Origin of the sequence: Pseudomonas sp. B23(2017) (genome assembly GCF_002113725.1) — a bacterium.
Lineage (GTDB): Bacteria > Pseudomonadota > Gammaproteobacteria > Pseudomonadales > Pseudomonadaceae > Aquipseudomonas > Aquipseudomonas putida_Z.
Window position 1 is genome coordinate 56,198 of record NZ_NEJM01000010.1, and the last position, 115,343, is coordinate 171,540.

Sequence of the window (115,343 nt, forward strand, 5' to 3'; positions counted from 1 at the left end):
CGGGTGGATCGCCAACCCCGCCCGCACCGCCTGGTCGAGCGGGATGGCCAGGGCGGACAACGGCAGCCCCAGGCACAGGAGCCAGAGGGCTCCCGCGCCACGGCGCCGTCCCTTGAGCACGGACAGGCCGCGCATCAGACCACGACCTGTACCGTGTTGTCCTCGATCAGCAGGGTACTGCTGCCAAAGTTGTAGACATCGTAGGTAATGCCGTTGACCTGCTGCGTGGTCCCGGTGTTCACGGCACCCACCACGTTGAGGGTGTCGTTGCTCTCGCCGGTAATCTGCAGCACGTTGTTGGCATCGGTGATGGCGTCGACCTCCGCCGCGGTCAGGGTCAGTACGCTCCCCGAGTCGCCCTTGCCGAGGTCGATACGCTCGATGTTGGAGAGCGTGCCGACGCCGACGGCGTTGTAGTCGAGGTCGATGCCGTCGGCCAGGACCAACGTGTCGAAGCCGGCGCCGCCGTCGATGCTGACGAAGTCGGTCGCGGTGATCTGGATGGCATCGTTGCCGTTGCCGGCCACCACGTGATCACCGGTCCCCACGTTGAAGATCAGGTCGTTGCCATCACCTCCATTGATATGCTCCGAACTGCCGCTCGCCCCGGACATGACATCGTCCCCCGAGGTGCCGTTGACGTCGATCTGGCCGATATTCAGTGACAGCCCGTTGGGGGCCAGGGTGATGCCGTAGGCCGAGCTGTCGTTGCCGTTGGTGTCGGTGGCGACGATGTTGAACGAGATCTGCGAACCGAGGTTGAGGATATCGGTGATGTTCAGCCCCAACTGGGTGAGTACGGTCGGGCTCAGCAGGTTCAGCGAGAAGTTGCCCGAGCTGTCCGCCTGGATCGGCAGCAGCTCGACGTTCAGCGCCGGGGTGATGACACGGATCACCACGCTGGAGTCCGGCTCGGTGGTGCCGCTGAAACCGAACCGCGGGTTCAGCGGGTTGAGGCTGACATCAACGCCGAAGTTGCCGATGGTGACTGGCTGCTCGATGCTGCCGCCAACGCCGATGGTTGCCACATTGCTCGTGTTGCCGGCCGGATCCTCGCCGGTGACCGAAACCTGGGCGTTGAGCAACTGGTCCAAGGTAAGGTCGATGTCCAGGTCGGTGAGCAGGTTCAGCGAAGCCAGCCCGCTGTTGTCGGCGGTCACCGTGGCGGTGGCGGTGACGCCGCCGATGTCCACTTCGACCGTAAGTTCGGTTCCCGGATCGGTGGAGATGGTCAGGATGCTGCCCACCAGCGACAGCACCGGGGTCGCAGGCGGGATGGTGTCGACGGTGAACGGCACCGGGGTCGAAGCAGTGCCGCCATTGATGTCTGCGGTGACGGTAGAGGCGCCCTCCGGGAACGGCCCCATGCCACCGCCAGGGGGAATGGTCACGGTGACGCTGCCGGCCAGGATATCGCTGGCGGTGATGGTGTGCGTTGCCTGCGTCTCGTAGCCGTTCTGCCCGGCGAAGGCGACGGTGATCACCTGGCCGACCTGCATGGTCGGGCGGATCGTCACGTCGACCTGGATGCCGTCGCTGATCTCCGCAGCGTTGATCCAGGTGTCGGCGGCTTCCGGCACACTGATGGTCGGCGGCGCCAGGTCCGGCGCGTTGATCGTCGCCGGGCCGCTGAGGTTGCCGGCAGCGTCGGCGGTAACCCCGCTGATCAGCTCGCCGGTGATCAGCGGTGGCGCCAACGGCAGGCTGAAGTTACCGGCGCCGTCGACATTCACCGTGATCGGGTTGGCGGTATCGCCGTCGATCACGAGGCGTACCTGGCTGTTCGGCTCGGCGGTACCGGTCAGCAGCGCACCGTCGGCACTGATGCTCAACAGCGGTGCCGACGGCGCCACCGAGTCGACCGTGGTACTGGCCGGGCCACTGCTGTTGCCGGCGGCGTCCTCGGCCACCGCGTTGACCACCGTGCCATTGGCCAGCGGCGTGGTTGGGGTGAAGCTCCAGTCGCCACTGCCGTCGGCGGTCGTCTCGCCGATCGGATTGCCGCCACCATCGGTGAGGATGACGGTGGCGCCGGGCTCAGCAGTACCCGTGATGACCACACCATTGCTCGGCTCGATAGTCGGCGCGGCCGGGGCGATGGCGTCAACGGTGACGCTGCTCGGCCCGCTGGCATTGCCGGCCGGGTCCTGGGCCACGGCGTTGATCACCGTGCCGTTGGCCAGCGGCGTGCCGGGCGTGAACGACCAGTTGCCACTGCCGTCGGCGGTCGTCTCACCGATCGGGCTGCCGTTGCCGTCGGTGAGGATCACCTTGGCCCCGGCTTCGGCGGTACCACTGATCTCGGTGCCGTTGCTCGGCTCGATCGTCGGCTGGCCGGGGGCTACCGCATCCACCGTGGTGCTGACCTGTGGGGTGCTGGTGTTGCCGGCGGCGTCCTGGGCCACGGCGTTGATCACCGTGCCGTTGGCCAGCGGCGCACCAGGCGTGAAGGCCCAGTTGCCAGTGCCGTCAGCGGTCGTCTCGCCGATCGGGTTGCCGTTGCCGTCGGTGAGGATCACCTTCGCCCCGGCTTCAGCGCTACCCGTGATCACGGTCCCGTTGCTCGGGTCGATCGTCGGCTGGCCAGGTGCGACTGAATCCACCGTGGTGCTGGCTGGCAGGCTGGTATTGCCGGCCGGGTCCTGGGCCACGGCGTTGATCACCGTGCCGTTGGCCAGCGCAGGCGCAGGCGTGAAGGTCCAGTTGCCACTGCCGTCGGCGGTCGTCTCGCCGATCGGGTTGCCGCTGCCGTCGGTGAGGATCACCTTGGTCCCGGCTTCGGCGGTACCACTGATCACCACCCCGTTGCTCGGGCTGATAATCGGTGCGGCCGGGGCGATGGCGTCAACGGTGACGCTGGCCGGCCCGCTGGTATTGCCGGCCGGATCCTGGGCCACGGCGTTGATCACCGTGCCGTTGGCAAGCGGCGTGCCGGGCGTGAACGACCAGTTGCCGCTGCCGTCGGCGACGGTCTGGCCGATCGGGTTGCCGCTGCCGTCGGTGAGGATCACCCTGGCGCCGGCTTCAGCGGTACCACTGATCTCGGTACCGTTGCTCGGCTCGATCGTCGGCTGGCCAGGGGCTACCGCATCCACCGGGGTGCTGACTTGTGGGGTGCTGGTGTTGCCAGCGGCGTCCTGGGCCACGGCATTGATGACCGTGCCGTTGACCAGCGGCGTACCGGGCGTGAACGACCAGTTGCCGCTGCCGTCGGCAGTGGTCTGGCCGATCGGGTTGCCGCTGCCGTCAGTGAGGATCACCTTGGCCCCGGCCTCAGCGGTACCACTGATCACCACCCCGTTGCTCGGGTTGATGACCGGTGCGGCCGGCGCGACGGCGTCAACGGTGGCGCTGGTCGGCCCGCTGGTGTTGCCGGACGGGTCCTGGGCCACAACGTTGATCACCGTGCCGTTGGCCAGCGCAGGCGCAGGCGTGAAGGTCCAGTTGCCACTGCCGTCGGCGGTCGTCTCGCCGATCGGGTTGCCGCTGCCGTCGGTGAGGATCACCTTGGTCCTGGCTTCGGCGGTACCACTGATCACCACCCCGTTGCTCGGGCTGATAATCGGTGCGGCCGGGGCGATGGCGTCAACGGTGACGCTGGCCGGCCCGCTGGTATTGCCGGCCGGGTCCTGGGCCACGGCGTTGATCACCGTGCCGTTGGCAAGCGGCGTGCCGGGCGTGAACGACCAGTTGCCGCTGCCGTCGGCGGTAGTCTGACCTATCGGGTTGCCGCCGCCGTCGGTGAGGATGACAGTGGCGCCGGCTTCGGCAGTACCACTGATTTCCGTGCCATTGCTCGGTTCAACCACCGGAGCGGCCGGCGCCACGCCGTCCACGGTAATGACCGCCGGCGCACTATCGGTCCCACCGGGGTTGCGCGCCACCGCGTTGACCACGGTGCCATCCGGCAACGGAATGCCGGGTGTGAACGACCAGTTACCGGTGCCGTCGGCGGTGACCTGGCCGATCGGGTTGCCGCTGCCATCGGTGAGGATAATGGTGTTACCGGCATCGGCAGTACCGCTGATCACCGAGCCGTTACTCGGGTCGACCTGCGGAATCGACGGCAGCGACGAGTCCACGGTGGTGCTACCTGGAGCACCCGTATTGCCGGCGGCATCGGTCGCCGTGGCGTTGACCACGGTACCATTGGGCAGTTGCGTGCCCGGGGTGAACGTCCAGTTGCCGCTGCCGTCGGCAGTGACTTCGCCAATCGGATTACCATTGCCATCGGTGAGAGTCACGGTGCTGTTCGGCTCGGCAGTACCGTTGATCACGGCGCCGTTGCTCGGATTGACCACTGGCGCGGCGGGTGCGATCGAATCCACCGTGGTGCTGCCCTGCGGGCCTGTGTTGCCGGCTGGGTCCTGGGCGACGGCGTTGACCACCGTGCCATTGGCCAGCGGCGTGGTCGGGGTGAAGCTCCAGTCGCCGTTGCCGTCGGCGGTGGTTTGGCCGATGGGGTTGCCGCTGCCATCGGTCAGGATGACGATGCTGCCCGGCTCGGCGGTGCCGCTGATTTCGCTGCCGTTGCTTGGCTCGACGACTGGTGCGGCCGGGGCTACCGAGTCCACTGTGGTGGCTGCCTGCGGACCGGTGTTGCCGGTCGGGTCGGTTGCAGTGGCGATGATTACGGTACCGTTGGCCAGCGGCAAGCCGGGGGTGAAGCTCCAGTTGCCGCTGCCGTCGGCGGTGATCTGGGCGATCGGGTTGCCGCCGAGGTCGGTCAGGGTGACGGTGGCGCCCGCTTCAGCGGTACCGCTGATGGTCGCGCCGTTGGTTGGATTGATTACCGGTGCAGCCGGCGCGCTGGAATCGACGGTGACCGTCGCTGCCGGGCTGGTATTGCCAGCCGGATCGCTCGCCGTGGCATTGACCACCGTGCCATTGGGCAGCGGCGTCGCTGGGGTGAACGTCCAGTTGCCGCTGCCGTCAGCGGTGACTTCGCCAATGGGGTTACCGCTGCCGTCGGTGAGGGTCACGGTGCTGTTCGGCTCGGCGGTGCCGCTAAGACTGCTGCCGTTGCTGAGATTGATGGTAGGTACACCCGGGGCCACGCCGTCCACGGTGGTGCTGGCCGGCCCGCTGGTATTGCCGGCCGGGTCGGTCGCCGTGGCGTTGATCACGGTTCCGTCGGCCAGCGGCGTACCGGGGGTGAAGCTCCAGTCGCCGCTGCCGTCGGCAGTGGTCTGGCCGATCGGGTTGCCGCTGCCATCGGTCAGGGTGATGGTACTGCCTGGCTCGGCGGTGCCGCTGATTTCGCTGCCGTTGCTCAGTTCGACCACTGGTGCGGCCGGGGCTACCGAGTCCACCGTGGTGGCGGCCTGCGGACCGGTGTTGCCGGTCGGGTCGGTTGCCGTTGCGATGATTACAGTACCGTTGGCCAGCGGTGTGCCGGGGGTAAAGCTCCAGTTGCCGCTGCCGTCGGCGGTGACCTGGCCGATCGGGTTGCCGCTGCCATCTGTCAGGGTGACGGTGGCACCCGCTTCGGCGGTACCGCTGATGGTCACGCCGTTAGTTGGATTGATTACCGGTGCAGCCGGCGCACTGGAGTCGACGGTGACCGTCGCTGCCGGGCTGGTATTGCCAGCCGGATCGCTCGCCGTGGCATTGACCACCGTGCCATTGGGCAACGGCGTGGCTGGGGTGAACGTCCAGTTACCGCTGCCGTCAGCGGTGACTTCGCCAATCGGATTACCGCTGCCATCGATGAGGGTCACCGTGCTGTTCGGCTCGGCGGTGCCGCTGAGGCTGCTGCCATTGCTGAGGTTGATGGTAGGTGCACCCGGTGCCAAACCGTCCACCGTGGTGCTGCCCTGCGGGCCAGTGTTGCCTGCCGGGTCCTGGGCCACGGCGTTGACCACCGTGCCATTGGCCAGTGGTGTACCGGGAGTGAAGCTCCAGTCGCCGTTGCCATCGGCGGTGGTTTGGCCGATGGGGTTGCCGCTGCCATCGGTCAGGATGACGGTGCTACCCGGCTCGGCGGTGCCGCTGATTTCGCTGCCGTTGCTCGGCTCGACCACCGGCGCGGCCGGGGCCACTGAGTCCACTGTCGTACTCGATGGAGCGCTGGTATTGCCAGTCGGGTCGGTCGCGGTGGCGTTCACCACGGTGCCGTTGGGTAACGGGCTGCCCGGAGTGAAACTCCAGTTGCCACTGCCATCGGTGGTGACCTGGCCGATCGGGTTGCCGCTGCCATCGGTCAGGGTGACGGTGGCACCTGCTTCAGCGGTACCGCCGATGGTCGCGCCGTTACTCGGATTGATTACCGGTGCAGCCGGCGCGCTGGAATCGACGGTGACCGTCGCTGCCGGGCTGGTGTTGCCAGCCGGGTCGCTCGCCGTGGCATTGACCACCGTGCCATTGGGCAACGGCGTGGCTGGGGTGAACGTCCAGTTACCGCTGCCGTCGGCGGTGGCTTCGCCAATCGGATTACCACTGCCGTCGGTGAGGGTCACGGTGCTGTTCGGCTCGGCGGTGCCGCTGAGGCTGCTGCCGTTGCTGAGGTCGATGGTGGGCACGCCCGGGGCCACGCCATCCACGGTGGTGCTGCCCTGCCCGCTGGTATTGCCGGCCGGGTCGGTCGCCGTGGCATTGACCACGGAGCCATCCGGCAACGGTGTGCCTGGGGTGAACGACCAGTTGCCGCTGCCGTCAGCGGTGGTCTGGCCGATCGGGTTGCCGCTGCCGTCGGTCAGGGTGATGGTGCTACCCGGCTCGGCGGTACCGCTGATTTCGCTGCCGTTGCTCGGCTGGACCACCGGCGCGGCCGGGGCCACCGAGTCCACTGTAGTGCTCGATGGAGCGCTGGTATTGCCGGTCGGGTCGGTTGCAGTGGCGTTCACCACGGTGCCGTTGGGTAACGGGCTGCCTGGTGTGAAACTCCAGTTGCCACTGCCGTCGGCGGTGACCTGGCCGATCGGGTTGCCGCTGCCATCGGTCAGGGTGACGGTGGCACCCGCTTCAGCGGTACCGCCGATGGTCGCGCCGTTGGTGGGATTGATCACCGGTGCAGCCGGCGCGCTGGAGTCGACGGTGACCGTCGCTGCCGGGCTGGTGTTGCCGGCCGGGTCGCTCGCCGTGGCATTGACCACGGTGCCATCGGGCAACGGCGTGGCTGGGGTGAACGTCCAGTTACCGCTGCCGTCGGCGGTGGCTTCGCCAATCGGATTACCACTGCCGTCGGTGAGGGTCACGGTGCTGTTCGGCTCGGCGGTGCCGCTGAGGCTGCTGCCGTTGCTGAGATTGATGGTGGGCACGCCCGGGGCCACGCCATCCACGGTGGTGCTGCCCTGCCCGCTGGTATTGCCGGCCGGGTCGGTCGCCGTGGCATTGACCACGGAGCCATCCGGCAACGGTGTGCCTGGCGTGAACGACCAGTTGCCGCTGCCGTCGGCGGTGGTCTGGCCGATGGGGTTGCCGCTGCCGTCGGTCAGGGTGATGGTGCTGCCCGGCTCGGCGGTGCCGCTGATTTCGCTGCCGTTGCTCGGCTCGACCACCGGCGCGGCCGGGGCCACCGAGTCCACTGTGGTGCTTGATGGAGCGCTGGTGTTGCCGGTCGGGTCGGTCGCGGTGGCGTTCACCACGGTGCCGTTGGGTAACGGGCTGCCTGGTGTGAAACTCCAGTTGCCACTGCCGTCAGCGGTGACTTGGCCGATCGGGTTGCCGCCGGCATCGGTCAGCGTGACGGTGCTGCCCGGTTCGGCGGTGCCACTGATCGTGGTGCCATTGCTGGGGTTGACCACTGGTGCGGCCGGGGCCTGCGCATCCACTATCGTGCTCGTCGGAGCGCTGGTGTTGCCAGCTGCATCCTGGGCCACCACGTTGATCACGGTACCGTCGGGCAGCGGTGTCGCGGGGGTGTAGCTCCAGTTGCCACTGCCATCGGCCGTCACCTGGCCGATCGGATTACCGCTGCCATCGGTGAGGGTTACCGTGCTGTTCGGCTCGGCGGTACCGCTGAGGCTGCTACCGTCGCTCAGGTTGATGGTGGGAGCGCCCGGCGCCACGCTATCCACGGTGGTGCTGCCCTGCCCGCTGGTATTGCCAGCCGCGTCCTGGGCCACCGCGTTGACCACGGTACCATCGGGCAGCGGGGTCGCGGGGGTATAGCTCCAGTTGCCGTTGCCATCGGCCGTCACCTGGCCGATTGGGTTACCGCTGCCATCGGTGAGGGTCACGGTGCTGTTCGGCTCGGCGGTACCACTGAGCTCGGTACCATTGCTCGGGTTGATCACGGGTGCCGCTGGCGCCACGCCGTCGATGATGATGCTGGCGGGCGGGCCGCTGTTACCGGCGGCATCCACTACCACTGCTTTGACCACCGTGCCATCGGGCAGTGGGCTATCGGGTGTGTACGACCAGTTGCCGTTGCCGTCGGCAGTAGTCTGGCCGATGGGGTTGCCGTTGCCGTCGGTGAGCACCACGGTGCTGCCCGGCTCGGCGGTACCGCTGAGGCTGGAGCCGTTGCTCGGGTTGATTTGCGGCGCATCGGGGAAGTCAGGGGCCTGCACGGTCGCGGGTGGGCTGCTATTGCCGGCCGGATCGGTCACCACCACGGTAACCGTTTCGCCGTTGGTCAGTGGCGGATTCAGTGGGATCTGGAATTTGCCGTCGGGGCCGACCACCACACTGACGTCGGTTTGCCCGTCGCCGTTGCTGTCGATGCCCACAGTGGCGCCCGGCTCGGCCGTGCCACTGATGCTGCTGCCATCTGGGGCAATCTGCAGTCCGCTGGCGGGCGCCGGAGCCGTCGTGTCAGGCGGCACACTGCCGTCACCGCCACCGCCACCACCGCCGCCATCGTTGCTGTTGGCGATCGCGACGCCGCCGCCAATGATCGCAGCCCCAGCCAGCAATGCAGCGCCGGGGCTGAGCCCGGCAATGGTGCCGTCGGCGCCAGTGAGCGACTCGAACCCGGCCGCAGTTTCCTGGGGCACATAACCTGCCAACAGCGGCCCATCGGCAGCGACCGGTGGCAGGTCGACGGCAAGCAGCTTGTCCCGGTCTACCAGGTACAACTGGCTTACCGGCTGCCCCTCGACATAGAAGTTGGCAATGCGCAGGCTCTCGCCAGACTTCAGTTGTACGATCAGGTCCGCCCCGCTCTTTGTGTAGCTCGTCACGCTTTCGGGAGCAATATCCAGAACAATGTTACTGCTCTGAGTAAGCGTCAGGATTCCGTTATCGGGGATTGCGATGGGGGCGGCAGAATTAACACTTTGAGCGAGGGGAGATACCTTGGCCTGAATCGACATACGTGACAGTCCTTTTGTCAACAGCACGACCGAGCGATCGCACGCGTATATCCAGAAATAGCACGCCCCCCATAAAACGCCAGACGGGCTTTAAAATATTTAAGGAAGGTCTCTGCGGCGAGGATCATCATCAAGGCTCGCAAAAATCTACTTGATCTATTACTTTTGAGTTAGCCCTTCCTCACCGCAGGATGGCGTAACTGAAAGTTGGTGTTAACAGGAAGGTATTAGTTGAAAAGTAGCCGCCCCCACACCTTGATAAATGCAAACAAATCGTGTTTGCTTCCAGCTCCTGACGAACCTTTCAACTTGAGCCTGGGTAAGCCCGACAGCAAGGCAGATTATCGAGCAACATGAGACATGTAGGCCGCTCGGTGCTAGTCTTCGAGCGGCTCGTTCAGCGTTTCCTTAGTTGAACTTGAGCTTTGCCACTTTGCTCAGTGCCCACCCACTGAACACGTAGAACGCATCCAGATAGAAGCGGCCTTCGTAGTTCGGTAGCGGTTCACGATTCAACAACAGCTCGGGCATGCCGGGCGACGGGGGAAACAACGCATAAAAGCCGTTGGGCAACACCGCCAACGCGATGAGCAGCAGGTAGGTCACGGTCCGCAGCATGGTGGCGCGGTTATCGGACTGCTCGGCCCATTTCAGGCCGAACCAGGCGACCAGGCCGGCAACCGGCAACACCCAGAAATGCGTCGGCATTCCAATGAACATTTCCGCGACAACGCTTCTTGCTTCCAACCTGGTGCTCTCCGTTCAAATGAGCGGATTATTGCCGCTGGGGTCGGCAAATGCAAAAAGCCCGCTCTCGAGGGCGGGCTTTTTGTTCACGAGGGTCAGTTGATCATGCTTTAGAACACATCAGCGCGGCGTCCAGCAGCCTGCCATGGTCGTACCAGGCATCGCGTTGATAGGCCGCGAACTGGCGCTGGTTACCCGTGCCCCGCACCTCGACCATGCCACCCGCCTTGTCGGGGTCGGTACTATCGACGAACAGTCTGACCGAGTTATCGCCATCGACCTGGTAGGTTTTCACATTCCCTTGAAGTTCGCTTTTGACGCATCCCAGGTACGCCGGCGTACTTCTTTCCGTGGCCCCGGCCGCATACCCATGGCCCTCGCGCACATCGGGGTCATGTGCGCAGCCTGCCATGAACAGTGTGGCGAAAGTGGACATCAGTATTGCACCTGCTACCGATCTTGAGCTCTTCACGCGACACGCTCCTGCCGCCCCATCGAGTAACTTGGGAAAGTGTTGCCAAGCCGCATGCCTTTTTTTGGTTTTTGTTTGCCCATGTTACTGCTCAACGTCAGCCGGGCAATATGCTTGTTTGCTATATCGGTTTCAGGGCGGGCTTTCCCCGCGAAGTTAACCTTCGTTCATGGATAAGCAAGTTCCAGACAGGCCAGCCTGGGCGAGCATTCGTAGTCTTGCAGTGTGTTCGCACAGGCGTGGCCGCTAGCGGAAGGGATTGCTGCCTGCATCAATAGCGGCGGTAGTCCTGACCACCATGGTGTCCATCGTTGAAATGCCGGTGATGGCCGCCGCCGTGATGCCCACCGTGGTGCCAATATGGCCAGCAACCACCGAGCAGCAGCAACCCTGAAAACACTACGACCCATGCAGTCTTGCGTTTCATGTGCGTACCTCCGGCCAGGTGAAACCAGGCCTTGCTTACGTTGGACCGCACAAAGGAGGGATGTTCAGGCAGGGGCCGGCCGTTGGTCTTCTTGCCAGCGATTTCATGCGCAGGACATTCCGGTACCGTATGGCCATGAACCCGCCAGAGCGCGAGCAAAACCCGACCCAGACCGGATTGTCTTCCTGCTGGTGCCCCGATTCCGGGGGGCTGAACCCACAATCGGGGTCAGGCGATGGCCTTCAGGAACACCAGTGTCGCCACCAGATCCAGGAGCAGTACGGCAACCACAACGAAGGCCATGTAATAGCGGTCATCCTGAGTCATTTTTGCGTTCCCCGAATGATCAATGCCTCAGGGTCGAAGCAATTGCTGTTCCAAAACCGTGACACATCCGATCAGGGTCGTTCCGTCCATGCTCGGCCCCCTGCTGCCATGTGCCTGAGGAACCATGCCCTGGCCTATGCTCATGGTTTCGGAGGAAGCGAATATGTGCGGAAGGCTCAGCCAGTACCGTGGCATACATGACTTCGTTGAAACCCTGAGCCTGCCAGAGGCCTGGCGGAACAACGTCGGCGACCAGCCGCTTGGCCGGTACAACATCGCGCCGACCACGCTGGTGGCAGTACTGCGGATGGATGACGCAGGCCCACGAGCGGACCTGGTGAAGTGGGGATGGCGGCCGCACTGGGCAACCGATCGCGCTGCGCCGATCAACGCGCGGGTCGAGAAGGTGGCGCATGGCCCATTCTTCCGGGCGATCTGGCCGCACCGGGCCATCACCCCTGTCGACGGCTGGTACGAATGGGTTGATGAAGGTGGGCCGAAGAAACAACCGTACTACATCCGCCGCCAGGATGGGCGCCCTGCCCTTTGCGCCTCGATCGGCCAGTTCACCGGCACCGAGCACGACGGGTTCGTCATCATTACCGCCGACGCTCAGGGCGGAATGGTCGACGTTCACGACCGCCGGCCTGTCGTGTTGTCGCCAGAACTGGCGTACGAGTGGATCGCGGCAGCAATGCCCAGCGAGCGCGCAGAACAACTGGTGCTCAACCTGGGTGAGCCGGCCGAAGCCTTCGAGTGGTACCGGGTGGGTATCGCCGTGGGGAATGTGCGTAATCAAGGTGCCGAGCTGATGAACCCGCTTCAGCGTATGATTTGAATGCGCAGCGATGCAGGATCGTAAGCGCGGCGCCTGCGATCATTGCGATGAGGATCGTATCCCTGCCATCAGCCATACAGAGCTGGCCAAGCACAGAATGAGGATGGAGATCGAAGCAGGCAGGTGAAACTGGTGATATCCAGCCAATCCGAAGCCGGCATGGATAAGGAACGTGATCAGGCCTAGGCCGGCACAAACTTTGGCGAAGAACACCGCGTTAACCGTACCCAGCAACACGCTTCGATAACCAACCAGCAACACGGGTATTGCCAAGATATTGAACAGGAGGAAGCCCTGTACCCCACCCGGTAGGAAAAACATCTCCCATTCCTGCCAATACGCGGCATCTATTTGATGAAGAATCAGTGCAAGCATCGTTACGAAATAGCTTCTTTCCATGTAAGCAATCCCTTCAGCTAGTGATCATCCCTGTAAAGCGCTGACGATGATATCTCGCGCCTCTATGCGACGCTTGGATGTATTTGCAGATCAGTGCTGCTCAACGAGCGCGCGCTGAATGCCATCCAGCAGGCCCAGAGGATGGCAACTCTCCAGCGCATGACATCCCAAGCCAGCGCACCCGATCCGCCCATTTCTGTTCCAGCCGAGCAAAGGTGGGCTGTGGATCAACGAACCAAGTGTTACAATCCGCCACTTCAAATCGGCGCCCAAGGCGCTGAACATCCGTGAACGCCGTCAGTACGACACCCGCCACACCTACGCCACCCTATGCCTGATGTCTGGGATGAACCCACGTTCATCGCGAACCAGCTTGGTCACAGCGTCGAGATGTTGCTTTCTACCTACGCGAAATGGATCAGCTCCTCCTCGGACTGGAGGGAGCTGGAGAAGCTGCCGCCCCGAGTCGGATTGGCCCAAAATGGGCCCAAAACTGACGAGATGGCCTAAATACACCTCTGGAACCCCCGCAGGACAAGCACTTGATTTCTACCGCCAACATCACCATGCAGTTCGGCTCCAAGCCGCTGTTCGAAAACGTTTCCGTCAAATTCAACAACGGCAACCGCTACGGCCTGATCGGCGCCAACGGTTGCGGCAAGTCGACCTTCATGAAGATCCTCGGCGGTGACCTGGAGCCGTCCGGCGGCCAGGTCATGCTCGAGCCGAACACCCGCCTGGGCAAGCTGCGCCAGGACCAGTTCGCCTACGAGGAATTCACCGTGATCGACACGGTGATCATGGGCCACGGCCAACTGTGGAAGGTCAAGGCCGAGCGCGATCGTATCTACTCGCTGCCGGAAATGACCGAGGAAGACGGCATGGCCGTCGCCGAGCTGGAAACCGAATTTGCCGAGATGGACGGCTACACCGCCGAATCCCGTGCCGGTGAACTGCTGCTGGGCCTGGGTATTCCGCTGGAACAGCACTTCGGCCCGATGAGCGAAGTGGCACCGGGCTGGAAGCTGCGTGTCCTGCTGGCCCAGGCGCTGTTCTCGGACCCGGACGTGCTGCTGCTCGACGAGCCGACCAACCACCTGGACATCAACACCATCCGCTGGCTGGAAACCATCCTCACCGCGCGTAACAGCACCATGGTGATCATTTCCCACGACCGGCACTTCCTCAACAGTGTCTGCACCCACATGGCCGACCTGGACTACGGCGAGCTGCGCGTATTCCCGGGCAACTACGACGAGTACATGACCGCTGCCACCCAGGCCCGCGAGCAGCTGCTGTCGGACAACGCCAAGAAGAAAGCCCAGATCGCCGAACTGCAGACCTTCGTCAGCCGCTTCTCGGCCAACGCCTCCAAGGCCAAGCAGGCCACCTCGCGGGCCAAGCAGATCGACAAGATCCAGCTGGCCGAGGTCAAGCCGTCGAGCCGGGTGAGCCCGTTCATCCGCTTCGAACAGACCAAGAAGCTGCACCGCCAGGCCGTCACCGTCGAGAAAATGGCCAAGGCCTTCGACGACAAGGTGCTGTTCGAGGACCTGGGCTTCACCATCGAGGCTGGCGAGCGCGTGGCGATCATCGGCCCCAACGGTATAGGCAAGACCACCCTGCTGCGCACCCTGGTCGGTGAAATGACCCCGGACAAGGGTGAAGTGAAGTGGACCGACAGCGCCGAAGTGGGCTACTACGCCCAGGACCACGCCCACGACTTCGAAGACGACATGACCCTGTTCGACTGGATGGGCCAGTGGACCTCCGGCGAGCAGGTGATCCGCGGCACCCTCGGGCGCATGCTGTTCTCCAACGACGAGATTCTCAAGTCGGTGAAGGTGATTTCCGGTGGTGAGCAAGGCCGCATGCTGTTCGGCAAGCTGATCCTGCAGAAGCCGAACGTGCTGGTGATGGACGAGCCGACCAACCACCTGGACATGGAATCGATCGAGGCGCTGAACCTGGCGCTGGAAAACTACCCGGGCACCCTGCTGTTCGTCAGCCACGACCGTGAGTTCGTGTCGTCGCTGGCCACGCGCATCATCGAGCTGTCGGCTGATGGCGTGGTGGACTTCAGCGGTACCTACGACGATTACCTGCGTAGCCAGGGTGTAGTGGTCTGATTGATGCGGCGGCCTGGCCATCTTGTATGGCTGGGCCGGCCTCTTCGCGGGTAAACCCGCTCCCACAGGGACTGCGTAGCACTTGAGCCCAATGCAAATCCTGTGGGAGCGGGCGAGCCCGCGAATGACGATTACCTGCGTAGCCAGGTAGTGGTCTGATTGATGCGGCGGCCTGGCCATCTTGCATGGCTGGGCCGGCCTCTTCGCGGGTAAACCCGCTCCCACAGGGACTGTGTAGCACTTGAGGCCTATGCAAATCCTGTGGGAGCGGGCGAGCCCGCGAATGACGATTACCTGCGTAGCCAGGGTGTAGTGGTCTGATTGATGCGGCGGCCTGGCCATCTTGTATGGCTGGGCCGGCCTCTTCGCGGGTAAACCCGCTCCCACAGGGACTGCGTAGCACTTGAGCCCAATGCAAATCCTGTGGGAGCGGGCGAGCCCGCGAATGACGATTACCTGCGTAGCCAGGTAGTGGTCTGATTGATGCGGCGGCCTGGCCATCTTGCATGGCTGGGCCGGCCTCTTCGCGGGTAAACCCGCTCCCACAGGGACTGTGTAGCACTTGAGGCCTATGCAAATCCTGTGGGAGCGGGCGAGCCCGCGAATGACGATTACCTGCGTAGCCAGGGTGTAGTGGTCTGATTGATGCGGCGGCCTGGCCATCTTGTATGGCTGGGCCGGCCTCTTCGCGGGTAAACCCGCTCCCACAGGGACTGCGTAGCATTTGAGGCCTACGCAAATCCTGTGGGAGCGGGCGAGCCCGCGAATGACGATCAACTGCGTAGCCAGGGTGTGCTGGTCTGATTGATGGAGTTGCCTGGTCATCTTGTATGGCTGGGCCGGCCTCTTCGCGGGTAAACCCGCTCCCACAGGGACTGCGTAGCATTGGAGGCCTACGCAAATCCTGTGGGAGCGGGCGAGCCCGCGAATGACGATCAACTGCGTAGCCAGGGTGTGCTGGTCTGATTGATGGAGTTGCCTGGTCATCTTGTATGGCTGGGCCGGCCTCTTCGCGGGTAAACCCGCTCCCACAGGGACTGCGTAGCATTTGAGGCCTACGCAAATCCTGTGGGAGCGGGCGAGCCCGCGAATGACGATCAACTGCGTAGCCAGGGTGTGCTGGTCTGATTGATGGAGTTGCCTGGTCATCTTGTATGGCTGGGCCGGCCTCTTCGCGGGTAAACCCGCTCCCACAGGGACTGCGTAGCATTTGAGGCCTACGCAAATCCTGTGGGAGCGGGCGATCCCGCGAATGACCATCAACTGCGTAGCCAGGGTGTGCTGGTCTGATTGATGGAGTTGCCTGGTCATCTTGTATGGCTGGGCCGGCCTCTTCGCGGGTAAACCCGCTCCCACAGGGACTGCGTAGCATTTGAGGCCTACGCAAATCCTGTGGGAGCGGGCGAGCCCGCGAATGACGATTACCTGCGTAGCCAGGTAGTGGTCTGATTGATGCCTGGCCATCTTGTATGGCTGGGCCGGCCTCTTCGCGGGCATGCCCGCTCCCACAGGGACTGCGTAGCACTTGGGCCTATGCAAATCCTGTGGGAGCGGGTTCACCCGCGAAGAATCCACCGCCGATCCCACGGGCTGGCACTACCCGACGAATAATTCGTTAGCCTGCTTTCATTTCCTTCGCGCAACGGCCATGATGGGGCCACGCCCAACCGCCCGCCCGCGAACGAGCCCATGACCGCGCAACAACCCGCCCCCGCCAGCAACACGCTGCAAATTACCCTGCAGATCCTGTCGATCGTTTTCTACACCTTCATTGCCTTCCTCTGCATCGGCCTGCCGATCGCCGTCTTGCCCAGCCATGTGCACGACCAGCTGGGGTTTGGCGCGGTGGTCGCCGGGCTGACCATTGGCCTGCAATACCTGGCCACGCTACTCAGCCGCCCGTTTGCCGGGCGCGTGGCCGATACCCTGGGGGGCAAGCAGGCGATTCGCTTCGGTTTGCTGGGGATTGCCGGCTGCGGGGTGTTGACCCTGCTATCGGCCTGGACCCTGACGCTACCGCTGCTGAGCCTGGCGCTGTTGCTCGGCGGGCGCCTGCTGCTGGGCCTCGCCCAAGGGCTGATCGGCGTGGCCACGCTGAGCTGGGGCATCAGCCAGGTCGGGCCCGAGCACACCGCCAGGGTGATTTCCTGGAACGGTATCGCCTCCTATGGCGCCATCGCCATTGGTGCCCCCTTGGGTGTACTGGCCGTGGACGGGCTGGACTTCAGCGTGCTGGGGCCGGCATTGCTGGTGCTGGCGGTATCGGCCCTGCTGGTACTGCGCAAGCGGCCGGACGTGGTGGTGGTGCGTGGCGAGCGCCTGCCCTTCTGGTCGGCCTTCGGCCGGGTCGCACCCTGTGGCCTGGGCCTGACCCTGGCCTCTATCGGCTACGGCACCCTGACCACCTTCGTCACCCTGTATTACCTGGAGCGCGGCTGGGCGGGCGCGGCCTGGTGCCTGAGTGCCTTTGGCGTGTGCTTCATCATTTCCCGGCTGCTGTTCGTCAACGCGGTCAACCGTTTTGGTGGCTACAACGTGGCGGTCGCGTGCATGGCCACCGAAGTGCTCGGCCTGAGCCTGCTGTGGCTGGCACCATCGCCGCCGTGGGCGCTGATCGGTGCCGGGCTTACCGGTTTCGGGCTGTCGCTGGTGTACCCGGCACTGGGAGTGGAAGCGATCAAGCAGGTACCCAGCAGCAGCCGCGGCGCAGGGCTGGGTGCCTACGCGGTGTTCTTCGACATGGCCCTGGCCATCGCCGGGCCGGTGATGGGCGCGGTGGCCGCGCACCTGGGCTATGCCTCGATCTTCTGTGTGGCCGCCCTGCTCGCCCTGGCCGGTGTGGGCCTAACGCTGTTGCTGGCGCGGCGCGCCACTCGCGGCTGAACGCTCGGCAGGCTGCGGCGCGCCCAACGCCTGGCTGAAGAACACCGCGGCTTCACGTTGCAGGGAATGGTGGATGTGCCGACGGTCCACGCCTGCGGCATCCTTGCACAGCGCCGGCATCCGCACGGACTGCTCGGCATCGCAATGGGCCATGAACACGAAGTGCCCGGCGCCGGCCAGCAGGCGATAGTCCGGTGTGACCGGCAACTTGCGGGCCAGAGCTTCGGCGTTGCGGTCCACCGCCACCAGCTGGTCGCTGTCGCCACTGTAGATCAGCGCCGGCACCTGCACCCCGGCCAAGGCATGGCGTCCGAAAAGCAGGCTGAGCGGCGCCATCAGCATCACCGCCCCCACCCGCTGGTCGGCCTCTGGCACCAGCTCGCTGCGGTCGGCAATCAGTACGCCGTGGGTCCTGCAGGCGTCGGCGTCGTCAGGGCGATCCAGGCAGTACTTGCGCAGGCGGTCCAGGTCGGGGCGCGCGCCTGAGAGGATCAAGGCGGTTTCACCACCGGCCGAGTAGCCGATCACCCCAACCTTGCCACCGTTCAGGTAGGGCCCCAGCAAGGCATCATCGCGGGCAGCCGTAATCGCGGCACTCACCTGCAGCGGCCGGCCATACAGGTTGCTCAGGGTGCCCAGGCGGCTGTGGTCGCGGGCGTTGTCGCCGGGGTGCACCACCGCCACCACGATGAAGCCCTGGCGCGCCAGCGACGTCGCCAGGTAGTGCAAGGCCAGCGGGCTGCCGGTATTGCCGTGGGACAGCACCAGCAACGGGAACTGGCCCAACGCTACCGGCGCCTCTTCACTCACGTCGATCGGGTAGCCGTCTATCCGGCTGCTGCGGGTATTGCCGATGGCCGGGTAGAACGCCAGCGCCTGCATGGGCCGCGCGTCGACCGGGTCGGCCAGGGTCATGTGGTGCAGGCCGGCAACCCAGGGCGCGGCCTCGGCGTGGGCCAGCAGGCTGCCGAACAGGGCCAGCGCCAGCACGCAGCGTGGGAGAGTCATCGGCCGGCGGTTCCTTGCAGGGCGAAGAGATAGCCCAGCATAGAACCGGCCTGGGCTGCACCGGATGAAACCTGGATGAAACCGAAGTCATGCACTTCACGCCCGCGCCCTATGCATTTGCGCTTTTCGTCGAACCCGTGGCATAGATGCAGGTCCACGTCTCTACGTGACCGTTTCGCGCCAATGAAGGAGATTCATGCATGAGCAAGCCCGCCTACGTGCCACCCAAGGTCTGGCGCAACGACGCAGCGTCCGGCGGCCAGTTCGCCAGCATCAACCGCCCGGTTGCCGGCCCGACTCACGACAAGGACCTGCCGCTGGGCAAGCACCCGCTGCAGCTGTACTCCCTGGCCACGCCCAATGGCGTCAAGGTCACCATCGCCCTCGAAGAGCTGCTCGCGCTGGGCCACTCGGGCGCCGAATATGATGCCTGGTTGATCCGCATTGGCGAGGGTGAGCAGTTCTCCAGCGGCTTCGTCCAGGTCAACCCCAACTCGAAGATCCCCGCCCTGCTCGACCGCAGCGTCGAGCCGCCGGTGCGGGTGTTCGAGTCGGGTTCGATCCTGCTGTACCTGGCGGAAAAGTTCGGTGCCTTGCTGCCGAAAGCGCCAGCTGCACGCACCGAAAGCCTGAACTGGCTGTTCTGGCAAATGGGCGCGGCGCCGTACCTGGGCGGCGGCTTTGGCCACTTCTATGTGTATGCGCCGGAAAAGTTCGAGTACGCGATCAACCGCTTCACCATGGAAGCCAAGCGCCAGCTGGACGTGCTCGACCGGCGCCTGGCCGAAAGCCGCTACCTGGGCGGCGAGGAATACAGCATCGCCGACATTGCCGTGTGGCCCTGGTATGGCCAGCTGGTGCGCGGCAACCTGTATGGCGCGGCGGAGTTCCTGGCGGTGGACGAGTACCCGAATGTGCAGCGCTGGGCCGAGGAGATTGCCTTGCGCCCGGCGGTGCAGCGCGGCACACGGGTGAACCGGACCTGGGGGGATGAGGCCAGCCAGGTGCCGGAGCGGCATGCAGCGGCAGACCTGGACGGTTGACGCGGCACCCTTGTGGGAGCGGCCTTGCGTCGCGAAAGGGGTGCGAAGCGCCCCCAGGGTCTTCGTATCACAGTGAAATCATTGGGGCCGCTTTGCGGCCCTATCGCGACACAAGGCCGCTCCTACAAGGGTTCGCGCCGGGCTTGGGAGGCCCGACAATGCCCGCCTGCAAAAAACCATTTGCCCCCGCGCAAACCTGCGCCCGCCAAGCCCTTCTTGTACACTCCTCGCATTAGCCCCCACCTGCACATTTTTTTGGTGAACGCATGATCGAGGTAACCGAGGTTTCCATTGCCGAGCTGCGCGACGCGCTCGAGTCGGGCCGCACGACGGCGGTCGAGCTGGTCCAGGCCTACCTGGCGCGCATCGATGCCTACGATGGCGCCGACACCGCCACTGCCCTGAACGCCGTGGTGGTGCGCAACCCCGAGGCGCTGAAAGAGGCCGAAGCCTCCGACGCCCGTCGCGCCAAAGGCCAGGTCCTGAGCCCGTTGGACGGCATCCCCTACACCGCCAAGGACAGCTACCTGGTCAAAGGCCTGACCGCTGCCTCCGGCAGCCCGGCCTTCAAGGACCTGGTGGCCCAGCGCGACGCCTTCACCATCGAACGCCTGCGCGCCGCCGGCGCCGTATGCCTGGGCAAGACCAACATGCCGCCCATGGCCAACGGTGGCATGCAACGCGGCGTGTATGGCCGCGCCGAAAGCCCGTACAACGCCAACTACCTGACCGCACCGTTCGCCTCGGGCTCGTCCAACGGTGCCGGCACCGCCACCGCTGCCAGCTTCAGTGCCTTCGGCCTGGCCGAAGAAACCTGGTCCAGCGGCCGTGGCCCGGCGTCCAACAACGGCCTGTGCGCCTATACCCCGTCGCGCGGGGTGATTTCGGTGCGTGGCAACTGGCCGCTGACACCGACCATGGACGTGGTGGTGCCGTATGCCCGCACCATGGCCGACCTGCTGGAAATCCTCGACGTGGTCGTAGCCGACGACGCCGACAAGCGCGGCGACCTGTGGCGCCTGCAACCTTGGGTGCCAATCCCGGCGGCTTCGACGGTGCGCCCGGCTTCGTACCTGGACCTGGCCGTGGATGCCAGCGCGCTCAAGGGCAAGCGCTTTGGCGTGCCACGCATGTACATCAATGCCGATGCCGAGGCCGGTACTTCCGAGAAGCCTGGCATCGGCGGCCCGACTGGCCAGCGCATCAACACCCGCGCCACGGTGATCGACCTGTGGCAGCAGGCCCGCCAGGCACTGGAGGCGGCTGGTGCCGAAGTGCTGGAAGTGGACTTCCCGCTGGTGTCCAACTGCGAGGGCGACCGCCCGGGCGCACCGACCGTGTACAACCGCGGCATCGTCAGCAAGGAGTTCCTGCATGACGAGCTGTGGGAGCTGTCGGGGTGGGCCTTCGACGACTTCCTGCGCGCCAACGATGACCCCAGGCTCAACCGCCTGGCCGATGTCGACGGGCCGCAGATCTTCCCCCACGACCCGGGCACCCTGCCCAACCGTGAGGACGACCTGGCCGCCGGCATGGACGAGTACGTCAACATGGCCAAGCGTGGCCTGAAGACCTGGGACCAGATCGAGACCCTGCCCGACGGCCTGCGCGGCCTGGAGCAGACCCGCAAGATCGACCTGGAAGACTGGATGGACAACCTGGGCCTGGACGCGGTGCTGTTCCCCACCGTGGCCGACGTGGGCCCGGCCGATGCCGACGTCAACCCGGCATCGGCGGACATCGCCTGGAGCAACGGCATCTGGGTGGCCAACGGCAACCTGGCGATCCGCCACCTGGGCGTGCCGACCGTGACCGTGCCGATGGGCGTGATGGCCGATATCGGCATGCCGGTGGGGCTGACCTTTGCTGGCCGGGCTTACAGCGACAATGCGCTGCTGAGCTTTGGTGCGGCCTTCGAGGCGACCGGGTCGCGTCGGATGATCCCGCCGCGTACCCCGGCCCTGGGTTGAGGGTTAAAGGGGCCGCTTTGCGGCCCATTCGCGGGTAAACCCGCTCCCACAGGTTCACCACAGGTGTTGAATACCGTGGGGTCCCTGTGGGAGCGGGTTTACCCGCGAATGGGCCTGGAAAAGCAAATCGCCTAATTCAACTTAATGTGTAAAAATACACAAAACGTTGATTTTGCGATCTGCCATGCCTATCACCCCAAGCGAAGAACGCCAGCTCACCCTCACCGTCCTCAAGGCCGCCATCCAGGCCCTGGGTAGCGTTGCCGCGCGCAACATGGAAATCCTCCTGCACGACCTCGATCACCCGGAACACTCCGTGGTGGCGATCGTCAACGGCCACCTTTCCGGCCGCAGCGTCGGTAGCCCGATCCTCGCCGCCCCGGAACAGGACCAGGGTTTCAAGGCACTGATGCAGGCCTCGGCCGATCAGCACGGCTGTGAGCCGGTGGTGCTGCCCGATTACCCCACCACGCTGAAGGGCCGCACGCTGCGCAGCGCCACGGCCATCTTCCGTGACAGCAACGGCCACCCCTTCGCCAGCCTTTGCGTCAACACCGACGTCACCGGCCTGGATGCCGCCATGAACTTTCTTCAGCAGTTCCAACCGCTGGGGGCCACACCTGCCGTCAATGAACCCGCCGACATGGAACTGCTGATGAGCGAGATAATCCAGGCATCCCTGCAGCGCAGCGGCCAGGGGCGGATGAACAAGCAGGCCAAGGTCGAGGCCGTGCGAGTGATGCAGGAGCGTGGCCTGTTCATCGTCAAGGGCGGCGTGGAAAAGGCCGCCAGCGCCCTGGGTGTGACCCGCTACACCGTTTACAACTACCTCGAGCAACTGCGCGGAGCCAGCCAATGACCTTGCATGTTCATACCCCCCTGATCGAATCCCGCCCGCTGTCACTGGCCGCGGGCAGCAACGTCTGGCTCAAGCTCGATGCACTGCAGCCCTGCGGCTCGTTCAAGCTGCGCGGCGTGGGCCACGCCTGTGAGGTGCACCATGCCCGTGGCGCGCGGCATTTCGTGTCTTCCTCGGGCGGCAACGCCGGCCTGGCAGTGGCCTATGCCGGGCGCAAGCTGGGCGTGCCGGTGACCGTGGTAGTGCCCGAGACCACCACCGAGCGGGCCAAGGACCTGCTGCGCCTGGAGGGCGCCAAGTTGGAGGTGCATGGCAGCTCCTGGCAGGAGGCCAACGCCCTGGCGCAGACCTTGGTCGGCCCGGATGACGCCTTCATTCACCCATTCGACGACCCGCTGCTGTGGGCCGGGCATGCCAGCCTGGTGGATGAAGTCGCCGAGGCCGGCGTGAAACCGGATGCCGTGGTGTTGTCGGTAGGCGGCGGTGGTTTGCTCAGTGGTGTGGTCGAGGGGCTACAGCGCAACGGCTGGGGCGATGTGCCGGTGCTGGCGGTGGAAACCGAGGGCGCGGCATCGCTGCATGCGGCCATGCAGGCGGGGCATTCGGTGGAGCTGGAACGTATTGCCTCGGTGGCGACCTCGTTGGGGGCCAAGCGTGTGGCTGACCAGGCGCTGGTGTGCGCGAAGGAGCATCCGGTGCACAGCCACCTGGTCACTGACCGCGCGGCGCTGGAGGCGTGCGAGCGGTTCCTGCTGGACCATCGCGTGCTGGTGGAGCCTGCCTGTGGGGCGGCTTTGGCGTTGGCCTATGCACCGGGCGCCCTGGCGCAGTACCAGAATGTGCTGGTGGTGGTTTGTGGCGGGGCAACTGCCAGGCTGGAGCAGATCCAGGCGTGGTTGCAGCAGGTTGATTGAGGTTGCCTGTACCGGCCTCTTCGCGGGTAAACCCGCTCCCACAGATTGGACTGCACAGGATTGAGGTAGCAACAGGACTGTGCAAGGTTTGAAGCAAGCGCAGTCCCTGTGGGAGCGGGTTCACCCGCGAACACGGGCGTAGCCCGTGCCATCCAGCACAGAACGTTGCTCATCGGATTCTCCTTGTGGCACCCGGTTGCTGATTACGATAGTCACATGCCGCTGTTCTACTGAGCCCGCCGCAACCGGAAAAATCCTCTCGCAACAGCGTCAACCACGACGAAATGCGTAACCCACCCTTTCGGTCTGCGGCAAGTGAAGGCACAATGCGTGTCCTTTTTTTGGCCGGCCTGGCCGGGGGCCTTTAAATGATCAAGACGCCGTACTACCTCATCGATAAAACCAAGCTGCTGGGCAACATGGAGAAGATCGCCTACGTGCGCGAACACTCCGGTGCCAAGGCGCTGCTCGCCCTCAAGTGCTTTGCCACCTGGTCGGTCTTCGACCTGATGCAACAGTACATGGACGGCACCACCTCTTCGTCGCTGTACGAGCTCAAGCTCGGCCGCCAGAAGTTCGCCGGCGAAACCCACGCCTACAGCGTGGCCTGGGCCGACGACGAGGTCGAGGAAATGCTCGAGAACTGCGACAAGATCATCTTCAACTCGATCGGCCAGCTGCAGCGCTTCGCCGAACAGTCCGAAGGCAAGGTCCGTGGCCTGCGCGTCAACCCGCAGGTCAGCAGCTCCGACTACCTGCTGGCAGACCCTGCCCGCCCGTTCAGCCGCCTGGGCGAATGGGACCCGGCCAAGGTCGAACAGGTGATCGAGCAGATCTCCGGCTTCATGTTCCACAACAACTGCGAGAACGGCGACTTCGGCCTGTTCGACAAGATGCTCACGCATATCGAAGAGCGCTTCGGTCACCTGCTGCACAAGGTCGAGTGGGTAAGCCTCGGTGGCGGCATCCACTTCACCGGTGAAGACTACGCGCTGGACGCCTTCTGCGCGCGCCTGAAAGCCTTCGCGGAAAAGTACGGCGTGCAGGTTTACCTGGAGCCGGGCGAAGCAGCCATCACCAACAGCGCCTCGCTGGAAGTGACCGTGCTCGACACCCTGTACAACGGCAAGCACCTGGCCGTGGTCGACAGCTCGATCGAAGCGCACATGCTCGACCTGCTGATCTACCGCCTCAACGCCAAGATGGCCCCCAGCGACGGCGCGCACACCTACATGGTCTGCGGCAAGTCGTGCCTGGCCGGTGACATCTTCGGCGAATACCAATTCGATCGTCCGCTGGCCATCGGTGATCGCCTGTCGTTCGTCGACGCGGCGGGTTACACCATGGTCAAGAAAAACTGGTTCAACGGTCTGAAAATGCCATCCATCGTGGTCAAGCAACTCGACGGCAGCGTCGAAGTGGTGCGCGAGTTCGGTTTCGAAGACTACGTTTCCAGCCTGTCGTAAGACCGGCTTTCAGTAAGGAGCAAGGGATAAATTGAAGAAGAACGTTCTTATCATTGGTGCAGGAGGTGTCGCCAAGGTGGTGGCCCACAAGTGCGCGCAGCATAACGACGAACTGGGTCGTATCGCCATCGCGTCACGGAACATCTCCAAATGCCAGGCCATCATCGACAGCGTCAAGGCCAAGGGTAGCCTCAAGGTACCCGCCGACATCCAGGCCTTCTCGCTCAATGCCCTCGATGTCGAGGCAACCAAGGCACTGATCCGCGAGACCGAATCGCAGATCGTGATCAACGTTGGTTCCGCCTTCCTCAACATGTCGGTGCTGCGTGCCTGCATCGATACCGGTGTCGCCTATCTGGACACCGCCATCCACGAAGAGCCGGGCAAGATCTGCGAGACCCCGCCGTGGTACGGCAACTACGAGTGGAAACACCTCGAAGAGTGCCAGGCAAAGAACATTACCGCCATTCTCGGCGTCGGTTTCGACCCGGGTGTGGTGAACAGCTACGCCAAGCTGGCGCAGCAACAGTATTTCGACAGCATTGACTCGATCGACATCCTCGACGTCAATGCCGGTTCGCATGGCAAGTACTTCGCCACCAACTTCGACCCGGAAATCAACTTCCGTGAGTTCACCGGGCAAGTGTGGAGCTGGCAGAACAGCCAGTGGACCAGCAACACCATGTTCGAGGTCAAGCGTACCGACGACCTGCCGGTGGTAGGTTCGCAGAACCTGTACCTGACCGGCCACGATGAAGTTCACTCGATTTCGAAGAACCTCAACGTGCCGAACGTGCGTTTCTGGATGAGCTTCGGCGAGCACTACATCAACGTGTTCACCGTGCTGAAGAACCTGGGCCTGCTCTCCGAGCAACCGGTGAAAACCGCCGAAGGCCTGGAAGTGGTACCACTGAAAGTGGTCAAGGCCGTGCTGCCGGACCCAGCCTCGCTGGCCCCGGGCTACACCGGCAAGACCTGCATCGGTGACCTGGTCAAGGGCACCAAGGATGGCCAGCCGCGCGAAGTGTTCATCTACAACGTGGCCGACCACGAAGAAGCCTACGCCGAGACCGACAGCCAGGGTATTTCCTACACTGCCGGTGTACCGCCAGTGGCTGCCGCCCTGCTGGTCGCCCGTGGCGAGTGGGATGCCAAGCGCATGGTCAACGTCGAAGAGCTGCCAGCCGAGCCGTTCCTCAAGGCGCTGGACGTGATGGGCCTGCCGACCCGCGTCAAGGATGAAAAAGGCGATCGTCCCTGGGACGCTGAAGCCTAAGCAGCAAGACAGAGGGGGCGCCATCAAGGCGCCCCTTCTGCGTTTGCAGGCCCGGCCTCTTCGCGGGTGAACCCGCTCCCACAGGTATTTCACAGGTCTGTAGGAGCGGGTTCACCCGCGAAGAGGCCGGCACAGGCTGACCTTTACTTCCGAGCCTCCAGAATCAGGTTGAACGGCGTCTGCGTCGCCCGCCGGAACCGGCCGAACCCCGCCTCCTCGAACACCGCCCGCAACCGCGCTTCCCCCGCTTGCGCACCCAGCCCCAACCCCACCTCCTGCGACAACGAATTGGGCGTGCAGATAAACGTCGACGCCGCATAGAACAAGCGCCCGACCGGTGTCAGGTTGCCCTCCAGCGAATCCTCGGCATAAGGCTCCACCAGCATCACCGTGCCGTCGGCCTTCAACGCACGGTAGGCATGCTTCGCAGCCCCCACCGGGTCGCCCATGTCGTGCAGGCAATCGAAGAAGCACACCAGGTCATGGTCATGCCCCGGGTAGTCCTTGGCGCTGGCCTGCTGGAAGCTCACCCGCCCCGCCAACCCCGCCTCGCGCGCACGCTCGTTGGCGGTGGCGATGGAAGGCCCGTGGTAGTCGTAGCCGACGAAGGTGGATGCCGGGAACGCCTGGGCCATGACCAGCGTGGAAGCACCATGCCCACAGCCCACATCCGCCACCTTGGCGCCCGCCTGCAGCTTGGCCACCACGCCCTCCAGCGCCGGTAGCCATTCGGCCACCAGGAAGGTGCGGTAACCCGGCCGGAAGAACCGTTCGGTGCCGCTGAACATGCAGGGGTGATGGTCGCCCCAGGCCAGCCCGCCATCGCCGCGCATGGCCGCGACCAGCTTGTCCTTGTCATGGAACAGCGCGGCCACCACCGCCGCACCGCCGGCCATGTAGGCCGGGGAATCCTCCAGCGCCAGGGCCATGGCCTGCTCTTCAGGCAACACGAAACGGCCCTTGTCATGCACCATGTAGCCCGAGGCGGCCTGGGCGCTGAGCCATTCGCGCACCAGCCGCGGGTGGCAGCCGGTCTTTTCCGCCAGCGCCTCGGGGGTGGTCGGCTGGCTGTCGGCCATGGCCCGGTACAACCCCAGCTCGTCACCGAGAATCACGTTGGCCAAGGTCGCCGCCGCGCCCATGTCGCCCACCAGCTTGCCCATGAAGTCGTGAAGCCTTGCCTCGTCCATGACCTGCCCTCCTCTGCAAAGAAGGCCATCGCCAGCGAGGGACATCCGCTCCGGGGAGGCGGTGGTCGGTTGAATGGTATGGGCCTGCCGAGCGTTGCCCGATGCAGGCCACTTGTAAGTCTAGATGCCTTGATCAGAGGGCTTTGCCTGCCCTGCCAACTTTTCCAGCAGTACCTTGGCCAGCACCTTGTCCGAGAACGGGTTCTGCCCGGTGATCAGTTCGCGGTCCACCACCACATTGGGTTGCCAGGCCTTGGCGTAGCCCATGTCGCCCCCTGCCATTGCCATGGCGTTGGCCGGGTAGAACAACAGCCGCTGGTCCTTGAGCGATCCTTCGAACACCTGCTCTTCCGGGTCGGAGAAGATCGTCATCTTGTAACCCTTGTACAGCCAGTCATTGGCTGCCGGCTTTTCACCACGCGCCAGCGCCGACTGGTAGCTCGCCGGGTCCTGCTGGGCCGAGAGCAAGGCGATGGGGCCGTGGCAGATGGCGGCTGTAGGCTTGCCGGCCTGATGGAAATGCCGCAGCAAGGCGCCCACGTCCGGGTTGTTGGCCAGGTCGATCAACGGCGCATGGCCGCCGGGGATGAACAGCCCGGCATAGCGGCCCAGGTCACCTGCCAGTACCTCTTTTACCGACAGGGTATCGTCAATGCCCGGCAGGCCTTGCACGACTTTCTCGATTCGGCGCATCTCCACCGCATCACCGGCAAAGTAGCGTGGGTCGATCGAACGCTGGTCGACGCTCGGGGCATTACCTTCGGGGGTTACCAGCACCAGCTTGTAGCCAGCCTTGAGCAATTGGTCGGCAGGCACGCCGAACTCGTTGAGGTAGTAGCCAGTGGCGTAGCGCTTGCCGTCCTGCAGGGGCAGCTGGTTCTCGCTGGACAACAGCACCAGCACCTCTCCCTTGGGCGCAGCGTGGGCGCCAGCGGCAAGCAGGGTGCTGGCAACAGCCAGGGCAAGCCGGGACATCTTGGTCATGCAACAATCTCCTGATCAGGCAAAAAGAGCCGTCCGCTCATATCGGCGGGATGCGTTCATGCTAATGGCAAGGCTATGATTCGATAATTCGAAAGCTCTCATGTCTGCGATCCAGAAAATGAATATCTCCAGCAAGGACCTCAACCTGCTGTACCTGTTCCATGTGCTGTATCAGGAACGCAACGCCACCCTCGCTGCCCAGCGCATGGCGCTGAGCCAGCCCGCCCTCAGCCACAAACTCAACAAGCTGCGCCATCAGTTTGGCGACCCGCTGTTCGTCCGCGCGCCCAGGGGCCTGACCCCGACGCCACGCGCCCACGAACTGGCGCCCGAGGTAGAACGCCTGGTAGTGGGCCTGGAAGGCTTCTATGAACGCTGCGAAGGGCAGGACTTCCTTGCCCGCCCCGCCCGCCTGCACCTGTACAGCACCGATTATGTAGAACAGACGCTGTTGCCCAGGCTGCTGCCGATCCTGCGCAGCCTGGCACCGAACCTGACGCTGGTCACCCACAACACCCGTGGCCAGCTCCCTCGCGAAGAGCTGGAGAAAGGCACCTGTGACCTGGCCGTTGCCGGGTTCTATACCGACCTCCCGGAAACCTTCCACCAACAGCGCCTGCTCACCGAACACTTCGTTGTGCTGGCCTCGCGCAGTCATCCAGCCGCGGACCAAGGCCTGGACCTCGATAGCTTCCTCGCCAGCGACCACCTGCTCACCACCCTAACCGGCGACCTCGATGGCCTGGTCGACCGCGCCTTGCGCAGCCAGGGCATGCAACGACGGGTCGTGGCTGGCCTGTCGAGCTTCGTGGCCCCCACGCGCCTGCTGCGCGGCACCGACCTGCTGCTCACCTGCCTGAGCTCGCTGGCCATCGAAGCCACCGAGCGTGATGACGACCTGCGCATGTACCCGCTGCCGCTGACATTGCCCGCAATCGAGGTGATGCAGATATGGCATGAACGCACCCATGCCGACCCGTTGCGGCGCTGGTTCCGCCAGCAGCTGTGGAACGTCGCCCAGGAAGCAGCGGCCTGCGCAAGTAACAATATCTAAACAACGTTGTGACATTTTTTTTCAGCTTTCTCGCCAAGGAGCTGTCAAATGAAGGTCACGGTTTTCGGTACCGGCTATGTCGGCCTCACCCAGGCAGTGTGCCTGGCCCAGGTGGGGCACTCGGTGTTGTGCATGGATGTCGACGCCGAGCGGGTCGCCAGCCTCAATGCAGGCCATTGCCCGATCTTCGAGCCCGGCCTTGCGCCGATGCTGGAGAAGAACCTGGCCTGCGGTCGCCTGCGTTTCACCACCGACGCCAGCGAAGCGGCCAACTACGCCAGGTTGCAGTTCATTGCCGTCGGCACCCCGGCACAGGCCGATGGCAGCGCCGACCTGAAGCACGTGTTTGCCGTGGTCGACAGCATCCTCGAACATGCCGACGGCCCCAAGCTGATCGTCAACAAATCCACCGCGCCGGTCGGCACGGTGCACCGCATCAAGGCGCGCATCGCCCAGGCCGTGGCCGATACCAGCCGCTTCCACGTCGTCAGCAACCCCGAGTTCCTCAAGGAAGGCTCGGCTGTCGATGACTGCATGCGCCCGGAGCGCATCATCATCGGTGGCGCGGAACCTGCCGAGGTGGAGTTGCTGCGCGAGCTGTACCTGCCGTTCAGCCGCAACCGCGAAAAGCTCATGGTCATGGATGCGCGCAGCGCCGAGCTGACCAAGTACGCGGCCAACTGCATGCTGGCGACCAAGATCTCGTTCATCAACGAAATCGCCAACCTGGCCGAGCACCTGGGCGCCGATATCGAAATGGTGCGCCGTGGCATCGGCTCGGACCCGCGCATCGGCTACGACTTCATCTATGCCGGCTGCGGTTTTGGCGGCTCGTGCTTCCCCAAGGACCTGCAAGCCCTGCGCCGCAGCGCCGAGGCCGAAGGCTTCGAGCCGCAGCTGCTGCGTGCGGTGGAGTCGGTCAACGAGCAGCAAAAGGGCCGGCTGTTCAGCAAGATCCAGCGCCACTACCCACGCGGCCTGCGGGGCAAGGTCTTCGCCTTGTGGGGGCTGTCGTTCAAGCCCAATACCAATGATATCCGCGAGGCCTCCAGCCGGGTCCTGCTGGAAGCGCTGTGGGCCGCCGGCGCGCGGGTGCAGGCCCATGACCCGCAGGCCATGGAAGAAATCCAGCGGCACTATGGCCCGCGCGCCGACCTGCAACTGGTGCCGTGCAAGGACGATGCACTGCGCGGCGCCGATGCCCTGGTGATCGTCACCGAATGGCAGGATTACCGCGTGCTCAACCTGGACAAGGTACCGCAACAGCTGGCCGACCGGGTGGTGTTCGACGGGCGCAACCTGTTCGAACCCGAACACATGGCCGCCGCCGGCCTGACTTACTACGGCATCGGCCGTGGCCAGGTGCAGCCAGCATGCCCGTACTGATTACCGGCGTGGCCGGCTTCATCGGCTACCACGTTGCGCGGCGCCTGTGCGAAGCAGGCATCGAGGTGGTCGGCATCGACAACCTCAATGCCTACTACAGCGTCCAGCTGAAGCTGGCGCGCCTGCAGCAGCTGTTCGGCTTTGCCAATTTCCGCTTCCACACCCTCGACATCGCCCACCCGAGCGAACTGCAACAGCTGTTCGCCGGCCAGGCGTTCAGTGAGGTGATCCACCTGGCGGCCCAGGCCGGGGTGCGCTATTCGCTGGACAACCCCGGCGCCTATGGCCAGGCCAATCTGGTCGGCTTTCTCAACATCCTCGAGGCCTGCCGCCAGCAGCCGCCCCGCCACCTGATCTACGCCTCCAGCAGTTCGGTATACGGCGCCAACGCCAAGCTGCCGTTCAGCGTCGACGACCCGGTCGAGCAACCGTTGTCGCTGTATGCCGCCAGCAAGCGCGCCAATGAACTGATGGCGCACAGCTACGCACACCTGTACCAGCTGCCGACCACCGGCCTGCGCTTCTTTACCGTATACGGCCCCTGGGGCCGCCCCGACATGGCGCCGTTCAAGTTCACCCGCGCCATGCTCGAGGGCCGGCCGATCGAGGTCTACAACAACGGCCTGATGGGGCGCGACTTCACCTACATCGACGACATCGTCGAGAGCATTGTGCGCCTGCGCCTGAAGCCGCCACTGCCGGCCGAGGGGCAACCGCCCTGCCAGCTGTTCAACATTGGCCGAGGTCAGCCGGTACGGCTGCTGCACTTCGTCGAATGCCTGGAGCATGCCTTGGGCATCAAGGCCCGACGCGACTACCTGCCGCTGCAAGCAGGTGATGTGCTGGAAACCTGGGCCGACGTCGGCTCGCTGGCACGCTGGATCGACTACACCCCCGGCACATCGCTGGAACACGGCGTCAACGCCTTCGTTGGCTGGTACCGGGATTTCTACCGGGTCTGAGCCGCGCAATCACAACAAGATCACAGGTAGCCTCATGACAGATCCACTTGACCTCTCGGTGCTCATTCCCGCCAGGAACGAGGTCGACAACCTGCCGTCACTCTTGATGGAAATACGCATCGCACTGGCGGCCGAAGACCATGAAGTACTGGTGGTCGATGACGGCAGCAGCGACCGCACCCTGAGCGTACTGCTGCAACTGAAAAGCCAGGGATACACGCAACTGCGCATCCTCCGTCACGAGCGCTCGCTGGGCCAGAGCACCTCGCTGTGGCATGCCGCCCAGGCTGCGCGCGGGCGCTGGCTGGCGACCCTGGACGGGGACGGCCAGAACGACCCGGCGGACATCCCCGGCATGCTGGCCCTGGTGCGCGCCAACCAGGACCTGGCCGGCGGCGTCAAGCTGGTGGCCGGGCACCGGGTCAACCGCCGCGACAGCGCCAGCAAACGCTGGGCGTCGCGGCTTGCCAACGGCCTGCGCAGCCGCTTGCTCAAGGACGCCACGCCAGACACCGGCTGCGGGCTGAAACTGATCGAACGCGCGGCCTTCCTGCGCCTGCCCTACTTCGACCACATGCACCGCTTCATCCCGGCGCTGATCCTGCGCCACAACGGCCGCATGCTGGTTCACCCGGTCAACCACCGGCCACGTCAGGCCGGGGTGTCCAAGTACGGCAACCTGGACCGCGCCCTGGTCGGCATCCTCGACCTGTTCGGGGTCTGGTGGCTGATCCGTCGCACCCGCCTGGACACGCGCCCCCAGGAGTTCGAAGGATGACCCGCGAAACCCTGTGGCTGGTCATCGGTTTCGCCGGCCAGGCCGTATTTACCGGGCGCTTCGTGTTGCAGTGGCTGTACAGCGAGTTCAAGCGCCGCAGCGTGATCCCGGTGGGCTTCTGGTACCTGAGCATGCTCGGCAGCGCGCTGCTGCTGACCTACGCCATCTATCGCCAGGACCCGGTGTTCATCATCGGCCAGAGCTTCGGCTTCCTGGTCTACCTGCGCAACCTGCAGCTGATCGCCCGCCACCAGGAACAGAAGGAATAGCCCTTGCCAAGGTTCAACACGCTCGGGGCCGAACGCCTGGCCCTGATTGCCCTCGCGGTGGTGCTGGTGGGCGCGGGTATCGGCTGGCGCCAGCCGATGAATGTGGATGAAGAACGCTTTCTCGGCGTCGCCCTGGAAATGCTGCAGAGCGGCAACTGGTTCATCCCGCACCGGGCGGCGGAAATCTACGGCGACAAGCCGCCGCTGTTCATGTGGACCGTGGCCCTGTTCAGCCACCTCACCGGCTCGCCCAAGGTTGCCCTGTACCTGCCAGGGCTGCTGTCGGCGGCGACCATTACCTGGGTGCTGCATGACCTGGGGCGGCGCCTGTGGAACCGGCGCATCGGCGTGATCGCCGCCTTGTTGTTCCTGGCCACCTACCAGAGCTACAGCATCCTGCGCACCGGGCAGATCGACAGCTTCCTGTGCCTGTGGGTGGCACTGGGCTTCTACGGCATGCTGCGCCACTTGCTGCTCGGGCCGGCCTGGGGCTGGTTCTACCTGGCCTGCGCGGCGATGGGTCTGGGCATTATCAGCAAGGGCGTGGGCTTTGTCCCGGCGCTGCTATTGCTGCCCTATGCCTGGGCGGTGCGCCACCGCTGGCACGGGGTGGTGGCCATGCCCGGCCAGGGTTGGCGCTGGAGCCTGGGGCTGGCGTGGCTGCTGGCCGGTTGCGCGGTGTGGCTGCTGCCACTGCTGGTTTCGATCGCACATGGCGGTGGCGCGGCGGAGCTGGCCTACCTGAAGGAAATACTCCTGCGCCAGACTGCCAGCCGCTATGCCAATGCCTGGGACCATCGCGAACCGTTCTGGTACTTCTTCGTCAAGGTCATCCCAAAATACTGGCTGCCACTGGTGCTGGCCCTGCCCTGGCTGGTACCGGCCTGGCGCCGGCAGCTGCAAAAACGCGACGCGCGCTTCCTGCTGCTGCTCGGCTGGGTGGTGCTGGTGCTGTTGTTTTTCAGCCTCAGCAGCGGCAAGCGCAAGCTGTATATCTTCCCGGCGCTGCCGGGCCTGGTGCTGGCCATCGCGCCGCTGCTGCCGTGGCTGCTCAAGCGCTGGCTGCAGCGCCGGCCGGCCTGGCGCAAGGCGTTCACTGCCGTGGTCCTGGCATGGTTCGCGCTGTGGTTCGCACGCGGCTTCGTCGAGCCGCTGAAGGAAGGCCGCAACCCGCATGAAACATTGATGAGTGAAGCCGCACGGGCCACCGGCGGCGCCGAGTTGGTGCTGGTCAACTGGCGCGAGGGGCATTGGCTGTTTGCCCGGCAACCCATCGTGCACTTCGGTTTCACCGGCCAGTCCAGGGCGGACACGGCCGCTTACTGGCTGCGTCACAACCCCACGGCCTTCGCCCTGGTACCGGCTTCGGAGCTGGGCCGCTGCTTCAGTGCCGACAAGGCACGCAGGCTGGGCGAGACCTCGCGCGCAGAGTGGTATGTGGTCGGTGCCGATGCCGATAACGGCCAGTGCCAGGCCACGGCCCCCAGCCACGTCTACCACTTCGCCTGGGCGGGCTCGCCTTAGTGCCTGCCAACGTTTCTGCAGGACTTCGCGGGCACGATTGCTCCCAAAGGTTTGGCGCCGAGCTCAAGCTACGCGCTATCCCTGTGGGAGCGGCCTTGTGTCGCTCCCACAGAGGATCGCGCCACTTTTTCGGGGGCAGTCCAGGTTCCTGCCCGCCAAGGTAGTCGGGCATGGCCGGCGCACAATCGCTTGCAATCCGTCACATCTCAAAATACTGTATGAATATTCAGTACCACAGGTCAGCCCCATGCAACTCATCGCCAAACTCGGCATCCTTGCCGATGCTGCCAAGTACGACGCATCCTGCGCCAGCAGCGGCGCGCCCAAGCGCAACTCGCGCGGGGCTGATGGCCTGGGTGCTACCAATGGCATGGGCATCTGTCACAGCTACACCCCCGACGGGCGCTGCGTCTCGCTGCTCAAGGTGCTACTGACCAACTTTTGCCTCTACGACTGCCAGTACTGCGTCAACCGCCGCTCAAGCAACGTGCCACGCGCGCGCTTCAGCCCCGAGGAAGTGGTCCGGCTGACCCTGGACTTCTACCGGCGCAACTGCATCAGCGGCCTGTTCCTCAGCTCCGGCATCATCCGGTCTGCTGACTACACCATGGAGCAGTTGATCCGCGTGGCGAAGCTGTTGCGCGAAGAGCACGACTTCCGTGGCTACATCCACCTCAAGACCATCCCCGATGCCGACCCGTTGCTGATCGAAGAGGCCGGGCGCCTGGCAGACCGGCTCAGCGTCAACATCGAGCTGCCGACCGACGCCAGCCTGAAACGCCTGGCACCGGAAAAACAGGCGCACACCATTCGCCAGGCCATGGGCGTGATTCACCAAGGCCAGCAAGCCGTGGCCCACGAACCCAAGGCGCCGCGCTTTACCCCGGCCGGGCAAAGCACCCAGGTGATCGTCGGGGCCGACAGCACCGACGACAGCACATTGCTGCGCAATGCCGAATCGCTGTACCAAGGCTATGGCCTCAAGCGCGTGTACTACTCCGCCTTCAGCCCCATCCCTGACAGCCCCGGCAGCGTCCCCCTGGCCGCACCACCGCTGCTGCGCGAGCACCGCCTGTACCAGGCTGACTTCCTGCTACGTGGCTATGGCTACAAGGCCGGCGAGCTGCTGGGCCAGAGCGGCAACCTGGCACTGGACATCGACCCCAAGCTGGCCTGGGCGCTGGCCAACCGCGAAGTGTTCCCGCTGGACGTGAACCGTGCCGAGCCGGCGCTACTGGCGCGCATCCCCGGCATCGGCCTGCGCAGCGTGCAGCGCCTGGTAGCCCTGCGACGCGAACGGCGCATTCGCTACGATGACCTGATCCAGCTGCGCTGCGTGCTGGACAAGGCGCGGCCGTTCATTGTCACCAGCGACTACCGCCCGGCCCAGGCCGAGCTGCGCAGCGGCCTGCTGAGGGCGCGCTTGCGTGAGCCGCAGGCGCCGGTGCAGATGGGCTTGTGGGGATGATCGCGCTCGACTGCGACGGCCTGTTCGCCACCTGGCGTGACCAGGCCCGGGTGTTGTTGGGGCATGGCATCGACCCGTCGGAGGTGACCTGGGCGCAAGGGCCGATGGCTGATTTGCTGGCCGTACCGACAGCGCTGCCGGAAGGCTCCGGTCCTTTTCGCGCCAAGGTGCCAGCGGCGCTGCTGAGCCAGCTGGAACAGGCCGCCCGCTACCGTGGCGAGCACCGCTGGAACCTGCTTTACGAGGTACTTTGGCGGGTGGCCCATGGCGACCGCACTGCAATGCTGGCGGGTGACCGACTGGGCAGCGAGCTGCAAAGACGGATCAAGCAGGTCAATCGCGAAGCGCACCATCTGCATGCGTTTGTACGCTTCGTGCCACTACCCGAAGTATTGGCTGAACAGCTGCAACTCGACCTGGTGGCCTATCACGAGCCGGCGCATGACATTCTGGAAAGCGCCAGTGCGCATTTCGCCGACCGCCTGGGGCGTTTGCGCTGGATGATTGCCACGGCGCACGACGGCATACGCTTCGACGGCCAGGCATTCGACTACCAGCGCCAGTGCCCCGAGCCCTGGCGCCAGTGGGCCCGCAACGCCGAAGACCCTGGCGCCGAATTGTGGCGCACCTACTATCGCCATACCTTCAACCCTGCCCGCCTCAACCCCGACGCCTTGCGCCTGCACATGCCCGGGCGGTTTTGGCGTCATTTGCCGGAGGGCATGCTGATTCCGCAGCTCGAAGGCCTGGCTCGGCAAGGCAAGCAACGGGATGGCCAAGCCCTGGAAGTCGCCTCCCAGGCTGGCAAACAGATCAGCAAGCCCACACGGTAGTTGCGTATTCGCAAACCTTGATCAGTGGGGATTTCTTCGCGGGCATGCCCGCTCCCACAGGTATTGCACTGTTCTCAACGTGTGTGGAGATCCTGTGGGAGCGGGCGTGCCCGCGAAGCAGCCAAACCATACTCAAGCCGAACGATCAGCCGCCACAGCCGTCATAACCTGAGCCGCTGCCGACACGCAAAGAGGACGCGAAATGACCCAACCCGACCCGTCATACGTCAAATGGCTCGAAGACCGCGCCATGCTCAGGGCCTCCCAGCAACGTACCCACCTGTACTCGGGCCAGTCGCGCCTGTGGCAGCAGCCCTACGCCGAAGCCCAGCCCCGCCGCGCCACTGAAATCGCTTCGGTCTGGCTGACCGTCTACCCCGACGCCATCATCGCCCCCGAAGGCTGTTCGGTGCTCGGTGCCCTGGCCCACGAAGCGCTGTGGAAGCGCCTGTCGGAGATCGGCATCCAGGGCCTGCACACCGGCCCCATCAAGCTGTCCGGCGGAATTCGTGGCCGTGAGCTCACCCCCAGCGTGGACGGCAACTTCGACCGCATCAGTTTCGACATCGACCCGCTGTACGGCAGCGAGCAGGAGCTGATCCAGATGAGCCGCATGGCCGCTGCCCACAACGCCGTGACCATCGACGACCTGATCCCCTCGCACACGGGCAAGGGTGCCGACTTTCGCCTGGCCGAGCTGGCCCACGGCCCCTATCCGGGGCTGTACCACATGGTCGAAATCCGCGAGGAAGACTGGCCGCTGCTGCCCGAAGTGCCTGCCGGGCGCGACGCGGTCAACCTGCTGCCGGCCCAGTGCGACGAGCTCAAGGCCCGCCATTACATCGTCGGCCAGCTGCAACGGGTGATCTTCTTCGAACCAGGTGTGAAAGAAACCGACTGGAGCGCCACGCCGCCGGTGACCGGTGTGGATGGCAAGACCCGGCGCTGGGTGTACCTGCACTACTTCAAGGAAGGCCAGCCGTCGCTGAACTGGCTGGACCCGACCTTCGCCGCCCAGCAGATGATCATTGGCGATGCCCTGCACGCCCTGGACTGCCTGGGTGCACGCGGCCTGCGCCTGGATGCCAACGGCTTTCTCGGCGTGGAGACCCGCGCCAGCGGCACTGCCTGGTCGGAAAGCCACCCACTGTCGATCGTCGGCAACCAGCTGATCGGCGGCATGATCCGCAAGGCCGGCGGTTTCAGCTTCCAGGAACTGAACCTGACCCTCGACGACATCGCGCAGATGTCCAGGGGCGGAGCCGACCTGTCCTACGATTTCATTACCCGGCCGGCCTACCAGCATGCGCTGCTGACCGGCGACACCGAGTTCCTGCGCCTGATGCTCAAGGAGATGCATGCCTTCGGCATCGACCCGGCGTCGCTGATCCATGCCCTGCAGAACCATGACGAGCTGACCGTGGAGCTGGTGCATTTCTGGACCCTGCATGCCCACGACATGTACCTGTACAAAGGCCAGACCTTGCCCGGCGGCATCCTGCGCGAGCACATCCGCGAAGAGATCTACGAACGGCTGTCGGGCGAGCATGCGCCGTACAACCTGCGCTTCGTCACCAATGGCATAGCCTGCACCACGGCCAGCCTGATCGCTGCCGCACTGGGCATCCGCGACCTCGGGCAGATCGGGGTTGCAGAAATCGAGCAGATCCAGAAGGTGCACCTGCTGCTGGTCATGTACAACGCCATGCAGCCGGGGGTGGTGGCGCTGTCCGGCTGGGACCTGGTGGGCGCCCTGCCCTTGCCCGCCGAAGCGGTCGCGCAGCGGATGCTGGATGGCGATACCCGCTGGATTCACCGCGGCGGCTACGACCTGGCCGGGCTGGAGCCGCAGGCCCAGACGTCGGTGCGTGGCATGCCCCGTGCCCGGGCGCTGTATGGCAGCCTGGACAGCCAGCTGGAAAATGGCGATTCGTTTGCCTGCAAGGTGAAGAAGCTGCTGGCGGTGCGCCAGGCCTATGGCATCGCCACCAGCCGCCAGGTGCTGGTACCTGAAGTCAGCAGCCCCGGCTTGCTGGTAATGGTGCATGAACTGCCGGCCGGGCGTGGCATCCAGATCACTGCGCTGAATTTTGGCCAGGAAGTGATTGCCGAGGAGCTGCAACTGACCGGGTTCACGCCGGGGCCGGTGGTGGACATGATCAATGAAACGGTCGAAGGGGATTTGACCGAGGATGGGCGCCTGATGGTGAACCTGGACCCGTATGAGGCGCTGTGCCTGCGGATCGTCAACAGCAGCGGCCATGTCTGAATTGTATTTGCCCCATTGCCTTCGCCGGTGAAGCTCAGAACGGTAGCCACGCGATACCTGTGGGAGCGGGTTCACCCGCGAACACCGGCGCAGCCGGTGCCATCCACCGCGTCGCCTGCTTCGCGGGTAAACCCGCTCCCACAGGGACCCCACCAGCTGAAGGAGTGCGCCGTACCTGTGGGAGCGGGCGCGCCCGCGAACACCGGCCTAGCCGGTGCCATCCACCGCGTCGCTTGCTTCGCGGGCATGCCCGCTCCCACAGGGCCCCCGTCAGCCGAAGGAATGCACCATACCTGTGGGAGCGGGCGCGCCCGCGAACACCGGCCTAGCCGGTGCCATCCACCGCGTCGCTTGCTTCGCGGGCATGCCCGCTCCTACAGGGTCCCCGTCAGCCGAAGGAATGCACCATACCTGTGGGTTTCAAGTGTCCAGACAAATGGCCGGCTTGCTTTTACCGCTCCACGGGCATAGCGTTCGGAAGTTTTCTTTTCCGTGCCCAGGAGCAACTCCATGTACACCGGCATCGTCCAGGCCGTCCGCCCTCTGCTTGATGTGACCACCTACCCGGGCCACAACCAGTTCACCATCGACCTCACCCCCGAGCTGCTCGACGAGCTGAAGATCGGCGCCAGCGTCAGTCTCGAAGGCACCTGCCTGTCGGTCACCGAAATCCACGGCACCCAGGTCAGGTTCGACGCCATGACCGCCACCCTCGAGCGCACCAACCTGCGCAACTTCAAGGCCGGCCAGGGCGTCAACATCGAACGCTCGGCGAAGATGAACGCCGAAGTCGGCGGCCACCTGATGGCCGGCCACATCGCCACCACCGCCGAAATCGTCGAGCTGTCGATCAAGGAAACCGGCGCCTTCATCAAGTTCCGCATGCCACCGGAATGGGGCAAGTACGTGTTCCCGCGCGGCTTCATCGGGGTCAACGGCTGCAGCCTGACTGTAGCCGATGTCGAGGACAACGTGATCACCATCAACCTGATCCCGGAAACCCTGCGCCAGACCACCTTCCCCAGCTACAAGGCCGGCGAGCTGCTCAACATCGAAGTGGACCACCAGACAATGGTGCTGGTCGATGTAGTGGAGCGCACCATCAAGAGCACCCTGGCCCGCGAAATGCCCCGCTGAGTTCCAGAGGATGCTGCCCAACACCCTCCCCGCGCGCACAGCCAAGCGGCTGCGCCTGCAGATGCTGCGTGGTCGCGTGGGCCTCGGCCTGGTCGCCGGCCTGTCCGTACTTGCCGGCATGACCGATGCCATCGGCCTGCTGGCGCTGGGCGACTTCGTGTCGTTCATGAGTGGCAACACCACGCGCCTGGCCGTCGCCATCAGCGATGCGGACCTGGCCCTGGTGCTGCGCCTGAGTGCTGCTGTGCTTGGCTTCGTCGTCGGCAACGCCCTGGGCGTGCTGCTGGCGCGCGCTTTCCGCCGTCGGGCGTGGCCGGTGCTGCTGGTAGTCGCCGCCCTGCTGGGCTTTGCAGCCGCATGGCCCTTGGCAGCCACCTTTCCAGCGCTGCTCGCTGCCACACTGGCCATGGGCATGATCAATGCCGTGGTCGAACAGGTGAACGGCATGCCCATCGGCCTGACCTACGTCACCGGCGCCCTGTCACGCTTCGGTCGTGGGCTGGGGCGCTGGCTGCTGGGCGAGCGGCGCAATGGCTGGCGGGTGCAACTGGTGCCTTGGGCCGGCATGCTGCTGGGCGCCTCGCTGGGTGCCTGGCTGGAGCACCACCTGGGCCTGCAGGCACTGACCGGCAGCTGTGCGCTGGCCTGCGTGCTGGCCCTGGTGTCGCGGTTCATTCCACGGACCTGGCAGCGTGGCTACATGCCACACTGATCACTCGATGCGCGGGTGCTGCTGCACCAGCAACTTGCGCTTGGCCTCCAGTTCGGCAATCTGCGCATCGATGTCCTCGATCCTTTGCTCGATGTTGTCGTGGTGTTCCTGCAGCAGCTCACGCGCTTCCTCGATATCCGATGCTGCCGGTGCAGCGCCGCGCAGCGGTTTGTTGGCGGTCTCCTTCATGGTCAGGCCGGTGACCAGCCCCACCGCGGCGATCACCATCAGGTAATAGGCCGGCATGTACAGGTTGCCAGTACTTTCCACCAGCCAGGCGGCGATGGTCGGGGTGAGGCCGGCGATCAGCACCGAGATATTGAAGGCGCTGGCGAGGGCGCTGTAGCGGATGTGCGTGGGGAACATTGCCGGTAGCGTCGAGGCCATCACGCCGATGAAGAAGTTCAGCAGCACGGCAATGATCAGCAACCCGGCAAAAATCACCCCCAGCACGCCGCTGTTGATCAGCATGAATGCCGGGATGGCCAGCACCAACAGGCCGATACTGCCGACGATGATGAACGGTCGACGGCCGAACTTGTCGCTGAGCAGCCCGATCATCGGCTGCACGAACAGCATGCCGACCATGATCGCGATGATGATCAGCACGCCATGGTCTTCGCTGTAGTGCAGGTTGTGCGACAGGTAGCTGGGCATGTACGTGAGCAGCATGTAGTAGGTGACGTTGGTGGCGATCACCACGCCAATGCAGGTCACCAGGCTGCGCCAGTGTTGGGTGGCCACTTCCCTGAACGACACCTTGGGCCCGGTCGCCAGGCCTTCGCGGTCGCCTTTCTCCAGCTTGTCGACGTGCTGCTGGAAGGCTGGCGTCTCCTCCAGCGCATGGCGCAGGTACAGGCCGATGATGCCCAGCGGCAAGGCGAGGAAGAACGGCAGGCGCCAACCCCATTCGAGGAACTTGTCCTCACCCAGCACCGTAGAGATCAACACCACCACACCGGCACCCAACACGAACCCGGCAATCGAGCCGAAGTCCAGCCAACTGCCGAGAAACCCCCGTTTTCGGTCAGGGGCATATTCGGCGACGAAGATCGACGCGCCGGTGTACTCGCCCCCCACCGAGAAGCCCTGGGCCATCTTGGCCAGCAGCAGCAGGATCGGCGCCCAGATACCGATGCTGGCATAGGACGGTATCAGGCCGATGGCGAAGGTGCTGAGCGACATGATCACGATGGTCGCAGCGAGGATTTTCTGCCGCCCGAAGCGGTCACCCAAGGCACCGAAGAACAGCCCGCCCAGAGGCCTGATCAGAAACGGCACCGAGAACGTGGCCAACGCCGCGATCATCTGCACGCTCGGGTCGGCATTGGGGAAGAAAACCTTGCCCAGGGCGTAGGCGACGAAGCCGTAGACGCCGAAGTCGAACCACTCCATGGCATTGCCCAGGGCTGCCGCGGTGATTGCCTTGCGCATCTTGGCGTCGTCGACAATGGTGATGTCCTTCAGGCCGATTGGCTGGAGGCTTTTCTTGCGAGGTTTCATGTCCGTATCCCTGTCGATGAATGCTCTAAGGGATGAGATACAACGGGACACTAAATAATTCAGCGCTTACGGTTTTTTTGTGCTTTTCCTCACCGGTTGCGGCGCAGGCAAAGAAAAGCCGCTGCGATGGCAGCGGCTTGCATGGGCAACGGCTCGCGGTCAGATGCCTTCGCGGGCCAGGTCCATGGCGAAGTAGGTGAGGATCAGATCAGCACCGGCACGCTTGATTGCGCCAATGCTTTCACGCACCACACGGCCTTCATCGATGGCGCCAGCCAGGCCGCCGAACTTGATCATCGCGTACTCGCCGCTGACCTGGTACGCCGCCAGCGGCAGGCGCGAGGCGGCACGGATATCGGCGATCACGTCGAGGTAGGCACCGGCCGGCTTGACCATCAGCACATCAGCCCCTTCCTGCTCGTCGAGCAGCGACTCACGCACGGCTTCGCGGCGGTTCATCGGGTTCATCTGGTAGCTCTTGCGGTCGCCCTTCAGCGCGGTACCACCGGCTTCACGGAACGGGCCATACAGCGACGAGGCGAACTTGGTGGAATAGGCCATGATCGCGGTGTCGTGGAAGCCGGCACCATCCAGCGCGCTGCGGATGGCCTGGACCTGGCCGTCCATCGCCGCCGACGGGGCAATGAAGTCGGCACCGGCAGCAGCGGCGATGACCGCCTGCTTGCCCAGGTTGGCCAGGGTGGCGTCGTTGTCCACGCCGTGGTCGTGCAGCACGCCACAGTGGCCGTGGCTGGTGTACTCGCAGAAGCAGGTGTCGGACATCACCACCATTTCCGGCACGGTGTCCTTGCAGATCCGCGACATGCGCGCGACCAGGCCGTTTTCGTTCCAGGTGTCGCTGCCGACGGCGTCCAGGTTGTGCGAAACGCCAAAGGTCATCACCGACTTGATACCGGCGCGGGCATAGCGCTCGATTTCCTGGGCCAGCAGCTTCTCGGGGATGCGGTTGACGCCCGGCATGCTGGTGATCGGCACGAAGTCATCGATGCCCTCTTCGACGAAGATCGGCAGGATCAGGTCTTCAAGGCGGAACTCGGTTTCCTGGAAGATCGTGCGCAGGGACTCGTTCTGGCGCAGGCGGCGTGGACGAACGGACGGGAATTGGTTGGACATGACAGCTCCAGGGAATTTGAACGGCGTATACCTTATGCCTGTCGCGCGCCAGTGAAAAGGCCAGATGACGAGATATTGTCTTGCGTCAAAGGCAATGGCTGCATTTTTCCTGTGCCGGCCTCTTCGCGGGTAAACCCGCTCCCACAGGATTCGCGCTGTACTTGTGGGAGCGGGTTTACCCGCGAAGAGGACAGTGCAGGCAACCTATTACTGCAGCCAGGGCGGCGCAGGCTCCTCTGCCCTGGCCGCCCCATGCTCAGACTCGGCCCGCGCGGCGCGCCGGCGCGCATCATCCAGCCGGGCCGCATCGATCTCGCGCATCACCCCGGCCACGTCAGCCGCATGCTCGTCATCCTCGAACAGCCCCGTCAGCGGGCTGTCCGGGCGCAGTTCGCCCGCCTCGTACAAGGCCCACATTTCCTGCGCATACCGGGTGCTTTTCAGCTCCGGCGCAAAGCGCCCGAAATAATGGGCCATGTTGGCCACATCGCGCTGCAGCATGCTGAAGGCATGGTTGTTGGCCGCTGCATCCACCGCCTGCGGCAGGTCGATGATCACCGGCCCGTCCGGGCCAAGCAGCACGTTGAACTCCGACAGGTCGCCATGCACCAGCCCGGCACACAGCATCAGCACGATCTGGCGAATGACGAAGGCATGGAACGCGCGGGCATCCTCGGCCTCGAGGTGCACGTCGTTCAGGCGCGGGGCCGCGTCACCGTCGGCATCGGTCACCAGCTCCATCAACAGCACGCCGTCCTGGAAATCGTAGGGTTTGGGAACCCTCACGCCAGCGCCGGCCAGGCGGAACAGCGCCGCCACTTCGGCGTTCTGCCAGGCGTCCTCGGCTTCCTTGCGGCCGTACTTGCTGCCCTTGGCCATCGCCCGGGCCTGACGGCTGTTGCGAACCTTGCGGCCTTCCTGGTACTCGGCAGCCTGGCGGAAACTGCGCTTGTTGGCTTCTTTATAAACCTTGGCGCAGCGCACCTGGCTGCCACAGCGCACCACATACACGGCGGCTTCCTTGCCACTCATCAAAGGCCGCAGTACTTCGTCGACCAGGCCGTCTTCGATCAGGGGTTCGATTCTTTTGGGTGTCTTCATCAGGCTGCGTTCGGGGTCCTGGCTGTGATGACGGACATCCTCTCACAGCCTGATGCGACTTGCTCGTCTGTCTTCAGGCCGAACGGCTCAGGCGCCCTGCCCTACGCGGCCAACCACCACCTCGCGCGCCCGGCGCCGTGTGACCAGAAGGCCCGAACACACCACCAGCACCGCCAGCACCATGGTCGATACCACTTCCAGGCGGTGGTCCGGGCGGAACAGCATCAGCACCAGCACGCCACTGATGAACAGGATCACGCCCCACGTCAGCCAGGGGAACAGCCACATGCGGTAGCCCAGTGTCTTGCCCTGTGCGGTCAGGCGCTGGCGCAGGCGCAGCTGGGAAACGGCGATCACCAGGTACACCAGCAAGGCAATGGCGCCGGAGCTTGCCATGAGGAAGCCGAACACCTTGGCCGGTACCAGGTAGTTGGCGATCACTGCCAGGAAAGCTGCGCCAGTGGACAGCAGCACAGCTACCACGGGGGTGCCGCTGCGGCTGGTCACCTGGGCACAGGCCGGCGCATCACCGCGGCGGCTCAGCGAGTAGACCATGCGCGACGCGGTATACAGCGACGAGTTGAGGCAGCTGGTCACCGACGTCAGCACCACGAAGTCGATGATGGCCTTGGCATTCGGCACGCCCAGGGTGTCCAGCACCGTGACATAGGACCCTTCGGTGGCCAGGCGCGGGTCGGTCCACGGCACCAGCGCGATGACGATGAAGATCGACAGGATATAGAACAGGGTGATTCGCCAGATCACCGAGTTGGTGGCCTTGGAAATATGCTTGCCCGCTTCGTCGGATTCGGCCGCGGCGATGGTCACCACCTCGGCGCCGAGGAACGAGAACATGGTAATCAGCATGGCGCTGAGCACCGCACCAAAACCGTTGGGCATGAAGCCGCCGCTATCCCACAGGCGCGACACGCCGCTGACACCTGAGCCTGGCAGCAGGCCGAAGATGGCGCACACCCCCAGCGCGATGAAACTGACGATGGCCACCACCTTCACCAACGCCAGCCAGAACTCGAACTCACCGTAGTTCTTCACGCTGAACAGGTTGGTGGCAGTCAGCAATAGAGTAATCACCAACGACAAGACCCAGATCTCCAGCTGCGGGACCCAGGAATTGATGATGGTGGCGGCGATATTGGCCTCGATGGGGATGATCAGTACCCAGAACCACCAGTACAGCCAGCCGATGGTGTAGCCGGCCCACTTGCCGATGGCGAGGTCGGCATAGGTAGAGAACGAACCGGTGTCCGGCGAGGCAACGGCCATTTCGGCCAGCATGCGCATCACCAGCACCACCAGCGCGCCGGCCAGGATATAGGCCAGGATGGTGGCGGGCCCTGCTTCGGCAATCGCACGGCCGGAGCCGACGAACAGGCCGGCACCGATCACGCCGGCAATGGACAGCATGGTGACATGCCGGGATTTCAATCCATGACTCAAATTGTTCTTGTGGGTTTGCATGGCGCTACCTTGTTGTTTTTGTCATGCCCACGCAGGGGCCGCCGGCTTGCACGTCACCGACGCAGGCGCGAAAAAGCCCGCCCTGCCCCAGATGGTGAGTAGGGCAGCACGGGTTGAGTAAAACGAAACCGCAGAACGTATTACGGGTAGGTCAGCCGGCAGCCCGCTGACGAGGCGCCAGGTCGGCCTTGGGGAAACTGCCGCCCTGACGGCCGACCTGCTCGCATACCTTGTCGACGATGTAGGCGCCGATCGGGATGGCGGAGGTGGCGGCCGGCGACGGTGCGTTGCACACGTTGACGCTGCGAGCTGTGTTGACGAAGAGGAAGTCGTCGATCAGCTTGCCGTCACGCGACACGGCCTGGGCACGCACGCCGGCCGGGTAAGGCGTGAGGTCGGCCTTGGTGATGCTCGGGCAGTACTTCTGGACCTGCTTGAGGTAGCCACCCTTGAACAGCGAGTTCTTCATCTCGATCAGGCCAGGGCGGAAGTTCTTCGCCAGCACCTTGAGGATGCCGGGGGTGGTCAAGGTCTGGAACAGGTCGCCGGGGCTGACATCGCGCTTGCGGTAGCCCTCGCGCTTCATCGCCAGCACGGCGTTGGGGCCAACGGTGACGGTGCCGTCGATCATGCGTGTCAGGTGCACGCCCAGGAACGGCATGGACGGGTCGGGAATCGGGTAGATCAGGTGGTTGACGATCTGGTTGTGCTGCTTGGGCAGCAGGTAGTACTCGCCACGGAACGGGCAAATGACGAATTCGGTACGCAGGCCCAGCATGCTCACCACGCGGTCGGCCATCAGGCCCGAGCAGGTCACCAGGAAACGGCTGCGCAATTCGTCACCCTGCGTGCGCACGACCACTTCGCTGGCCAGCTCCTGCAAGCCGACCACCTCGGCGCCATAGCGGATTTCACCGCCGGCGCGCTGGAACTCGGCGCCCATGGCCGCAGTTACTTCGGCGTAATTGACGATGCCACTGGAGGGCACGAAGATGCCGCCCATGCCAACGATATTGGGCTCGCGCTCGCGCAGCTCGGCCGCCGACAGCCAGTAGCGCTCCAGGCCATTGGCCGCGGTGCGCTCCCACAGCGCCTTCATGCGCTGCATTTCCAGGTCGTTGGTGGCCACCAGCAGCTTGCCGCACTCATCGAAGCGGATACCGTGCTGGGTGCAGAAGGCCTTGGTGGCCTTGTTGCCTTCCAGGCAGAAGCGCGCCTTGAGGCTGCCGGGGGTGTAATACACGCCGGCGTGGATCACGCCGCTGTTGTGGCCGGTCTGGTGGCGGGCCGGGCCGGACTCTTTCTCCAGCAGGAGAATCTTCGCATCCGGGTAGACCTTGATCAGGTGCATGGCCGTGGACATGCCCACAATGCCACCGCCAATGATGATGAAATCGTACACAGCCTTACCTCACACGCAGGCATTGCCTGACTGGCTCACCAAGGCCCGCGCGGGCCCTGGTGGCATCGTTTTGTGCAAAGACGCGTGGGCGGGCGCCCGCCCCGCGCCCTGTCATTATTGCCCGCGCTGGTACAGCGGTTTGGGGAAGGCCACGTAGCCGCGCTGGCGCATCAGCTCGCGGCGCAGGCCTTCGTGCGGCGTGAAGCGGTCGCGACCATGCAGCCAGAACAGGTTGTTGATCAGCAGGAAACTACCCACGCCAACCGGAACCGAAAGCTTCTTCTCGCTGCCTTCCAGCGATTCGGACAAGGCGTTCAGCCAGATGCCCTCCTCGTAGTTTTCCGGCTGCACGAACTGGTCGATGTAGCGCATGGTCGGGCGGCCTTCGGCATCGGTGTCGAATACCGAGTGGAACACATCCTCGGACACCTTCTTGCTCGGCGGTGCGGTCCAGCGCATCTCGCGACGGGCCAGCGGGTGGCGGAAGAATTCGTCGCACTGCTCCCAGTCGTCCAGGTGCAGCAGCAGCGAGTTGCCGCCTTCCATGTTCTTTTCGTCGATCTTCAGCATCAGCACGTAGTCGGTGATCTGGTTGACGAAGGTGCCGTCGTTATGCAGCTCCATGACCCGGTGCGGCTGGCGCAGGTAGCTGTCGGAGTTGTCGGTGTTGACCACCACGAAGCGGGCATAGAACTGGCCGCTCATGGCGTCGTAGTTGGAGCGGCCGATCAGGTGTGCGCAGGCGGTGGTGAACTTGACCATGTCCTCGGCCTGGCTCACGTCATCCAGGCCGACCGGGGTGATCAGCATGCCGCCGCTGGCGCGGTTGAGGATGGTATTGAGCAGTACCGGCCGCAGGGTGCCCTGGCACAGCTCGTCGAGGATCTCGCCAACCCGGAAGCGCAGGAACGACTTGTACTCCAGCGCCTGCACCGGCCACTGGGCAACAGCCTGGACGAACGCTTCGACCGTTTCGCGGGCAAAGGTGAGCTCAAGCAGGCGCGGCGACTGCTTCGAGGGGGCGATGGTGAAACCACGCGGTTCGAGCGGCAGTGGCATCACAAGTTCGTCGATCTGCGTAAAAGCGTTCATGGCAGTGTCCTGGCAGAGAAAGTGAGTGGCGCCGTCCGGTCATGACCTGGATCAGTGCGGGCGAGCTAAAATTATCGCCATAAACGCAAAATGTCTACATTTTTATTGTTCACAGACAAAACGTGTGTTTGTCCATTGTTTTTCGCCAGCGAACGCTTTCGGTATGATCGACAAAACCGTTTGAGGAACAGGACCTTGGAAGCGCTCGCCCCCCGACAAAACTCAGCATTCAGCGGGTATGAGAGGCTCAAGAAGGACATCATCCGCGGCGTGTTCAAGCCCGGAGAAAAGCTGCTGATGAGCACCCTGAAGGAACGCTACGACCTGGGCGTGGGCCCGCTGCGCGAAGCACTGTCGCAGCTGGTGGCCGAGCATCTGGTCAACGCGATCAGCCAGAAGGGCTACCGTGTGGCGCCCATGTCGCTGGACGAGATGAACGACATCTACGATGCCCGCGCCAACCTGGAGGCGATGATCATCACCCTGGCCATCGAACGTGGCGACGACGCCTGGGAGGCGTCGGTACTGGCCCACTCGCATACTTTGGCCAAGGTGGTGGAAGTGAAGACCCGCGAGCAACGCCTGGATGTATGGGACGAACGGCACAAGGCGTTCCACACGGCCATTGCCTCAGGCTGCGGCTCCAAGCACCTGCTGCAGGCGCGCACCTACCTGTTTGATCAGGCCGAGCGCTACCGGCACCTGTGGCTGACCCAGACGGTGTTTTCCGAACAGGCCCTGGAGCTCAAGCGCCAGGAGCATGCGGCATTGGTCGAGGTGATTCTGGCCCGGGACGCCAAGCGCGCCAGCGCCATGATGCGTTCGCACCTGATGACTCCGGTGCCGATCATTGCGCAGATCATGCATGCCGAGGGTATCGGCGCACGCTAGAGGGTTGCTTTGTACCTTTCAGGGCCCTATCGCCGGCAAGCCAGCTCCCACAGGTACTGCGCTGCCTTCGGGGCCTGTGGGGTCTCTGTGGGAGCTGGCTTGCCGGCGATAGGGCCAGTGCAGGCAAAACGCGCCAGATGAATTTTTCTTAAATCGCCGTTTGGCTATTCTTTGGCACAATCAAGTCTCCATTAGATGCCCGGGAACCAGCATGCCTCGCGTACTGACCATCGAAGACGACGCCGTCACCGGCCAGGAAATCGTCGCCGAACTTACCAGCCACGGCCTTGAGGTGGATTGGGCCGACAATGGCCGTGAAGGCCTGGCCAAGGCCATTGCCGGCGGCTACGACCTGATTACCCTGGACCGCATGCTGCCCGAGGTCGATGGCCTGACCATCGTCACCACCCTGCGCAGCCTCAAGATCGCCACGCCGATTCTGATGATCAGCGCCCTCTCCGACGTCGACGAGCGGGTACGTGGCCTGCGTGCCGGGGGTGACGACTACCTGACCAAACCGTTCGCCTCCGACGAGATGGCCGCGCGGGTCGAAGTGCTGCTGCGCCGCAACAGCGTGCCCATGACCCAGACCCGCCTGCAGGTCGCCGACCTGCAACTGGACCTGATCAGCCACGAAGCCCGCCGTGGCGAACAGACCCTCAACCTGCTGCCCACCGAGTACAAACTGCTGGAGTACCTGATGCGCCATAGCGGCCAGGTGATCACGCGGATGATGATTTTCGAGGAAGTCTGGGGCTACCACTTCGACCCGGGCACCAACTTGATCGATGTGCACATCGGCCGCCTGCGCAAGAAAATCGACTCACCCGGCCAATCGCCGCTGATCCGTACGGTACGGGGCTCCGGCTATGCCATTGCTGAACCCGTCTAAGGGCTGGAGCTCCTCGACCAGCCGCCTGCTGGCACTGTACAGCTTTCTGTTCGTGGCCTGGAGCAGCATCCTCATGGGGGTGCTGTACTTCGAGGTGTCCAGCTACCTGAACAAACTCACCCGCCATTCGATGCTGCAGCGCCAGCACCTGTTCGCGCACATGAGCGGCAAACAGCTGGACGACGCCCTGGTCGCCAGCCAGGCCTTCGAAGAGCGCAGCTTCGACGCCTACGGCCTGTTCGACAACCAGCTCAACCCGATCGGCGGGCGCATTCGCGCCATCCCGCCAGAGCTGGGGCTGGACGGCAAGGTTCACGAACTCAAGCGCTGCCTGGACGCCGACGACCCGCACATGCCGCGTGACAGCTGCGACGCGGTGGCGATCAAGGTGCAGGATGGCCGCTGGCTGGTGCTGGTGCGCGACAACGGCTCGCTGTTCGTGGTCACCCGGATCATCCTGCATGCCCTGCTCTGGGGGATCTCGCTGACCCTGATCCCGGGCTTTGCCGGCTGGTATCTGCTCAGGCGCCGCCCGCTCAAGCGCATTCGCGCGATCCAGGCCCAGGCCGAGCTGATCGTCGCCGGTGACCTAACCCACCGCCTGCCGCTGTCGGCCCGGCGTGACGAGCTGGACATGCTGGCGGCCATCGTCAACGCCATGCTCGACCGCATCGAGCGGCTGATGCACGAGGTCAAGGGCGTGTGCGACAACATCGCCCACGACCTGCGCACCCCGCTCACCCGCCTGCGCGCCCAGCTGTACCGCATTCGCCAGCAAAGTGACGTCGACTCCACCCAGGCCGAGGCACTGGACCAGGCCATCGGCGAAACCGACACCCTGATGGCGCGTTTTCGCGGTTTGTTGCGCATCAGCGAACTGGAAGACCGCCAGCGGCGGGCCGGTTTCGTCCAGCTTGACCCGCACGAACTGCTGGTGGAGTTGCACGACTTCTACCTGCCACTGGCCGAAGATGGCGGCATCCGCCTGGAACTGCAGCAGCCAGCCGAACTGCCGGCATTGCACGGTGACCGCGAACTGCTGTTCGAGGCACTGGCCAATCTGGTGGGCAACGGCATCAAGTTCACGCCCGAGGGTGGGCTGGTGCGGATTACTGCGACGCAGGACGACAAGGGCCTGCGCCTGGCCATCGAGGACAGCGGGCCGGGTATTCCGGAAGAGGAACGGGCGGCAGTGCTGAAGCGCTTCTACCGTAGCGATGAAGGCCACCGCCATGCGGGGTTCGGGCTGGGGTTGTCGATCGTTGCGGCGATCGTCGACCTGCATGGGTTCGGGCTGGAGGTGGGGGAAAGCGAGCTGGGTGGGGCCAGGTTGGTGTTGCACTGCCCGCTTGCGGGGCTGGCCAAATAGAAACGGGGCCGCTTTGCGGCCCATCGCGACACAAGGCCGCTCCTACAGGTATTACGCAAGCATTGAATGCAACGCTATTCCTGTAGGAGCGGCCTTGTGTCGCGATGGGCTGCAGAGCAGCCCCCTTCAAACCGATCAGTCGGCCAGACGCCAGGTAGTCCCACCCTTGCTGTCTTCCAGCACCACACCCATGGCGGTCAGCTGGTCGCGAATGCGGTCGGACTCGGCCCAGTTCTTGTCCGCACGGGCCTGCAGGCGCGCCTGGATCAAGCCCTCAACCTCAGCGGCATCCACCTTGCCTTCGGCACCGGCACGCAGGAAGTCATCGGCTTCCAGCTGCAGCACACCCAGCACATCACCCAGCTCGCGCAGGCGACCGGCCAGGCCGGCAGCGGCCTCAAGGTCGCTGTCGCGCAGGCGGTTGATCTCGCGCACCAGGTCGAACAGCACGGCGCAGGCTTCGGGGGTGCCGAAGTCGTCGTTCATGGCCACGCTGAAGCGCTCGACAAACTCTTCGCCACCCTTGGCCGCCACCCGTGGCAAGCCGCGCAAGGCGTGGTAGAAGCGCTCCAGTGCGCCCTTGGCATCGCGCAAGCTGTCTTCCGAGTAGTTGATCGCGCTGCGGTAGTGGCTGGCCACCAGCAGGTAACGCACCACTTCAGGGTGGTACTTCTCGAGCACGTCGCGGATGGTGAAGAAGTTGTTCAACGACTTGGACATCTTCTCGCCATTGATCCGGATCATGCCGCAGTGCATCCAGGCGTTGGCGTACTGCTTGCCGGTGGCCGCCTCGCTCTGGGCAATCTCGTTCTCGTGGTGCGGGAACTCCAGGTCGCTGCCGCCACCGTGAATGTCGAAGCTTTCACCCAGGCAGCAGGTGGACATCACCGAGCACTCGATGTGCCAGCCCGGACGCCCCGGGCCCCATGGCGATTCCCAGCTCGGCTCGCCCGGCTTGACGCCCTTCCACAGCACGAAGTCCAGCGGGTCCTGCTTGGCTTCGTCGACCTCGATACGGGCACCGATGCGCAGGTCTTCGATCTTCTTGCGCGACAGCTTGCCGTAACCGGCGAACTTGCCGACGCGGTAGTACACGTCGCCATTGCCCGGTGCGTAGGCATAACCCTTGTCGATCAAAGTCTGGATCATCGCGTGCATGCCGGCGATATGGTCGGTGGCACGCGGCTCCTGGTCCGGCGGCAGGATGTTCAGGCGGCGCTCGTCTTCGTGCATCGCGTCGATCATGCGGGCGGTCAGGGCGTCGAAGCTTTCGCCGTTCTCGTTGGCCCGGTTGATGATCTTGTCATCGATGTCGGTGATGTTGCGCACATAGGTCAGCTCGTAGCCGCTCTTGCGCAGCCAGCGGGTGACCAGGTCGAAGGCCACCATGCTGCGGCCATGGCCCAGGTGGCAGTAGTCGTATACGGTCATGCCGCACACGTACATGCGCACCTTGTTGCCATCCAGCGGCTTGAAGGTTTCCTTCGCTTTGCTCAGCGTGTTGTAGATGGTAAGCACGGCGGTTCCTCAGCTGCCCCAGGAGTCACGCAGGGTGACAGTGCGGTTGAACACCGGGCGGCCCGGCTGGCTGTCTTTCAGGTCGGCGCAGAAGTAGCCTTCGCGTTCGAACTGGAAGCGGTCCTCGGGCTGCGCCTGGGCCAGCGACGGCTCGGCACGGCAGCCGCTGAGCACTTGCAGCGAGCCTGGGTTGATGTTGTCCAGGAAGCTGCCGCCCTCCTCGGTCTTTTCCGGGTTCGGCGAGCGGAACAGGCGGTCGTACAGGCGCACTTCGCACTCGACGCTGCCCTCGGCCGGCACCCAGTGGATCACGCCCTTGACCTTGCGGCCTTCCGGGTTCCTGCCCAGGGTGTCCGGGTCGTACGAGCAGCGCAGCTCGACGATGTTGCCGTCGGCATCCTTGACCGCCTCGTCGGCGCGGATCACGTAGCTGCCGCGCAGGCGCACTTCACCGGCCGGTTCCAGGCGCTTGTAGCCCTTCGGCGGCTCTTCCATGAAGTCGTCACGGTCGATGTACAGTTCACGGGAGAACGGCAGCACGCGCACGCCCATGTCTTCCTTCGGGTGGCGCGGCAGTTCGAGCTGCTCGACCTGGCCTTCCGGATAGTTGGTGATGACCACCTTCAGCGGGCGCAGCACGCACATGGCGCGCGGTGCGGTGCGGTCCAGGTCGTCACGGATGCTGAACTCGAGCATCGACATGTCGACCACACCGTCGGAACGGTTGGTGCCGATCATTTCGCAGAAGTTGCGGATCGAGGCCGGGGTGTAGCCACGGCGACGGAAGCCGGACAGGGTCGACATGCGTGGGTCGTCCCAGGCTTCGACGTGCTTTTCGTCCACCAGCTGCTTGAGCTTGCGCTTGGAAGTGATGGTGTAGTTCAGGTTCAGGCGGCTGAACTCGTACTGGCGCGGGTGTGCCGGCACCGGCAGGTTGTCGAGGAACCAGTCGTACAGCGGACGATGCCCTTCGAACTCCAGGGTGCAGATCGAGTGGGTGATACCCTCGATGGCGTCCGACTGGCCGTGGGTGAAGTCGTAGTTCGGGTAGATGCACCACTTGTCACCGGTCTGGTGGTGGTGGGCATGGCGGATACGGTACAGGATCGGATCGCGCAGGTTCATGTTCGGCGAGGCCATGTCGATCTTGGCCCGCAGCACGCGCTCGCCATCCTTGAACTCGCCGGCTTTCATGCGGGCGAACAGGTCGAGGTTCTCGTCAACGCTGCGCTCGCGGAACGGGCTGTTCTTGCCCGGCTCCTTGAGGTTGCCACGGTATTCCTTGGCCTGCTCGGGGGTAAGGTCGCAGACGTAGGCCTTGCCGCGCTTGATCAGCTCGACCGCCCAGTCGTGCAACTGGTCGAAGTAGTCGGAGGCGTAGCGCACGTCGCCGGCCCAGTCGAAGCCCAGCCACTTGACATCGCTCTGGATGGCGTCGATGTACTCCTGGTCTTCCTTGGCCGGGTTGGTATCGTCGAAACGCAGGTGGCAGACGCCCCCGAATTCCTTGGCCAGGCCGAAGTTGACGCAGATCGACTTGGCGTGACCGATGTGCAGGTAGCCATTGGGCTCCGGCGGGAAACGGGTGACGATGCTGCTGTGCTTGCCCGAGTCCAGGTCGGCCTGGATGATCGGCCGCAGGAAGTTCGCAGGGACAGCGGGGGCGCCTTTGGCAGCGGCGTTGGGCGCGTTGTCGGCAGTGGGCTTGCTCATAGGATCCTTGAATGCACGTGTCCGGCCTGGGTAGGCCGATTGAATCAAAGGGCCTATCATAGCCGAAGCAGTCAAGCTGCTGACAGTCGGGCCCGGACAAACTGGCGTGATTTATCACGGCTTTTTGCCGCAGCCTGGCAAAATGGCCAGTGCGCGCCATGTGTCGCGATCGCCTGATCCTGCGTCAGGTGATAACCCGCGCCCTGCGCACCCTAATTCCGATTGCCTTGAAAGAGCGAGTTTCAGCATGTCCAAAGTCAAACTGAGCACCAACCACGGCGACATCGTCCTGCAACTGGACGCCGAGAAAGCGCCGCTGACTACCGAAAACTTCGTTCAGTACGTCAAGGACGGCCACTACAATGGCACCGTGTTCCACCGTGTGATCAAGGGCTTCATGATCCAGGGCGGCGGCTTCGAGCCTGGCATGAGCCAGAAGAAGACCCGCGCCAGCATCCAGAACGAAGCCGACAACGGCCTGAAAAACAAGAAGTACAGCATCGCCATGGCCCGTACCATGGAGCCGCACTCCGCCTCGGCGCAGTTCTTCATCAACTCGTCCGACAACGACTTCCTCAACCACAGCGGCAAGAACGTGCAGGGCTGGGGCTACGCGGTATTCGGCGAAGTGATCGAAGGCCGTGAAATCGTCGACGCCATCGAAAAGGTCGCCACCGGTTCCAAGGCTGGCCACCAGGACGTGCCGAAGGACGACGTGGTCATCGAGAAAGCCGAGATCGTTGAGTGATCCTGCTGATCTCCGATCTGCACCTGCAAGAAGAACGCCCGGACATTACCCGGGCGTTTCTTGATCTGCTCGATGGCCGTGCCCGCCACGCCAAGGCGTTGTACATCCTTGGCGACTTCTTCGAAGCCTGGATCGGCGACGACGCCATGACGCCCTTCCAGCAGTCGGTCTGCCAGGCCATGCGGCGGCTGAGCGACAGCGGCACGGCCATCTACCTGATGCATGGCAACCGTGATTTCCTGATTGGCCAGGCCTTCTGCGACGCTGCGGGCTGCACGTTGCTGCACGACCCCAGCGTGATCGAGCTGGGTGGTGAGCAGGTGCTGCTGATGCATGGCGATACCCTGTGCACCCGCGACCTGGCCTACATGAAAATGCGCCGCTTGCTGCGCAACCCGCTGAGCCTGTGGGTGTTGCGGCACCTGCCGCTGTCGGCCCGCTACAAGCTGGCACGCAAGCTACGCAGCGAAAGCCGCTCGCAAACGCGGATGAAGTCCACCGAGATCGTCGATGTCACGCCGGAGGAAGTGCCGAAGGTGATGGCGGCGCATGGTGTACGTACCTTGGTGCATGGGCATACCCATCGGCCGGCGATACACAAGCTGGTGGTCGACGGGCAACCGGCACGGCGTATCGTGCTGGGCGACTGGGACCGCCGTGGCTGGGCCTTGCAGGTTGACGAGCAAAGGTTTCAGCTGGCGCCGTTCGAGTTTTCCTGACCGACCGAGTCGCCTTCTTCGCGGGTAAACCCGCTCCCACAGGTATCGTGCCGCTTGCAGCTTTGGTGCAGTACCTGTGGGAGCGGGTTTACCCGCGAAGAGGCAGGCACAGGCTAACGCCTCAAGGCCGGCTGACCACCGCCCCCTTATCCCGCTCACTGATCACCACTTCCCGGTACTCCGGATCAGCCTTGATCTGCGCCTCGGTAAATGGAATTACCGCCAGTTGCCCGGCCGCAAACGCCTTGGTCTGGTCACCGGCATGCATCGAAGCCGCTTCACTCGACTGGGAAAACGCCAACAGCCCACGGGCCTGCGGCCCCTTGTCGGTAAAGCTGACCAGTTGCAGGTAGCTGGTACCACTGACCACCAGCCGCTTGCCCTGCCCGTGCGGCACGCTGTAGATCGCGTTGTACACGCCCAACGCCTGCGGGCCACCCGGCACCGGCGTGCCATCGCTCGCCTGTTGCACCTGCCCCCAGCGCGCCTCCCCTGCCATGCCGCTGTCACGCACCTGCTTGAGCGACGCCAGCGCGGCCTGGTGCAGCAGCTTGCGCACGGCCGCCTGCTCTACCGCCAGCCCGCGCGGGGTGTGCTGCGGGTCGGCCGGGTCGAAGGCCACCCGCCAGCTTTCCGGGTGCTCGGCCAGGGCATCGAACAGGTTCTGGAAATGCACCAGGCCAATGCCGCTGTCCAGGTCAGCCTTGCCATTCCAGGCCACCAGGCTGCTGCATACCGCCCGCACATCCGCATCGGCGTCTTTGCACCATTGCAGCAGGTCAGGCAGTAGCAGGCTGGCCAGGTACACCTCGTCATCGGTCACCATGCGCTGCAGGTCGTCAACGCCCAGGCGGGCCGTACCCTGCAGGCGTTGCAGGGCAAAGCGGCCACGCATGCCCAGCGGCTGGTCACTGCGGCTGACCAGCGGCGAGTAACCGGTCAGCGGCTGCGCCGGGTTGGCCATCCAGGCCGGGTCGTTGGAGTTCTGCACGAAGTCCTCGCGCTCCAGGCTCGGCAGCAGCCGCGCAGGGAAGATCCCAGGCTGCGCGGCCTGCGCATCGACCTTCCACTGGCACGCGCTGCGTGAGCCATCCAGTACCACCAGGCGCCCTTGTGCCTGCGGGTTGCTGCACGCACTCAGCAGTTGCTGATCCACATAAGGCACCACAGACTGGTTCAGGTACAAGGCCTTGCCTGCCGGGTCCACCGCCAGCGTGTTGACCCAGGGAATACCTTGCAGCTGTTCGATCGAGCCTTTCAACGCAGCCAGGCTGTCGGCATGGTTGATCTGGTACCACTGCTGCAACACCCGAGTGTTCTCGAGGTTGGCGTCGCGCAGGCTGTAGGCGGCATGCGCATCCCAGTCCAGGCGACCCGGCCACTGCACCACCGGGCCGAACTGCGAACTGTAGACCTGGCGCTGTACCTGGCTCAGGCTGCCATCCTCGGCCTTGACCGCAACACTGACGGTTTGCCGGGCCAGCGGCAGCGACTTGCCATCAAGCAGGTAGCGGGTCGGGTCCTTGGGGTCGAGTTGCAGGCGGTACAGGGTGAAGTGCTTCGATGTGTCGACGGTGTGCGTCCAGGCCAGATGCTGGTTGAAACCGATGTTGACCACCGGCAGGCCCGGCAATGCCGCCCCCATCACATCGAGCTGGCCGGGAATGGTCAGCTGCATCTGGTAGAAGCGCATGCCCCCCATCCACGGGAAGTGCGGGTTGGCCAGCAACAGGCCGCGGCCATTGGTCGAACGTTGCGCCCCGACGGCCACCGCATTGCTACCGCGTTCCGTGGCAAAACGCTGCTGCCTGGCCAGCGCCGCGGCAAACCCTGCCGGCGCCTGCTGGCTGGCCAGCGTTGGCGGTTGCGCCCCCGCCAGCGCTTCGACGAACTGCCCGACACCGCCTTCGGCGAGTAGCCGGCGGGTCAGCTTGATCAGGTCCTCGCTGCTGATCGGCCGCAGCCACTCGCCGTTGCCACATTCGGCAGGCAACCCCTGGCTGCGGCGCTCGGCCAGCGCCCGGTTGTAGCCGCTGGCATAACCTGCCAGCAGCGCCTGTACTGGCGCTGGCTGCGCCTGCAAGAACGCCTCGACTGCCGCCGGCGTGTTGAGCCAGGCGAAGAACACATCGCTGGCCAGGTTGTCACGCTGCTCCAGGGTCTTGCCCTTGGCACCGAAGTAGCGTGAGCGCTCGCCACTCACGGTCAGCACTTCATTGGCCAGCAGGCACAGGTTGTCCTGGGCGTAGGCGTAGCCGATGCCATAGCCCAGGCCGCGCTCGTCCTTGGCCACGATGTGCGGCACCCCGTAACTGGTTCGGCGAATCTGCGCACTGGCATCGGCTGCGGCGGACTGCACCGGCACTGCGCCGACGCTGAAGGCTACCAGTGCGGCGACCAGGCCAGCGCAAGTCATGGGACGGGAAAGTGGAAACACGGGCACTCCTCGGGTTCGGGGGTCATCCCGATCAGACGAATGGCCAGATGAAAATTTTACGTATTACCAGGCAATGGAACGTCTTGAACAGAACCAGGCTTTTTTTTGCGCGTGGGCTGCAGTTTTTCCGTTCTCATTCGTCCTAGTAAGTGAGGCACCCAAATTTCGGGTTCGTCCACGAAAAGGAGCATTCACATGTACAACCCGCAACCCTCGATCCAGGCTGGGCGCGTCCCAGGCAAAGCGCCCAGGGAACAGGACGTTTTTGCTGACGAACGCATCGGCAACGAACAGATCCGCGAGCTGTTGCGCAGTTTCGGCCTGCGTACCAGCCTGATCCGCCTCAAGGTCATCGATGCCTTGCACGCCGCCGACCGCAATGGCCGCAGCATTGGCGTGCGCGGGGTGCACGCGCAACTGGAACAGCTGGATATCCCGCTGTCGTTCCTCAGCGTGCGCGAAGTGCTCAAGCGGCTGTGCAGCGAGGGCGTCATCCAGCTGGGCAGCGACAAATGCTACAGCCTCGACCCGCAGGCGCGCGCCGTGCTGGAGCGAACGCCTGTGCGCTGAGCGCATGGCCGGCCATGCCTGGCCGGCCCGCCAGGATCAGGGCTTGACCTTGCGCCGCAGGATGCCGTTGATCACCACGACCACCACGGCGATGGCAATGGCCAGCATCTGGAAGGTCTGCTCACTGATCGTGCCCTGCTTCTGCAGGTGGGACAGGCCCAGCATCAGGCCCAGTACCACCAGGATGATCAGAAGGGAATATTTGAGGCGCTGCACGTGTGTCATCGAAGGTTCCTTGCAACATCAGGGGCAAATGGCTCGCAACGAGCCGCGGCAATGATACAACGGCCACCGGCCCCGGCGCTGCATTTCCTGCTGGGTGGGGCGGCGCCTGCCTGAAAGCATGGGGCTCCCAAGCACCCATGCCGGAGGCACCATGTACAAACCCCTTCTGTTCGCGTCGCTATTGCTGACGCCCTTTTCCCTTCATGCGCTGGACACCCGCCAGACCTCGGCCGAGCAACTGCTCGAACTGGGCCGCGAACTGGCTGGCCAAGCTGGCGCCAGCCAATGGCAACAACTGTGGCAGCGCGTGCGCCAGGCCGGTTACCTGCAGGCAAAAGGTGCGTCGGTGCATTTCAGTGTCCCCCTGGCGCAACTGCCCGAGCTGGCCCGGCAAACCCTGGCCCAGGCCGACCAGGTACAAGCGCAGCAGCAGACCCAGGCACTGTACCGCCGCAGCTTTGCCGACCAGGTCATCGGCCACCGTGACGGGCAGCCGCTGCATGCGCTGTGCCTGCTGGTCGATTGGCGCACGCTGCCACAAGGCATGCGCGACTCCCCCCAGGCCTACCTGCGCAGCGCCAGCCTGCTGAGCAGCTATCCGTGCGATTGAGGGGTACTACACCCAACGCGCTGCGCAGGGAGTGGCCTGATGGGAAATCACCCGCCACAGCCAAATGTTGAAGCCATGTCCTACAACGCCGGATATCGCTGCCTGCAAAACCTGTTCGCGGAAGCTACAAGCCCCAACCCATATGGCGCCTAGCGACATGCCTCGGCTGTCACAGAAAATCCAGCCACACCTTCGACATAACGCCGCTGGTGATCGGTTAGCACAGCCCATCCGTCCCGAAGGAGCGCCATATGCAACTGCCAGACTTGAGCCACATCGATATCAGCCAACTGCCCCACTCGCTGCAGGCCCTGATCGACTGCATCGGCATCGACAACGCCTACCAGCTGACCTGCGCCTACGGCGGCAGGCCCAAGTACATCCCCAAGCACCGCGAGCGCACCAAGCTTGCCGACGTGTTGCCGGCCGAAGCGCTCGACGCACTGATCAAGCGCTTTGCCGGTGTCGCCCTGGAAATTCCCAAGGCTGACCATTTCATGCGCCAGTTGCGCAACCTGCAGATCCAGAAGGAAAGCGCCAGCGGCTTGTCTCGCAGCCTGCTCGCTGACAAGTACGGCCTGAGCCTGCGCCAGATCGGCAACATCCGCCGCCAGGCGTAGGCTATCAATTCGGTTTGAATTTTTTTCAAAAAGGCCTGAAATGGATCCATCCTCATCCGCTCCACTAGGTGATCGATTATCCAACTAAACTGAACTGGCCTGCATTCATCCACACTGGTCTGCGTGATTAGGCAGACCTTTGACGCTGAGGCTCTGGGGCGAATCGATGTCTTGCGCAAGTGCTTCCAAGGCCCCGAGATTTTTTACAAAATCGGCCTCATTGCAGTCCGATAAGCGCATCCCGTCAGAAATAGCCTGCTGCCTCCTCCGCGAAGTTATTTTTGAAACAGAAAAATGATAATGCAAAATCTTGCTTCACCTCCGCTTTGCTGCAGAAGTCCAAAGTCAGCTTTCATCGAGTAGTTATAGCACGAAAAGGCTGCTGCAGGGCCTTAAGCCCTTGATTTAAGTCGATTCCAAAAAGTTTCGGACTACCAAAAACAGGGGTGTATATACCTGCAAATGTAGTTAGTAGCGTACTCAGTCTTTAAGGAGCTTTGACTGGTTGATTTTTAGCTCTAAACAAGGCAGATCCCCAACCACCAGACTAGCTACTGCCGCAAGAACAGCTTGAAATGAGAGCTTGCAAAGTCTTGTGATTCGTGCACGACCAAGCCTGGTCTTCAATTTCATTTAACGCGCGTTGGGTATTCAATGGCCGAAGCTCTTGAGATAGTGGATCGTACAGATATACATACAGGCCTTCGTAGATCGCGCGAGAGATCTGGCGGTGCCAATAAAATTTCCCACCATCACTAATCCCGGCCTCGTCCAAATGGACATCGTAGTGCCGAACAAGATAGCCAAAAAGCACTCTCTGCGAAATATCTCGAAGCGCTTGAGTATGACGCATATCTGCAGATCGCCAGATCCGACAGCGCGCAACGGCTCGGTTACCACTGCATGGAAAATCCACCACCGTGATCTTGGCATAATAGGCGACTAATGCTGAGGTATCGTCGACCAATGCGATTTCGAATTCATTGCCGCCAACCGTGTTCTGTCGATCATCAACTCGAACCAAACGGTACCCAGGCACAGTACTAATGACTGGCTCACCGATACTACACACCAATTCGGCGCCCGTAAGAGCAGCATAGAGGGCGGCATTGTCTGCTGTGCGCGTGAGTGGCTCCAGCTCGGCAGAGCACTTTTCAGTGGTAGAGGCCATTGTCGTATTCTCTGTGGGAGCGGTATTCCTATGACCAACACGCTAACGGAAGCCACAAAATCTACAAGCGTTCGCGATAAAAAATCGTCCGAGTCATAGAGCGGAGTAAAGCGTCGACATTCGGTTGCAAGCATACCCTCTCAAACACCCGCCCCTGCGGTCTGCAGAAGCTTTTCCCTCAAAACTCGACATATAGCTTCCTGCCATGCAATCCCATGCGACCTAGGCATCCCACCTGAACGCCATGAATATGGGCATCAGGGCTGTGTAAGGCCTCGTCAGTGTAGCCTTGAGTTCACGACCAGCGGGCCTAGATGTGCGCCTCAGATTCCAGAGGGTTAGGAAAGGCTCTGTGTGGTATTCTTGCAGGCTTCCGTCGAATCAAAACCGGGACCTCCGCATCATTTACCCATGAGCTCGCCACCGCGAATCTGCTCAATGCGCCTGTAGGTTTCATACAGAGAGATCATGCCACCCTGAGCCATAACCTCTAGTGGTGTCCTGCCGTCAAAAAACAAATTTTCATTCTTCATCCTTGGAAATCCCTTAACATTTTCTTGGTTAGCGAACGTCCCCCTCAAAAAGCCATGTATGCCAATCACCAAACCAATCCTCTGCTGCTGATCCAAATCGAGCTTGCCGCCACATCCGCCTTCCCGCATCGCACGCCGAAAAGTCGAAGGCGAGATTCGGAGTATCTTACAGGCTTGGCGAGGTGTAGCTTGCCAGGCATCAATTATTCGAAGCGCGACCCTCAGCCCAACTGAGCACTGCTCTGCAGAAAGGCGTTGATTGCTCAACATGATATGTACTCCCACTAAAATAGAGCGCCAGCACATTATATGTCTCGAGCCAGCTTTTTACCATAGCCGTCTCTTCATCAAAATATCTTACAGCCTTAATCAATCGGAAGTGCATTGCTCAGTCTCGCAGACCACAATTTTATAATTTCAAAGAAGTTCCACCATGGAATTTTATAAGGACACTCACACGAATGGTCCCAACCCCATTGCCCACACCGGTTGCCACTGCAGAGGCAGAACTGTGTTGGAGATGTAGGCATTCACGAACTGCGACTATTCAATATCAATAGCTTTAATGTCTGTGCATAGGCAATAGCGAATGCATAACAATAAAAACAGCAAACCATGGATGTCCATCCTCCTGAATTTAACGCCCCATTGCATCCGCTTCAAAGTTCACCCCCTCGCCAAAGCATAGATGCCTCCTCTATACAGGATAAGGATGGGGCCACTCTAAAGCATTCAGGCACAACATGGCACGCCTAAGTCGGCCGGAGCAATGAATGGAGTCCACTCTTGGATCGCGTCCTGATGCCCGTTCAATCGACGAACGGAGTTACGCGAGTGAATGGGTGGGTGGATGAAAAATTGTATACTTATACAGAAATTCCAGCATAGGTTGCCCGGTTAATTTTGGGCAGTGAAGCTCTGACAAGCGTGATGGGTAATTATTTATTGCTCAAAGGTTGATCGTCATTCACGACAGCACTCTTTAGTGCTCTCACCTGAAACTGTAGAATCATGGCAGGATCCAGCACATCAGGTGTAAGGCTGGAAGGATTGTCAAGGCGTGATGCCAGCCGGCCGAGGATTTACGATGGTTTCCAATGTGAAAGACGGTAGGCATTGGCCGGAACCAGGACTCCAAACTGACTGATCCAGTCAGTTGACAGGGTCGCCAGGGCGACCTAGAGCTCTGAGCTGATAATCGTTCACCGCTTGGAACTGTGATTCAGCAATTACTCGCAAGCGCTCGACCTCCTTGGCAGATTGGCCTGCCACATGTGCTTCGTGGTACAGCTTCATCGCAGCCACTGCGTCGGCGAACATGGGGTCATCGGGCAGAAGGGCTGGCGGTTTGTCTCTCATTGGCATACACCGTGGGACCGAGGGGGGTGTTTCATTGGATGGTAGACGGTAGTCGACCAGGTTCGACAAGCTGATAATCAATGACATCATAGTAAAATTACTCAGCCAGCAGACGTAGAAGCTCAATTTCTACAGGTAAGCTACTTTATCCTGTACCGCAATTTACACGTATGGCTTCAAGTACTTACGGAGCAGGCGTTCACCAGCAAGATCCAAACCCTCCAACATTTGGTGCATAAGCCGGTCCAGCTATGGAACCGGAAGCTTATTGGAAAATTTACAGCGCGGCCCAGCTATCTTGCTCATACTTTTTTGCTAAATCTCCAGCTCGAGCATCAGCCCGGTAGCACAGTTACGGGCACGCCTGTGACGGGCCATCGCACTCTAAGACCCCCATCATTCCCGTGTCCACGAATTACCGCCGTGTGCTCTCTAGCTCCCGATTAGGTGCGATATTTAAATCTTATCCGATCTAATCGCCACAAAAACTAATTAATAATACGATCAACGTATGAAATAATACATAATTACTAGGAATTGCCGTCTCAGTTCCCCTGGCGGTAGAAGCAGTGGCGCCGCGGCCGAGGCGTAATCACCGCTTGCCCGTCGTGGGCGCCCGGTTAGAGATCGCGACGCCAAAAGGTCCGAGTTGCTGGCGGCGGCGATCGCGGTGATCGCGCAAGAAGGCTATGGCGGCGCTGCCTTTCGAATCCGAGTCCGTTAGCGCAGAGCGCGGGAAGGCCTTGATTGACGCCTTTATTGTCATGATTTCCTCATCCAAAATCGCCAAGTCCTCAGTCGCCTTCCCTAATCCCGGCGCCATCCCAGGAGTGCTTCACTCTGCCCCTGAACTTCGCCGCCTCCCTCGTTCTGGCACACCGAAGGAGGCGGTGCCGGTACACGTGCAAGCAAGCACCCGTACGTCTACGACCTGCAAGCCCCGGTTGAGCCATTATTTACTCAAATGGGTGTCCTATGAGTCGTTTTCCTTCACAATGCTTGCACGATATGCAGTGTGGAATCTTCTGATGCACCTCCCTACCGATGAGCGCCTGCTCAAAGCGCTGGCCGACGCGATCGTCGTCCACCCCCGAGCCACATTGAAGGAGCTGGCCGAGGCGGCGGGCGTGAGCAAGGCGACCCTGCACCGTTTCTGTGGAACCCGTGACAACCTGGTGAACATGCTGGAGCGCTATGGCGACCAGGTACTCTCCCAGGTCATCGGCAACACTGACCTGCACGGCAGCGACCCCAGCGCAGCCCTGCATCGCCTCATCGTCGAGCACCTCAAGCATCGCGAAATGATGATCTTCCTGCTCTTTCAGTACCGCCCGGACTCGTTCGACGACAGCGAGGCGAACCGCCCGTGGCGGGCCTATGCCGACGCCCTGGATGCCTTCTTCCTGCGTGGCCAGCAAGCGGGCGCTTTCCGTATCGATATCAGCGCGGCGATCTTCACCGAAATGTTCCTGAGCATGGTGTATGGCATCGTCGATGCAGAACGACGCGGGAGAGCAGCCAGCGCGACATCCGTGCAGACGCTGGAGCTGCTATTCCTCGACGGCGCTGCGGCACCTGCTCGCTGACCTGCCTTCGCCAGCCCAAAAAAAGGCCCCAGGACATCAATCTCTGGGGCCAAGTGGCTGGACATGCCAACCAAAGGAGGCTGTTTCAGCCCTTGCCCGGCCAGCCGCCACCGAGTGCGCGGAACAGGTCGACCAACGCAAGCTGGCGCTGGGTACTGGCTTCGATGAAGGCTGCTTCGTTCACGTAGCTGTTGCGCTGCGCGTCCAGGTAACGCAAATGGCTGTCCACCCCACCCTCGTACCGCGCCTTGGCCAGCGCCAGCGTCGCACGGCTGGTGTCGACGAGGGCCCGGCGCGCGGTTTGTTCGCGGCGCAGGGTGTCGGTGGCAGCCAGTGCGTCGGACACTTCGCGGAAGGCGACCTGGATCACGCCTTCATAGGCGGCCACGGCCGAGTCCTTGCGTGCCTCGGCCAGGCTGAGCCCGGCACGGTTGCGCCCGGCGTCGAACAACGGCAGTGACAACTGCGGCATGAAGCTCCAGCTACGCGAGCCACCGTCGAACAGCCCGGACATCTGCGCACTGGCGGTCCCAAAGCTGCCGGTCAGGCTGATACGCGGGAAAAAGGCGGCCCGCGCCGCGCCGATATCGGCATTGCGCGCACGCAGCCGGTGTTCGGCAGCGAGGATATCGGGACGGCGCTCGATCAATGCCGACGGCGCGCCCGGCGCAATGTCATTGAGCACCATTGGCTCATCTGGGCGCTCAACGGGCATCGCCTTGGCCGCCTCGGCGCTGCCCAGTAACAGCACCAGCGCGTTGTAGGCCTGGCGCTGCTGGCGCACGGTGACTTCAAGCTCGGCACGAGACTGCTCGACCAGCCCCAACGCCTCCTGATGGTCCAGCGCCGTGGCCGTGCCGGCAGCGCGACGCTCACCGACCAACGCCAGAGAGTCCTCGCGGCTGGCCAGGGTCTGGCGGGTCAGCGCCTGGCGCCGCTCGGCACCGTCCAAGGTCAGGTAGGCCTGGCTCACCTCGGCGATCAGGGCGATGCGTGCGGCACGCCCGGCTTCCTCGGTGGCCAGGTACTGCTCCAGCGCCGCATCGCTCAGGTTTTTGACCCGTCCGAACAGGTCCACTTCATATTCCGGCAATGACAAGCCCACCTGATAAGTGCTGGTGACGCCTTCGCGGCCATCGTTCGAAAGTGCCGAAGGCAGGTGCTGGCGATTGCCCGCGGCGCTGGCGTTCAGCCCAGGCACCCGGTCGGCCCGCTCGATCCGGTATTGGGCGCGGGCCTGCTCGATGTCGAGCAGGGTCTGGCGCAAGGAGCGGTTGTTGTCCAGCGCACTGGCGATCAGCTGACGCAGCACCGGGTGGACAATGAAAGCCTGCCACTGCATCTGCTCCACCGAACGGCCGGCATGACCGGCAGCATCGCCCCATCCGGCCGCCACCGGTGCTTCTGGGCGCTGATAGGTGGGCGCCAGGGAGCAACCGGTCAAGGTCAAGGACAGGACCAAGGGAAGCACACGATTGAATTTGATCATCACTTGGCGACCTCGACCGGTTGCTCAGGTGCGGGCTTGCGCTTGAGCAGCGTCAACACCCAGACGAAACAGATCGGCACGAAGACCACGCCCAACAAGGTGGCACTGAGCATGCCGCCGATTACGCCGGTGCCGATGGCGCGCTGGCTTGCCGCCCCCGCGCCGGAGGCGATGGCCAATGGCACCACGCCGAGGATGAACGCCATGGAGGTCATCACGATCGGACGGAAACGCAGGCGCGCGGCCTCGATGGCGGCGTCGCCCAGGCTGAAGCCCTTCTCCCACAGTTCCTTGGCGAACTCGACGATCAGGATGGCGTTCTTCGCCGCAAGGCCAATGATGGTGATCAGCCCGACCTTGAAATACACATCGTTGGGCATGCCGGTGAGCGTCACCGCCCACACCGCACCCAAGGCACCAATCGGCACGATCAACATGACCGTCAGCGGAATCGCCCAGCTTTCGTACAGCGCCACCAGCAGCAGGAACACCACCAGGATGGCCAGGGCGAACAGGCTGGCCGCCTGGCCGCTGGACACCTTCTCCTGGTAGGAAAGGCCCGTCCAGGCGTAGCCGATACCCGGCGGCAGCTCGCTGACCAGACGCTCCATCTCGGCCATCGCCTGGCCAGTACTGTGCCCCGGCGAAGCGTCGCCGGCGATGCGGATGGACGGGTAGCCATTGTAGCGCACCAGTTGCACCGGCCCCTCTTCCCACTGGATGGTGACGAAGGCGCTGAACGGCACCTGCTCGCCGTTGGCATTCGGGGCATAGAGGCGCAGCACGCTTTCGGGGGTCATGCGCTCGCCTTGCTCAGCCTGCACCACCACGCGCTGCTGGCGCCCGGCATTGGTGAAGTCGTTGATCACCGCCGAACCGAAAGCAGTGGCCAAGGTGCTGTTGATGGCCTCGAAGCTCACCCCCAGCGTTCGGGCCTTTTCCCGGTCGATGTGCACGCGCAGCTGCGGCGCCTCGGCCAGGCCTTCCATCATCGCGTAGAGAATCAGCGGATTGCCGTTGGCACGGGCCAGCAGTTGGTCGCGGGCGGCGAGCAGTGCTTCACGGCCAAGGCCGCCACGGTCCATCAGGCGCAGGGCGAAACCGCCGGAGTTGCCCAGGCCGTCGATAGGCGGTGGCATGACCGCGGTGATGGTGCCGTCACCGTTGGCGGCGAATTGTGCATTGATCGCTGCCGTTTCCGCCTCCGCCGATTGTGTCTTGTCACGCTGCGACCAGTCCTTGAAGGTGGGGAACGCCAGTGCGGCGTTGTCGCCCTGGCCCGAGAAGCTGAAGCCGCTGACGATGAACGAGTTGGCCACCGCCTCACGAGACATCAGGAATTTCTCCAACGCCTCGGCGGTGTAGTCTGTACGTACCCGGCTGGCGCCCGGCGGCAGCTGTACGTCGACGACGCTGTAGCCCAGGTCTTCAGCCGGCACGAAGGCCTCCGGCAAGCGCAGGTAGGAATAGCCCAGCACCACCAGGATGCCGACATACGCCAGCATCCAGCGCCCGGCACGCGCCACCAGCTCGCTGTTGAGCAGCGAATAGCGCTCGGTGATACGGGCGAAGCCACGGTTGAAGGCGCCGAAGAAACCGCCCTTTTCATGATGGCCATGGGGCACTGGCTTGAGCAGCGTGGCGCACAGTGCAGGGGTGAAGGTAAGGGCCAGGAAGCCGGAGAACAGGATCGAGACAGCCAGAGACACAGAGAACTGCTGATAGATCACCCCCACCGAACCGGACATGAACGCCAAAGGCAAGAATACCGCCGCCAGCACCAGGGTAATACCAATAATGGCCCCGGAAACCTGCCCCATGGCCTTGATGGTCGCCTCCACCGGCGACAGGCCTTCCTCGGCCATCAAGCGCTCGACGTTCTCCACCACCACGATGGCGTCGTCCACCAGGATGCCGATGGCCAGCACCATGCCGAACATGGTCATCATGTTCACCGAAAAGCCGAGCAGTTTCATGATCATCAGCGTCCCGAGCAGGCACACCGGCACCACGATCGAGGGCACCAGGGTGTAGCGCACGTTCTGCAGGAACAGAAACATCACCAGGAACACCAGCACCATGGCTTCAATCAAGGTGTGAATCACCTTCTCGATGGCCACGTCGACGAAGCTGGAGGTGTCGTACGGCACCGAATACTCGACCCCTTCGGGGAAGAACTGCGACAGCTCGGCCAGGCGTTCCTTGACCTGCGTCGCTGTCTGGATGGCGTTGGCGCCCGGCGCCAGCTGCACCGCGCCGGCCACCGCCGGGTGGCCGTTCAGACGTGCCGACAGGTTGTAGTTCTCGCTACCGATGGCCATGCGCGCGACATCACCCAGACGCACGCTGGAGCCATCCGGGTTGGCGCGCAGGACGATGCCGGCGAACGCCTCCGGCGTGTCGAGGGTACCCTGCACGGCCAGGGTCGCGGTCAGCTCCTGCTCGCTGGCGCCCGGCGTGCTGCCGAAGCTGCCGGCCGGCACCTGGACGTTCTGGCCGCGAATCGCCGCGTTGATGTCGTCGATGGACAGGCCATAACCCACCAGCTTCTGCGGATCCACCCAGACGCGCATGGCCGCTTCGGACGCGAAGAACTGCAGCTTGCCCACGCCGGGCACGCGCAGCAGTTCGTTGTTGATGTTGCGCGCGGCATAGTCGGCCAGGGCCGTGGTATCGCCACGGTTGCCGACCGTGCTGGTCAGGGCGTAGATCAGCAGGAAACCGGAGCTGGCCTGCTCGACTTTCAGCCCTTGGGTCAGCACCGCCTGAGGCATACGCGCCTCGGCCTGTTTCAAGCGGTTCTGCACATCGACCTGCGCCATGTCCGGATCGGTGCCAGGCTCGAAGGTCACCATCACTTCGGCCACGCCGTTGGAGTTGTTGGTGGACTCGTAGTACAGCAGCCCCTTGGCGCCGTTGAGCGACTGTTCGATGATGCTGGTCACCGACTCCACCATGACCTTGGCCGAAGCGCCGGGGTAGGAGGCAGTGATGGAAATCTGCGGTGGCGCCACATTGGGGTACTGGGCCACGGGCAAGGATGGAATCACCAGCAATCCTGCCAGTGAAATGAACAACGCCACGACCCAGGCAAAGTTCGGGCGATGGATGAAAAACCTGGACATCTCACGTTCCTCGCGTCACTGGGCGGCAGCCGTTTGTTGCTGTGCCGGCGCCACCGGCATACCGGGAGCCAACCCTGCCGGGCTACCGACGATCACCTGATCACCTGGCTTGAGCCCTTCGTTGATTTGCCAACGCGAGCCTTGCATCACACCGGTTCGCACGACGCGTGCCTCGGCGATGCCATTGGCGGCGACCATGACCCGTGCCTGGCCATCGCTGCCTCGCTGGACCGCACGCTGAGGAACCAGGATGGCGTGGTTGTCGGTACCTTGAGGTGTGCGCACGCGCACATACATGCCCGGCAAGAGGATGCCGTCGGCATTATCGAAACGCCCACGCAGGACGACCTGGCCGGTACCGCGGTCCACACTCACATCGGTGAACATCAGCTCGCCTGAGCGCTGGAAATCGGTGCCTTCCACTTGCGCGGTCAGACCCTGGCTGTCGGCCGAGAGTGCGCCGTCCATGACCGCCTGCCGCAGGCGCAGCGCGTCAGCAGCAGATTGCGTGAAGTCGATGTAGATCGGGTCCAGTTGCTGTATCCGTGCCATCAGCGTCGCCTCCCCCTGCCCCACCAAAGCGCCTTCGGTGGCCAGCGCACGGCCAATGCGTCCGGAGATCGGCGCAGTGACAGTGGCGTAACCCAGGTTAAGGCGTGCGGCCTGCACATCGGCCTGCGCGGAACGTACTGCCGCACGGGCACTGCGCAACTCGGCAGTGGCGCTGTCGAAGTCCTGCTGGCTGACCGCCTCGATCTTGACCAGCGGCTCATAGCGTTTCACACGTGCCTGGGCTTCCTGCTGCACGGCCTGGGCACGGGCGAGGTCCGCCTCGGCGCGGGCCAGGGCGGCCCTGAACGGCGCCGGGTCGATCTGGAACAGCATATCCCCCGCCTTGACGTCAGCCCCTTCCTCGAAGCGCTTGTGCAACACGATACCCGGCACCCGCGCCCTTACCTCTGCGACCCGCATCGGCTCGACCCGGCCCGGCAACTCAGCGGCCAGGGTCACCTGCTCGGAGGCCAACGTCACGATTTCCACCGGGTAGCTCGCGTTGGCTGCGCCGTCCTGCTCTGCTGCGGGCTCGCACCCGGCCAAGGTAATCGCCACGGCCAGTACGCCCACTCTTATCGAACCTGTCTTGCCCATCACTCACCCGAGCCTTGATTGAAAACGGGGCGAATGCTACTTTTCAAACCCATATGAGTCAATTATGTCTCACAAAAATCAAACAAGACTCCTCATGACCACTTCAGGCTTCCCTCCTTCATCGCTTTCCACCAAGCTGGTGAATGCCCTCTATGCCGCTGCCGCCTTGCGACCCAGAGCGTCCATGGGTGAACTGGCGGCGTTGGCTGGCATCAGCCGGGCTACCTTGCACCGTTACTGCGGGACGAGAGAAAACCTCGATAGCCAGCTCGAACAGCACGCCAAAAACACGCTCATGCAGATCCTCGACAACAGCGGCGCGCTGGCTTCCACAGAGCCCCTGGCCGCGTTGCGTCAGCTGATTCGCGAACACCTGGCCCAAGGCGAACTGATCGCCTTCCTGGCTTCCCGTTACCCTGTGCACATGAGCGTGCAACACGACCTGCGGCTCTATCTGGAAACGCTCGATGCGTTGTTCTTCAGCGGCCAGCGACAGGGTGTATTTCGAGCGGATGTCACCGCGGCGCTGCTGACCGAGATGTTCGTATCGCTGTTGCACGGCATGGTCGATGCCCGCCAGCGAGGGCATGCGCCAATAGAGCGTGCAAAGATGCTGGAGAACGCGTTTCTGCAGGGCATTGCAACGCGGGCGCCCTGTTGGGCGCCCGCGTAGGGCAACCGCCGTTAAGCGCTATTGCGCCAAAGGAAGGGGATAACTGCTATTGCTCGTCGCCATCGAGCGGCGTACTCCAGATCACCAGCTCAAGAGCGGCGGCGATCTGGATGCGATGATCGGCAAGCGGGACAGGCAGCAGGTCCTGGGCGCGCTCCAGTCGGCGCAGCAAGGTATTGCGATGGGTGCCCAGCACCTCGGCGGTCTGGGTGATGTTGCAGCCGTTGGCCAGGAAGGCGTGCAACGAATGCTGAAGCACCGTGGGTTCGGTCGCCAGGCGCCCCAGGGTGCTCAAGACGAACTGCCTGGCCGCGCGGGCATCCTGGGTCATCAACGACACCATCCTCACCTGATCGATCGTGGCAACGGCGGGGGAACCCGCCAAACGGCCCATCAACCGCTGGGTGGTCAAGGCTTCCAGGTGCGAGCGCCGGAACCCATTCATCCCCGCGCCCGCCGAACCGATTGCCGCGCGAATCTTGGGAAATTGTCGAGTGACGCCTTGCAGCAGGTTCAGGTCCAGCGGCTTTGCCGCACTGCTCCAGGCCCACAGGGTCGCAGTGCCCGCAAATACGATCAGGGGCGCTACCGTGCCCGTGAGCTGCGCCAGCGCACGCGCCATATCTTCCAGGGGGCGAATCTCGGCGTCCGGGGTTTCGCTCCAGACGAGGCAGGCATGGTGTCTCTGCGCAAGGCTGTAGCCCAGTCGCCTGCCGAACTGCTCCGCGTCCACATCCCTGCCATCGAGCAGCCGGCTGACCAGGCTGCGTTTATCGACAGGATCATCATGGGCGTGGGCGCTCTTTTCTTCGAGGATGATCTGCGTCACCACACGCATGTTGCTGTCGATGAATTCCGAGATCGAACGCGACGAGACCTTCAGGAATTCCTCGAGCACCACGGGATCCTGCGTCAGGCTGAAGGCCATCTTCATCCATAGGTCCCAGGCTGCGTTCTGTGTCGACCTTGCAACATTCATCAGCAGCTCCGACAGCCCCCTGCGGGCGAGCTCCCTGGCCGTGTCCACCATGTCAGCAGACACGTAGGGCTCCACCGGCTCACCAGGGCGCTGCAGGTTGGCATTGGCCCAATGCAGCAACTCTGCCCGGTTGGCGCGCCGGCACGACGCGAGGATAACCGGGTCCTCCAGCAACCTGGCATCTTTGGGTGAAGAGAACAGTGACTGGTTCAGCCGCTCGACCCACTCAGGTGGCAGCGCCTGAGCGAGTTCGGCGCCTTTGCGCATAAGCTCGCGAACGGCTTCCGAGGGGCGTGGCCAGGGCGATGGCGTGCTGGTCATGGGCGGTGCAAATCACTCAAAAATCGGCTGAAAAATGGTGCAGTTCGTACCTTGGCGCAGGGCCAGTGCAAACCTAGCATGAACGCACTGCCTGAACAAAAAGAACAAGGAGGCACCGTGGCGCTCCATGTCCCTTTCCTGGGTTTAGCGCAGTAGCAAGCAGGCCTGTTTCCTGATGCCCGTTGACCAAACGTCAACCCGCCTGCGCAACCGTTCCTTTCAATCCGGAGTGTTCTCAATGTCAGCCTCTCGTGACTCCACGCCAAGCCTGCCAGTTGTAAGCCGCTCGACTTGCGCGCAAGAAATTGCGCAGCTGAGCGACCAGGCAGGTGCCGTGATCATCCGCAACTTCATGACCCCTGAACAAGTCGCACGAATCAACAGCGAACTCGACGCCCCCCTGGCCGCGCTCGATGCCGGCTCCAGGCACGAGCACGCGCTGATCGCCGAGTTCCATGGTCACCAGACCAAACGGCTTACCAACCTCGTCACTCACAGCAAGACCTTTCGTGAGGAAATTCTCGATGACGACCTCTTTCACGAACTGGGGAACGTGCTGTACGCCCCGGACTGCGGTGACTGGTGGCTGACCACGGCCCAGTTGATCGAGATCGGCCCAGGCAACAAAGCGCAAATGCTGCACCGTGACATGATGCAGTACCAACCGTTCGTGGCCATGAACAGGCATGCGCCACGCGCCATCACCAACCTGATGCTGGCGCTGACCGATTTCACCGAGGAAAACGGCGCCACTCGCTTGATCCCCGGGAGCCAGGACTGGGATGACTTTTACGATAAAGGCACCCCAGAGATGACGATCCCCGCCCTGTTGAAAGCCGGCGATGCCATGCTGTTCGGCGGGAAAGTCGTTCATGGCGGCGGTGCCAACGTGACCGCCGACCATTACCGTCGCGGGCTGACCATCCCTATGCAGGCTTCGATCATCACGCCTGAAGAAGCCTACCCGTTGATCGTGCCGCTCGAGCTGGTACGCACGCTTTCTCCACGGGTCCAGAAGATTCTCGGTTTCCGCTCCCAATACCCCAATGGCAGCCCTGGCCTTTGGCAACATAACTACGCAGACCTGGCGGATTACCTTCAGCTCTAGCGTCCAGCGTTGACTTGCCTGGGCCTGATGGTGCCACGACCACCCAGACGCCCAGGCAAGGAAACAGGCCAGGCATCGCTTTGCGATGCCTGGCCTCTGAGCGAGTGGTCGGCCCTTCACTCCTGGCAGGGCATAACCCCTCGGCGTGAAAACAAGACAGGTACGCCCTCGGCGTTGAACAACGCCGCCGTCAGTGAAAGGCCATCAGCGGTCTGCGTTTCCTGAAAACTGTGCCCGCCATCGCTGCTCTGCACGCTCAGCCCATCCAGCCCGACCGCCAACACACGAGATCCCGCTACCGCTACGCTCGTGACAGAGCCTTTGCTTTGCGTTGGCACTCGGCGAAAGCCCTTGCCGTCCGCTGAACCCTGCAACAGGGTGCCGCGCTGGCCACCCAGCAGCAGACGCCCATCGGCCAGTACTGCGCCAGACCACAGGGTGCCTTCGTAGCCGGTATCCAGGTAACGCCAGTTCTTCCCCTGGTCTTCGGAATGCAGCACCTGCCCATGCTCGGCCGTGGCGTACAGCCTGCCGCGGCTGTCGGCAAACAACCCCATCAGGTTGAGGTCGGCCCGCTTGGCCCCCGGCGGAGCCTGCAGCGGCTGCTCAGCCCACGTCTGGCCCCCATCTTCGGTCGTCAGCACCAACGACCAGAGGCCTACTGCAACACCCTGCCGGGCATTGAAGAAGTGCACCGCGAACAGTGGCCGGTCTTCTTCGGTGGCCAGTCGCTGGGCCTGCCAGGACTCCCCGCCATCGGTGGTGGCCAGGATCGCGCCCCAATGGCCAACCGCCCAGCCGCGTTTGGCATCCACGAAAGACACGCCCGTCAATGGCGTGGACAGCGGTACCGACCTCGCCTGGCGCCACTGCATGCCCTGATCGTCGGACAACAGCACGACACCGTGGTCGCCCACGGCCACCATGCGCGCCCCCGCCCAACCGGCGGCCAGCATGGTGGCCTGCGTGGCATTGCTCGCCTGTACGGCCGGTACGGCCTGCAACGGCGCGGCCTGAAGAGACATCAGCGGCACTGCTGCTGCGAGCAAGGCTGCGGTGAATGAAACCCTGAACTTCATGCTTCTCTCCTCAGTGCACCAGCGCGCCAATCATGCGCACGGGGCGCTTACGTGGGAATACCCGCTCCAGCCACACGGCGAAGGCCGGCAGCACGGTCATGGCCATGACCATGTTGACGATGAACATGAAGGCCAGCAGCTTGCCCATGTCGGCCTGGAACTTGAGTTCCGAGAAGGCCCAGGTGGCCACGCCCACAGCCAGGGTGATGGCAGTGAAAATAGTGGCGACACCCACTTCGAGCAGCGCGTATTCCACGGCCTTGGTAATCGACTGCCCATGAGCCAGGTGCAGTTGCAGACGGTTGTAGATGTAGAAGGCGTAATCGACGCCGATGCCCACCGCCAGCACCATCACCGGCAAGGTGGCGATGGTCAGTCCGATCTGCAGCTCCTTCATGAACCAGTAGCCAATGAAGGTGCCGATGGTCAGCGGCAGGCAACACACCAGGACTGCCCGCAAGTCGCGATACACCACGAACACCAGCAATGCGATGGCGGCATAGACATAAAGCAGCATGGGTGTTTCGCTTTTTTCCACTTCTTCGTTGATGGCTGCCAGCACCCCGGCGTTGCCCGAAGCGAGGCGCACCGAGATGCCTGGCAGGGGGTATTCGCTGCGGAATGCCTTGGCGGCATCCACTACCCGGTTGATCGTGGTGGCTTTGTGATCGGCCAGGTACAGGTGCACTGCGGACATGCTGCAGTCGGTGCGCATCAGCCCGGGCGTGCGCGCAACCTCGGTAGCCAGGGCGGCATAGTTCATCGGGTCAATGGGCACCGCCGCCATCTTCGGGTTGCCTTCGTTGTAGCCCTCATTGAACTGGCGCATGTTGCTGGAGAGCGACGCTACCGACAGGACACCGGGCACCCCCTGCATGGTCCACACGAAGCGATCCTGGTACTGGCCCAGGGCAACATCTTCGCAGGCCACCTGGCTGTCTTCGCCAGAGGGCTCCTTGTTGACTTCGAACACCACGCTGAGCCAGTCCAGGCCAATGTCGTAGTTGCCGGCGATGGAGACCGCATCGCGATTGAAGCGGGCGTCCTCGCGCAACTCCGGCGCGCCCGCCTGCAGCGTGCCAACGACACGGTCATGGCTTTGCCAGATCGCCACCAGGAATACCATCAAGGCAATGCCAAGCACCCATTGTGCCCTGCGCGGCTCGGCGAGCCGGGCCAGGCCACGCAGCCAGCGGGTGCGGCGCTGCCGGGACACTTCCTGGGCGGCTGCGTACTTGTCATCGACACTCAGCAGCGACGCCATCAACGGCAACATCACCAGGTTGGTGATGATCTTGTAGGCCACGCCGAGCGAGGCCGTTATCGCCAGCTCCCGCACCATCGGAATGGGGATCAACAGCAGCGTCACGAAGGAAACCAGCGCGGTCACCAGCGCCAGCGTCCCGGGAATCAGCAACCCCGTAAAGCTCGTACGCGCCGCCGCTTCGGCGCTCTTGCCGATGGCGATCTCGCGGACGATGAAGTTGATTTGCTGCACGCCATGAGACACCCCGATGGCGAATACCAGGAAGGGCACCAGCACCGCCAACGGGTCGAGCCCGTACCCCAACAGGCGCAGGCTGCCGAACTGCCACACCAGCGAGGCCAGCGAACAGACCAACGCCAGCAGCGTAAAGCGCAGCGAGTGGCAATACCAGTACACCGCCCCCGCCGTCAGCAGCAACGCCAGCAGACAGAACTCCAGCACGGCTGAAGCCCCGTCAGCAATATCACCGATCTGCTTGGCGAAACCGATGATCTGGATTTCGAAATCGCCATCCTCGAATTGCTGGCGGATCTCTTTCTCCAGCCTGTGGTTGAACGCCACATAGTCAAGGTGCGCGCCATTGGTGTCGTATTCGTTGAGTTCCACCGTGATCATCGCACTGCTCTGATCCCGGGAAACCAGCGTGCCGATGAAACCACCCTGGGCGGTGGAGCTGGCGATCGTCGCGATGACCTGGTCATCCAGGTGCTCGGGCGAAACCGTTCCTGGTACCAGTGGGTCAGCGCGAAAACCTTCTTCGGTGATTTCGTTGACGAAGGCATTGGGCGTCCACAACGAACGCACGCTGCTGCGGGAAACCCCCGGGAGGAAGGTCACCGCCTGGGTGACGTCATACAGCCGCTTCAGGCCCGGGGCGCTCCAGATATCGCCCTGTCGGGCCTTGACCACGATGGTCAGCCGGTTCGCTCCCAGCAGGTCGTTGCGGTAGGCCTCGAATGTCTTGATGTATTCGTGGCCTACCGGCAGTTGCTTTTCAAAGCCTGCATCCATGCGCAGTTGCACGGCGAACCAGCCCATGATCAGCGTGAACACCGCCAGGCTCGCCAGCACCAGACGACGATGCCCGAACAACACACCCTCGACACGTGACAGCAGGCCACGTGCCGGGGCTTCGGATAACTTTACAGAACCGTTCACGGCGGGCCTCACAAGGTGCGGGAAATCGCGATGCCGACATAGTCGCGGTCACGATAAAGCTGGTCGTAGGGCGTGTCGCCGCCCATGAACTTCGCGTAGTTGAGGGAGATCTGCCAACTGGCCGGGTTTCGCACGAAGTTCAGATACAGGTTCATGCTGCTCGCGTCCTCGGTGAAGGTCGCACTCAGGTTCGGCGTCCTGCCCCCCAGCGAGCGCGAATAGAAGACACCTGGCGTGACCTGCCAGCCCGGCAGCAAGGTGCCGTCATAGGTCAGGCTGAAGTCCAGGTTGATGCCAGAGGACGTCTTGTCGCCACGGGGCTTGGGCGCTGTCGCAGGGTCCAGCTGCCAGGTATTGAGCCCCGCAGCGAGTGGCTCGCCATTGACCTCGTCATGCAGCCCTGGGTATTTGATGACCACCAGCTCGGACAGCAAGGTGCCCGTGCTGGCTCCGGTGAAGTCGAGCAGCGTCGGGGAGTTCGAAGGCGTGAAGCTGTACAGGCCGGTGAGGTGCCACTGGAACTTCTTTTCGTCCTTCCAGCATTTGCCGCCATTGCTGGAGCACAGGTCGATGACCGGGTTGAGCATGACCGAATCCTTCGGCCGGTACGAAAGCTCCGTACCGACGGCCCAGTCACCGATCGGCATGTTGGCACTGATGCCATACATCATCCGGTCTTCCTGGTACTCCCAGGTGGGGGCAGCGGCGAAGGTGTCCGGGTCAAGAATGGCGACGCGCAATGACGGCAACTTGTCGTGATAACGCATCACGTAGAAGCCGTAGTTTATGTCGCTGTCCTCTGGTTGCCAGCGCAGCGAAAGGCCCCACTGGCCGCTGTCGCGGGCGTCCTTCTCGGAGAACCCGTAGTCCCCCCTGCCCTCACCCAGCGCGTTGTTGGTGGACCAGTAGCTGCCCACCGGCGGCAACTCGCTCTTGTTCCAGCGGAACTGATAGTAGGCCTCGACGTTGACACCCGAGCCAAGGCCCGAAGCGACACTGAGCATCGGCGCGGGCAGCACGGCCTCCTTGAGCTGCACGCCGGGACGTGCCAGGGCCTGGTAGTCGTAGGCGTTGGTGTTGTTGATGCCACCGGCCACGAACAGGCTTTCACCCCAGTTGATCACCTGGTTGCCCAGGCGCGCGCGGACCCGCTGCCCGCCCATGTCGAAGCCTTTGCTCACCCACAGGTCCAGCAGGCGAGCCTTGAAGGCGAGGTCGTCGCGGGCGTCGTCACTCAGCCCGTTGCTGCCGACGCTCTCTGGGGTGTTGAACGACAGCGTGCCGGTGGTATCGGTGGCAGCGAAGTCGCGGATCCAGGTCCCGCGCGCCATGAAGGTGAAGTCTTCGGGCATCTTCAGCAACAGCTCATGGGTACCCTTGAGGTAGTTGGTGAACATGTCGCCGCGGTCGTAGTTCAGGTCGCCCTGGTCCGCCACGCCGGAACTCTGCGCCAGGCAGCCGGAGGGCACGTTGTGCCCGGTCGGCCCCTGGTTGATCAGGTTGCAGCCCCGCGACTCGGTACGCAGGCCCATGCCTGCGGTGATCGTGGAGTCGAAGGAGCCATTGAGGGTTTCGGTTTCAAAGGTGAACCCCATTGCCAGTGGGGTTGCGCACACGATGACAAGGCCTGACGCTTTCGTAATTATTTTTTTCATGTGGGCTCTCGATCTGGCGTCGGTTTAGCGCTCGCTGATGGCTCGCAGGTTGTCGGAGGTGAAGAAGTCGCGTTTCAGGCGAGGGTTGCCACTGTCTTCGGTGAGCCAGCGAATATCGTTCTTGCCCGCGCCGATCGAGGTCATGTCGAACAGGTAACGATGATCGGCGAGGTTGTACTGGACCTGGGCCTGCACATCGCACGCGCCGGTCTCGTAGACGGGGATCGAGAACCCTTCACGCACCTTCCAGATCTGCCCTTGCTTGTCATAGTCAACGGCCAGCAACGGGTTCCAGCTGTCCTCGTCGATGTAGAACAGGCGCTTGGGTGCTTGGTGGCGCATGCCCTGGCGAACATTGGCCTCGATGACCCAGACACGATGCAATTCGTAGCGGCGCGACTGTGGCGCGATGGAATCGTCGCCGCCGAAGCTTTCCACCTTGGCTGCGGTGTCATAGGCGCCAAAGGCGTTGTACGGCACCAGCAGCTCCTGCTTGCCGATCAGTTTCCAATCGAAGCGGTCCATGGCTCCGAAGAACACGTTCGCCTCATCGACGGTGTATTGGTTGTCCAGCCCGATCTGCGGAGCGTCGTAGGAATACGATGGCATGCGCCTGACCCGACGCTGGCCGGGGAAATAGTAGAAGGTGGTGGCCTGCTCGCCGGCTACAGTCGTCTGCACACCAGCCTGGCCGGCCAGCGCCGCTGGCTCCCGGTAACTGGAGAACGTGGCGTTTTCCAAGCGGCCAATGGACGAAAAAAGTGCACTGCCTTTCTTTCCCCAGGGCGTGAAGAAAAAGGTGTCTGACGACTGGCGTAACCACTCCCCACCCTTGCGCGGCGAAATGCCTGAAATGCTTTTGGGAATCTCGACACCAAGGCCGCGATAGCGCATCTTCATGTTCCACATCACCTCTGCGCCTGTACTGGGCAGAGGGAACGGGATGCCCGGCACATGGGCGTCCTCGAGGGCAACCCCTGTGGAGTCGAGCTTGGCGAAGCCAATGTTCTGCCGCGTGTTATCCGCCACGAAGTCCGGTACGCCACAGGTGCGGCGGGTCGGGTAGACCTCCATGCGATAGCCCGGAATCTTCTTGAACAGTTCGAGCTGGCCGGGGGACAGCTTGCTCGCATACTGCGCCACGCTATTCGAGTCGATGCTGTAGAGGGGTTTGTCATCCTTGAACTTCCAGTGGTCCCCCCGCACCTGGCCATAGCTCCAGCCCCCCCCTTGCGGCCCCGGAGCAGTCCAGGCCGGAATATCCCCGCTTGAACTAGCAGCCACCTCACCGCCCAATGGCGTCAGCTTCGAACCCAGCTCCCCGGCCCCCTGGGGTGCGGCCTGTACCGAGCACATCGCGGTCGATACCGCGAGGGTAACCAGCAGCTGCCTGAAAATACAGCCGGCGGACATGTCGTCTTTCTGCCCTGTAGATACTTCTTTCATTGGAGGCTCCTCGAACAAAGGGCCTGGACCGGCAACCCGACCATCCACACGGAAATGGGCACCTATCGCAAGCTGATCATTTGACATGGTCACGTGACCATGTCGGGTGATCAGAAAGCAATCCACATGCCAGAAGTCTCGTGGAATGATTAAGTTAGATAAATCAGGTGTTTAGTCGATAGTGGCGATCTATGTTCCTCAGATGCCTGCACCTTAATGGGAAGTAAAGAAACATGTGTTACCAGCGCATGCCCAACCATGATGCATTGCTAATTATACTTACCCATTGCAAGCTGCCGTTTACATTGAGCAAGCCTTAAATATTTCCATTGAAAACCCAACCATGGAAATGAATCAATTACCCATAAAAAAACCGCCCCTGGAGGCGGTAAAGAAGCGGGCCTATGGCCCGACATGGAGTTACTTCGAATCAAGGGATTGGCGGCACAACGACGCACCTGCGCCGCTCAATTCAACGAACATTGAGTAACGCCTCAACTGAGGCACTTCTAGAACGCTGAAGTGCACCATAGGCATAGAACGATTGCACAATCGAGTACGACCAAGTCAAGAAAGCAAAGGTCATGAATACCACCTTTGAATCGTCACCCGGAATCGGAAAGAAGTCATACCGGAATGCTATCGTTAGCCCCGCCACTCCGCCCAAGGTGGTAGCCAGCGCATGCAGAAGCTCTCTGGCACAAACCAGTCGCCAAATGAAATAGGCCAGGTACGCTGTGTAAGCCAGCCACATCACCATATAAAAATAAGGCAGGAACTGCTTGAATGAACTCGACATGAAGTAAATGGCTGCAACCGTAAAGCCCGCCAGGAAAAACACAATGTCATTCACCGGGGACGGCTTGTAATCGTGCGTTACCGCCATCAAGCCAAGCGTTGCAATAACAGGAATTCCAACGCCCCGGGAAAAAGCATCGAGGAATATGGCAACGTTATAATTTGCCAGCCAGCCCGTAACGAGGAAGATCGCGAAATTCGTTGCGGATATCCCGACAATCAAAAACTCTCCGCCGAGCAGATAATTTCTTCGCCCGATGAATGCCGCCCCATAATACAAGCCACAGATGATTAGCAATATACATGAGCCCAGGATACTCACTTCTATCAGTTCCACGAGAACAGCCTCTCTCAATCTGAGGATCGACATCACACTGCATGTCGAAATCGGCAACCAATCGGACGACTATTGCAAACCCAATCAGCGGGGAAATACGGGCTGAATTATTTGACCTGCACCGGTAACTTAAGTTATACGAGCAGGTCAGCATGGCCGCGATTAGTCGACCAGAGACCTCAGGTCGCTGTCGATTTTATTCAGCGTTTCCTGAGAAATAAACCCGCCAGAATATTTTGCCGCCGTCACTAAGGCAAAGCCACGGGCCATGCCAATTTGTGGGTGTTTACCGATACCGGGCAGGTGCTTTTCAAGGATCTGGCTCGTAGTGCTGTTATCCAGCAGCTCGCCAACTTTCGAGTCGATTGAGAACGCCATGGTGTCATCTCCTTGGTTGCGCCCAAAAGGGCAGAAATTCAATACGCAGCAGGCTGTGTAAACTCAGGATCTCAGAAGCCTTTTCCCGGTTCGGAAAAAGCAGGCATGCCCAAGAGCTCTTGTGGGTCACGCATCTGGCCATCAATTTCCACCCAGCCCAGCAGCGTGGAGCTCACACTCCAGCCCAGCAGGCGTTGCATTTCTGCGGGGAGCTGGCGAACCCGTTCAATGGGAATGGAAAGGAAGTGATTTTCTTCGAGGCGCAGGATGGCCAAGTCGTAGGCCATGGTCAGACCAGTACGAGGAAACGCTGTGGTATTGGCGCCACCGCCGTGATAGACCGACCCCAGCCACAACAGCGCAGAGCCTGCTTTCATCTCGGCGGCGATGGTTTCTTCCTGGGTCGGCCCGCGCTCGTCATCCCATTGATGACTGCCCGGAATAACGCGCGTGGCACCGTTCTCTTCGGTGAAGTCCGAGATGGCCAGCATGATCTGCAGACGGGCCTCGCGCCCGAACTGGGGATGTCGCCACAGCGAGGTGGCATCGTCGCGGTGCAGGGGCTGAAGGCCTTGGCCCGGGCCGATCTGAATGGCCTGGGTAATGCTGAGTTGAATGTCAGGTGCCATCTCGATGCGGTCGCTGCCCACCCAGACATGGGTCGGTGTCTGCAGGATCTGCCTGGCCGCGCCGATGAACAACGGGTTTAGTGCCACCTCCACCGCCGTATCGCTTCGCCCGATGATGCGACCGATACGACGGGTCTGCATGCCTGCGAAATAGGGGTCTTCTCCGCAGGGCGTGACATTCAAGTAGGTGTCCAGCTCTTCGGTGAGGCACTTGAGCGTCTCTGGCGAGACGAAATCAGCAATGATGACCCCGCCGTCACGCCGAATGATTTCCACCACTTGTTCCACCGACGCATCACTGCTGACCGTCGAGAGTTTTTGTGTATCCATCTGCCTTCTACCTGTCCGGTTTTTCATTGTTCTATCCAGCGAGCCCGGGCAACCGCCTCGTCCCACCGGCGCAACCACCACAGCAACCTCTTATGCCGCTGCCGAAGCCCGTAATGATCTGCTCGGCATTGCCATGATTATCGAATATAGTCATTTGATCAAGTCATTTGATCGGGTTTTTTACCATCTCGCCACTGTCCCGGCCTAAGTGAGGTACGGCAGTCAGCATCTGCCTCTGGGCGATAGCCAGATACCGACGGCAAGACCGCAGACGGAAAGGGGTGCATCGACTCATCTCATGGATTGGGCCATGACTTTGCGATAGCATTCGTCACCGCCGACGCCGGACCCGGCGGTTGGCGCAAGGCCAAAAGGGGAGAACGCTTGAATGGCTCGGATAGGCGCGGAAGAACGCAGACAGGATTTCATTGAAGCGACCATCAAGGTGATCGCAGAACACGGCATAGCCAACGCCACGACGCGGCGCATCGCGGCAGCGGCAGATTCGCCGCTGGCCTCGCTGCATTACGTTTTTCACACCAAGGAAGACTTGTTCTATGCGGTCTACGAGTCCTTGATCGCCATGCCGCAGCAATCGCTGCAGGCTCCGGCAAACGCTCTCCCCGCCGAATCGGTAGGGGAAATGCTGCGCCAGTTGGTCAAGTGGTTCATTGCACACCCCGAACGGGCCATAACCCAGTTCGAGCTGTTCTTCTGGAACCTGCGCAATGACCCGGAAATGGCAGCGAAGATCTATACCGTTTCCATCGAAGCCACCCAACAGGCCATCCAGAAGGCGACCGGCGATGCGCTGGATCAGGCCGCACTCACCACAGTCAGTCGGCTGCTCATCAACCTTTTCGATGGTTTGCTTCTCTCCTGGACCGCACACGGCAACCTCGAACGCCTGGAGGCTGAGACAGAAACGGCCTGCCAGGCGGTTAAGCTGCTGGTGGCCAGCTACTGAGACGTCATTCAGATTGCCGTGGTCCGGTGTGACACGGCAATCCGGTATCCATAGGGTCTGACAGACAAACGGACTGTCGCCTCTTGCCACAAAACCCACATACCGCCCTGTCATAACGACGCCAAAACCTGGAGTCGCCCGACGCACAATACCCCCTACCCCAATCTCACCAGGTTCAAATCGTCCCAAAAAAATTGCTTCTCGGTGCATTTTGCACCTTGCCCCGGGTAATCTGTCGTCTCATCATGGTCAAATGATCAAGTCAAAAGATCAGCCCCTATAACACAATAATGGGAAGTCCTATGTCCTCGCACACTGCTCTTCCGGTTGAGCCAGTCGATATATTGATCATGGGAGCCGGTGTGTCTGGCATCGGCGCGGCCGCCTATCTGCGACGCCATCAGCCTCACAAGACCTTCACGATTCTCGAGTCTCGTGAGCGAATGGGCGGCACCTGGGACCTGTTCCGCTATCCCGGCATCCGCTCGGACTCCGACCTGTACACCTTCGGCTTCGACTTCAAGCCCTGGACCAAGGCGAAATCCCTGGCGGACGCCGCAGACATTCTCGAGTACCTGCGTGAAGCGATCGACGAGCATGAGCTGGAGTCCTTGATCCAGTACAAGCAGAAAGTCATCTCGGCGAACTGGCAAACGGACAAGGGCTTATGGGCGGTGCGGGTGGAGGACGGTCACCTGGGACAGGCCCGCACAATCGAATGTCGCTGGCTGTTCAGCGCGGGCGGCTACTACAGGTACGACCAAGGATTCAGCCCCCGCTTCGAGGGAGCCGAACAGTTCAAGGGGCAGATCGTTCATCCGCAACACTGGCCAGAGAACCTGGATTACACGGGCAAACGTGTCATTGTGATCGGCAGCGGCGCGACGGCAGTGACCCTGATTCCGGCGATGGCGGACAAAGTCGCCAGCATCACCATGCTGCAGCGTACGCCCTCCTACATCATCAACCAACCAGCCAATGATGCGGTTGCGGCGTTTCTGCGCAAGGTCCTGCCCGAGCAAACCGCATACTCTCTGACACGCTACAAGAACGCCAGGATCACCCTGGCCTTCTGGGCCTTCTGCCAGCGCTTCCCCAAGCTTTCCCGCAAACTGCTGTTGTGGCTGACGCGCAAGGAGCTGCCGAAAGGCTACCCGGTCGACGTCCATTTCAATCCGCCCTACAACCCTTGGGACCAGCGCTTGTGCACGGTACCTGAAGGCGATCTGTTCAAGGCGATCAGCGCGGGTAAGGCCGACATCGTCACCGACCATATCGAGCGGTTCACCGAATCCGGCCTGTTGCTGAAATCCGGCAAGGCGTTGGAAGCTGACATCGTAATTACCGCCACGGGGCTGAATGTGCAGATGTTCGGAGGGATCAGTCTGTACAAGGACGATAAGCCAGTGGTGCTGAGCGACACTCTCGCCTACAAAGGAACCATGCTATCCGGTGTACCCAACTTCGCGTTCGCGGTGGGCTACACCAACTCCTCCTGGACCCTGAAAGTGTGCCTGCTGTGCGATCACTTCTGTCGCTTGCTGGGTTTCATGGACAACCACGGCTACAACGTTTGCGAACCCCGGGCGCCAGACGGGATCGAGACCCGCCCTCTGCTGGATTTCGGTGCCGGTTATGTGCAACGCGCCTTGGACAGCATTCCGCGCCAAGGGCCAAGCGAGCCCTGGGTGATGTCGATGGATTACTTCCGCGATACCAAACTCCTGCGCCGCGGCGCTGTGGCTGACAAATGCCTGGAGTTCTCCTCCGTACCCAGCACGCCCCTGTGCGCGAACGTCGAGCTGCAACAACAGGGTAGCCGCGGATGAGCCCCGACCGCTTCTGCGAACTGCCTGGCAAGCGCCCTCTTTGCTATCGCAGCCACGGGCTCGAAACGGCGCCTGCGGTCATCCTCATCGTCGGCCTGGGGCTGCAATTGACCTACTGGCCGCAACCGATCATCGCCGGCCTGGTCGAGCGGGGGTTTCGCGTCATCACGCTGGACAACCGCGACTCGGGGCGGTCGTTCTTCACCGATGTGGTGCCTCCCACGGCCATGCAGCAGTTCTTGCGCAAGCGCACCCCCGGCTATGACCTGGGTGATATGGCAAACGACGTGATCGGGCTCATGAACGGCCTGAACCTGGCAACGGCGCACGTGGTGGGCATGTCGATGGGCGGCATGATCGCCCAGACCCTTGCCGCCCGTTACCCCGAGCGTATCAGGACGCTCACCTCGATCTTCTCGACCACCGGCTCGCTGCGCGTCGGCCAGCCGGCGTTGAAGGCTATCCGGCAGCTACTGCGCCGCCCGCCACGCAGCGAGCAGGAAAGCGTTCGCGACTACCTGGACATCATGCGCCTGATCGGCTCGACCCTGGAGTGGAATGAGCCCGCCTTCCGTGACTATGCCCTGTTGGCCTGGGAGCGAGGCGGTGGCGAGGCCAGCAACATCGGCACGGCCAGGCAGATCGGCGCGATCATCAATTCCGGCGACCGCACCCAGGAACTGCAACGGGTTCATTGCCGCACCCTGGTCATCCATGGCGATGAAGATCTCATGGTCGCGACCAGCGGCGGGTACGCCACGGCAGCAGCTATCCGTGGTTCCAGCCTGGTGCTGCTGCCAGGGATGGGGCACGACTTCCCACCTTGCCTGTCCGGCACGCTGCTGTCCCTGTTGGCAGGACACATGCTGTAGCACGATCACCCTTTCAGGGGCGTGCAGCTTGGCCGCCCCTCTTTTTACCCCCCGAAGGAGGCCTTCGACCAGGTTCAAGCAAAACCAAGAACAACAAAATGCTGGCTTGCGCGAAATGCCAGGCCACACATCACCCGCTTGAGCTGTTATCCACGGCCTGGCGCAGGTGCTCCTCTACTGCCCTTTCAACAATGACAACAATTGAGCAAGAGGTACGTATGGACTTCAAGTTTTTACTCCCCAGCAAAATCGTGATGGAACCTGGTCTGCGCGAGCGCACCGGTGAACACCTGCACTCACTTGGCCTGGCCCGCGTGCTCATCGTGACCGATCCGGGGGTCAAGGCGGCGGGCCTGCTGGAAAGCGTCTACGCCAGCCTGGAGAAGGCAGGCATCGCCTTCGAGGAAGTGTCGGACATCAAGGCCAATCCGCGCAGCGAGGACGTCAATCAGATCGCGCAGCGATATCGCGGCAAAGGTATCGATGGCTTGTTAGCCGTAGGCGGGGGCAGTGCCATGGATGCAGCCAAGGCCATCAGCTTGCTGCTCAGCCATGAGGGTCGGATCGAGGACTACGAAGGGTCGTTCACGCTCACCCATGCCATCCCGCCTATCGTTGCCATTCCGACCACGGCTGGCACCGGCAGCGAAGTGACCTGCTTCTCGGTGATCACCGACACCGCCCGTCATTACAAGATGAGCGTGCATGATTACCGACTCGGGCCAGTCCTGGCCTTGCTTGACTCTCATATCCTCGACACGCTGCCCGCGTCGATCGCCGCCGCAACCGGCATGGATGCCCTGACCCACGCCATCGAAGCCTACACCTGCCGCGTGTCGAACCCCATCAGCGACGGCTTGGCGCTGCATGCCATCCGCCTGATCAGCCAACACCTCAAGCCCGCCGTGCTGGAACCCGGCAACCTGCACGCCCGCGAGCAGATGCTGGTGGCCAGCCTGATCGCCGGCATGGCCTTCGGTAACGCGGACGTCGGTAGCGTGCACTGCATTTCCGAAGCCATCGGTGGCATGTACGACACGCCACACGGCGTCGGCAACGCGATCTTCCTGCCTTTTGTGTTCGGTCATAACCGCGACGCCGACATCATTCGCCACGCGCAAGTCGCCTACGCACTGGGCATCGACCCCAACCTCTCGCCGGCCGAGGCCGCCGAGGCCGCCGTCGGCTACCTGTTCCAGCTGAGCAAGGACCTGGGCATCCCCCGCTTCGCCGAGGTGAAAGGCGTGCGCGAGGAAGACTTCCTGACCATCGCTGAAAAGTCGAAGAAGAACTTCTCCGATGGCAGTAATGCGAAGGAGATGACCGTGGAAACCTACCGTGAAATCGTCGCCACTGCTTACCACTTCGTAGCGTGAGGGCTGTCAGTCATGAGCGAATCAACCCCTGGCGCTTCGCTGAAGCGCACCCTGGGCCCGTTTTCGGTCCTGCTGTTCGGCCTGGCGTTCCTCGCCCCGTTGATCGTCTTCGGCACCTATGGCGTGATCTCGCAGGCCAGTGGCAACACCACGGCGATGGCCTACCTGATCGCGGCGACCGGCGTGGTGTTCACGGCGTTGAGCTATGGCCGGCTGGTCAGGGTGTTCCCGGTAGCCGGTTCGGCCTACACCTATACCCGCAAGATGCTCAGCGCCAACCTCGGCTTCATGGTGGGCTGGGCCGCACTGCTCGATTACTTCTTCATTCCGATGCTGATCTGGCTGCTTGGCGCCAGCTATCTCAACATGGCCTTTCCAGATGTGCCGCAGTGGGTGTGGATTACCGGTTTCATCGTCTCTACCTCGCTGCTGAATGTGCTGGGCATCCAGGTCGCCAACCGCTTCAACCTGCTGTTGATGGGCGCGCAACTGGCGATCATCGTGGTGTTCATCGGCCTGTGCGTGCATTACATCGTGGCTGCCAATGGCCCTGGAGGGCTGCTGTCGGCCAAGCCGTTCTTCAACCAGGATGTGCCCTTTGCCACCAGCATGGCCGGCGCCGCCATTGCTGCGTACTCGTTCCTTGGCTTCGACGCACTGTCCACGCTCAGCGAGGAAACCCGTGACCCAGGCCGCACGCTGCCCCGCGCGATCCTGATGGTCGCGCTGATCGGCGGTTCGGTCTATGTCGCCTCCTCGTACTTCATGTACCTGGCGCACCCCTCCCCCACGTTCGAGCGGGTGGACGGCGCTGCCTTCGAGATTGCCCGCATGATCGGTGGTGACCTGTTCTTCGCCGTGGTCCTTGCAGGGATCATCATCGCCCACTTCGCCGCGGGCATGTCGTTCCAGGCCAGCGTGGGCCGGCTGCTGTACGCCCTCGGCCGGGACAACCAACTGCCGCGCAAGCTGTTCGGTGCATTGCACCCTCGCTACAGGACGCCGACCTTCAACATCCTGCTCTGTGGCATTTTCGGCACCGCGGGTTTTGGCCTGACGATTGCCACCGCGACGTCCCTGGTCAATTTCGGCGCCTTTCTGGCCTTCACCGCCGTCAACTTCTGCGCGTTGCGGCTCACCTTCGATGCACACATCAAGGACGGGGCTGGCCTGCTGCGCGGCGTGCTCTTCCCGGTCATCGGCCTGGTCACGGCCGGCTGGATGCTGGCCAGCCTGGATAAAGACGCACTGATCATGGGCTGTAGCTGGCTCGCCCTGGGCGCGGTTTACCTCGCCTGCCGGACCAGCTTCTTCCGCAACCCGGTGCCTGACGCGCTGGCGTAGCGGCCACCTTCCAATCGAATGCCCTGACGACAACTACAAGGCAAGGCCCTGGCCTTGCCGTTCAATGGCGAGAATCGACATGCAAACCAAACTCCTGATCAACGGTGCCCTGGTGGCCGGCGAAGGCGAAAACCTCGACGTATACAACCCGTCCCTTGGCAGCGTTCTGGTACAGACCACCGAAGCCAGCCGCACCCAGGTCCATGCCGCAGTGCAAAGCGCGGATGAGGCCTTCGACGCCTGGTCGCAAACGCCGCCCAAGGACCGCGCGGCACTACTGCTCAGGCTCGCTGACCGCATCGACGCCCAGGCGCCGGTTTTCGCCCGTCTGGAGGCGGACAACTGCGGCAAGCCGTTCACCGCCGTGCTGCAGGACGAACTGCCCGCCGTGTCGGACGTGTTCCGCTTCTTTGCCGGCGCCGTGCGCTGCCTGCAGGGCTCGGCGGCGGGCGAGTACATTCCGGGCCACACCTCGATGATCCGCCGCGACCCGGTGGGCGTGGTCGCCTCCATCGCCCCGTGGAACTACCCCCTGCTGATGGCGGCCTGGAAACTGGGCCCGGCCTTGGCCGGCGGCAACACCGTCGTGCTCAAGCCGTCGGAACACACGCCGATGAGCACCTTGAAACTGGGCGAGCTGCTCGCCGACATCTTCCCCGCCGGCGTGGTCAACATCGTCCACGGTCGCGGCGCCTCGGTGGGTGAACCGCTGACCAGCCACGCCCAGGTGCGCATGGTGTCGCTGACCGGCTCCGTGCGCACCGGCAGCCGCATCATCGAAGGCACCGCCGACAGCGTCAAACGCATGCACATGGAGCTCGGTGGCAAGGCGCCGGTGTTGATCTTCGACGATGCCGACATCGACGCCGCCGTCGAAGGCATTCGCGCCTTCGGCTTCTACAACGCCGGCCAGGACTGCACCGCCGCGTGCCGCCTCTATGTGCAGAAGGCGGTGTACCCAGCGTTCGTGCGCAAGCTCGGCGAAGCCGTGGCCAGCATCAAGTGCGGGCTGCAGGATGACCCGGCGACCGAGATGGGCCCGCTGATCACCCGGGAGCACCTGGAGCGCGTGGAGGGCTTCGTGAACCGTGCCAAGGAACTGCCTCACATCGAGGTGGTGACCGGCGGCAAGCGCGCTGCGGGTGCCGGGTTCTTCTTCGAGCCGACGGTTCTGGCCGGCGCCACGCAGGAGGACGAGGTGGTGTGCCGGGAAATCTTCGGCCCGGTGGTGACGGTTACGCCATTCGAAGACGAAGCCAAGGCACTGGCATGGGCCAACGAGTCGGACTACGGCCTGGCCTCATCGGTGTGGACCGCCGATGTGGGGCGCGCCCATCGCCTGGCCGCTCGCCTGCAATACGGCTGCACCTGGGTCAACACCCACTTCATGCTGGTGAGCGAAATGCCCCATGGCGGGGTGAAGCTGTCCGGCTACGGCAAGGACCTGTCGATGTACGGGTTGGAAGACTACACGGTGGTTCGCCACGTGATGTTCAAGCACTGACCGCCCACGCCCCGGATTACCCAGACCATTTCCAAGAGGTTTTGCATGAACAACATCGAGACGTTCGAAAGGCTCGAGTCCAACGTGCGGATGTACTGCCGTGACCTGCCACTGGTGTTCGATACCGCCCAAGGCAGCAAGATCCGCGGCGAAGACGGCCGTGAGTACCTGGACTTCTTCGCCGGCGCCGGCGCCCTGAACTATGGCCACAACGACCCGCGCATGCGCGATGCCTTGATCGCGTATCTCTCCTCCAACGGCGTGACCCACGCCCTCGACCTGCACACCACCACCAAGCGCCAGTTTCTCGAGGTGATCGAGCGCGACCTGTTCAAGCCTCGTGGCTGGGACTACAAGGTGCAGTTCACCGGCCCGACCGGTGCCGATGCCGTCGAGGCGGCGTTGAAGCTGGCGCGCAAGGCGACCGGGCGCAGCAAGGTCGTATCGTTCTACGGGGCTTACCACGGCATGACTGCCGGCGCCCTGGCCGTCACTGGTAACCGCACTCGCCGTGGCCCAGGGCTTTCCACCGACGTGGTGTTCGTGCCGTACGAAGACAGCCCCTATGGCGAATTCGACAGCATTGGCTTCCTCGAGCGCCTGGCCAACGACCAGGGCAGCGGCTCGGAGCTGCCAGCGGCGGTGATCGTCGAATCCGTGCAGATACAGGCCGGCGTCTACCCGGCTTCCAACGAATGGCTGCAACGCTTGCGCAAGTGGACCACCGATCACGGCGTGCTGCTCATCTGCGACGAGATCCAGGCCGGTTGCGGCCGCACCGGCGAGTTCTTCGGCTTCGAGCGCTCCGGGGTGGTGCCAGACCTGATCACCTGCGCCAAATCGATCGGCGGCTTCGGCCTGCCGATGGCGATCGTATTGATTCGCGCCGGGCTGGATGTATGGCAACCGGGCGATCACATCGGCACCTTCCGCGGCAACCAACTGGCGTTCCTGACGGCCCAGATCGCGCTCGGCTATTGGCGCGAAGAGCCATTCCTGAAATTGCTGGCCACCAACTGCGCAGCCATGGAGCGCGCAGTCGCAGGTTTCGCGGAAATTCCAGGCGTCGCGTCCGCGCGCTGTCGCGGCATGATCGCCGGCATCGACTTCGGCCGCGGCAACGTCGCGTTCGCCAAGGATGCCCAGCAGCGTGTGCTGCAGGCGGGTGTGCTGGTCGACCGCTGCGGCCCGAACGGCGAAATCATCAAGCTGATGCCACCGGTGAACACCCCGACCGACCAGCTCGAAGACGGCCTTAAAGCCTTCGGCGTATCGGTCGCGGCAGCGCTTGGTCAGTAACCGCAGGGTTCTGCCGTGCGCCCCGGTGGCGGTACACAGGGCGCACGCAACCTGCCTACTTGCGGGCGCCTCTGCCTGCGACAGGAACTTGAGCCAATGAACACCACCACCTCAACGGCCCAGAACGACCTGGCCTCACTCATCCACCCCAACACCAACCTGGCACAGCACCAGGAAGTCGGCCCCTTCGTGATTGCCGGCGGCGACGGCGTGCGGGTCTTCGACGAGCAAGGCAACGCCTACATCGAGGCGATGTCGGGCCTGTGGAGCGTTGCCCTGGGCTTCAGTGAACAGCGCCTGGTCGACGCCGCCGTCGAGCAGTTCAAGCAACTGCCCTACTACCATAGCTTCAGCCACAAGACCAACGCCCCGGCTGCAGCGCTGGCCGCCAAACTGGCCGAGCTGGCGCCGGGCGACCTCAACCACGTGTTCTTCACCAACTCGGGCTCCGAAGCCAACGACTCGATGGTGAAGATGGTCTGGTACGTGAACAATGCGCTCGGCAAACCGCACAAGAAGAAGTTCATCGCTCGCCAGCAGGCCTACCATGGCGCCACCGTCGCCGCCGGGAGCCTGACCGGCATCCCCTCGATTCATCGCGACTTCGACCTGCCGGCCATCCCGGTTCATCACCTGACATGTCCGAACTTCTACCGGTTTGCCCGGCCTGGAGAAACGCAGGAAGCCTTTTCGGCCCGCCTGGCGAACGAACTGGAGCGCTACATCCTCGCTGAAGGGCCGGAAACCATTGCCGCCTTCATCGGCGAACCGGTGATCGCAGCGGGCGGCGTGATCCCTCCTCCCACCGGCTACTGGGCGGCGATCCAGGCAGTGTGCAAGCGCTACGACATCCTCGTCGTGATCGACGAGATCGTCACCGGCTTTGGCAGGCTCGGCACGATGTTCGGGGCTCAGCTGTACGATATCCAGCCCGACATCATGGTGCTCTCCAAGCAGCTCACCTCTTCCTACCAGCCACTGGCGGCCGTGGTGGTGTCCGATGCCATCAACGATGTACTGGTGAGCCAGAGCCAGCGCCTGGGGGCGTTCGCCCATGGCCTGACCTGCACAGGCCACCCCGTCGCCACCGCGGTTGCGCTGGAAAACATCCGCATCATCGAAGAGCGCGACCTGGTTGGCCATGTTCAGCACCTGGCCCCCGTGTTCCAGCGCCACCTGCGCGCGTTCGAAGACCACCCGCTGGTCGGCAACGTCCGAGGCGTCGGGCTGATGGGCGGGATCGAACTGGTTGCGAACAAGGCCACTGGCCAACCGTTCGCCCAGCCAGGTGCGTTGGGTGGCTACGTGTTCAAACAGGCCCACAAGCATGGGCTGATCATCCGCGCCATCTACGACACGATCGCGTTCTGCCCGCCGTTGATCACCACGCAGGGCGATATCGAAGCGATCTTCAGCGCCTTCGAGCGCACCTTGGCTGACGCGACGGGCTGGGCTCGATCGCAGAACCTGCTGTGAGCAAAGGCTCACCCCTGAGCATTACCTAAAACAACAATCAGGAGGCTTTGGCCGTGCACGAACAAAATGATGAAAGCTTCGACTTTGATGTTTCTGTGGTCGGGCTCGGTGCCATGGGAACGATCATGGCACTCGCGTTGCTCAAGCAAGGCAAACGCGTGGCTATCTGGAACCGGTCACCGGGCAAGGCCCCGGCGCTCGTCGCCGCCGGCGCTCACCTGTGCGACAGCGCCGAAGCCGCGCTGGCTGCAAGCCCAGCCACGATCTTCGTGCTCCTGGACAACCGCGCGACCCACGAGGTGCTCGGTCTGCCAGGTGTGATGCATGCACTGGCCAACCGAACGATCGTCGATTACACCACCAACGCCCAGGACGAGGGCCTTGCGCTTCAGGCCCTCGTCAACCGGGCCGGCGGCCATTACGTCAAAGGAATGATCGTGGCCTACCCGCGCAACGTCGGCCATCGCGAAAGCCACAGCATTCATACCGGTGACCGTGAAGCCTTCGAGCAGCACCGCCCGCTGCTTGAAGGGCTCGCCGGCCATGCTGTGTTCCTTCCCTGGGGCGAAGCATTGGCCTTTGCGACCGTGCTCCACGCCCATGCGTTTGCCGCGATGGTTGCGTTCTTCGAGGCCGTGGGGGCGAGCGAGCGGTTTGGCCTGCCGGTTTCGAAGACGGCCAGGCTCCTGCTCGACACGTCACGCTTTTTCGTCGCCGACGCACTCGAGGAAGCGGCACGCCGTCTCGAAGCGCAAGACTTCGCAGGCGATCAGGCGAGGCTCGATGTTCATGTAGATGCCTTCGCGCACATTGCCCAGTCCCTGCACGCACAGGGGGCCTGGACGCCAGTGTTCGACGCGGTCTGCCAGGTCGCGCAGCGCGCGGAATCGATGGGCCATGGCGACCAGGACATCGTGGCCACCACTAGGGTGTTCGCCCGCGAAGGCGATAACAAAGAGGCGTGACTGCGCGGTTACAGCGCCTCTCGGATTGCTCTCGAAAACAACAATTACAAAAATCGTTGGAGGATCACATGCGCCGATTTGGTTTTTTGCTGGCCGTCCTGACGCTGGCCATTTTCCTGAGTGCCCTGCTTGCCCCCAGGCCGTCTCTCGTCAACCGAGCGGCGGCGCACCGCATGGGGCATCCGATCACCAGCATCGGCGAGGTCTTCAGGGGGTACTAAGGAGGGAACGCGGCCGCAGGCACTCACCCCAGCGGCCGCTTGTAACTCAATGATCGACTGCACCGCTGGCACCGAGGCCGGTCTGGCCGCGTACGAACTGGTCGGCGAAGGCCGCCCTTTCCGCCTTGGCCCGTGCGGTCCGGTCCAGCCGGGAAACCACGCAGGCCACCAAAAACGCCAACGGCATGGAGAACAGCGCAGGCTGGGTATAGGGGAACAGCGGCTCGGCAAAGTGCAATACATCCACCCACACCAGCTTGGAGAACACCACGAAGCCCATGGCGCTGAGCAACCCGACGTAGCCACCGGCCAACGCGCCACGGGTGGTCAGCCCCGACCAGAACATCGACAGGAACAGCACCGGGAAGTTGGCCGAAGCGGCGATGCCAAAGGCCAGCGCAACCATGAACGCCACGTTGATGTTTTCGAACACGATGCCCAAGGCTATCGCCACCAGGCCAAGGCTCAGGGTAGCCAGTTTGGTCACCCGCAGTTCCTGCACCTCGCTGGCCGCGCCCTTCATGATCACCCGCGCGTACAGGTCATGGGCGATGGCGGACGCCCCGGCCAGGGCCAGGCCTGACACCACCGCCAGGATGGTGGCGAAGGTCACGGCAGACAGAAAGCCCAGCAGCAGGTTGCCGCCTACGGCCTGGGCCAGGTGCATGACCACCATGTTGCCCCCGCCCAGCAGCTTGCCACCCACCTGCCCGCCTTCGAAGAACTGCGGCTGCTGGCTGACGATCACGATCGACGCCAGGCCCAGCAGGAAAATGACATTGAAGAAGTAGCCGATGAACCCGGTGGCATAGAGCACCGACTTGCGCGCCTCCCGGGCATCGCTGACGGTGAAGAAGCGCATCAGGATATGCGGCAGCCCGGCGGTGCCAAACACCAGCCCCAGGCTCAGCGACAGCGCGGTCAATGGGTCGGCCAGCAAGCTGCCGGGCGCCAGCAGGCGTTCGCCCAGAGCATGGGTGTCCATGGCCTGGCTGACCAGCGTGTCATAGCTGAAGTCGAATTCACGCATCGCCAGGAACAGCACCAGCGAGCCGCCGACCAGCAGCAGGAATGCCTTGATGATCTGCACCCAAGTGGTCGCCACCATGCCGCCGAAAGTCACATACAGCATCATCAGCGCACCGACGATCACCAAGGCGATGTGGTAGTCCAGGCCGAACAGCAGCCTGATCAACTGCCCGGCCCCGACCATCTGCGCCACCAGGTAGAAACACACCACGGTCAGCGAGCCGATGGCGGCCATGGTGCGCACCTTGCCCTGGTCGAGGCGGTACGAGGTGATGTCGGCGAAGGTGAAACGGCCCAGGTTGCGCAGCCGCTCGGTCATCAACAGCAGCAACACCGGCCAGCCCGCGAAGAAAGCGATGAGGTAGATGTAGCCATCCATGCCGGAGGTGTAGATGAGCGCGGTGATCCCCAATAGCGTCGAGGCGGACATGTAGTCACCGGCCAGCGCCAGGCCGTTCTGCCAGCCCAGGATGCCGCCACCGGCGCTGTAGAAGTCCGCCGTCGAGCGGGTGCGCCGCGCTGCCCACCAGGTGATGCACAGGGTGAACAGCACGAACACCATGAACATGCCTATGGCATGCAGGTTGAGCGGCTGACGCTGGCCCGCATCGAGCGCAGGCGAAGCCGACGACAGGCCGGAGTGCAGCAACAAAGCCAGAGGCAATAGTTTCTTCATGCGCCCTGCTCCTCTTCCAGCCCGGCGACCAGCGCCTGCGTCAGGCGATCGAACTCGCCGTTGGCCCGGTACACATAAAACGCCGACAACGCACAGAAGAAGACGAACAGGAAGGCGCCGGCCGCGACGCCGAAAGTCATGTTCGACCCCTCGGCCAGGCGCCTGGCGATCAGCTCGGGCCAGAACGATACCAACGCGGTGTAGCCATAGAATGTGGCCAGAATCAGCACGAACAGGCTCAGGGTAAATCGGTTTCTGCGCGTCACCAGTTGCTGGAACCGGGCGCTGGCGCGAACACGCGCGTATAACAGGCTGGACATGGGACACCTCGATCAATGTACTTGTTGTTATGGGGTGAGCAGGTGTTGTAGCTCGATCAGTGCTCGGCGTCGGCGGTCTGCGCCTCCTGTTGCCGGGCCCACTCGCGCAGGACGAACTTCTGGATCTTGCCGGTGGCGGTCTTGGGCAGCTCCGTGAGCGATACATGTCGCGGCGCCTTGAAATGCGCCAGGCGTTCACGGCACCAGCGGATCAGGTCGCCTTCCGTGACCGTGGTCCGTGCATCGGCGCGCAGGGAGACGAACGCATGGGGTGTCTCCCCCCAGCGCGAATCCGGGCGCGCCACCACCGCGGCCTCGACCACCTCGGGGTGCTGGTAGAGCACCTCCTCGATCTCCAGCGAGCTGATGTTCTCGCCGCCGGAAATGATGATGTCCTTGGCCCGGTCCTTGATTTCCACGTAGCCATCCGGGTGCAGCACGGCCAGGTCGCCCGTGTGCAGCCAGCCATTGGCCAATGCCGCCCGGGTGGCCTCCGGGTTGTGCAGGTAGCCTTTCATCACGGTATTGCCGCGCACCACCAGCTCGCCAAGGGTAAGGCCGTCGGCCGGGACCGGGCGGCCGGTGTCGGTATCCAGCACCGTGGCTTCCTCGAGCATCGGGTGGGCGACACCCTGGCGGCTCATGAACTGCGCTCGGGCCTCCAGGGGCAATTCGTCGACCCCCGGCTGCCACAGGCACAGTGTGCTGGGGCCGTAGCTTTCGGTCATGCCATAGGCATGGGTGATATTGAAGCCACGCGCTTCCATCGCCGCGATGACCGCACTGGGCGGGGCGGCACCGCCGGTGATCACCGATACCGGCACCGGAGGGGCGCAGGCATGCTCGGCGTGGATCAGCATCGACATCACCACCGGGGCGGCGCTCAGGTGGGTCACGGCATGCTCGACGATGGCGGCGTTTATCGCATCAGGCTGGACCTTGCGCAGGCACACGTGGGTGCCACCGGACAACGTCACCGCCCAGGTATGGCTCCAGCCGTTGCAGTGGAACATTGGCAAGGTCCACAGGTACACGCTGCGCGGTCCCAACTGGAAGATCAGCGCACCGGCGCAGGCATTGAGGTAGGCGCCGCGGTGATGCAGGACCACGCCCTTGGGGTCCCCCGTGGTGCCGGAGGTGTAGTTGATGGCGATCGATTGCCATTCGTTCTGAGGCGCACTCAAGGGTCGCGCGGGGTCGCCCTGGGCCAGGAACGCTTCGTAATCCAGGGCGTGGGCCAGGTCGGCGCGCTCGGCCTGATCATCGTCGATGCCCACCAGCAAGGGCGGCGCATCGAGCATGGCCAGCGCCTGATGGGCCACGGCACCGAACTCGCGATCGCAGATCAATACCTTGGCCGCGCAGTGACGCAGGATGAAGGCAATGCTGCGCGCCTCCAGGCGGATGTTGATGCACACCAGCACCGCCCCGGCACCGGGCACGCCATAGTGGGCCTCGAGCATTTCCGGGATGTTCGGCGCCAATATCGCCACCCGCTCGCCCGGCTGAACACCGACCCGCTCCAAGGCACTGGCCAAGGCGCGGCTGCGCTCGTGCAACTGGCGGTAGCTGTAGCGCCTGGCGCCGTAGATCACCGCATCGCGCTGCGGATACACCTGCGCGGCACGCTTGAGGAACGACAGCGGCGACAGCGGGACATGGTTGGCTTCGTTGGGAGCTAGCTCGTGCTCGAGGGTGGGAACCATCATGGCAGGCACCTCATCGACACATTGCTCAGGTCTTGCACGCACATACATACCTCCTGTTCTTGTTGTTATTGCACCAGGGCGCGTTACAGGCTGCTGCACAGATGGCCGCCATCGACCACGATCTCAGCGCCGCTCATCCCCCGCCCAGCATCGCTGGCGAGCAGCAGCAAGGCGCCGTCCAGGTCCGCCGGCACGCTGAAGCGGCGGCTGGGGATACGCGAGCGCAACTTGTCACCAGCCTCGCTGACCAGGAACGCCTCGTTCAGCTCGGTCATCACGTAGCCGGGCGCCAGGGCGTTCACCCGGATGCCATGGCGTGCCAACTCCAGCGCCATGGCGCGGGTCAGGTGGGCCAGGCCGGCCTTGGCCGCCAGGTAAGGGCCGACGGCACCGGCCACACGGCTGGCGAGGATCGAAGTGACATTGATCAGGCTGCCGCCCTTCCCCGCCGCGACCATGCGCCGGGCGCTTTCCTGGGCCACCGCCCAGGCACCCTTGAGGTTGGTGTCGAGCACGTGGTCCCAGCTTTGATCATCGCAGGCCAGCAAAGGCTGGCTGTCACTCACTCCCGCATTGTTGACCAGCACATCCAGCGGGCCGACGGCATCGAGCACCCGGCAGATGTCCTCACGGCTCGTCACATCGAGGGCAAAGGCCTGCGCCCGCCCTCCCGCCAGCTCGATGGCCTCCACCAGTGCCTGCAGTGGCGCCTGGCGCCTGGCGGTCACCACCACCTCGGCGCCTGCGCCGGCCAGGGTCATGGCGAAGTGGCGGCCGAGGCCGCTGGAGGCGCCAGTCACCAGGGCGCGACGCCCGTCCAGGGCGAACAGTCGGGCAAGGTCCGGTTGCATCACTGGGCCTCCAGGCGCTGGTCGAGCAGCTTCTTCGCCAGGCTCATGCGGTGCACTTCGCTCGGGCCGTCATAGATGCGAAACGGGCGAATGTCGCGGAAGATCCGCTCCACCACGGTGTCCCCGGTCACCCCGCGCCCGCCCAATACCTGGACGCAACGATCGACCACCCGCCACAGCGCCTCGGCGCTGATCACCTTGGCCATGCTCGAATCGACATTGGCGCGCCGACCCTGGTCGAGCACCCAGGCGCAGTGCCAGACCGCCAGGCGCACCACGTGCAGGTCCATCATGTTGTCGGCCAGCATGAAGCCCACACCCTGGTGCTCGCCCAGCGGCTTGCCGAAGGCGTCACGGGTGCGCGCATAGTCGCAGGCGATGTCGTGGGCGCGGCGCGCGGCACCGAGCCAGCGCATGCAATGAGTCAAGCGTGCGGGCGCCAGACGCACCTGGGCATAACGGAAGCCCTTGCCGATCTCGCCAAGGACATCGCTCGCCGGGATACGCAGGTTGTCGAAACGCAGCTGCCCGTGACCGCCGGTAAAACAGCTGTCCAGCGAGTCCAGCTGACGTTCAAGGATGATGCCGTCACGCTTCATGTCGGTCAGGAACATGGTCGCCGTGCCATCCTCCATGCGCGCCATGATGATGCCGAAGTCGGCGCCTTCGGCCCCGGTAATCAGCCACTTGCGGCCATTGATCAGGTAGTCGTCGCCATCGCGGGTGGCGGTGGTGCGCAGCATCGAGGGGTCCGAGCCGGAGCCGGGCGCGGGCTCCGTCATGGCGAAGCAGGACCGGGCATGGCCCTGGACCAGCGGGCGCAACCAGCGGTCTTTCTGAGCCTCGGTGGCGACCACATCCATCAGGTGGATGTTGCCTTCGTCCGGGGCATGTATGTTCAGCGCCACCGGGCCCAGCGGCGAGTAGCCGGCCTCTTCGAAGACGATCGCCTTGGCCACGTGGCTCAGTTCCAGGCCGCCCATTTCGCGGCTGGCGTGGGGCGTCAGCAAGCCGGCGGCGCGGGCGCGGGCCACCAGATCCTGGCGCAGGGCATCGCTGGGGCCATGGCTGTCTTGACGAGGGTCGTTCTCGAACGGGATGACCTGTTCGGCGATGAAGTCTCGGGTCTTGGCCTGCAGGGCGAGCAGTTCGTCCGGGAGGGTGAAGTTCATGGCTGTCCTTGTGTGTTCTTGTCTATCGGAGGAATGGGTGGTCAACGCCGTTCAGGGCAAGGCCTTGGGGTTGCTGATCGCCAATCGGGCGAGGGTGACCTGGCGCAATGTCTCGACCAGCGTGCAACGGGGTTGCACGGCATCATGGCAGCCTTGGCGAATGGCGCAGGCGAGCTGACGGCGCAGGTCGGGCAAGGCCGCGGGCGCCTCGCCGACCAAGGCGGCCAGACGCGTCTGTTCCTGGTCCTCGGCATGGGCACCCAGGCAGCTTTCGCGGGCCGCTATGGCCATGGCATTGGCGATCATCAAGGCCGGGTAGCGCAGCTCGCCAGGCAGCACAGGCAATACCTGCTCCAGCAAGGTCTGGCGGGCGATTTCGAGTAATTCATGGGCGTGCGTTTGAGTCATGGCGCATCGGCTCCGGTCATGTTCAGGATGTCGAGTTCAAGCTCCGGGAGCATGCGCGCGGTCAGTGCCAGCTCAAGGGAAGGCTCTTCGCCTGACAGGTGGCGCTGCCCCTGCTGCAATGCGATCACCGCCCAGCGCAGCGTCGCCATGACCTGCCAGTAGTGCAGTTGTTGGGGCTCGATCCACAGTGGCGATACCTTGTGGTAGCCACGCAGGAAGTCCCCCAGCAGGCCGATGCCGCCGGCCTCCAGGTCAGGGCGCGTGAAACGCCAGCAGCGGGCGGTGAACCAGCCCAGGTCCTCGCACGGGTCGCCCCAGCCAGTGAACTCCCAGTCCAGCACCGCCTCCAGTCCCTGCTCGCTGGCCAGGTAGTTGCCCGTACGGTAGTCGCGATGCAGCAGGCACAGACGGCTGTCGCGTGGTGCATGCAGCTCGCACCAACGCAGGCCCCACTCCAATACCGGATAGGCATCGTCCAGGGTGTCGAGGTAGCGACGGTAGGCATCGACGCAAACCAGGGCCGGCGAGCGTTTGGGCAGGGGCAGGAAGGCCAGCGCCGCGCTCGGCGGACGGATCTGATGCAGGCGCGCCAGGTTGGCGCCGAGCTGCTCCGCGAGCCGGGCCTGGCCCAAGGCTCCCGCCGCTGAACTGAGCCGCCGACCGGCAGCAACACCTGGCACATACTCCATCAGGAAGAACACCCGCCCGTTGACCTGCGTATCGCGACATAGCCAAAGCGGCCGCGGCACTTTCACGCCTGCCTGATGCGCCACCTGCAACACGGCGAACTCCTGCGCGCGGTCGAGGCTGGCGGGTAGCGCGGAAAGCGCATCGCTGCGCAGCACCCAACGCCGGTCGCCAGCCCACGGGCCGCCTTCGATCAGCAGGTCCAGCAGCCAGTTTTCCTGGATGGCGCCGCCGCTCAGGCGCTTGCGCGCCTGGATGACCACCCGCGTTGCCAAGGCCTGCTCACGGATGAACTCGGCCAGGCAGTGATCGTCAGTCATGGCCGCGAACGTATCGCCGGCCTGGGAAATCGTTGGTGGATTGTTCATGCGTCTGTAGGCCCTGTCTTTGGTTTCCGGGTTGGCACAACCCCAGGAGCAAGGCGTGGGCCAACTCTTCAGGAAACATCGGCAGGCCGCATGCAGCCTGGCTTTGGGCAACTTCTCGATGAGTAAAGGGCATACAATCCGTTGCACATTTGCAACCTGTTCATTCAGTATCGAAACATTTCAATCATGAACAGGTCTCGCCATGGACGCTCTCGCCTCCCAGGTCATCGTGCTGATCAGCCACTTGCAGCGCCCTCAGCAACGCAGCCGGCTCGCCCACGTGGTAAGCGGGCTCACGGCGGACTACCCCGATACCCATATCGAAGTCCTCGACACCTCGGTGGCCGAGGCACTGCAGACCGCCCGCGAACTAGTACAGTCAGGCAACGTGGATGTGTTCGTCTGCGCCGGTGCCACCGCAGCCTACCTGCGCAGACACCTGACGCGCCCGGTGCTGGCGATGCGCGTTGGCAGCGGCGACCTGCTGCGGGCACTGGGGCAGGCCAGCGAGCGCTCTTCCCAGGTGGCCGTGCTCAGCTACAACCACATCAACCACGACTTGCAAGCCATGGCCGCGCTATTCACCGTCCAGGTCCACCAGGCCGCCTACACCTCCCTGGAGGAGGCTCGCCAGGCCGTCGACCAGGCGGCCCGGCTGGGCTGTCGCAGCATCATCGGCTCGTCGACGGTGGTGGAGCTGGCAGAACAGGCGGGGCTGCATGGCGTCCTGTCGCTGAGCGAGGACACCGCGCGCAAGGCGCTGGAGGAAGCCCTGGGCATTCTCGACAGCCAGCGCGTCGAGATCGCCAAGCGGCGGCATCTCAATGCCGTGTTGCAACATATCCCCGCCGGCGTGGCGGCGGTCGACAACCAGGGCGTCGTGCAATCGCTCAACCCGGCCCTTGCCAAACTGCTGGAGTTGCCGGCCAGCGCCGCACTGGGCCGGCCGTTGCAACAGCTGTGCCCGGAACTGGACCTGCAGCAAGCGCTGCAGGAAGGCGTCGGCGAGGAAAACCGAGTGATCCGGCTGGGTTCGCACGCCGTGGTCAGCAACCTGTTGCCCATCCTGGAGAACGGCGAGCGCACCGGCCTGGTGCTCACCTGCCAAGACATCACCGCCGTGCAGCGCGCAGACCAACGCATCCGCTCCACCCGCCGCCCCGGCGCCTTCAACGCGCGCTACCGGCTCGAACAGCTCGACGGCAACAGCAAGGCCAACCGCGACATGCTGCAACTGGCCAAGCGCTTCGCCGCCAGCCATTCGACCATCTTGATCACCGGCGAAAGCGGCACCGGCAAGGAGCTGCTGGCCCAAGGCATCCACAACGAAAGCCCGCGCCGGCAAGGCCCCTTCGTCGCCATCAACTGCGCGGCGTTTCCCGAGTCTTTGCTGGAAAGTGAATTGTTCGGCTACGAGGAAGGCGCCTTCAGCGGCTCGCGCAAAGGTGGCAAGCCAGGCCTGTTCGAAGCGGCACACCGCGGCACGCTGTTCCTCGACGAGATCGGCGACATGCCGGTGTCGCTGCAAACACGCCTGCTGCGCGTGCTGCAAGAGCGTGAAGTCCTGCGCCTGGGCAGCACCGAACCGATTGCCATCGACGTGCGCATCATTGCCGCCACCCACCAGGACCTGCGCAGCGCCATAGACGATGGCGATTTCCGTACCGACCTGTATTTCCGGCTCAACATCCTGCGTCTGCAGACCACCCCGCTGCGCGAACGCCCTGAGGACATTGCCCTGATCTGCCGGGGCATCAGCCAGCGCCTGCTCGTTCAGGGGCAACCACCGGGAGCTGCAGACATCCCCGCCGCGCTGCTGCCGTACCTTGAACGCTATGCCTGGCCGGGCAATGTCCGGGAACTGGAGAATGTGATCGAGCGCGCGATGCTCTCGGCACGCGAACTGCTTGAGGACCACCGCGTGAACGAGCAGTACCTGGCACGCGTGCTACCTGAACTGTGCGAAAGCTCTCCCCCTTCACCCGCCCGGAAAAAGTCGTCAGACGAAACGGACCTGCACACCATCGGCAAGGTCGCGCAACTGCGCCATGTAAGGGAAACGTTGGAAAGCTGCCACGGCAACCTCGACGAAGCCGCCCGCCGTCTCGGCATCAGCCGCACAACCTTGTGGCGGCGCTTGCGATCTGCCAATTGAATGAAAGCCCCAGTCCCATGTTCAATCCATGACGTCTGGTTGGACAGTCTCAAGGCCCGATACCGTCTAATCATCCGCGAACTGACTGGCTCGACGTACATCGCCGGGTTGCTAGCGATTTTGTTGTGGAGGGCGCTCAACCTGTTTAGTTACCTGGAGATACTTATTCTGCGAGCGATTGCCCTCTATCAGATCCGGCGACTATGCGCGATGTACTGTATCGTCCGGCATTCTTGCTCAGTCGCCTGACGACCATGCTGATGCAGTCGGAGCAGGACAATATGGCGCCCGGAGGTGCGTTTTCGCGATGTGCATGTTCAGCCGGTCTGGACGCAACTGACCGCTTTCGACCCATTGCAGACATTCAAGAGCTCTCCAAGATGTGGTGTTGCAGGTCGCATCGAGCCTTATCTCCTAACAGACCACCCGTCAGCTTGATCCCGCCTGGAGCAGTTTTTCAATACCTGCTAGAGCGTTTCGTGGATCGCGATTATGCATCGCAACATATACTAGCATAGTTCCCGAGTTCACCAAGGCCAGCACACATGAAGGTGTCCAAGTTCGAGAGTCACATAAGCGGTCAGCTCATGAAGGCCATTTTCCAGTAGTGAAAGGGCCAGCGCATCTGCCTTATGATCACCAGGCTGCTGTGTGAACTCATACAGCGCCTGGCCAAATAGTATAGTCATTTATGTGGAAAATTCGTCTAGCCGTTAGAGTCGCGCTCGGCGACAACCAATGTTGATTTATAGCTTAAACACCGTCACCATAAATTTGGCGTCGTATCGCGTAATCAACCTCGCAGTAGCCAGGATATAGTTTACCGCAAGAGAAGTCACGCTCGTCATAACCCGGAAAATACTCAACCCCACCCCCATCCTGCTTAAACTGAATGTACATTTGAGGCGAGCCATTCAGCTCCCTGTTGTTTAATGATATAATATGGTTGGCGGCCTTGATTAATTGGTAAAATAAGCTTTGGAGTACACCTTTTCGATATGAGATGTATTTTTCTCGCTGGTAGTAATCAAGGTGCAGGCAGCTTACCCAGTAAGCATATTCATCCCCTTCAATATATTTGTTTTCATGCAGGCAACAAATGGCTACAAGATCGCGACATACACAATTGAAGTTGCGAATGGCATTTATAAGCACTGTGGAATTTATATCATTCTTGTGATCCTCTATTATCCACTCAACCTGAGATAAGTAGGATTGAATTCGAAGCAGGAACTGCTCTGAAATCCGAACATCACAATAAAAAAACGGCAGAAAACAGCAGTAATAAATAAGATTGCTCGGATCTATCTTGTCGCACCAAAATCGATAGATTCGCGATGTCGACAGGTCTCGATTGCTTGTGTTTCGGGCATAGAGCAATTCAGAGTCTAAGAAATCTACAATTGTTTTTAGCTTGGGAAGATCAGAGCTATTAACTATTTCCTTGACTAGGTCGGCCACATCAAGCATGTCGCTTTTGGTATCTAATTCGTATTCAGCAGTGCCTATTTTGGCAATCCGATGGTTAGACTTGCTCACAATATTTAAAATTATCAACCGATCATAACTTTTATAGAGGCCCTTTTCTATAAACTTGTCGACGGTGTGTTTCGTTTTGGCTAGGGCTGACGTGGACGTCACCTGAAAAGCAACTCGACTTTGGCCGTCACCTAAATCTATCGCAGCAGTGTTATTGTTAATGATATTAATATTTTTAAGCTTGAGACCATAAATTAAATTCAGAAGACCGCAATAAAAATCTTCTGCGCCATGATTTATATCCGTTAGCGCCATGCCGTTATGAATCTCGACCTGGGCTTTTAACCAAGCGAGCGCTGCTATTATTTCTCTGTGATAGTTAAGCCGATTCATTTCTTTGAGTGCTCCGAAAATTCATAAGTGGCTATGAGAAAGCAGCAGTCGTGACACTACCAAAAATTCGCAAGCCGGTGGCCAGTGATGGCCAAAAGCTACATTTAGTTATGATGGATGTCCACTCAATATTTTGGGTAGTCGCTTTGGGAACAACCCACCCGGATATCACGGACGCATGATGGAAGCACGCGATGATGCGCTCTGATGTCGTCCAGATTGTTCAAGGTTTGAGGATGGGGGATTGTCAGCGTTGCTTACCTGAGCAGGAGCGCTATACGGAGGTTCACGCGGAGCTTAAGGTGCATAGATCAAATTCGACAACAGACCTTCTCTGTGCTTTGAATGGGAGTCGATAGCGTCCGCTTTCGAGCCAGGCTGTGTGAAAACGTTCGACGCGATCCGGTTGGTTAGAAAACGACCATGATTACGCGCCCCTGCGACGGATCCACTCAAGGCCGCCCCATGGACATCCAGCTAATCGGCAGAAACAGGCTAGTTGCGGCCATTCGCTACGACCCTCAAATCCAGGATTCACTGATGTTTCAGACGCTCCCAGTTTCAGACGTGTAAACCTATTTTTTTACGTGTAAACCTAGGTGGTTTACACGTAAAAAAATAGGTTTACACGCATGCCTTAGCAAGCCTTGATTTCATGATGTGGCGTAGCTTGCGAAGCAAGCTACGAGTGGTGGGATGTTCATTACAGACAGGCCGGCCGAGGGTAGGCCTATCTGTTTAGGTCGTGGTGGCTTATCGAGCAACCCAGACTTCACCTCCCAAGCGCTGGTAGCGGCGCTCAAAAGCCTCCGAGCCTACCTCCATCACTTGGCAAACCTCCTGCCGCATGTCCTGTTCCTGTAGGAAACCGGTCTGCTTCACATGAGACTGGGTGTTGAAATCCAGTAGATGGATCAGCTCAGCATCGAGCCTTCAGATCTAATCGATGAGGACTTCATCGACCACTGGAAGCCAAGCTTGAAACTCTTCCCCGCTAGAGATTCTCCTAAAGCCTAACGGCGTGGCCATCAAAGTGGCGCCAACGGCTTCCTGGTTAGAATGTGTCTCATCCCAAAGACTATGTTTCTCAACCTCAGCAATTAGATCATCAAACTGCTCAGAGCTTTCAAACCCGATGATTGAAACCTCGAAGCCAGCCACTGAAATAGCTGCGATTAGAGCGGGAGGAACATCGATATCAGGACCGGCATACGCGGTCACCATGCGCCCTCCCAAGTGATCGTTAATTCGCTTTTGCCGCTCGTGCCCCCGATCAAACTGTGGCCCAGGCGCATTCGTGGAGATCGAAAACTTCCCGTCGTCGGTTAATTCAATTTTCCACGCCATGGGTGGATTTTCGCTGAATCGGCCAACAACAGTACGTGCAGGACGGAATGACATCACTGTCTGCTGCTGAAAGCACTGGAGGATTTCAAAGAAAAACAAACCTATTTGTATAGCGCCCACCAGCTCATCGTTAGGGACAAGGACTGGGAAACCACCGTTTCTTCGTCGTAACCGTAAACCTTCCGGGACCAGTATGTAGTCAGCGTGAGCTATGCCATTTCGTATGTCATCCCGGAAAGCGATTTCCAACAACCCTGCTAAGCCTGTCATTCCGATGGCTGTTGCAACCTGTGCCAAGTGTCGAAACATCGCGTTAGCATTGGGTCCGATGACGGCCCGAGGCTCCTTGCGGACGCGCACTAGGCCTTGAAATGGCCAAAGGTTGTAAGCCTTTAATTGCGCGACCCTTAGGGTGTTCAGCAATCCCTCATATACACCCCCAGCTTCTGCAAGATGAGCATAAAGGCAGAGCAGCTGTCGAAGCTCTGAGCGCGTGAGCGGCGTACCTTTAGACCCCAGTGCTTTCAGCTCCTGAAAGACCTCCTGGGCCGTAGCAACAGTACTCCAACCAGCATCTTGCACGCCACGAAACTCGCCAAACATAGCAGCTGCAGTATCGATCTCATTGATCTTCAACGCGTAAGCGTACAGATACGTCAACTGGGTATTGAGTGCTTGCAAATAGGTGCGGGGGTCCATATTTGGCATCCATTGAAATCAGAGAGAACTGGTCAGCAGCACGGACTACTTCGTCTTCAGCATTATCGAAGAAGGAGCTTTTTCACCAAATAGCTTCGCCTCACGTTTTTTCTGAGCCTTTGCCACGCGAGTGCCAACCTCACGAACGATCGTCGGCATGAAAGCCTTGAACACTATCGAAGGTTCGCTCGACGTTTCAGACCAAAGGTCAAAGCGGCCATCGACGATCTTCATAAAAAGGACTGATGCTCTCCAGAAGTCCTTCGGTTGCTGAGCACTCAGCATTGCTCCATACCAGGTCTTCGCCCAAATATTTTTTGCATACCACTCTGACGCAGCTGCATGAGCAGAGCCCACAAAACCTTTGGCTCCGGCGAAGCGGGACAGCACCCCGTCAGCATGCACGCTCTCATCACAAAATCCCGCAATCATAAGCGCAAGCATAGTGTCGCAGGGGCGTTCTGAGGCAAGCAGTTCATCGATATACGTCTGCAGAATTAATACATTCCCTGATAAATGAGCAGCAATGACTTCTTGTGCGATCTCGCTATCGTTACGAGATGATTGAAGCCGCTTTATACATACATCCCGGATCTCAGGAGTTTCTGACCGGCGCCAGAGAGCAATCGCCTCCATTGGGATTTTTGCGATACCAGTGACACGACGTATAATTGGGACTAAAGCCAGGACACGTTCAAGGAGTCTCAGTGCTAACCTGTCACCGAACATAATCGCAACTTGAAGCGCGACATGATAAAGGTTGCGCAGTGCCCGATCTGAGGTAGCCAGAAAAATTTTTATCCAGCGCTGAGCACGATCCACATCCTGTCCGATGATGGCTTGGATACCTTCGAATGTTAGGTCAGATAGTATTAAATCTGCATCTGCGGCCGTGAGTTCTGAAGCAAAGCGCGCATAGCTATCTCCCATACGACGGCGGCGTTCGTTAAACTGCTCATCCGATTCCGCAAGCCGACTCATCTTGGAGGCGAAATCGCTCTCAGTTGTAACCCGCTCCGTTAGCGAGATGAGTGGTGGTGTCGAGTTGGATGAATTTGGCACCTCAGTCTCAATATCGGGCAACTCCACATCGCTTCCATACTCTAAGGCTTTGGCAATTGCGATCTCGACACGGTCAGCAATGTTTCTGACGCTCTCGACAGGCAGCGTTTCTGCGGCAAAACCGTAATGGGAAAGGCTCATGCGATCTAGCGCAGGGCCCACCTCAATCAGCCCGGCACGTAACGCTTTCACCAACACCATAGATCCGTGCCAGTCCTCGAAGCTGCTATCACGGCCACGAGGCTTCGCAGCGCACCAGCCGCTATCGATCACTTCCTGCCATAGAGAGTCGTTATCGCTAGATGCCGCGACGGCGAGCGCTTCGTGGCGAAGTCCCTTAAGTGGTGTCCGGATAAACCCTTTGACAATCATGACCGCCCGCGGAGTCAAGGGCGACTGTGAGTAATGTATTGCGGCAAGAACCGCCGTCTGGGAATGTGTGTTGCCGTCGTTAAGCACGCGCTCCAAGACATGTTCCACTTTTTCTTCGGTGGCCCGATGAACACAGTCCAACAATTCCAGCAGTATCGTATCACCCTGCATATTAGCGATTGCATCTAGCTGCTCGTTCGCGCTGAGATGAGGTAAGGCGATAAGCGTAGAAAACTGAGCGGTTAGGAATTCATCCTTACCGTCATCAGTATCTTTATGAGACGCTGGGCAAGATACTCCGGCGGCCAGGAACCTTGAGGCTTGCTGTTTGGTAAGCCCGGCGCTGTGTCGCATGAGCTCCAAAACACCTTGGCGACGCTCAAATCCTGTACGGTCCAAGACGTCATTCGCGAGCGCGCGGAGTGAGTAAATCGCGTCATCCGATAGGAAACGCGCGATTCCAGAGCGAGCGCTACGGAAAAAGTGACCCTGCTCAGATAGTGCACGGCCGGTTGCGACCTTACCGACATCAAGCTCACGGTACCGTTTGGCAGTCGTCGTAACGTTGTCGGGCATGGTGGAATTTGGATTGCATGGGTCTACTGCGCAATGGTCCTCAATCAGAGACCAACCTTCATGGAGCTTCTGGCCGGGCTTAATCTCATCGAAAATTCTTTCACTTTCGATAGCATCACCGATGTCTCCGGTGCCGTGCAGAATGCCTACACGAGTCCATCTACCCACATCCGAACAGCCCTGCTCCGGTAGTGATTCCAGTTCCTGTAGAAGAGCAGCCCTGGTTTCATGCCAATCTACACGATTGAAGCGCAGCACATGCTCGAATTCTTCGTAGGGTGCTGATAGTGAGTAATGGAGCGCGTAAGAAAATCGCCAACGTAGAAAATAGGGGGCAATTTCGACCAGAGGCATACCAGACAGAAGATACAAAGCAAAATGGCTTAGACTATCAAAGTTGGGATGAGGAGCGATAATGAGGTTTGCCATCATGAACGATCGCTCGGCTTCTGTGATAGCAGCCAGTCGCGCCTGAATTTCAGTTTCAATTTGAGAGCGCTCTTCATCAACCCGCGTGGCGTTGTCCGAACGGATTGACATCCGCATCCGACGAGTGGGTTCGAGCGAATAGTAGGAAAGCCATCGCTTCGTCGATGTCAAGATCTCTTGCCAAACAGTCGGCTGCTCGCGCCGACTCAACAGTGCATGAAGGAGCCAGTCGTTGACACCATTATGCTCATGCGATAAATGCAGGTTTTCAGCAGCTTTCATGAAAGCGACCGGAGCCGATTTGGCAAGTACCGCGAATGCTTCAACTTGGCTGTTAGGTAGATTCTGTAATGTGACTAAATTCTCGATAAGCGCCGGCGGTATCTGAATGCTCGTCTCCTCATCTAAGCAAGCAATTTGCGTGGCGAGCAAAACCACCCTACCCGTCTCATCAAGCGCGCTTATCGGTTCCAAAATTGTGGCTAGTTTGTCCCGCGGGTCACGCCCATTACGCACCTCGCGCTCAAGTTGACCGACCAGGTGAAGCGCGAGCGCGAGATTCAGGCCATTTGGCTTGATCTCGTAGCGAGAACTGGTTCCCTTGACTGAGGAGAAGAACTGACACGACGCCACCGCCTGTAGTTGAGGCTCTTGGACGGCATTGAACAACCGAAGGTCGTCAGTCTCAAAGGCTTTTGCTCGGCTCAATATTGTCGCAGCAAGATCTTTTAGAAGATCGGCAAATTCCTGGGCAGGAAGCGGTGCTGCACCGAGTTGCTGCATCCTGCGCATATGTTCGAACAGGAGCCGCCCGACACTAAGTTCATCCAACAGCTCAATCGCTTTCGCCTGAATTAACTCGATTGCGATTCCTAGCAGCCGCGGATTTCGCACAGATTCGAGCACTTCCGGCCTGACGTTAGCAAAATCAATATCACGGCTTAGCAGTATCTCTTTAACATCCTGGATGGACCACTCAGCCAGCGAGACTGTCTTTGTGTCGCATGGCAACGTGTTTTTGAGATGTGCCCAGTGCTGAGTGCGGGTAGTTAGCACAAGACAACCACCCAAGTCATGGAGATGCAGCGCAGCTCGACCGATCCATCGCCCCCAGTTTGATTTTAAGGTTTGATTGAGGCCATCGACAACCAACGTCAAACGGACAGATCTCGCTGGCAGGTTTGCGCGCCATCCATGAAAGCGTCGCCTCCATCGCTTTATTGCCTGCGGTGTGTCACTGCCGCTTGTCTGGCGGATCAATCTACGGATTAGGAAGCTGTCGAAGTCATCGGATTCATCATCCGTCAAATCCTCTGCGGGACATAGGACAAAAAGCGATTTCGTGAGGGATCGACTCCACCCTTGGATTGCGAGCCAGCTTTTTCCAACACCCTCTTCACCTACAATTGCGTAAATTCGGTTTTGAGGTGCACCTGAGAATGCTTCTGTTAGAACTGCACGCTCCGGCCGGTCAAGCACCCTAAACCCAGTAGGATCAAGCGGGCAAAGTGGTTGACCAAACTCTGCACGCGCTCGGGCCTTGCTTGAGAAGATGCGATTAAGCCACGCTTCGCTCAGAGTCTTGGCATGTCCCAGCCCGACATCATCGGCGAGCGCTTTTCTCAGCACACCCAATCTGCTAGCAAAATCCACATGACGTCCGAAGTAGTCGATCGCATCCACAGCGGGTACAACAAGCACTGCTTCAGGCTTGCCCTTCAGGGCTTGGGCAATCAACTCTTTGGACTTGGAGGCAGCCGCTACTACTGCGATAAGCAGAGATCCCAGATCGTTATTCAACCAGTCCAATACCGCAATTCCGAAACCGTAATTGGCTGCGAATGTGCGAGCATCCTCCACTGTTTGCGAAGCGACCTCGCAAGTAGCGCCTAGAATCCAGAGATCCACCTGGCCGGTATCATCGTTGGCAACGTCAAAAAGCTTTGCCGAGACATCGTTCTTCTGAAGGCCTTCCTTATAACGTTTACCTTCAAAATAAGTGGCACCTCCGTCAAACGCGGAATCACCATCTCGGCCTCGTTGCGTACCTGATTTCGCAAGGCGGAACGATTGCCCTGTAAGCTCCCCCAGAACGATACCCAAAAGCCCCTCGAAGCCCTGTGGCCCGGAAGGGTCAAGTGCAAGTAAAGCGGTCTTAAGAGCTTTCGCGTGTGTCTGATCTGCTGACATATCAACCCCGTGTACCGCACGCTTATGCGCTCAATAGCCAAACCACCACGTTCTGACGTCGAAAAGCCCCTCCTAGGAGGGGCTTGATTTTTCACCGAGTGAAATTCTTCTTAACTACCTTTGAGCCGGCTCGATCCTTACGCAGCATGACCTTTATGCACATGAGGTATTTGGGGTCTCGGATGGTGTACGAGCCCGAACGGTCATTCCTCGACAGCAGTGGCGTACTGCCCGATGCTAGATCGGCAAGGATATTGCCTATACCCATATTTTTTACGGCAGTTTTCGGAAACTCACTTCGTATGACTTTGTCAACGTCGTTCGCATCAAATTGATGCCCGCTGAGTTGAGCGATGCAGTAAATTGCCTGGTTTCTTCGGGCTACGGTGGTATCGCGACTGTTTAGGTGCCCTTCGATTACGGTATAGCACTGCCGCAGACCGCTTAACATCCAAGCTTCATCTGCGAGATCAAGTAGGTCCGAATCGTAGATCCAGTCGTTTTCCTCAATCTCCTCGGCTAACGCTTCGCAGTATTCATGTACGCGTTGTGCTATGCCTAAGGTGATCGACCAGATATGATCGGAAACCTCTATGTACTCGACAGCTTCCATCTTGATCTCAAGCTGTTCGAAGCCTTTTCGAACGATTTCCTGAACCTGTCCAGAATCCAGGCTTCCTACTTTTCGTATCTCTGTTATTCGATTGGAAACAGATTCAGAGTTCTTAGTTTCACGAAAATATTGGAGGACACCGTTCGGAACGCCAACGATCAGGAAGTTTATGTTGCAGTCGGCGTATCGAGTATCATCCAAAAGAATTACTAAGTCTGCAAGCTCTGACATCAACGCCGGCGTGTCAAAAATAGATTCAAGGTTATCTAGGACAATAATCTTTTTTTGATCGACCCCGCCCGGACCGCTGCTTGCTAAGAGCTTGAACGCTCTCAGCAATGGTTCCTCTTGGGCGATGTTGTACATGCCTGTATGCTTCAATCCACCCTTTGCGAAGTATGCGCTTACCTCAGCGGCCTTTTCTTCGTTGTAACCCATCTTGACAGCAGTGCCGGGCTCGATGATGCAGCGGCAAATTTCCTGCGTAAGGGAGTTTGCTCGCGATGCGTTGGCGCAGTTAACGGCGATGTACGGCAGTTTATTCGCAGCTAGCGATTTCTTGAAAAGCCAAGTCTTTCCATTCCCACTTTCTCCGAACAGGAGAGTGTGACTGTGCCGGGCGAACGCTCTGGCGAGGTCTTTCTCCAGTCGCGGGCGGTGCACGTACATGGCTGGATTCAGTTCCCTGCTGCGAGGGGTGAACACCTCGCTTATCGCTTTCCTGCTCATGCTACTCCTGCGCTGTGGTGTGATGGCACCGCAATGCTACTCGTTTTTTGTAGTTCGTGACCATAGGGAAGCAACTGCAGAAGATGGATAGCCAAACTTGGTAGCCACAAGCCGGCGTCACACTTTGATGAGCACCATCGAGTATCGAAGTCTCGACATCCCTGCTCCAAGTGCCAATTAACGTTCTCGATGGTCACCGCTAATGCAGGAGCTCATGCTGCCACGGACAATGATAGATAGGCTCTAATAACTGTGCCTCGCTCGTGCCGACCTAGCTAAGCATTGGCCTCAGGGCGTATAGTTCGTGAGTAACGTCGTCGAGGAAGCTGCCGTGAAACGCACCCTGATTGGGATGGCAGAGGCTGGAGAGCCGCTGTTGCGACAAGCACTTGAGGCACTGCGCCAGTTGCATGAAGCCGAGGATGCGGGTGTTTCCGAGCCTGAAGTGGCGCGTCTTCGGCTACTGGCTGACTCACTCTACCAAGCGGTCATTGATTTTCAGCTGGTTAACGCCGGGCATTCCCCATCGACCATCCATTGAGGCGCAGGCGAATGACGCACAAACCATCGGTAGTTTACCCTGACCATCGAATGTATACAGACGCCGTGGACGCGATGAGGCGATACCACGAAGCCCAAGCCTCCGGCAGTCCTGCCGAGCAAGTCGAGCGGTTGCGAAAAATCGCCGAAGCGCAGTTTCAGGCAGTAAACGACTACCAACTTAAAGCCCTACGATGCGGCGCTCGACAGCCTCATTGATGATGACATCTGGCTGTAGGCCCTATTGACCCATATGCCTGAGCATGAGGTATCCGCAGGACCCTTATGCAGAAGACAACCCACGATCAAGTTCCTGAAAGAAATTCAACGCGCCCACTCGCCGAACGGTGCGTAGGACTCGATGTAGCGGGCGGCAGATTGCACATCACGCCAACCGACATAGGCCATCAATGCCTCGGTGCTCCACTGATTGCGGCTGGCCCAGGTAGCGAAGCCACGACGTAGCGAATGCGCCGAATAGCCCTCGGCCTCGATCCCGCTACGCAATAGAG

Annotated in this window: 89 protein-coding genes and 1 pseudogene (2 of these 90 running past the window's edge); 45 read left to right on the forward strand and 45 right to left on the reverse strand. The window is 62.0% G+C overall.

Annotation, left to right across the window (positions count from 1 at the left end; all coding sequences use genetic code 11):
• The 5 genes from CAG46_RS16950 to CAG46_RS28925 all read right to left on the reverse strand — a co-directional run.
• Positions 1-135, reverse strand: the start of a protein-coding gene (locus tag CAG46_RS16950) for a TolC family protein (protein ID WP_085616506.1). It extends 1,137 nt beyond the left edge of the window; 135 of the gene's 1,272 nt are visible here — the first part of the coding sequence; it begins with the start codon at positions 133-135; the stop codon falls past the left edge of the window.
• Entirely contained in the window at positions 135-9,257 is a 9,123-nt protein-coding gene (locus tag CAG46_RS16955) for an Ig-like domain-containing protein (RefSeq protein WP_143493562.1), read from the reverse strand. The genes CAG46_RS16950 and CAG46_RS16955 overlap by 1 nt, the downstream gene beginning before the upstream one ends.
• A gap of 408 nt (positions 9,258-9,665) precedes the next feature.
• On the reverse strand, positions 9,666-9,977 hold the full coding sequence (locus CAG46_RS16960; RefSeq protein ID WP_085616510.1) for a hypothetical protein: 312 nt from the start codon (positions 9,975-9,977) through the stop codon (positions 9,666-9,668).
• A gap of 130 nt (positions 9,978-10,107) precedes the next feature.
• Positions 10,108-10,440: a hypothetical protein gene (locus CAG46_RS16965; protein ID WP_085591161.1), complete on the reverse strand. Its 333-nt coding sequence runs from the start codon at positions 10,438-10,440 to the stop codon at positions 10,108-10,110.
• Positions 10,441-10,747: 307 nt separating this feature from the next.
• Positions 10,748-10,903, reverse strand: coding sequence for a hypothetical protein (locus tag CAG46_RS28925; protein WP_178080711.1), 156 nt, complete (start codon positions 10,901-10,903; stop codon positions 10,748-10,750).
• A 490-nt stretch (positions 10,904-11,393) separates the two neighbouring features.
• On the opposite strand from CAG46_RS28925, the gene CAG46_RS16970 reads away from it, so the two are divergent.
• Positions 11,394-12,068: an SOS response-associated peptidase gene (locus tag CAG46_RS16970; protein ID WP_085616512.1), complete on the forward strand. Its 675-nt coding sequence runs from the start codon at positions 11,394-11,396 to the stop codon at positions 12,066-12,068.
• 39 nt (positions 12,069-12,107) lie between these two features.
• Here CAG46_RS16970 and CAG46_RS16975 read toward each other — a convergent pair whose 3' ends face one another.
• A complete protein-coding gene (locus CAG46_RS16975) occupies positions 12,108-12,467 on the reverse strand; it encodes a DUF6713 family protein (RefSeq protein WP_025338973.1) in 360 nt (119 codons plus the stop codon).
• A 141-nt stretch (positions 12,468-12,608) separates the two neighbouring features.
• Here CAG46_RS16975 and CAG46_RS29350 point away from each other — a divergent pair.
• The 3 genes and pseudogenes from CAG46_RS29350 (at position 12,609) to CAG46_RS16995 (ending at position 17,479) form a co-directional block, all read left to right on the forward strand.
• Positions 12,609-12,977: pseudogene (locus CAG46_RS29350) on the forward strand (integrase).
• Positions 12,978-13,009: 32 nt separating this feature from the next.
• Positions 13,010-14,596 carry an ABC-F family ATPase gene (locus CAG46_RS16985; RefSeq protein ID WP_085616514.1) on the forward strand — a complete coding sequence of 529 codons (1,587 nt, stop codon included), beginning with the start codon at positions 13,010-13,012 and terminating at the stop codon, positions 14,594-14,596.
• A gap of 1,689 nt (positions 14,597-16,285) precedes the next feature.
• Positions 16,286-17,479, forward strand: a complete 1,194-nt coding sequence (locus CAG46_RS16995) for an MFS transporter (protein ID WP_085616518.1) — start codon at positions 16,286-16,288, stop codon at positions 17,477-17,479.
• Here the strand turns inward: CAG46_RS16995 and CAG46_RS17000 are convergent.
• Positions 17,441-18,487: a dienelactone hydrolase gene (locus CAG46_RS17000; RefSeq protein ID WP_085616520.1), complete on the reverse strand. Its 1,047-nt coding sequence runs from the start codon at positions 18,485-18,487 to the stop codon at positions 17,441-17,443. The two genes, CAG46_RS16995 and CAG46_RS17000, sit on opposite strands and share 39 nt — an antisense overlap.
• Before the next feature lie 200 nt (positions 18,488-18,687).
• Between CAG46_RS17000 and yghU the strand changes: the two genes are divergently transcribed.
• From yghU to CAG46_RS17030, 6 genes are all read left to right on the forward strand, one after another.
• Entirely contained in the window at positions 18,688-19,530 is an 843-nt protein-coding gene (yghU, locus tag CAG46_RS17005; protein WP_085616522.1) for a glutathione-dependent disulfide-bond oxidoreductase, read from the forward strand.
• 266 nt (positions 19,531-19,796) lie between these two features.
• Positions 19,797-21,500 (forward strand): amidase, encoded by a 1,704-nt coding sequence (locus CAG46_RS17010; RefSeq protein WP_025338968.1) that lies wholly within the window; start codon positions 19,797-19,799, stop codon positions 21,498-21,500.
• Positions 21,501-21,684: 184 nt separating this feature from the next.
• On the forward strand, positions 21,685-22,359 hold the full coding sequence (locus CAG46_RS17015) for a transcriptional regulator (protein WP_085616524.1): 675 nt from the start codon (positions 21,685-21,687) through the stop codon (positions 22,357-22,359).
• A complete protein-coding gene (locus CAG46_RS17020) occupies positions 22,356-23,273 on the forward strand; it encodes a pyridoxal-phosphate dependent enzyme (RefSeq protein WP_085616526.1) in 918 nt (305 codons plus the stop codon). The genes CAG46_RS17015 and CAG46_RS17020 overlap by 4 nt, the downstream gene beginning before the upstream one ends.
• A 368-nt stretch (positions 23,274-23,641) precedes the next feature.
• Positions 23,642-24,739, forward strand: coding sequence for a carboxynorspermidine decarboxylase (locus CAG46_RS17025; protein WP_085616528.1), 1,098 nt, complete (start codon positions 23,642-23,644; stop codon positions 24,737-24,739).
• A gap of 31 nt (positions 24,740-24,770) precedes the next feature.
• A complete protein-coding gene (locus CAG46_RS17030) occupies positions 24,771-26,015 on the forward strand; it encodes a saccharopine dehydrogenase family protein (protein ID WP_003248123.1) in 1,245 nt (414 codons plus the stop codon).
• 143 nt (positions 26,016-26,158) lie between these two features.
• Here the strand turns inward: CAG46_RS17030 and CAG46_RS17035 are convergent, their stop codons facing one another.
• Both CAG46_RS17035 and CAG46_RS17040 read right to left on the reverse strand, forming a co-directional pair.
• A complete protein-coding gene (locus CAG46_RS17035; protein ID WP_075045114.1) occupies positions 26,159-27,205 on the reverse strand; it encodes a class I SAM-dependent methyltransferase in 1,047 nt (348 codons plus the stop codon).
• Positions 27,206-27,325: 120 nt separating this feature from the next.
• Positions 27,326-28,189 (reverse strand): type 1 glutamine amidotransferase domain-containing protein, encoded by an 864-nt coding sequence (locus CAG46_RS17040; protein WP_085616530.1) that lies wholly within the window; start codon positions 28,187-28,189, stop codon positions 27,326-27,328.
• Between the two features lie 118 nt (positions 28,190-28,307).
• Here CAG46_RS17040 and CAG46_RS17045 point away from each other — a divergent pair, with 118 nt between their 5' ends.
• The 11 genes from CAG46_RS17045 to CAG46_RS17105 all read left to right on the forward strand — a co-directional run bounded on the left by CAG46_RS17045 (position 28,308) and on the right by CAG46_RS17105 (position 40,581).
• Positions 28,308-29,243, forward strand: coding sequence for a LysR family transcriptional regulator (locus tag CAG46_RS17045; protein WP_085616685.1), 936 nt, complete (start codon positions 28,308-28,310; stop codon positions 29,241-29,243).
• Between the two features lie 48 nt (positions 29,244-29,291).
• On the forward strand, positions 29,292-30,629 hold the full coding sequence (locus tag CAG46_RS17050) for a UDP-glucose/GDP-mannose dehydrogenase family protein (RefSeq protein ID WP_075045112.1): 1,338 nt from the start codon (positions 29,292-29,294) through the stop codon (positions 30,627-30,629).
• Positions 30,617-31,591, forward strand: coding sequence for an NAD-dependent epimerase/dehydratase family protein (locus CAG46_RS17055; RefSeq protein WP_075045111.1), 975 nt, complete (start codon positions 30,617-30,619; stop codon positions 31,589-31,591). Before CAG46_RS17050 ends, CAG46_RS17055 begins: the two co-directional genes overlap by 13 nt.
• Before the next feature lie 34 nt (positions 31,592-31,625).
• A complete protein-coding gene (locus tag CAG46_RS17060; RefSeq protein ID WP_075045110.1) occupies positions 31,626-32,369 on the forward strand; it encodes a glycosyltransferase family 2 protein in 744 nt (247 codons plus the stop codon).
• Positions 32,366-32,638 carry a lipid-A-disaccharide synthase N-terminal domain-containing protein gene (locus CAG46_RS17065; RefSeq protein WP_025338958.1) on the forward strand — a complete coding sequence of 91 codons (273 nt, stop codon included), beginning with the start codon at positions 32,366-32,368 and terminating at the stop codon, positions 32,636-32,638. The genes CAG46_RS17060 and CAG46_RS17065 overlap by 4 nt, the downstream gene beginning before the upstream one ends.
• 3 nt (positions 32,639-32,641) lie before the next feature.
• The gene (locus CAG46_RS17070) at positions 32,642-34,162 is read left to right on the forward strand and encodes a glycosyltransferase family 39 protein (protein WP_085616532.1); all 1,521 of its coding nucleotides are present in this window, start codon (positions 32,642-32,644) and stop codon (positions 34,160-34,162) included.
• A gap of 247 nt (positions 34,163-34,409) precedes the next feature.
• On the forward strand, positions 34,410-35,630 hold the full coding sequence (locus CAG46_RS17075) for a putative DNA modification/repair radical SAM protein (protein ID WP_075045108.1): 1,221 nt from the start codon (positions 34,410-34,412) through the stop codon (positions 35,628-35,630).
• Positions 35,621-36,463, forward strand: a complete 843-nt coding sequence (locus CAG46_RS17080; RefSeq protein ID WP_085616534.1) for a TIGR03915 family putative DNA repair protein — start codon at positions 35,621-35,623, stop codon at positions 36,461-36,463. The genes CAG46_RS17075 and CAG46_RS17080 overlap by 10 nt, the downstream gene beginning before the upstream one ends.
• A 202-nt stretch (positions 36,464-36,665) precedes the next feature.
• Positions 36,666-38,732, forward strand: coding sequence for a maltose alpha-D-glucosyltransferase (gene treS, locus CAG46_RS17090; RefSeq protein WP_085616536.1), 2,067 nt, complete (start codon positions 36,666-36,668; stop codon positions 38,730-38,732).
• Positions 38,733-39,242: 510 nt separating this feature from the next.
• The gene (locus tag CAG46_RS17100) at positions 39,243-39,869 is read left to right on the forward strand and encodes a riboflavin synthase subunit alpha (RefSeq protein ID WP_085616538.1); all 627 of its coding nucleotides are present in this window, start codon (positions 39,243-39,245) and stop codon (positions 39,867-39,869) included.
• A 10-nt stretch (positions 39,870-39,879) separates the two neighbouring features.
• On the forward strand, positions 39,880-40,581 hold the full coding sequence (locus CAG46_RS17105) for a YoaK family protein (RefSeq protein ID WP_085616540.1): 702 nt from the start codon (positions 39,880-39,882) through the stop codon (positions 40,579-40,581).
• Here CAG46_RS17105 and proP read toward each other — a convergent pair whose 3' ends face one another.
• The 6 genes from proP to glaH all read right to left on the reverse strand — a co-directional run bounded on the left by proP (position 40,582) and on the right by glaH (position 48,292).
• Positions 40,582-42,084: a glycine betaine/L-proline transporter ProP gene (gene proP, locus CAG46_RS17110; protein WP_075045102.1), complete on the reverse strand. Its 1,503-nt coding sequence runs from the start codon at positions 42,082-42,084 to the stop codon at positions 40,582-40,584. It abuts the gene before it with no gap.
• 159 nt (positions 42,085-42,243) lie between these two features.
• Entirely contained in the window at positions 42,244-43,218 is a 975-nt protein-coding gene (hemB, locus tag CAG46_RS17115) for a porphobilinogen synthase (protein ID WP_013972900.1), read from the reverse strand.
• A 207-nt stretch (positions 43,219-43,425) separates the two neighbouring features.
• The gene (locus CAG46_RS17120) at positions 43,426-44,319 is read right to left on the reverse strand and encodes a PA4780 family RIO1-like protein kinase (RefSeq protein WP_085616542.1); all 894 of its coding nucleotides are present in this window, start codon (positions 44,317-44,319) and stop codon (positions 43,426-43,428) included.
• A gap of 87 nt (positions 44,320-44,406) precedes the next feature.
• Entirely contained in the window at positions 44,407-45,798 is a 1,392-nt protein-coding gene (gene gabP, locus CAG46_RS17125) for a GABA permease (protein WP_025338949.1), read from the reverse strand.
• A 151-nt stretch (positions 45,799-45,949) separates the two neighbouring features.
• Positions 45,950-47,200 (reverse strand): L-2-hydroxyglutarate oxidase, encoded by a 1,251-nt coding sequence (gene lhgO / locus CAG46_RS17130; protein WP_025338948.1) that lies wholly within the window; start codon positions 47,198-47,200, stop codon positions 45,950-45,952.
• A gap of 114 nt (positions 47,201-47,314) precedes the next feature.
• Positions 47,315-48,292, reverse strand: a complete 978-nt coding sequence (gene glaH, locus CAG46_RS17135) for a glutarate dioxygenase GlaH (RefSeq protein WP_075045100.1) — start codon at positions 48,290-48,292, stop codon at positions 47,315-47,317.
• A gap of 195 nt (positions 48,293-48,487) precedes the next feature.
• Between glaH and csiR the strand changes: the two genes are divergently transcribed.
• The 3 genes from csiR (at position 48,488) to CAG46_RS17150 (ending at position 51,444) form a co-directional block, all read left to right on the forward strand.
• Positions 48,488-49,183 carry a DNA-binding transcriptional regulator CsiR gene (csiR, locus tag CAG46_RS17140; protein WP_015270630.1) on the forward strand — a complete coding sequence of 232 codons (696 nt, stop codon included), beginning with the start codon at positions 48,488-48,490 and terminating at the stop codon, positions 49,181-49,183.
• Positions 49,184-49,394: 211 nt separating this feature from the next.
• Positions 49,395-50,075 carry a response regulator transcription factor gene (locus CAG46_RS17145; RefSeq protein ID WP_025338946.1) on the forward strand — a complete coding sequence of 227 codons (681 nt, stop codon included), beginning with the start codon at positions 49,395-49,397 and terminating at the stop codon, positions 50,073-50,075.
• Positions 50,053-51,444, forward strand: a complete 1,392-nt coding sequence (locus CAG46_RS17150; RefSeq protein WP_025338945.1) for a HAMP domain-containing sensor histidine kinase — start codon at positions 50,053-50,055, stop codon at positions 51,442-51,444. Before CAG46_RS17145 ends, CAG46_RS17150 begins: the two co-directional genes overlap by 23 nt.
• Before the next feature lie 135 nt (positions 51,445-51,579).
• Here CAG46_RS17150 and cysS read toward each other — a convergent pair whose 3' ends face one another.
• On the reverse strand, positions 51,580-52,962 hold the full coding sequence (gene cysS, locus CAG46_RS17155; protein ID WP_085616544.1) for a cysteine--tRNA ligase: 1,383 nt from the start codon (positions 52,960-52,962) through the stop codon (positions 51,580-51,582).
• Positions 52,963-52,971: 9 nt separating this feature from the next.
• Positions 52,972-54,675, reverse strand: coding sequence for a glutamine--tRNA ligase/YqeY domain fusion protein (locus CAG46_RS17160; protein ID WP_085616546.1), 1,704 nt, complete (start codon positions 54,673-54,675; stop codon positions 52,972-52,974).
• A gap of 247 nt (positions 54,676-54,922) precedes the next feature.
• Here CAG46_RS17160 and CAG46_RS17165 point away from each other — a divergent pair, with 247 nt between their 5' ends.
• Positions 54,923-55,423, forward strand: coding sequence for a peptidylprolyl isomerase (locus CAG46_RS17165; RefSeq protein ID WP_025338942.1), 501 nt, complete (start codon positions 54,923-54,925; stop codon positions 55,421-55,423).
• On the forward strand, positions 55,420-56,142 hold the full coding sequence (locus CAG46_RS17170) for a UDP-2,3-diacylglucosamine diphosphatase (RefSeq protein WP_085616548.1): 723 nt from the start codon (positions 55,420-55,422) through the stop codon (positions 56,140-56,142). The genes CAG46_RS17165 and CAG46_RS17170 overlap by 4 nt, the downstream gene beginning before the upstream one ends.
• A 121-nt stretch (positions 56,143-56,263) precedes the next feature.
• Here CAG46_RS17170 and CAG46_RS17175 read toward each other — a convergent pair whose 3' ends face one another.
• On the reverse strand, positions 56,264-58,579 hold the full coding sequence (locus CAG46_RS17175) for an acylase (RefSeq protein ID WP_085616550.1): 2,316 nt from the start codon (positions 58,577-58,579) through the stop codon (positions 56,264-56,266).
• Between the two features lie 195 nt (positions 58,580-58,774).
• Here CAG46_RS17175 and CAG46_RS17180 point away from each other — a divergent pair, with 195 nt between their 5' ends.
• Positions 58,775-59,149, forward strand: coding sequence for a fe2+ zn2+ uptake regulation protein (locus CAG46_RS17180; protein ID WP_025338939.1), 375 nt, complete (start codon positions 58,775-58,777; stop codon positions 59,147-59,149).
• Between the two features lie 36 nt (positions 59,150-59,185).
• Here CAG46_RS17180 and CAG46_RS17185 read toward each other — a convergent pair whose 3' ends face one another.
• Positions 59,186-59,374, reverse strand: a complete 189-nt coding sequence (locus tag CAG46_RS17185) for a hypothetical protein (RefSeq protein WP_003248064.1) — start codon at positions 59,372-59,374, stop codon at positions 59,186-59,188.
• Between the two features lie 151 nt (positions 59,375-59,525).
• Between CAG46_RS17185 and CAG46_RS17190 the strand changes: the two genes are divergently transcribed.
• On the forward strand, positions 59,526-59,984 hold the full coding sequence (locus CAG46_RS17190; protein WP_085616552.1) for a hypothetical protein: 459 nt from the start codon (positions 59,526-59,528) through the stop codon (positions 59,982-59,984).
• Between the two features lie 251 nt (positions 59,985-60,235).
• A complete protein-coding gene (locus CAG46_RS17195) occupies positions 60,236-60,604 on the forward strand; it encodes a Mor transcription activator family protein (RefSeq protein WP_085616554.1) in 369 nt (122 codons plus the stop codon).
• A 547-nt stretch (positions 60,605-61,151) separates the two neighbouring features.
• Here the strand turns inward: CAG46_RS17195 and CAG46_RS17200 are convergent.
• The 3 genes from CAG46_RS17200 to CAG46_RS29120 form a co-directional block, all read right to left on the reverse strand.
• Entirely contained in the window at positions 61,152-61,775 is a 624-nt protein-coding gene (locus tag CAG46_RS17200; protein ID WP_085616556.1) for a hypothetical protein, read from the reverse strand.
• A 401-nt stretch (positions 61,776-62,176) separates the two neighbouring features.
• Positions 62,177-62,578: an antitoxin Xre-like helix-turn-helix domain-containing protein gene (locus tag CAG46_RS17205; protein ID WP_085616689.1), complete on the reverse strand. Its 402-nt coding sequence runs from the start codon at positions 62,576-62,578 to the stop codon at positions 62,177-62,179.
• Positions 62,579-63,460: 882 nt separating this feature from the next.
• A complete protein-coding gene (locus tag CAG46_RS29120; RefSeq protein ID WP_085616558.1) occupies positions 63,461-63,667 on the reverse strand; it encodes a hypothetical protein in 207 nt (68 codons plus the stop codon).
• A 1,028-nt stretch (positions 63,668-64,695) separates the two neighbouring features.
• On the opposite strand from CAG46_RS29120, the gene CAG46_RS17220 reads away from it, so the two are divergent.
• Positions 64,696-65,253, forward strand: a complete 558-nt coding sequence (locus tag CAG46_RS17220; RefSeq protein ID WP_085616562.1) for a TetR/AcrR family transcriptional regulator — start codon at positions 64,696-64,698, stop codon at positions 65,251-65,253.
• A gap of 85 nt (positions 65,254-65,338) precedes the next feature.
• Here CAG46_RS17220 and CAG46_RS17225 read toward each other — a convergent pair whose 3' ends face one another.
• From CAG46_RS17225 to CAG46_RS17235, 3 genes are read right to left on the reverse strand one after another with little or no spacing between them, the layout of a single operon-like run.
• The gene (locus CAG46_RS17225) at positions 65,339-66,742 is read right to left on the reverse strand and encodes an efflux transporter outer membrane subunit (protein ID WP_085616564.1); all 1,404 of its coding nucleotides are present in this window, start codon (positions 66,740-66,742) and stop codon (positions 65,339-65,341) included.
• The gene (locus tag CAG46_RS17230; RefSeq protein WP_085616566.1) at positions 66,742-69,867 is read right to left on the reverse strand and encodes an efflux RND transporter permease subunit; all 3,126 of its coding nucleotides are present in this window, start codon (positions 69,865-69,867) and stop codon (positions 66,742-66,744) included. Before CAG46_RS17230 ends, CAG46_RS17225 begins: the two co-directional genes overlap by 1 nt.
• A gap of 15 nt (positions 69,868-69,882) precedes the next feature.
• Positions 69,883-71,016 (reverse strand): MexC family multidrug efflux RND transporter periplasmic adaptor subunit, encoded by a 1,134-nt coding sequence (locus CAG46_RS17235; RefSeq protein WP_085616568.1) that lies wholly within the window; start codon positions 71,014-71,016, stop codon positions 69,883-69,885.
• Positions 71,017-71,110: 94 nt separating this feature from the next.
• Here CAG46_RS17235 and CAG46_RS17240 point away from each other — a divergent pair, with 94 nt between their 5' ends.
• Positions 71,111-71,689 (forward strand): TetR/AcrR family transcriptional regulator, encoded by a 579-nt coding sequence (locus CAG46_RS17240; RefSeq protein WP_256573343.1) that lies wholly within the window; start codon positions 71,111-71,113, stop codon positions 71,687-71,689.
• A gap of 46 nt (positions 71,690-71,735) precedes the next feature.
• Here CAG46_RS17240 and CAG46_RS17245 read toward each other — a convergent pair whose 3' ends face one another.
• Positions 71,736-72,989, reverse strand: a complete 1,254-nt coding sequence (locus CAG46_RS17245) for a CdaR family transcriptional regulator (RefSeq protein ID WP_218191470.1) — start codon at positions 72,987-72,989, stop codon at positions 71,736-71,738.
• Between the two features lie 238 nt (positions 72,990-73,227).
• On the opposite strand from CAG46_RS17245, the gene CAG46_RS17250 reads away from it, so the two are divergent.
• A complete protein-coding gene (locus tag CAG46_RS17250) occupies positions 73,228-74,097 on the forward strand; it encodes a phytanoyl-CoA dioxygenase family protein (protein ID WP_085616574.1) in 870 nt (289 codons plus the stop codon).
• Positions 74,098-74,213: 116 nt separating this feature from the next.
• On the opposite strand, the gene CAG46_RS17255 is transcribed toward CAG46_RS17250, so the two are convergent.
• From CAG46_RS17255 to CAG46_RS17285, 7 genes are all read right to left on the reverse strand, one after another.
• Positions 74,214-75,176, reverse strand: a complete 963-nt coding sequence (locus CAG46_RS17255) for a YCF48-related protein (RefSeq protein ID WP_085616576.1) — start codon at positions 75,174-75,176, stop codon at positions 74,214-74,216.
• A 10-nt stretch (positions 75,177-75,186) separates the two neighbouring features.
• Complete coding sequence (locus CAG46_RS17260) at positions 75,187-77,601, reverse strand: RND family transporter (RefSeq protein WP_085616578.1); 2,415 nt, start codon at positions 77,599-77,601, stop codon at positions 75,187-75,189.
• A gap of 8 nt (positions 77,602-77,609) precedes the next feature.
• Positions 77,610-79,256, reverse strand: coding sequence for a DUF1302 domain-containing protein (locus CAG46_RS17265; protein ID WP_371807309.1), 1,647 nt, complete (start codon positions 79,254-79,256; stop codon positions 77,610-77,612).
• Between the two features lie 24 nt (positions 79,257-79,280).
• Complete coding sequence (locus CAG46_RS17270) at positions 79,281-80,669, reverse strand: DUF1329 domain-containing protein (protein ID WP_371917555.1); 1,389 nt, start codon at positions 80,667-80,669, stop codon at positions 79,281-79,283.
• 505 nt (positions 80,670-81,174) lie between these two features.
• Positions 81,175-81,822, reverse strand: a complete 648-nt coding sequence (locus tag CAG46_RS17275) for a hypothetical protein (RefSeq protein WP_143492640.1) — start codon at positions 81,820-81,822, stop codon at positions 81,175-81,177.
• Between the two features lie 177 nt (positions 81,823-81,999).
• The gene (locus tag CAG46_RS17280; protein ID WP_054905267.1) at positions 82,000-82,215 is read right to left on the reverse strand and encodes a hypothetical protein; all 216 of its coding nucleotides are present in this window, start codon (positions 82,213-82,215) and stop codon (positions 82,000-82,002) included.
• 71 nt (positions 82,216-82,286) lie between these two features.
• Positions 82,287-83,174: a phytanoyl-CoA dioxygenase family protein gene (locus CAG46_RS17285; RefSeq protein WP_054905268.1), complete on the reverse strand. Its 888-nt coding sequence runs from the start codon at positions 83,172-83,174 to the stop codon at positions 82,287-82,289.
• A 388-nt stretch (positions 83,175-83,562) separates the two neighbouring features.
• Here CAG46_RS17285 and CAG46_RS17290 point away from each other — a divergent pair, with 388 nt between their 5' ends.
• The 10 genes from CAG46_RS17290 to CAG46_RS17335 all read left to right on the forward strand — a co-directional run bounded on the left by CAG46_RS17290 (position 83,563) and on the right by CAG46_RS17335 (position 95,027).
• The gene (locus CAG46_RS17290; RefSeq protein WP_085616583.1) at positions 83,563-84,141 is read left to right on the forward strand and encodes a TetR/AcrR family transcriptional regulator; all 579 of its coding nucleotides are present in this window, start codon (positions 83,563-83,565) and stop codon (positions 84,139-84,141) included.
• A gap of 302 nt (positions 84,142-84,443) precedes the next feature.
• Positions 84,444-85,970 (forward strand): NAD(P)/FAD-dependent oxidoreductase, encoded by a 1,527-nt coding sequence (locus CAG46_RS17295; protein ID WP_085616585.1) that lies wholly within the window; start codon positions 84,444-84,446, stop codon positions 85,968-85,970.
• Positions 85,967-86,842 (forward strand): alpha/beta fold hydrolase, encoded by an 876-nt coding sequence (locus CAG46_RS17300; protein ID WP_085616587.1) that lies wholly within the window; start codon positions 85,967-85,969, stop codon positions 86,840-86,842. Before CAG46_RS17295 ends, CAG46_RS17300 begins: the two co-directional genes overlap by 4 nt.
• Positions 86,843-87,060: 218 nt before the next feature.
• The gene (locus CAG46_RS17305) at positions 87,061-88,218 is read left to right on the forward strand and encodes an iron-containing alcohol dehydrogenase (protein ID WP_085616590.1); all 1,158 of its coding nucleotides are present in this window, start codon (positions 87,061-87,063) and stop codon (positions 88,216-88,218) included.
• 12 nt (positions 88,219-88,230) lie between these two features.
• On the forward strand, positions 88,231-89,562 hold the full coding sequence (locus tag CAG46_RS17310; RefSeq protein WP_085616592.1) for an APC family permease: 1,332 nt from the start codon (positions 88,231-88,233) through the stop codon (positions 89,560-89,562).
• A gap of 79 nt (positions 89,563-89,641) precedes the next feature.
• Entirely contained in the window at positions 89,642-91,066 is a 1,425-nt protein-coding gene (locus CAG46_RS17315) for a gamma-aminobutyraldehyde dehydrogenase (RefSeq protein ID WP_085616594.1), read from the forward strand.
• Between the two features lie 45 nt (positions 91,067-91,111).
• The gene (locus tag CAG46_RS17320; protein WP_085616596.1) at positions 91,112-92,365 is read left to right on the forward strand and encodes a diaminobutyrate--2-oxoglutarate transaminase; all 1,254 of its coding nucleotides are present in this window, start codon (positions 91,112-91,114) and stop codon (positions 92,363-92,365) included.
• Between the two features lie 96 nt (positions 92,366-92,461).
• Positions 92,462-93,841, forward strand: coding sequence for an aspartate aminotransferase family protein (locus CAG46_RS17325; protein WP_085616597.1), 1,380 nt, complete (start codon positions 92,462-92,464; stop codon positions 93,839-93,841).
• A 53-nt stretch (positions 93,842-93,894) separates the two neighbouring features.
• On the forward strand, positions 93,895-94,806 hold the full coding sequence (locus CAG46_RS17330) for an NAD(P)-dependent oxidoreductase (RefSeq protein WP_085616599.1): 912 nt from the start codon (positions 93,895-93,897) through the stop codon (positions 94,804-94,806).
• Between the two features lie 68 nt (positions 94,807-94,874).
• Positions 94,875-95,027 carry an amino acid permease gene (locus CAG46_RS17335; RefSeq protein WP_085616601.1) on the forward strand — a complete coding sequence of 51 codons (153 nt, stop codon included), beginning with the start codon at positions 94,875-94,877 and terminating at the stop codon, positions 95,025-95,027.
• Positions 95,028-95,073: 46 nt separating this feature from the next.
• On the opposite strand, the gene CAG46_RS17340 is transcribed toward CAG46_RS17335, so the two are convergent.
• From CAG46_RS17340 to CAG46_RS17370, 7 genes are all read right to left on the reverse strand, one after another.
• Positions 95,074-96,732, reverse strand: a complete 1,659-nt coding sequence (locus tag CAG46_RS17340; RefSeq protein ID WP_085616603.1) for a cation acetate symporter — start codon at positions 96,730-96,732, stop codon at positions 95,074-95,076.
• Positions 96,729-97,052 (reverse strand): DUF485 domain-containing protein, encoded by a 324-nt coding sequence (locus tag CAG46_RS17345; protein ID WP_085616605.1) that lies wholly within the window; start codon positions 97,050-97,052, stop codon positions 96,729-96,731. The genes CAG46_RS17340 and CAG46_RS17345 overlap by 4 nt, the downstream gene beginning before the upstream one ends.
• 56 nt (positions 97,053-97,108) lie before the next feature.
• Positions 97,109-98,761, reverse strand: coding sequence for an acyl-CoA synthetase (locus CAG46_RS17350; RefSeq protein WP_256573341.1), 1,653 nt, complete (start codon positions 98,759-98,761; stop codon positions 97,109-97,111).
• Between the two features lie 83 nt (positions 98,762-98,844).
• Complete coding sequence (locus tag CAG46_RS17355; protein WP_085616607.1) at positions 98,845-99,612, reverse strand: SDR family NAD(P)-dependent oxidoreductase; 768 nt, start codon at positions 99,610-99,612, stop codon at positions 98,845-98,847.
• Positions 99,612-100,784, reverse strand: coding sequence for an acyl-CoA dehydrogenase family protein (locus CAG46_RS17360; RefSeq protein WP_085616609.1), 1,173 nt, complete (start codon positions 100,782-100,784; stop codon positions 99,612-99,614). The genes CAG46_RS17355 and CAG46_RS17360 overlap by 1 nt, the downstream gene beginning before the upstream one ends.
• 51 nt (positions 100,785-100,835) lie before the next feature.
• Positions 100,836-101,192, reverse strand: coding sequence for a DUF6285 domain-containing protein (locus CAG46_RS17365; RefSeq protein WP_085616611.1), 357 nt, complete (start codon positions 101,190-101,192; stop codon positions 100,836-100,838).
• The gene (locus CAG46_RS17370) at positions 101,189-102,247 is read right to left on the reverse strand and encodes a phosphotransferase family protein (protein ID WP_085616613.1); all 1,059 of its coding nucleotides are present in this window, start codon (positions 102,245-102,247) and stop codon (positions 101,189-101,191) included. The genes CAG46_RS17365 and CAG46_RS17370 overlap by 4 nt, the downstream gene beginning before the upstream one ends.
• A gap of 202 nt (positions 102,248-102,449) precedes the next feature.
• On the opposite strand from CAG46_RS17370, the gene prpR reads away from it, so the two are divergent.
• Positions 102,450-104,402, forward strand: a complete 1,953-nt coding sequence (prpR, locus tag CAG46_RS17375) for a propionate catabolism operon regulatory protein PrpR (RefSeq protein ID WP_085616615.1) — start codon at positions 102,450-102,452, stop codon at positions 104,400-104,402.
• A 753-nt stretch (positions 104,403-105,155) separates the two neighbouring features.
• On the opposite strand, the gene CAG46_RS17385 is transcribed toward prpR, so the two are convergent.
• The 4 genes from CAG46_RS17385 to CAG46_RS17405 all read right to left on the reverse strand — a co-directional run bounded on the left by CAG46_RS17385 (position 105,156) and on the right by CAG46_RS17405 (position 114,291).
• Positions 105,156-106,274, reverse strand: a complete 1,119-nt coding sequence (locus CAG46_RS17385; protein ID WP_085616620.1) for an SMEK domain-containing protein — start codon at positions 106,272-106,274, stop codon at positions 105,156-105,158.
• Positions 106,275-107,213: 939 nt separating this feature from the next.
• Positions 107,214-108,320: a hypothetical protein gene (locus CAG46_RS17390; protein WP_085616622.1), complete on the reverse strand. Its 1,107-nt coding sequence runs from the start codon at positions 108,318-108,320 to the stop codon at positions 107,214-107,216.
• Between the two features lie 45 nt (positions 108,321-108,365).
• Positions 108,366-112,949 carry a hypothetical protein gene (locus CAG46_RS17395; RefSeq protein ID WP_143493458.1) on the reverse strand — a complete coding sequence of 1,528 codons (4,584 nt, stop codon included), beginning with the start codon at positions 112,947-112,949 and terminating at the stop codon, positions 108,366-108,368.
• Between the two features lie 91 nt (positions 112,950-113,040).
• The gene (locus tag CAG46_RS17405; RefSeq protein ID WP_085616630.1) at positions 113,041-114,291 is read right to left on the reverse strand and encodes an AAA family ATPase; all 1,251 of its coding nucleotides are present in this window, start codon (positions 114,289-114,291) and stop codon (positions 113,041-113,043) included.
• Between the two features lie 331 nt (positions 114,292-114,622).
• Between CAG46_RS17405 and CAG46_RS17410 the strand changes: the two genes are divergently transcribed.
• Complete coding sequence (locus tag CAG46_RS17410; protein ID WP_085616632.1) at positions 114,623-114,832, forward strand: hypothetical protein; 210 nt, start codon at positions 114,623-114,625, stop codon at positions 114,830-114,832.
• An 11-nt stretch (positions 114,833-114,843) separates the two neighbouring features.
• The gene (locus CAG46_RS29125; protein WP_085616634.1) at positions 114,844-115,050 is read left to right on the forward strand and encodes a hypothetical protein; all 207 of its coding nucleotides are present in this window, start codon (positions 114,844-114,846) and stop codon (positions 115,048-115,050) included.
• 105 nt (positions 115,051-115,155) lie between these two features.
• Here CAG46_RS29125 and CAG46_RS17420 read toward each other — a convergent pair whose 3' ends face one another.
• Positions 115,156-115,343, reverse strand: partial view of a site-specific integrase gene (locus CAG46_RS17420; protein ID WP_085616636.1) — the end only. It continues 718 nt past the right edge of the window; only the last 188 of its 906 coding nucleotides appear in the window; its start codon lies beyond the right edge, outside the window; its stop codon occupies positions 115,156-115,158.

Coding starts and splice junctions, on each gene's coding strand:
- CAG46_RS16955 (WP_143493562.1), bottom strand. CDS start 9,257: ATGTCGATTCAGGCCAAGGTATCTCCCCTCGCTCAAAGTGTTAATTCT.
- CAG46_RS16960 (WP_085616510.1), bottom strand. CDS start 9,977: ATGTTCATTGGAATGCCGACGCATTTCTGGGTGTTGCCGGTTGCCGGC.
- CAG46_RS16965 (WP_085591161.1), bottom strand. CDS start 10,440: ATGTCCACTTTCGCCACACTGTTCATGGCAGGCTGCGCACATGACCCC.
- CAG46_RS28925 (WP_178080711.1), bottom strand. CDS start 10,903: ATGAAACGCAAGACTGCATGGGTCGTAGTGTTTTCAGGGTTGCTGCTG.
- CAG46_RS16970 (WP_085616512.1), top strand. CDS start 11,394: ATGTGCGGAAGGCTCAGCCAGTACCGTGGCATACATGACTTCGTTGAA.
- CAG46_RS16975 (WP_025338973.1), bottom strand. CDS start 12,467: ATGGAAAGAAGCTATTTCGTAACGATGCTTGCACTGATTCTTCATCAA.
- CAG46_RS16995 (WP_085616518.1), top strand. CDS start 16,286: ATGACCGCGCAACAACCCGCCCCCGCCAGCAACACGCTGCAAATTACC.
- CAG46_RS17000 (WP_085616520.1), bottom strand. CDS start 18,487: ATGACTCTCCCACGCTGCGTGCTGGCGCTGGCCCTGTTCGGCAGCCTG.
- yghU (WP_085616522.1), top strand. CDS start 18,688: ATGAGCAAGCCCGCCTACGTGCCACCCAAGGTCTGGCGCAACGACGCA.
- CAG46_RS17010 (WP_025338968.1), top strand. CDS start 19,797: ATGATCGAGGTAACCGAGGTTTCCATTGCCGAGCTGCGCGACGCGCTC.
- CAG46_RS17015 (WP_085616524.1), top strand. CDS start 21,685: ATGCCTATCACCCCAAGCGAAGAACGCCAGCTCACCCTCACCGTCCTC.
- CAG46_RS17020 (WP_085616526.1), top strand. CDS start 22,356: ATGACCTTGCATGTTCATACCCCCCTGATCGAATCCCGCCCGCTGTCA.
- CAG46_RS17025 (WP_085616528.1), top strand. CDS start 23,642: ATGATCAAGACGCCGTACTACCTCATCGATAAAACCAAGCTGCTGGGC.
- CAG46_RS17035 (WP_075045114.1), bottom strand. CDS start 27,205: ATGGACGAGGCAAGGCTTCACGACTTCATGGGCAAGCTGGTGGGCGAC.
- CAG46_RS17040 (WP_085616530.1), bottom strand. CDS start 28,189: ATGACCAAGATGTCCCGGCTTGCCCTGGCTGTTGCCAGCACCCTGCTT.
- CAG46_RS17045 (WP_085616685.1), top strand. CDS start 28,308: ATGAATATCTCCAGCAAGGACCTCAACCTGCTGTACCTGTTCCATGTG.
- CAG46_RS17050 (WP_075045112.1), top strand. CDS start 29,292: ATGAAGGTCACGGTTTTCGGTACCGGCTATGTCGGCCTCACCCAGGCA.
- CAG46_RS17055 (WP_075045111.1), top strand. CDS start 30,617: ATGCCCGTACTGATTACCGGCGTGGCCGGCTTCATCGGCTACCACGTT.
- CAG46_RS17060 (WP_075045110.1), top strand. CDS start 31,626: ATGACAGATCCACTTGACCTCTCGGTGCTCATTCCCGCCAGGAACGAG.
- CAG46_RS17065 (WP_025338958.1), top strand. CDS start 32,366: ATGACCCGCGAAACCCTGTGGCTGGTCATCGGTTTCGCCGGCCAGGCC.
- CAG46_RS17075 (WP_075045108.1), top strand. CDS start 34,410: ATGCAACTCATCGCCAAACTCGGCATCCTTGCCGATGCTGCCAAGTAC.
- treS (WP_085616536.1), top strand. CDS start 36,666: ATGACCCAACCCGACCCGTCATACGTCAAATGGCTCGAAGACCGCGCC.
- CAG46_RS17100 (WP_085616538.1), top strand. CDS start 39,243: ATGTACACCGGCATCGTCCAGGCCGTCCGCCCTCTGCTTGATGTGACC.
- CAG46_RS17105 (WP_085616540.1), top strand. CDS start 39,880: ATGCTGCCCAACACCCTCCCCGCGCGCACAGCCAAGCGGCTGCGCCTG.
- proP (WP_075045102.1), bottom strand. CDS start 42,084: ATGAAACCTCGCAAGAAAAGCCTCCAGCCAATCGGCCTGAAGGACATC.
- hemB (WP_013972900.1), bottom strand. CDS start 43,218: ATGTCCAACCAATTCCCGTCCGTTCGTCCACGCCGCCTGCGCCAGAAC.
- CAG46_RS17120 (WP_085616542.1), bottom strand. CDS start 44,319: ATGAAGACACCCAAAAGAATCGAACCCCTGATCGAAGACGGCCTGGTC.
- gabP (WP_025338949.1), bottom strand. CDS start 45,798: ATGCAAACCCACAAGAACAATTTGAGTCATGGATTGAAATCCCGGCAT.
- glaH (WP_075045100.1), bottom strand. CDS start 48,292: ATGAACGCTTTTACGCAGATCGACGAACTTGTGATGCCACTGCCGCTC.
- CAG46_RS17145 (WP_025338946.1), top strand. CDS start 49,395: ATGCCTCGCGTACTGACCATCGAAGACGACGCCGTCACCGGCCAGGAA.
- CAG46_RS17150 (WP_025338945.1), top strand. CDS start 50,053: ATGCCATTGCTGAACCCGTCTAAGGGCTGGAGCTCCTCGACCAGCCGC.
- CAG46_RS17160 (WP_085616546.1), bottom strand. CDS start 54,675: ATGAGCAAGCCCACTGCCGACAACGCGCCCAACGCCGCTGCCAAAGGC.
- CAG46_RS17165 (WP_025338942.1), top strand. CDS start 54,923: ATGTCCAAAGTCAAACTGAGCACCAACCACGGCGACATCGTCCTGCAA.
- CAG46_RS17180 (WP_025338939.1), top strand. CDS start 58,775: ATGTACAACCCGCAACCCTCGATCCAGGCTGGGCGCGTCCCAGGCAAA.
- CAG46_RS17185 (WP_003248064.1), bottom strand. CDS start 59,374: ATGACACACGTGCAGCGCCTCAAATATTCCCTTCTGATCATCCTGGTG.
- CAG46_RS17190 (WP_085616552.1), top strand. CDS start 59,526: ATGTACAAACCCCTTCTGTTCGCGTCGCTATTGCTGACGCCCTTTTCC.
- CAG46_RS17195 (WP_085616554.1), top strand. CDS start 60,236: ATGCAACTGCCAGACTTGAGCCACATCGATATCAGCCAACTGCCCCAC.
- CAG46_RS17200 (WP_085616556.1), bottom strand. CDS start 61,775: ATGGCCTCTACCACTGAAAAGTGCTCTGCCGAGCTGGAGCCACTCACG.
- CAG46_RS17205 (WP_085616689.1), bottom strand. CDS start 62,578: ATGTTGAGCAATCAACGCCTTTCTGCAGAGCAGTGCTCAGTTGGGCTG.
- CAG46_RS29120 (WP_085616558.1), bottom strand. CDS start 63,667: ATGAGAGACAAACCGCCAGCCCTTCTGCCCGATGACCCCATGTTCGCC.
- CAG46_RS17220 (WP_085616562.1), top strand. CDS start 64,696: ATGCACCTCCCTACCGATGAGCGCCTGCTCAAAGCGCTGGCCGACGCG.
- CAG46_RS17225 (WP_085616564.1), bottom strand. CDS start 66,742: ATGATCAAATTCAATCGTGTGCTTCCCTTGGTCCTGTCCTTGACCTTG.
- CAG46_RS17230 (WP_085616566.1), bottom strand. CDS start 69,867: ATGTCCAGGTTTTTCATCCATCGCCCGAACTTTGCCTGGGTCGTGGCG.
- CAG46_RS17235 (WP_085616568.1), bottom strand. CDS start 71,016: ATGGGCAAGACAGGTTCGATAAGAGTGGGCGTACTGGCCGTGGCGATT.
- CAG46_RS17240 (WP_256573343.1), top strand. CDS start 71,111: ATGACCACTTCAGGCTTCCCTCCTTCATCGCTTTCCACCAAGCTGGTG.
- CAG46_RS17245 (WP_218191470.1), bottom strand. CDS start 72,989: ATGACCAGCACGCCATCGCCCTGGCCACGCCCCTCGGAAGCCGTTCGC.
- CAG46_RS17250 (WP_085616574.1), top strand. CDS start 73,228: ATGTCAGCCTCTCGTGACTCCACGCCAAGCCTGCCAGTTGTAAGCCGC.
- CAG46_RS17255 (WP_085616576.1), bottom strand. CDS start 75,176: ATGAAGTTCAGGGTTTCATTCACCGCAGCCTTGCTCGCAGCAGCAGTG.
- CAG46_RS17265 (WP_371807309.1), bottom strand. CDS start 79,256: ATGAAAAAAATAATTACGAAAGCGTCAGGCCTTGTCATCGTGTGCGCA.
- CAG46_RS17270 (WP_371917555.1), bottom strand. CDS start 80,669: ATGTCCGCCGGCTGTATTTTCAGGCAGCTGCTGGTTACCCTCGCGGTA.
- CAG46_RS17280 (WP_054905267.1), bottom strand. CDS start 82,215: ATGGCGTTCTCAATCGACTCGAAAGTTGGCGAGCTGCTGGATAACAGC.
- CAG46_RS17285 (WP_054905268.1), bottom strand. CDS start 83,174: ATGGATACACAAAAACTCTCGACGGTCAGCAGTGATGCGTCGGTGGAA.
- CAG46_RS17290 (WP_085616583.1), top strand. CDS start 83,563: ATGGCTCGGATAGGCGCGGAAGAACGCAGACAGGATTTCATTGAAGCG.
- CAG46_RS17295 (WP_085616585.1), top strand. CDS start 84,444: ATGTCCTCGCACACTGCTCTTCCGGTTGAGCCAGTCGATATATTGATC.
- CAG46_RS17300 (WP_085616587.1), top strand. CDS start 85,967: ATGAGCCCCGACCGCTTCTGCGAACTGCCTGGCAAGCGCCCTCTTTGC.
- CAG46_RS17305 (WP_085616590.1), top strand. CDS start 87,061: ATGGACTTCAAGTTTTTACTCCCCAGCAAAATCGTGATGGAACCTGGT.
- CAG46_RS17310 (WP_085616592.1), top strand. CDS start 88,231: ATGAGCGAATCAACCCCTGGCGCTTCGCTGAAGCGCACCCTGGGCCCG.
- CAG46_RS17315 (WP_085616594.1), top strand. CDS start 89,642: ATGCAAACCAAACTCCTGATCAACGGTGCCCTGGTGGCCGGCGAAGGC.
- CAG46_RS17320 (WP_085616596.1), top strand. CDS start 91,112: ATGAACAACATCGAGACGTTCGAAAGGCTCGAGTCCAACGTGCGGATG.
- CAG46_RS17325 (WP_085616597.1), top strand. CDS start 92,462: ATGAACACCACCACCTCAACGGCCCAGAACGACCTGGCCTCACTCATC.
- CAG46_RS17335 (WP_085616601.1), top strand. CDS start 94,875: ATGCGCCGATTTGGTTTTTTGCTGGCCGTCCTGACGCTGGCCATTTTC.
- CAG46_RS17340 (WP_085616603.1), bottom strand. CDS start 96,732: ATGAAGAAACTATTGCCTCTGGCTTTGTTGCTGCACTCCGGCCTGTCG.
- CAG46_RS17345 (WP_085616605.1), bottom strand. CDS start 97,052: ATGTCCAGCCTGTTATACGCGCGTGTTCGCGCCAGCGCCCGGTTCCAG.
- CAG46_RS17350 (WP_256573341.1), bottom strand. CDS start 98,761: ATGATGGTTCCCACCCTCGAGCACGAGCTAGCTCCCAACGAAGCCAAC.
- CAG46_RS17355 (WP_085616607.1), bottom strand. CDS start 99,612: ATGCAACCGGACCTTGCCCGACTGTTCGCCCTGGACGGGCGTCGCGCC.
- CAG46_RS17360 (WP_085616609.1), bottom strand. CDS start 100,784: ATGAACTTCACCCTCCCGGACGAACTGCTCGCCCTGCAGGCCAAGACC.
- CAG46_RS17365 (WP_085616611.1), bottom strand. CDS start 101,192: ATGACTCAAACGCACGCCCATGAATTACTCGAAATCGCCCGCCAGACC.
- CAG46_RS17370 (WP_085616613.1), bottom strand. CDS start 102,247: ATGAACAATCCACCAACGATTTCCCAGGCCGGCGATACGTTCGCGGCC.
- prpR (WP_085616615.1), top strand. CDS start 102,450: ATGGACGCTCTCGCCTCCCAGGTCATCGTGCTGATCAGCCACTTGCAG.
- CAG46_RS17385 (WP_085616620.1), bottom strand. CDS start 106,274: ATGAATCGGCTTAACTATCACAGAGAAATAATAGCAGCGCTCGCTTGG.
- CAG46_RS17390 (WP_085616622.1), bottom strand. CDS start 108,320: ATGGACCCCCGCACCTATTTGCAAGCACTCAATACCCAGTTGACGTAT.
- CAG46_RS17395 (WP_143493458.1), bottom strand. CDS start 112,949: ATGTCAGCAGATCAGACACACGCGAAAGCTCTTAAGACCGCTTTACTT.
- CAG46_RS17405 (WP_085616630.1), bottom strand. CDS start 114,291: ATGAGCAGGAAAGCGATAAGCGAGGTGTTCACCCCTCGCAGCAGGGAA.
- CAG46_RS29125 (WP_085616634.1), top strand. CDS start 114,844: ATGACGCACAAACCATCGGTAGTTTACCCTGACCATCGAATGTATACA.